This window comes from Pontibacter sp. HSC-36F09 (assembly GCF_024171605.1).
In the GTDB taxonomy this organism is placed as follows: Bacteria; Bacteroidota; Bacteroidia; order Cytophagales; family Hymenobacteraceae; genus Pontibacter.
In genome coordinates, this window is record NZ_JALKAA010000003.1 from 1 (window position 1) to 115,343 (window position 115,343).

The 115,343-nt window shown below is 47.7% G+C and carries 98 protein-coding genes, 1 tRNA gene, 2 other RNA genes and 2 pseudogenes (1 of these 103 running past the window's edge); 44 read left to right on the top strand and 59 right to left on the bottom strand.

Annotated features, from left to right (window positions below; translation table 11 throughout):
* From L1278_RS09870 to L1278_RS09885, 4 genes and pseudogenes are all read left to right on the top strand, one after another.
* Nucleotides 1-536: pseudogene (locus L1278_RS09870) on the top strand (hypothetical protein); the annotation flags it as partial.
* A gap of 733 nt (nt 537-1,269) precedes the next feature.
* Entirely contained in the window at nt 1,270-2,700 is a 1,431-nt protein-coding gene (locus tag L1278_RS09875; protein WP_253403362.1) for an undecaprenyl-phosphate glucose phosphotransferase, read from the top strand.
* A 153-nt stretch (nt 2,701-2,853) separates the two neighbouring features.
* The gene (locus L1278_RS09880) at nt 2,854-3,636 is read left to right on the top strand and encodes a polysaccharide lyase (RefSeq protein ID WP_253403365.1); all 783 of its coding nucleotides are present in this window, start codon (nt 2,854-2,856) and stop codon (nt 3,634-3,636) included.
* A gap of 130 nt (nt 3,637-3,766) precedes the next feature.
* Nucleotides 3,767-4,750 (top strand): polysaccharide deacetylase family protein, encoded by a 984-nt coding sequence (locus tag L1278_RS09885; RefSeq protein WP_253403367.1) that lies wholly within the window; start codon nt 3,767-3,769, stop codon nt 4,748-4,750.
* Between the two features lie 114 nt (nt 4,751-4,864).
* Here the strand turns inward: L1278_RS09885 and L1278_RS09890 are convergent, their stop codons facing one another.
* The 20 genes from L1278_RS09890 to L1278_RS09985 all read right to left on the bottom strand — a co-directional run bounded on the left by L1278_RS09890 (nt 4,865) and on the right by L1278_RS09985 (nt 32,704).
* Nucleotides 4,865-6,067 carry a polysaccharide pyruvyl transferase family protein gene (locus tag L1278_RS09890; RefSeq protein ID WP_253403369.1) on the bottom strand — a complete coding sequence of 401 codons (1,203 nt, stop codon included), beginning with the start codon at nt 6,065-6,067 and terminating at the stop codon, nt 4,865-4,867.
* A 5-nt stretch (nt 6,068-6,072) separates the two neighbouring features.
* Entirely contained in the window at nt 6,073-7,407 is a 1,335-nt protein-coding gene (locus L1278_RS09895) for a Coenzyme F420 hydrogenase/dehydrogenase, beta subunit C-terminal domain (protein ID WP_253403371.1), read from the bottom strand.
* A 109-nt stretch (nt 7,408-7,516) separates the two neighbouring features.
* On the bottom strand, nt 7,517-9,058 hold the full coding sequence (locus tag L1278_RS09900) for an oligosaccharide flippase family protein (RefSeq protein ID WP_253403373.1): 1,542 nt from the start codon (nt 9,056-9,058) through the stop codon (nt 7,517-7,519).
* A gap of 34 nt (nt 9,059-9,092) precedes the next feature.
* Nucleotides 9,093-10,994, bottom strand: coding sequence for an asparagine synthase (glutamine-hydrolyzing) (asnB, locus tag L1278_RS09905; RefSeq protein WP_253403399.1), 1,902 nt, complete (start codon nt 10,992-10,994; stop codon nt 9,093-9,095).
* A gap of 34 nt (nt 10,995-11,028) precedes the next feature.
* Nucleotides 11,029-12,720 (bottom strand): GNAT family N-acetyltransferase, encoded by a 1,692-nt coding sequence (locus L1278_RS09910; RefSeq protein ID WP_253403401.1) that lies wholly within the window; start codon nt 12,718-12,720, stop codon nt 11,029-11,031.
* 25 nt (nt 12,721-12,745) lie between these two features.
* Complete coding sequence (locus tag L1278_RS09915) at nt 12,746-14,485, bottom strand: GNAT family N-acetyltransferase (RefSeq protein ID WP_253403403.1); 1,740 nt, start codon at nt 14,483-14,485, stop codon at nt 12,746-12,748.
* 66 nt (nt 14,486-14,551) lie between these two features.
* Nucleotides 14,552-16,243 carry a GNAT family N-acetyltransferase gene (locus L1278_RS09920; RefSeq protein ID WP_253403405.1) on the bottom strand — a complete coding sequence of 564 codons (1,692 nt, stop codon included), beginning with the start codon at nt 16,241-16,243 and terminating at the stop codon, nt 14,552-14,554.
* Between the two features lie 76 nt (nt 16,244-16,319).
* Nucleotides 16,320-17,981 carry a GNAT family N-acetyltransferase gene (locus L1278_RS09925; RefSeq protein ID WP_253403407.1) on the bottom strand — a complete coding sequence of 554 codons (1,662 nt, stop codon included), beginning with the start codon at nt 17,979-17,981 and terminating at the stop codon, nt 16,320-16,322.
* 36 nt (nt 17,982-18,017) lie between these two features.
* The gene (locus L1278_RS09930) at nt 18,018-19,109 is read right to left on the bottom strand and encodes a DUF354 domain-containing protein (protein WP_253403409.1); all 1,092 of its coding nucleotides are present in this window, start codon (nt 19,107-19,109) and stop codon (nt 18,018-18,020) included.
* Between the two features lie 16 nt (nt 19,110-19,125).
* The gene (locus L1278_RS09935) at nt 19,126-20,181 is read right to left on the bottom strand and encodes a glycosyltransferase family 4 protein (RefSeq protein WP_253403411.1); all 1,056 of its coding nucleotides are present in this window, start codon (nt 20,179-20,181) and stop codon (nt 19,126-19,128) included.
* A 98-nt stretch (nt 20,182-20,279) separates the two neighbouring features.
* The gene (locus L1278_RS09940) at nt 20,280-21,551 is read right to left on the bottom strand and encodes a hypothetical protein (RefSeq protein WP_253403413.1); all 1,272 of its coding nucleotides are present in this window, start codon (nt 21,549-21,551) and stop codon (nt 20,280-20,282) included.
* 2 nt (nt 21,552-21,553) lie between these two features.
* Nucleotides 21,554-22,498 carry a glycosyltransferase family A protein gene (locus L1278_RS09945; protein WP_253403415.1) on the bottom strand — a complete coding sequence of 315 codons (945 nt, stop codon included), beginning with the start codon at nt 22,496-22,498 and terminating at the stop codon, nt 21,554-21,556.
* A complete protein-coding gene (locus L1278_RS09950; RefSeq protein ID WP_253403417.1) occupies nt 22,491-23,276 on the bottom strand; it encodes a phosphotransferase in 786 nt (261 codons plus the stop codon). The genes L1278_RS09945 and L1278_RS09950 overlap by 8 nt, the downstream gene beginning before the upstream one ends.
* Nucleotides 23,277-23,410: 134 nt before the next feature.
* Complete coding sequence (locus L1278_RS09955; RefSeq protein ID WP_253403419.1) at nt 23,411-24,037, bottom strand: hypothetical protein; 627 nt, start codon at nt 24,035-24,037, stop codon at nt 23,411-23,413.
* Nucleotides 24,038-24,065: 28 nt separating this feature from the next.
* On the bottom strand, nt 24,066-25,505 hold the full coding sequence (locus L1278_RS09960) for a lipopolysaccharide biosynthesis protein (RefSeq protein WP_253403421.1): 1,440 nt from the start codon (nt 25,503-25,505) through the stop codon (nt 24,066-24,068).
* A 3-nt stretch (nt 25,506-25,508) separates the two neighbouring features.
* Nucleotides 25,509-26,744 carry a hypothetical protein gene (locus L1278_RS09965; RefSeq protein WP_253403424.1) on the bottom strand — a complete coding sequence of 412 codons (1,236 nt, stop codon included), beginning with the start codon at nt 26,742-26,744 and terminating at the stop codon, nt 25,509-25,511.
* A 35-nt stretch (nt 26,745-26,779) separates the two neighbouring features.
* Complete coding sequence (locus tag L1278_RS09970; RefSeq protein ID WP_256488601.1) at nt 26,780-27,277, bottom strand: transcription termination/antitermination protein NusG; 498 nt, start codon at nt 27,275-27,277, stop codon at nt 26,780-26,782.
* Nucleotides 27,278-27,460: 183 nt separating this feature from the next.
* The gene (locus tag L1278_RS09975; protein ID WP_253403428.1) at nt 27,461-29,785 is read right to left on the bottom strand and encodes a polysaccharide biosynthesis tyrosine autokinase; all 2,325 of its coding nucleotides are present in this window, start codon (nt 29,783-29,785) and stop codon (nt 27,461-27,463) included.
* 16 nt (nt 29,786-29,801) lie between these two features.
* The gene (locus L1278_RS09980; protein ID WP_253403430.1) at nt 29,802-30,590 is read right to left on the bottom strand and encodes a polysaccharide biosynthesis/export family protein; all 789 of its coding nucleotides are present in this window, start codon (nt 30,588-30,590) and stop codon (nt 29,802-29,804) included.
* A gap of 572 nt (nt 30,591-31,162) precedes the next feature.
* On the bottom strand, nt 31,163-32,704 hold the full coding sequence (locus L1278_RS09985) for an amidohydrolase family protein (protein ID WP_253403432.1): 1,542 nt from the start codon (nt 32,702-32,704) through the stop codon (nt 31,163-31,165).
* Nucleotides 32,705-33,003: 299 nt separating this feature from the next.
* On the opposite strand from L1278_RS09985, the gene L1278_RS09990 reads away from it, so the two are divergent.
* Together L1278_RS09990 and L1278_RS09995 are read left to right on the top strand one after the other, a co-directional pair.
* Nucleotides 33,004-33,579 carry a hypothetical protein gene (locus tag L1278_RS09990; RefSeq protein ID WP_253403434.1) on the top strand — a complete coding sequence of 192 codons (576 nt, stop codon included), beginning with the start codon at nt 33,004-33,006 and terminating at the stop codon, nt 33,577-33,579.
* Between the two features lie 109 nt (nt 33,580-33,688).
* A complete protein-coding gene (locus L1278_RS09995) occupies nt 33,689-34,150 on the top strand; it encodes a DUF4440 domain-containing protein (protein WP_253403436.1) in 462 nt (153 codons plus the stop codon).
* Nucleotides 34,151-34,227: 77 nt separating this feature from the next.
* Here the strand turns inward: L1278_RS09995 and L1278_RS10000 are convergent, their stop codons facing one another.
* From L1278_RS10000 to L1278_RS10020, 5 genes are all read right to left on the bottom strand, one after another.
* The gene (locus tag L1278_RS10000) at nt 34,228-35,460 is read right to left on the bottom strand and encodes a nucleoside recognition domain-containing protein (RefSeq protein ID WP_253403438.1); all 1,233 of its coding nucleotides are present in this window, start codon (nt 35,458-35,460) and stop codon (nt 34,228-34,230) included.
* Nucleotides 35,461-35,552: 92 nt separating this feature from the next.
* Complete coding sequence (locus L1278_RS10005; protein ID WP_253403440.1) at nt 35,553-37,001, bottom strand: M14 family zinc carboxypeptidase; 1,449 nt, start codon at nt 36,999-37,001, stop codon at nt 35,553-35,555.
* A 98-nt stretch (nt 37,002-37,099) separates the two neighbouring features.
* Nucleotides 37,100-37,501, bottom strand: coding sequence for a hypothetical protein (locus L1278_RS10010; protein ID WP_253403442.1), 402 nt, complete (start codon nt 37,499-37,501; stop codon nt 37,100-37,102).
* A 184-nt stretch (nt 37,502-37,685) separates the two neighbouring features.
* Nucleotides 37,686-38,252 (bottom strand): cyclopropane-fatty-acyl-phospholipid synthase family protein, encoded by a 567-nt coding sequence (locus tag L1278_RS10015; protein ID WP_253403444.1) that lies wholly within the window; start codon nt 38,250-38,252, stop codon nt 37,686-37,688.
* 169 nt (nt 38,253-38,421) lie between these two features.
* Nucleotides 38,422-39,834, bottom strand: a complete 1,413-nt coding sequence (locus tag L1278_RS10020; protein WP_253403446.1) for an APC family permease — start codon at nt 39,832-39,834, stop codon at nt 38,422-38,424.
* Nucleotides 39,835-39,921: 87 nt separating this feature from the next.
* Here L1278_RS10020 and L1278_RS10025 point away from each other — a divergent pair, with 87 nt between their 5' ends.
* From L1278_RS10025 to L1278_RS10040, 4 genes are all read left to right on the top strand, one after another.
* Nucleotides 39,922-41,577, top strand: a complete 1,656-nt coding sequence (locus L1278_RS10025) for a trypsin-like peptidase domain-containing protein (protein ID WP_253403448.1) — start codon at nt 39,922-39,924, stop codon at nt 41,575-41,577.
* 9 nt (nt 41,578-41,586) lie between these two features.
* Nucleotides 41,587-42,333: a DUF72 domain-containing protein gene (locus tag L1278_RS10030; RefSeq protein ID WP_253403450.1), complete on the top strand. Its 747-nt coding sequence runs from the start codon at nt 41,587-41,589 to the stop codon at nt 42,331-42,333.
* 158 nt (nt 42,334-42,491) lie between these two features.
* Nucleotides 42,492-44,921, top strand: a complete 2,430-nt coding sequence (locus tag L1278_RS10035; RefSeq protein WP_253403452.1) for a TonB-dependent receptor — start codon at nt 42,492-42,494, stop codon at nt 44,919-44,921.
* An 86-nt stretch (nt 44,922-45,007) separates the two neighbouring features.
* The gene (locus tag L1278_RS10040) at nt 45,008-45,406 is read left to right on the top strand and encodes a DUF983 domain-containing protein (protein WP_253403460.1); all 399 of its coding nucleotides are present in this window, start codon (nt 45,008-45,010) and stop codon (nt 45,404-45,406) included.
* A 108-nt stretch (nt 45,407-45,514) separates the two neighbouring features.
* Here the strand turns inward: L1278_RS10040 and L1278_RS10045 are convergent, their stop codons facing one another.
* Together L1278_RS10045 and L1278_RS10050 are read right to left on the bottom strand one after the other, a co-directional pair.
* Nucleotides 45,515-46,396 carry a DUF3078 domain-containing protein gene (locus L1278_RS10045; RefSeq protein WP_253403462.1) on the bottom strand — a complete coding sequence of 294 codons (882 nt, stop codon included), beginning with the start codon at nt 46,394-46,396 and terminating at the stop codon, nt 45,515-45,517.
* 175 nt (nt 46,397-46,571) lie between these two features.
* A complete protein-coding gene (locus tag L1278_RS10050; protein ID WP_253403464.1) occupies nt 46,572-47,291 on the bottom strand; it encodes a protein-L-isoaspartate(D-aspartate) O-methyltransferase in 720 nt (239 codons plus the stop codon).
* Between the two features lie 147 nt (nt 47,292-47,438).
* On the opposite strand from L1278_RS10050, the gene L1278_RS10055 reads away from it, so the two are divergent.
* From L1278_RS10055 to L1278_RS10065, 3 genes are all read left to right on the top strand, one after another.
* Nucleotides 47,439-48,644, top strand: a complete 1,206-nt coding sequence (locus L1278_RS10055) for a serine hydrolase (RefSeq protein WP_253403466.1) — start codon at nt 47,439-47,441, stop codon at nt 48,642-48,644.
* A gap of 17 nt (nt 48,645-48,661) precedes the next feature.
* Nucleotides 48,662-49,051 (top strand): DUF2255 family protein, encoded by a 390-nt coding sequence (locus L1278_RS10060; protein WP_253403468.1) that lies wholly within the window; start codon nt 48,662-48,664, stop codon nt 49,049-49,051.
* A gap of 867 nt (nt 49,052-49,918) precedes the next feature.
* Nucleotides 49,919-50,248, top strand: coding sequence for a hypothetical protein (locus L1278_RS10065; RefSeq protein WP_253403476.1), 330 nt, complete (start codon nt 49,919-49,921; stop codon nt 50,246-50,248).
* Between the two features lie 102 nt (nt 50,249-50,350).
* Here the strand turns inward: L1278_RS10065 and L1278_RS10070 are convergent, their stop codons facing one another.
* Together L1278_RS10070 and L1278_RS10075 are read right to left on the bottom strand one after the other, a co-directional pair.
* Nucleotides 50,351-51,703 carry a PAS domain-containing sensor histidine kinase gene (locus L1278_RS10070; RefSeq protein ID WP_253403477.1) on the bottom strand — a complete coding sequence of 451 codons (1,353 nt, stop codon included), beginning with the start codon at nt 51,701-51,703 and terminating at the stop codon, nt 50,351-50,353.
* Nucleotides 51,693-53,051 (bottom strand): sigma-54 dependent transcriptional regulator, encoded by a 1,359-nt coding sequence (locus tag L1278_RS10075; RefSeq protein ID WP_253403479.1) that lies wholly within the window; start codon nt 53,049-53,051, stop codon nt 51,693-51,695. Before L1278_RS10075 ends, L1278_RS10070 begins: the two co-directional genes overlap by 11 nt.
* Nucleotides 53,052-53,339: 288 nt before the next feature.
* Here L1278_RS10075 and L1278_RS10080 point away from each other — a divergent pair, with 288 nt between their 5' ends.
* From L1278_RS10080 to L1278_RS10100, 5 genes are all read left to right on the top strand, one after another.
* On the top strand, nt 53,340-55,760 hold the full coding sequence (locus L1278_RS10080; protein ID WP_253403481.1) for an ABC transporter permease: 2,421 nt from the start codon (nt 53,340-53,342) through the stop codon (nt 55,758-55,760).
* Nucleotides 55,761-55,947: 187 nt separating this feature from the next.
* Entirely contained in the window at nt 55,948-57,198 is a 1,251-nt protein-coding gene (locus tag L1278_RS10085; protein ID WP_253403483.1) for an efflux RND transporter periplasmic adaptor subunit, read from the top strand.
* Between the two features lie 124 nt (nt 57,199-57,322).
* A complete protein-coding gene (locus L1278_RS10090; protein WP_253403485.1) occupies nt 57,323-58,042 on the top strand; it encodes an ABC transporter ATP-binding protein in 720 nt (239 codons plus the stop codon).
* A 474-nt stretch (nt 58,043-58,516) separates the two neighbouring features.
* Nucleotides 58,517-58,678, top strand: coding sequence for a hypothetical protein (locus L1278_RS10095; protein ID WP_253403486.1), 162 nt, complete (start codon nt 58,517-58,519; stop codon nt 58,676-58,678).
* Nucleotides 58,679-58,843: 165 nt separating this feature from the next.
* A complete protein-coding gene (locus tag L1278_RS10100; protein ID WP_253403488.1) occupies nt 58,844-60,688 on the top strand; it encodes a PLP-dependent transferase in 1,845 nt (614 codons plus the stop codon).
* 266 nt (nt 60,689-60,954) lie between these two features.
* On the opposite strand, the gene L1278_RS10105 is transcribed toward L1278_RS10100, so the two are convergent.
* The 4 genes from L1278_RS10105 to L1278_RS10120 form a co-directional block, all read right to left on the bottom strand.
* Complete coding sequence (locus L1278_RS10105; RefSeq protein ID WP_253403490.1) at nt 60,955-61,968, bottom strand: LLM class flavin-dependent oxidoreductase; 1,014 nt, start codon at nt 61,966-61,968, stop codon at nt 60,955-60,957.
* 221 nt (nt 61,969-62,189) lie between these two features.
* Nucleotides 62,190-62,936 (bottom strand): NADPH-dependent F420 reductase, encoded by a 747-nt coding sequence (locus L1278_RS10110; RefSeq protein ID WP_253403497.1) that lies wholly within the window; start codon nt 62,934-62,936, stop codon nt 62,190-62,192.
* A gap of 28 nt (nt 62,937-62,964) precedes the next feature.
* On the bottom strand, nt 62,965-63,768 hold the full coding sequence (locus L1278_RS10115; protein WP_253403499.1) for an NADPH-dependent F420 reductase: 804 nt from the start codon (nt 63,766-63,768) through the stop codon (nt 62,965-62,967).
* A gap of 46 nt (nt 63,769-63,814) precedes the next feature.
* Nucleotides 63,815-65,200: an NtaA/DmoA family FMN-dependent monooxygenase gene (locus L1278_RS10120; RefSeq protein ID WP_253403501.1), complete on the bottom strand. Its 1,386-nt coding sequence runs from the start codon at nt 65,198-65,200 to the stop codon at nt 63,815-63,817.
* A gap of 224 nt (nt 65,201-65,424) precedes the next feature.
* On the opposite strand from L1278_RS10120, the gene L1278_RS10125 reads away from it, so the two are divergent.
* On the top strand, nt 65,425-65,775 hold the full coding sequence (locus L1278_RS10125; RefSeq protein WP_253403503.1) for a helix-turn-helix domain-containing protein: 351 nt from the start codon (nt 65,425-65,427) through the stop codon (nt 65,773-65,775).
* A 286-nt stretch (nt 65,776-66,061) separates the two neighbouring features.
* Here L1278_RS10125 and L1278_RS10130 read toward each other — a convergent pair.
* Nucleotides 66,062-66,133 (bottom strand) — tRNA-Glu (locus L1278_RS10130).
* Between the two features lie 196 nt (nt 66,134-66,329).
* Here L1278_RS10130 and L1278_RS10135 point away from each other — a divergent pair.
* The 3 genes from L1278_RS10135 to L1278_RS10145 all read left to right on the top strand — a co-directional run bounded on the left by L1278_RS10135 (nt 66,330) and on the right by L1278_RS10145 (nt 67,847).
* Entirely contained in the window at nt 66,330-66,605 is a 276-nt protein-coding gene (locus L1278_RS10135) for a hypothetical protein (protein ID WP_188502725.1), read from the top strand.
* Nucleotides 66,606-66,680: 75 nt separating this feature from the next.
* A complete protein-coding gene (locus L1278_RS10140) occupies nt 66,681-66,989 on the top strand; it encodes a hypothetical protein (protein WP_253403505.1) in 309 nt (102 codons plus the stop codon).
* Nucleotides 66,990-67,136: 147 nt separating this feature from the next.
* Complete coding sequence (locus L1278_RS10145; protein ID WP_253403507.1) at nt 67,137-67,847, top strand: SIMPL domain-containing protein; 711 nt, start codon at nt 67,137-67,139, stop codon at nt 67,845-67,847.
* Between the two features lie 77 nt (nt 67,848-67,924).
* Here the strand turns inward: L1278_RS10145 and L1278_RS10150 are convergent, their stop codons facing one another.
* From L1278_RS10150 to L1278_RS10170, 5 genes are all read right to left on the bottom strand, one after another.
* Entirely contained in the window at nt 67,925-68,932 is a 1,008-nt protein-coding gene (locus tag L1278_RS10150) for a hypothetical protein (protein ID WP_253403509.1), read from the bottom strand.
* 181 nt (nt 68,933-69,113) lie between these two features.
* Entirely contained in the window at nt 69,114-69,314 is a 201-nt protein-coding gene (locus L1278_RS10155) for a hypothetical protein (protein ID WP_253403511.1), read from the bottom strand.
* 279 nt (nt 69,315-69,593) lie between these two features.
* Nucleotides 69,594-69,985, bottom strand: an RNA gene (rnpB, locus tag L1278_RS10160) — RNase P RNA component class A.
* A 242-nt stretch (nt 69,986-70,227) separates the two neighbouring features.
* Nucleotides 70,228-71,187 (bottom strand): DUF2027 domain-containing protein, encoded by a 960-nt coding sequence (locus L1278_RS10165; protein ID WP_253403513.1) that lies wholly within the window; start codon nt 71,185-71,187, stop codon nt 70,228-70,230.
* Between the two features lie 113 nt (nt 71,188-71,300).
* Nucleotides 71,301-72,224, bottom strand: a complete 924-nt coding sequence (locus tag L1278_RS10170; protein WP_253403515.1) for a DUF2279 domain-containing protein — start codon at nt 72,222-72,224, stop codon at nt 71,301-71,303.
* 619 nt (nt 72,225-72,843) lie between these two features.
* Between L1278_RS10170 and L1278_RS10175 the strand changes: the two genes are divergently transcribed.
* Nucleotides 72,844-76,287: a pyruvate carboxylase gene (locus tag L1278_RS10175; protein WP_253403517.1), complete on the top strand. Its 3,444-nt coding sequence runs from the start codon at nt 72,844-72,846 to the stop codon at nt 76,285-76,287.
* 194 nt (nt 76,288-76,481) lie between these two features.
* On the opposite strand, the gene L1278_RS10180 is transcribed toward L1278_RS10175, so the two are convergent.
* Nucleotides 76,482-76,814 carry a tetratricopeptide repeat protein gene (locus tag L1278_RS10180; protein WP_253403519.1) on the bottom strand — a complete coding sequence of 111 codons (333 nt, stop codon included), beginning with the start codon at nt 76,812-76,814 and terminating at the stop codon, nt 76,482-76,484.
* 67 nt (nt 76,815-76,881) lie between these two features.
* On the opposite strand from L1278_RS10180, the gene L1278_RS10185 reads away from it, so the two are divergent.
* The 4 genes from L1278_RS10185 (at nt 76,882) to L1278_RS10200 (ending at nt 80,627) form a co-directional block, all read left to right on the top strand.
* Nucleotides 76,882-77,622, top strand: coding sequence for an electron transfer flavoprotein subunit beta/FixA family protein (locus L1278_RS10185; RefSeq protein ID WP_253403521.1), 741 nt, complete (start codon nt 76,882-76,884; stop codon nt 77,620-77,622).
* A gap of 1 nt (nt 77,623) precedes the next feature.
* Nucleotides 77,624-78,604, top strand: a complete 981-nt coding sequence (locus L1278_RS10190; RefSeq protein WP_253403522.1) for an electron transfer flavoprotein subunit alpha/FixB family protein — start codon at nt 77,624-77,626, stop codon at nt 78,602-78,604.
* A gap of 19 nt (nt 78,605-78,623) precedes the next feature.
* Complete coding sequence (locus tag L1278_RS10195; protein ID WP_253403524.1) at nt 78,624-79,223, top strand: bifunctional nuclease domain-containing protein; 600 nt, start codon at nt 78,624-78,626, stop codon at nt 79,221-79,223.
* A gap of 102 nt (nt 79,224-79,325) precedes the next feature.
* A complete protein-coding gene (locus tag L1278_RS10200; protein WP_253403526.1) occupies nt 79,326-80,627 on the top strand; it encodes a NupC/NupG family nucleoside CNT transporter in 1,302 nt (433 codons plus the stop codon).
* Between the two features lie 263 nt (nt 80,628-80,890).
* Here L1278_RS10200 and L1278_RS10205 read toward each other — a convergent pair.
* Both L1278_RS10205 and L1278_RS10210 read right to left on the bottom strand, forming a co-directional pair.
* Nucleotides 80,891-81,634, bottom strand: a pseudogene (locus tag L1278_RS10205) (ABC transporter ATP-binding protein); the annotation flags it as partial.
* 42 nt (nt 81,635-81,676) lie between these two features.
* On the bottom strand, nt 81,677-82,408 hold the full coding sequence (locus L1278_RS10210; RefSeq protein WP_253403528.1) for an ABC transporter permease: 732 nt from the start codon (nt 82,406-82,408) through the stop codon (nt 81,677-81,679).
* A gap of 116 nt (nt 82,409-82,524) precedes the next feature.
* Here L1278_RS10210 and L1278_RS10215 point away from each other — a divergent pair, with 116 nt between their 5' ends.
* The 7 genes from L1278_RS10215 (at nt 82,525) to dnaN (ending at nt 89,473) form a co-directional block, all read left to right on the top strand.
* A complete protein-coding gene (locus L1278_RS10215; RefSeq protein WP_253403532.1) occupies nt 82,525-83,232 on the top strand; it encodes an SDR family oxidoreductase in 708 nt (235 codons plus the stop codon).
* A gap of 208 nt (nt 83,233-83,440) precedes the next feature.
* Nucleotides 83,441-84,013, top strand: coding sequence for a hypothetical protein (locus tag L1278_RS10220; protein WP_253403534.1), 573 nt, complete (start codon nt 83,441-83,443; stop codon nt 84,011-84,013).
* Nucleotides 84,014-84,079: 66 nt separating this feature from the next.
* On the top strand, nt 84,080-84,784 hold the full coding sequence (locus L1278_RS10225) for an SDR family oxidoreductase (RefSeq protein WP_253403542.1): 705 nt from the start codon (nt 84,080-84,082) through the stop codon (nt 84,782-84,784).
* Between the two features lie 114 nt (nt 84,785-84,898).
* The gene (gene gldA, locus L1278_RS10230) at nt 84,899-85,810 is read left to right on the top strand and encodes a gliding motility-associated ABC transporter ATP-binding subunit GldA (RefSeq protein WP_253403544.1); all 912 of its coding nucleotides are present in this window, start codon (nt 84,899-84,901) and stop codon (nt 85,808-85,810) included.
* A 9-nt stretch (nt 85,811-85,819) separates the two neighbouring features.
* A complete protein-coding gene (gene gldF / locus L1278_RS10235) occupies nt 85,820-86,548 on the top strand; it encodes a gliding motility-associated ABC transporter permease subunit GldF (protein ID WP_253403546.1) in 729 nt (242 codons plus the stop codon).
* On the top strand, nt 86,542-88,242 hold the full coding sequence (gldG, locus tag L1278_RS10240) for a gliding motility-associated ABC transporter substrate-binding protein GldG (RefSeq protein WP_253403549.1): 1,701 nt from the start codon (nt 86,542-86,544) through the stop codon (nt 88,240-88,242). The genes gldF and gldG overlap by 7 nt, the downstream gene beginning before the upstream one ends.
* Before the next feature lie 106 nt (nt 88,243-88,348).
* The gene (dnaN, locus tag L1278_RS10245; RefSeq protein WP_253403551.1) at nt 88,349-89,473 is read left to right on the top strand and encodes a DNA polymerase III subunit beta; all 1,125 of its coding nucleotides are present in this window, start codon (nt 88,349-88,351) and stop codon (nt 89,471-89,473) included.
* Between the two features lie 97 nt (nt 89,474-89,570).
* Here the strand turns inward: dnaN and L1278_RS10250 are convergent, their stop codons facing one another.
* Nucleotides 89,571-90,611: an endonuclease/exonuclease/phosphatase family protein gene (locus L1278_RS10250; protein WP_253403553.1), complete on the bottom strand. Its 1,041-nt coding sequence runs from the start codon at nt 90,609-90,611 to the stop codon at nt 89,571-89,573.
* A 78-nt stretch (nt 90,612-90,689) separates the two neighbouring features.
* Here L1278_RS10250 and gldC point away from each other — a divergent pair, with 78 nt between their 5' ends.
* Nucleotides 90,690-91,031: a gliding motility protein GldC gene (gene gldC, locus L1278_RS10255; RefSeq protein ID WP_188502702.1), complete on the top strand. Its 342-nt coding sequence runs from the start codon at nt 90,690-90,692 to the stop codon at nt 91,029-91,031.
* A 63-nt stretch (nt 91,032-91,094) separates the two neighbouring features.
* Here gldC and L1278_RS10260 read toward each other — a convergent pair whose 3' ends face one another.
* From L1278_RS10260 to L1278_RS10285, 6 genes are all read right to left on the bottom strand, one after another.
* Entirely contained in the window at nt 91,095-91,541 is a 447-nt protein-coding gene (locus tag L1278_RS10260) for a hypothetical protein (RefSeq protein ID WP_253403555.1), read from the bottom strand.
* Nucleotides 91,542-91,757: 216 nt separating this feature from the next.
* Nucleotides 91,758-92,294: a dCTP deaminase gene (dcd, locus tag L1278_RS10265; protein ID WP_253403557.1), complete on the bottom strand. Its 537-nt coding sequence runs from the start codon at nt 92,292-92,294 to the stop codon at nt 91,758-91,760.
* A 198-nt stretch (nt 92,295-92,492) separates the two neighbouring features.
* A complete protein-coding gene (gene hemL / locus L1278_RS10270; protein WP_253403559.1) occupies nt 92,493-93,791 on the bottom strand; it encodes a glutamate-1-semialdehyde 2,1-aminomutase in 1,299 nt (432 codons plus the stop codon).
* A gap of 74 nt (nt 93,792-93,865) precedes the next feature.
* Complete coding sequence (locus tag L1278_RS10275; RefSeq protein ID WP_253403561.1) at nt 93,866-95,569, bottom strand: ABC transporter substrate-binding protein; 1,704 nt, start codon at nt 95,567-95,569, stop codon at nt 93,866-93,868.
* Nucleotides 95,570-95,765: 196 nt separating this feature from the next.
* Entirely contained in the window at nt 95,766-97,295 is a 1,530-nt protein-coding gene (gene guaA / locus L1278_RS10280) for a glutamine-hydrolyzing GMP synthase (RefSeq protein ID WP_253403563.1), read from the bottom strand.
* Between the two features lie 18 nt (nt 97,296-97,313).
* Nucleotides 97,314-97,523 (bottom strand): hypothetical protein, encoded by a 210-nt coding sequence (locus tag L1278_RS10285; protein WP_253403564.1) that lies wholly within the window; start codon nt 97,521-97,523, stop codon nt 97,314-97,316.
* A gap of 506 nt (nt 97,524-98,029) precedes the next feature.
* On the opposite strand from L1278_RS10285, the gene ffs reads away from it, so the two are divergent.
* The 4 genes from ffs to L1278_RS10305 all read left to right on the top strand — a co-directional run bounded on the left by ffs (nt 98,030) and on the right by L1278_RS10305 (nt 100,051).
* Nucleotides 98,030-98,127: signal recognition particle sRNA small type (gene ffs, locus L1278_RS10290), an RNA gene on the top strand.
* A 208-nt stretch (nt 98,128-98,335) separates the two neighbouring features.
* On the top strand, nt 98,336-98,992 hold the full coding sequence (fsa, locus tag L1278_RS10295) for a fructose-6-phosphate aldolase (RefSeq protein WP_007654513.1): 657 nt from the start codon (nt 98,336-98,338) through the stop codon (nt 98,990-98,992).
* A gap of 134 nt (nt 98,993-99,126) precedes the next feature.
* Complete coding sequence (locus L1278_RS10300; protein WP_253403566.1) at nt 99,127-99,330, top strand: fructose-6-phosphate aldolase; 204 nt, start codon at nt 99,127-99,129, stop codon at nt 99,328-99,330.
* 7 nt (nt 99,331-99,337) lie between these two features.
* Nucleotides 99,338-100,051, top strand: a complete 714-nt coding sequence (locus L1278_RS10305; protein ID WP_253403568.1) for a cell division ATP-binding protein FtsE — start codon at nt 99,338-99,340, stop codon at nt 100,049-100,051.
* Nucleotides 100,052-100,288: 237 nt separating this feature from the next.
* On the opposite strand, the gene L1278_RS10310 is transcribed toward L1278_RS10305, so the two are convergent.
* From L1278_RS10310 to pseB, 9 genes are all read right to left on the bottom strand, one after another.
* A complete protein-coding gene (locus L1278_RS10310; RefSeq protein WP_253403570.1) occupies nt 100,289-101,764 on the bottom strand; it encodes a lipopolysaccharide biosynthesis protein in 1,476 nt (491 codons plus the stop codon).
* A gap of 31 nt (nt 101,765-101,795) precedes the next feature.
* Nucleotides 101,796-103,109: a hypothetical protein gene (locus L1278_RS10315; RefSeq protein WP_253403572.1), complete on the bottom strand. Its 1,314-nt coding sequence runs from the start codon at nt 103,107-103,109 to the stop codon at nt 101,796-101,798.
* A 3-nt stretch (nt 103,110-103,112) separates the two neighbouring features.
* Nucleotides 103,113-104,156: a pseudaminic acid synthase gene (pseI, locus tag L1278_RS10320; protein WP_253403574.1), complete on the bottom strand. Its 1,044-nt coding sequence runs from the start codon at nt 104,154-104,156 to the stop codon at nt 103,113-103,115.
* A 16-nt stretch (nt 104,157-104,172) separates the two neighbouring features.
* On the bottom strand, nt 104,173-105,657 hold the full coding sequence (gene pseG, locus L1278_RS10325; protein WP_253403583.1) for a UDP-2,4-diacetamido-2,4,6-trideoxy-beta-L-altropyranose hydrolase: 1,485 nt from the start codon (nt 105,655-105,657) through the stop codon (nt 104,173-104,175).
* 1 nt (nt 105,658) lies between these two features.
* The gene (locus L1278_RS10330) at nt 105,659-106,468 is read right to left on the bottom strand and encodes a glycosyltransferase family protein (protein WP_253403585.1); all 810 of its coding nucleotides are present in this window, start codon (nt 106,466-106,468) and stop codon (nt 105,659-105,661) included.
* Nucleotides 106,462-107,250, bottom strand: a complete 789-nt coding sequence (locus L1278_RS10335; RefSeq protein ID WP_253403587.1) for an SDR family NAD(P)-dependent oxidoreductase — start codon at nt 107,248-107,250, stop codon at nt 106,462-106,464. The genes L1278_RS10330 and L1278_RS10335 overlap by 7 nt, the downstream gene beginning before the upstream one ends.
* Entirely contained in the window at nt 107,247-108,131 is an 885-nt protein-coding gene (locus L1278_RS10340; protein WP_253403589.1) for an aldo/keto reductase, read from the bottom strand. Before L1278_RS10340 ends, L1278_RS10335 begins: the two co-directional genes overlap by 4 nt.
* A 2-nt stretch (nt 108,132-108,133) precedes the next feature.
* On the bottom strand, nt 108,134-109,330 hold the full coding sequence (gene pseC / locus L1278_RS10345; RefSeq protein WP_253403591.1) for a UDP-4-amino-4,6-dideoxy-N-acetyl-beta-L-altrosamine transaminase: 1,197 nt from the start codon (nt 109,328-109,330) through the stop codon (nt 108,134-108,136).
* 191 nt (nt 109,331-109,521) lie between these two features.
* Nucleotides 109,522-110,541 (bottom strand): UDP-N-acetylglucosamine 4,6-dehydratase (inverting), encoded by a 1,020-nt coding sequence (gene pseB, locus L1278_RS10350; RefSeq protein ID WP_253403593.1) that lies wholly within the window; start codon nt 110,539-110,541, stop codon nt 109,522-109,524.
* A 335-nt stretch (nt 110,542-110,876) separates the two neighbouring features.
* Between pseB and L1278_RS10355 the strand changes: the two genes are divergently transcribed.
* From L1278_RS10355 to L1278_RS10370, 5 genes are all read left to right on the top strand, one after another.
* Nucleotides 110,877-111,950, top strand: coding sequence for a DUF563 domain-containing protein (locus L1278_RS10355; RefSeq protein WP_253403599.1), 1,074 nt, complete (start codon nt 110,877-110,879; stop codon nt 111,948-111,950).
* 123 nt (nt 111,951-112,073) lie between these two features.
* On the top strand, nt 112,074-112,511 hold the full coding sequence (locus L1278_RS10360) for a hypothetical protein (protein WP_253403601.1): 438 nt from the start codon (nt 112,074-112,076) through the stop codon (nt 112,509-112,511).
* Between the two features lie 572 nt (nt 112,512-113,083).
* Nucleotides 113,084-113,437: a hypothetical protein gene (locus L1278_RS10365; RefSeq protein WP_253403602.1), complete on the top strand. Its 354-nt coding sequence runs from the start codon at nt 113,084-113,086 to the stop codon at nt 113,435-113,437.
* A 33-nt stretch (nt 113,438-113,470) separates the two neighbouring features.
* A complete protein-coding gene (locus L1278_RS19505; protein ID WP_256488568.1) occupies nt 113,471-113,605 on the top strand; it encodes a hypothetical protein in 135 nt (44 codons plus the stop codon).
* 48 nt (nt 113,606-113,653) lie between these two features.
* A complete protein-coding gene (locus L1278_RS10370; protein WP_253403603.1) occupies nt 113,654-113,863 on the top strand; it encodes a hypothetical protein in 210 nt (69 codons plus the stop codon).
* Nucleotides 113,864-113,880: 17 nt separating this feature from the next.
* On the opposite strand, the gene L1278_RS10375 is transcribed toward L1278_RS10370, so the two are convergent.
* On the bottom strand, nt 113,881-115,343 hold the 3' portion of the coding sequence (locus L1278_RS10375) for an AMP-binding protein (RefSeq protein WP_253403608.1). 163 nt of this gene lie beyond the right edge of the window; 1,463 of the gene's 1,626 nt are visible here — the last part of the coding sequence; its start codon lies off the right edge, out of view — the gene reads right to left on this strand; it ends in the stop codon at nt 113,881-113,883.

The following is a 115,343-nucleotide window of genomic DNA, read 5'->3' on the forward strand; positions in this document are numbered from 1 at the left end:
CTTCGACAAGCAAGCGCGTGCTCTACTTCGACAACATCCGCGTGGGCAACGAGCGGGCCTCTTTTAATGAAATGTCGTCTTCTGGCAGCAACACAGTAGTGTCGCAGCCAACTACGACTACATTACCGACTACAACTACTTCACCGACTACAACTACAACACCTACTACAAGCTCTTCTCAGGTAGGTGGTATAACGTTGGTTAATGCAGGTACAGAGAAAGACGTATTGAAGCTGACAAGTGGTGCTACATTGAGCTTTAGCGCTTTGGGTACTACTAAGTTTAACTTCCGCGCAGACCTGAACGCCGGCGTAGGCAGCGTGAAGTTCGAGTTAAAAGGCGCCATGAGCCGCACCTACACCGACAACGCCGCACCGCATGCCCTGTTCGGTGACGACGGAAGAGGCAACTACTATTTTGGTAACGCGACCATGCCAACGGGCAGCTATACCCTGACCGCCACGCCTTACTCTGGCAGCAATGGCTCTGGCACGGCGGGCACCCCGGTAACGTATACTTTCACTATTAAGAGCTAGTAGATTACATACTGCCTCTTGCAGGCACCACTAATGAAGAGCAGCTGGCCCAATGGTCAGCTGCTCTTTTTTTATGACCTGTTCTAAGCAAATTTTGAGTACAGCCGAAGACTCATTATGCTAATGTTATAGGCTGTGTGCTGTGTTAGCAAGTAAATTTTTGATCTGGTAATATACTAAGAGCAACTCAAAATTTAGATAGCTAAGCTAAAGGCTTTAGTCATCATGCTATTAACTCGTCGAAGTGACATTGATTTGAAAAATAAACTGTCTCTTTTCAAGAGACAAATTCCATTGACACTTAAATAATGTCTATTCCCTAATAAAACAGAAAAGTTAACGCCGCTTTTTGTTCAATTAAGTATAATAAATATATAATTTAAAATAAGGGTCGAAAATTTAAATTATTTGCAGTGTAACATTTTTTCTGTAATTACTTATATATAATTAAAGCACCGAATAAGTTTATCAATTGATTTTTTGAGGCTTAATGGTATTTGAACTTTTACACTACTGGACCTATGGAAAAAAACTACACTTACACACCCACAAAGCACCCCTATTCACGCTTTTTATCGCACAACGAAAGAAAACGACATAGTAAGTCTACATAATAATTAAAGATCGGTGATGTCGGCTAATAGTGCGGCTGGTAAAAATAATTACTTGCCATAGTAGTTAAGGTATACCCGCTTCAAAATACGCATCGCTTATAAAGTTTATCCGAATTCCTGTGGAGAAATCATCCTGCGTGTATGTTGCTCATTTGATTTTAAAGATTATGATTAAATCGAAACAAAGACTTCCCATGCTCTACCTCGGAGGGGATATGCTTACTATCGTTCTTATATCTTGCATCGCTTTCTATTTTATTAATGATAAAGAGTATCAGCAAACCGCATGGATAGTGTTAGTTGTTACTGTGTTCGCGTGGACCTTGATTAGTTACTGGATTAGGTTGCAGGACTCTGATCTGTATAGTAAGGTTAACTTGCGAGTGGTAAACTACATTAAAACTTATATCCTGCTGATTGGTATTGTGGTCGCCCTTTATACCTTCTTTCCACTATCAGGAGAGACTAAAAACATAGTGGCAGCTATTGTCCTTGGTATTCCCATTATAGGTATACCTGTAAACCTGCTTGTAGTAAATACGATTGAACATTTGCGCAATAGTAATAGCGGAACTAAATACACGCTGGTAGCAGGTGTTGGAGATATGGCCGGTAATGTCGAGAAACACCTCCAACGCCACAATGGATCCCACTCTAAACTGAAAGGTTTTATCGATTGTAAAAAGGAGGAATGTGTGGTGCCCCAAGATAGGGTAGTGGGTGATTTGGATACTATAAACGAATACCTTAAAACTAATTCTGTAGATGAGATCGTCATTGCTATACCTGTCAAAGTTTCCAAGAAAGTGAAGAGTATAATCGCAGCTGCAGATTATCATGGCGTGCGTGTAAAGTATATTCCTGATTATAGGGGACTGTTCGGAGATAGCTACAAGATGACCAGGTATGGTGAACTGGATGCTATTAACGTGAGGCAACTCCCATTGGATGAAGACTATGCCTTCTTTCTGAAAAACAGCTTCGATAAGATTTTCTCAGCCTCTGCGCTTCTGGCACTCTTCCCTTTGTTTGTGGTGCTGGCTATTATGATCAAGCTTGAATCACCTGGTCCTGTGTTTTACTGTCCTATCAGAATTGGAAAAGGTGGAAAACCATTTAAAGTGTTCAAGTTCAGAAGTATGCGTGAAAATGATGCTGCAACTGGCGGAACAATGTCTACTCAAGTAAACGACCCCAGAATAACCAAGTTAGGAAGTGTTCTCAGAAAGTATAGCCTCGATGAATTGCCTCAGTTTATGAATGTATTGCTAGGTGATATGAGTGTAGTCGGGCCGCGACCTCACAGAGGCTTCCTAAACCAGAAGTTGCAGGAAAGCGTTGATAAGTATATGATCCGACACTACTTCAAACCTGGTATCACAGGCTGGGCTCAGGTAAATGGCTGGCGAGGTCCAACTGAAACTGATGAACAACGCAAGCAAAGAACAATGCATGATCTTTGGTATATGGAAAAGTGGTCTTTCGGACTTGATATCAAAATAATCTATAGAACCATTTTCAGTAGAAAGACACATAAAAGTGCTTACTGAATAACATTCAGCACTAAGGTTGAATTAGTGAGGCGAAAAGAATACATGATGAGGGGCTATGGGGTTGTGGTAATGGGTATTGTTGGTCTGTTTGGGTGGGGCGTCCTATGGTTTGGAAACTTATACCCTTCATTTTCGCTGCAGCCAGACTACATGAGCATTACAGATTTGCGATACCAAGTGGACCGGATAAGTGCCAATTCAAGGAACGCATTTTGGCAAACGCTGGAGGAGCGGCCTCTAGAAGATTATCTGCTTTTTGAAGAAACATTTGAGGGCATCGAGCCTCTCTCTACAACTGTAAACCTGCAGACTGACTCAGAACACGGCTTCCATGTCGTCACTGATCCGGTAAACAAAAAAAACAAGGCTGCTCGATTTGAACTGCGCGCATCAGACCCGATGGTCCATCGGGGAAAACGGTCTGAGTTGTTTGTATTAGATAGGGTAACACAGAAAGAAATTTGGTACAGTTTTGCCGTGCTTTTCCCTGAGAGTGGCTACACTCCGGATTCTTCCAATGAACTGATTAGCCAATGGCACCAGGAAGGGAGTCCCCCCATTTCGTTACGTACAGTAGACGACATTATTTACCTCCGGGTGCGTCACAGCACCCAATCGGATAAGTGGAAGGTTATGGATGTGGCTCCTCTAACAAAGGATGTCTGGCATGAGTTTGTCTTTCATATCATTCACTCTGCGGGTGCGGACGCATTGATAGAGGTATGGCATAATGGCCAGAAGTGTGTGACTTATAAAGGGCCTAATCATTTCGAAGATAAAAAAATGCCCTATTGGAAAGTTGGCGTCTACAAAGCGAAATGGAATAATAATAGAACTGCATCAGATACAAGAGTTATTTATTTTGATAATATCAGAGTAGGGAATGAGTTGGCTTCATTTGAAACGATGCAGCCTTTCGAGGAATTAGAATGACAAGATATCAATTTATAGAACGAAAGAATAAGGGCTAATTCTCGGTATTAGCCATGGCTCTCTGCTCATTGTAAGGAGCGGAATACTTTTTGCAATTAATCTATCTACTAACAGCATTACGGTAATTTCTATGGAACTAAGTGCCAGAAACGTATTCACTTGGCTGTTGGCAAACCTGCTGATAATGTGCGGATTTGTAAACAGGGCTAAAAAACGGGCGATGAGAGGAGATCACATTTTATCGATGTACTTTCATGATCCTTCCAAAAAAGAGTTCGAAGCTTGTATCAAATGGTTAAAAAGTAATGGATTTACGTTTCTGAGTCCAGAGGATTTACATAATATCATAACCGAAGACCTTGCAATGCCAAAAGGGGCGGTACTCATGACGGCAGATGATGGTTGGAAAGGGAATGAATCAAATTTGGTAGCTGTGGCAGAAAAATACCAGGTGCCGATTACCATCTTTGTATCTACAGAGGCCGTGGAAGAAGGTGCCTACTGGTGGGCGTACCTTGAGAAGGCTAAGGACCTCAACATCTCTATACCTCCTAAGTCTTCTTTAAAACTGATCATGAATGACAAGCGTGCCGCTCTTATCAATGAAATAAAACGTCGGACTAAGGTGGATAGACAGGCGATGACGATCAATCAGATTAGACAGATCTCTGAATCGAAGTATGTTACTTTAGGGGGACACACACATACACATCCGATCTTAGTTAATTGTAGAACAGAACAACTATACAACGAACTGCATGTTTCGAAACAAAAGTTAGAGGCCTGGACAGGTAAAGAGATAAAATACTTTGCGTATCCTAATGGAGATTTTGGGGAACGTGAGATGCGCGCACTGAGTGAACTTGGGTATAAGCTAGCATTCTCGAGTGAGCCCCGTCAGACAAGTAGAGCTGATTTAAGGAACACTTACTGTTTGCCACGGTTTGGGCTGTTGGAAGGGGCATCGCTGGCAGAGAACATCTGCCGTATGACAGGTGTCTGGAAACCTCTGATGCTGAAATTTAGATTACCGGAATTAGCTAAGGACGAGAATACCTCGATGGAGACTCCGGTATACAGGAGAAGAGAGAGTACAAAATTGTTGACCTCCTGAGTAATCAACCTCTAAAAAAGGTATAGTTGATTCTAAAATAAAGATGCTAGTGTACACTAGCATCTTTATTTTGCGCGCCGGAGAAATTTAACCTGAAAATACAGCAGTGACTATTTATTGGATAGTTTCTATCGGCTGGTGTATTGTACTGGAGTCCAGCTTTAGCTCATCTTGCAAGAACTTAATTGATTTCGCTCTTTCATACGCCAGAATATCATTCACTTTGCGCCAGTCGATTGTCTCCAAAATAAGTTTCCTTTTTATATTGGTGATATCTGTGATAAGTCTTTCTTCTAGACCAAATAATTGTAGGAGCGACTCAAATCGTGTTATTCCTCTTCGTTCGTTACCAATCGCCAAAAAGGGCTTATTGAACAAAATAGATAAAGCGCAGCCGTGGAAGGAATCAGTAATCACAAACTCTGCATCGCGAATCCCCCTTAGCCATTTCGTGATTGGAGGAAAAATACAGTTCTGTATCTCCTTTCTGTTCTCTATGGTAAATGGCTTGATTTGCATCTCACTCAAAAGAGTTAGGTTAAGCTCATTAGCAACATTGTGGATAAAGCAGTCTTTCTCTGCATCTCTATCAAGTACATAGGTCATTAATGTTCCTTCTATTTTCGGCTCATTCTCCTGCTGTATCAACATAGAATAATCTTGGGGCTCCAGAAGCAAAGTAGGGTCCAGCACGCGTATTGCTTCGACTCCTAAGTTTTCATAGCACAACGCAACCCCGGTGGTTTCCCTTACTGAAACGGTGTCGAACTTCTTGATTAAAGTAGAACACTTTTCTGTTTCCTGTCTAGTAAATTCCCAGTCCGAAACACCAAATGATGCCGCATAGGCAATTCTCTTTATCTTCTTTTTATCATCAAGGAAGTCTAAGAAAAAATTCGTGATATTGGGTGAGTATTTCGGTCGCCATACCTGGTCGCTTCCCACCACATATGCATCGAAATCTTCCTTCTGAAGCATATACATGCTATCATCTGAGTCTATTAATGACGTAATTGGACTTATATATTTATCTGTGAAGTATGCAGTGTGTTTACCAATCTTTAGTTTTTCCTTTCGTGTTGGATATTGAATGACAAAGTCCTTATTATTGAGTATATGACCCTGTATGAAGACCTCTGCATAAGATTTTAACTCTTTGAGCAGGCCTCTCCTGTTATATTTCCTGTTTATTATCCAGGCATCATGGCCAAAGCTCTTTATGGTTTTCTGCAGTGCATACGCCTGAAGCAGCCCCCCATAATTATTATGCAAGGGTTGGGTTAGGATACCTACTTTTCTGTATTGTTTAACTTCCACCTCTTTCAGTCTAAGTATTTGCGTATCTTCTGATTTAATTTGGTAACTACCTTCAAGGTCAGCAGGTCTTTCCTCATTCTTGAATCAAAACTTGCTGCACCAGGGTATTGCGACCAGAATAACAGGCTGTTTGCCCGTACCTTTAACCTAATTGTTTGAACAAGCTTGCTCGGGTATGAGATGTCTTCAGCAACAAATCTTTTAGGAGGAATAATGTCTCCTTGGTCTGTAGCTTTTTTTATTCTGAATGGTTGCGCCTTTTGTCTGTGGTTGAAACTTCCACTTTGCGACTTAAGAAACTCCTCAAGTGGCATCAGGTGTATGTTCAATTTCCCTTGCGCTAAAGTTGTCTGTATAAGCTTATCGGCAGCTGCTGATCGTGTTACAATGACACTTGTGCCGGCACCGTCCTTAGCATAAGGATGTATCCAGGCGTCACCTAAGGAGATGTCGGCCAGTTCCGTGGTAACATCATCACAAAAATCGCAAGCTTTAGCTTTAAATAAGCCGGTCCCCCACATGTCTCCGACGTTCTTCATTTTTATCTGTTTCTCTATGCATGTATGGGCTTCTATACAGCCGAATGAATAGTCATAGGCTGTAGAAGAAAGATCTTTGATTCTATAGGCAGGGCTTTTGAAATTGCCATCTTCTATTCCTGATTTTGAGGCGAGGTAGTCCGTGAAAAAAGAACTTTTTAACCCGCCACAAATGATACCAACTAAGAATTTTATTTTTTGCCTGAGCTCGGGGTGGTGGTATTGAGCAAGTCTAATAGCTTTAATAAAGCACGCGACACCGGAAATAGCTACTACACCAGGCAGATCAATTATTTTAGGTAGCACTGTTGCTAAAGTAACGGGATAATATTTGGTTTTAGATGCCTGCAATAATTCCTCCTTGGTGCTACTGATAGCATATTCATAGAAATTAGTTGAGGATTCTCTGACAGAGATTATGTGATTAATCTCTCCGCTTTCTAATAGTGAAGCGAAAACAAGAGTTGCTATACCTCCAGAGGAAGACCTGCTTCTAAAATCAGCAGAGTAGCCTGCGTAAATTTTGTTATACCTCCCAATATTTCGATGATAATTAGGAGCATCCTGCAGGAAGAGGGATGCTATTTCATCTTCTGTTCTAACTTCGCTAACAGGCTTTGGATTGAAAGGACATAGCGCTAAATCATATTTTGAAAGAGAAGCGTTTTCTTTTAAATGAGGAACCAGAAAACCATTTTCATTCCACTTCATCTCTATCACATCCTCGTGCATATAAGTACACATGCCACAGCCTACACACAACTCATTAGCCAAGACAGTGTTAATTGCATTCTCTTTCATTTATAGAGTTATTAATATGTTTTAAATCCCATGGAGCGTAAAGACTATTGTCATATTAGAGAACTATCTTAATATTAGTTAACAACAGCTCGTAGGCTGGAGCTTATTATTATTGTAAGCCATTATAGTAAAGTATTGCCTTTGAGAGCACCTTTCTGACAGGTACCAAGATGAGTTCTCTCTCATAATTGTTAAGCCCTATCCACCAGGTTGCATTCACATACATGATACTGAATATAAGAACCTTGATGGACAGAGATAAAAAGGTATATTCATTGTTGATCATATTAAGAATAATTCCAACTAGAACTACAGCCGTGACTGGAAGCGCCATAGAGCCTATTTCTTTCCAGAAGCGCGGAATATCGATAAGCACCCGCTTATAGTAGTAGATATTCATGACGATTATATTCCCCACAATCAGGGACACAGAAGTCCCAATAGCACAGCCTAGCCCACCATATAACTTTGCTAGTGGAATGCTGATGGCCAGGCTTGACGTAGCCACCAAAATGTAAACCAAGGACCGAAATTTATGCTGATTCCTCGCCTGTAGAATGGAAATGCCTAAGGTTTGGATCAAAGGCACGGTAAGTGGGATCATCAACAGTACAGCAATCAGATAGGCATCGGCGTAGTCAGCGCCGGCCCAAAGCACAATAAAAGTTTTTCCGAAAAGAATGAACACACTCAGCACAAATGCCATCACGATAAACTGTAATCTGCCTGTACGGATAAAGAGTTCGGACACTTCTTTATCAGGCGTGTTGCGTGCGACCATGGCCGTTACTTTAGGTAAGAATACACCAGAAATGGCCGTAGAAAGACTCATATAGTACATCTGCAGTTGCACGGCAATGGCATAAATGGCCACTACAGCTGTACCTGCTACAACACCAAGCACAAGCTGGCCAGTGCTCCAATAAATCTTGTCAACTACTACGCCTAGAAATATAAAGAAAGAGTAAGTTGAAATTCCTTTTAACATATTCCACTCCATCTTTTCGAAATACAGTTTAATTTTCAGTTTTGTAAAACAGTACCAACCATTTATGAGCAGACTGATAATGTTTAACAGTGTGATGACTATAACAATACCAATGGCTTTGTAACCCATCAGGAGCAGTGGAATCATTAGGCAGGGCGAGATTAATGCCCGCACAATATTGACCATCTTTTGGAACACATAGTTTTCATAAGCTACTATGATCGAACCAAAAATACTGAGCGGAAACGTTGCAGCAAGGTTGAAGATCAACAGTACCACCATGATGCGCGCTTTATCCAACTCTGCGGATGATAGGGCGTTGCCAAACAGGACCTCAACGTTGTAGTATAGTAAGGTGCCAGCTATTATGACGAGCACACTGATGCCGCAGTACAAGGCCAGAAACATACCAAACAAAGCATACTGTTCTTGTTGCTTGTTCTGCGCTCTGTATTTTGCGGTATAGCGAACTACTGCATTTCCCAATCCCAGATCCAGAACGGTAAGGTAGGCAACCACAGAGGCTACCAGGGAGTAAAGACCAAACTCAGACTTACCCAGCATCCGCAACATGAAAGGTGTAAAAAGCAAGCCTACCAGATTGTTTATACCGATAGAGGCATACGACAGCAAAGCGCCTGCTTTTAATTGATTGATAGCCATAGCCAAAGTAAAGGGTATAGAGTTATACCTACTGCTAAGCAGGCAATGGGGTAGTATGTTGGTTTAGTACGGCTTCTGGTTGAGGCATTTGATCCTGCTGATGCTGATCTATAAATGTCCTGAACCATAACTCGAGGTGTACCCATTTCCAGATTTCTTTTGCAATATTAGTTTTACCTGAGAGGTGCTCTTTATACTTTCGCATGGCGACCTCTGGGTTAATCAGGTTGCGCTCTCTGAAAGAGTTGCTGTTTAGGACTCCTTCCACAATCTTCTGCCACGCAGGTTCTCTGAACCATTCGTCCTGTGGTGTGCCAAAGCCGATCTTATCCTGCCGCAACCTGATCTTTTCGGGGAGCATACCCTTCATTGCCTCTCTGAGTATAAATTTGGTGATTCCATGGCGTATAGCCCAGTTATCTGAACTGGCCAGCGTCTTTTCAACCAGACGATAGTCCAGAAAAGGAACTCTTGCCTCGAGGGAAAAATGCATAGAGTTCAGGTCCTCCCATTTAAGCAAGTGCTCCAACTTATTTTCGAAATGGTCCAATAGGGCATCTTTCAGCGAGTTGGAGCCATACAGGTTACCGGCTATACCGTTTGATTGACTATATCTTTCAATAAAAGCATTCTGCAGATACCCTTTCTCGCCAACCCTGATTTTTGTTCGCATACCCTCGGGTAAAAGGAAGTAGGCGAACGATTTAAATCCATAGAGGCTACGGTGATTTTTTAGGTAGTAATACATCTCGCTGACCAGCCTTCCAATCCGGCCTGATCGAAGCAAATCTTTAAAGTAAAAGCCGAAAAAGTAATGATAGCCGGCTAACTCTTCGTCGGCTCCCTGTCCATCCAGAGTAACCACTACGTTATCCTTAGCCAGTTCCATTACCTTGTACTGGGCATAGGGTGAGGTGGAGGGAATAGGCTCCGCATGAGTCTTTATGAACTGCATCAGATCTTTTTCCAGCGTTTCTGCATTGGGATAGGTATAATGCATATGCTTGAGCAGCGGTCTGTACTCATCAATAAACTGCTTCTCATCACCCGTTTGGCCATTTTGATAGACGGCTGAGAATGTGTTTAAATCCTTTTTGTGATAGCCGTTGAGTAAGACAGAGGTGATACTGGAAGAGTCGAGACCACCGCTCAGACAGACCCCAACAGGCACATCGCTTCTGAGTCGCAACCCAACTGCTGAAGTGAACAGACCTTTGTATTCTTCCGGGCTCTTGAATTTTTCTGCTTTCGCTACCCTTTCTCTCAGATCGTACCAGCGGCTGATTTTAACGTTTTTGCCACGCACGGTAAGCTTCATGCCGTGCTGCAGTTTTTTAACCTCATCAAAAAAGGTAGCCTCAGACTGGTCTGTCCTGTTAAAGGCCAAGTAGTCGAATATACTCTGGTAGTTTGGTTCTGGCTTCCTATTGAGCAGGCCAAGTAGGGGTGGGATCTCGGAGCAAAAGGCAAAGTAGTCTGTTGTGTGTATATAATAGAAAGGCTTGATGCCATACCTGTCCCTGGAAGCGAAAATCGTTTTGGTCAAGCGGTCATAGATCGCGAAAGCCCACATACCATTGAAGTGGTTCATGCAATCTTCGCCCCAATGAATGTAAGCGTTTAGTAAAACCTCTGTGTCTGTTTTCGTTTTAAACTCTACTCCCAGCCGCTGCAGTTTTTCACGCAATTCCACATAGTTGAAGATTTCCCCGTTGAATTCCAGTACGTAGCGTCCATCGGCAGAAACCATCGGTTGATGGCCGTCAAGCGAAAGATCAATTATACTCAGCCGGACAAAACCAAAGCCTACCTCATCTTCTATAAATATCCCATCATCGTCAGGGCCTCGATGTTTCATGTGCTGCATCATATCCCGCAAAGCAGACTCTTTGGGCGTTTCCTGATTAAAATTGATAATACCAGCTATTCCACACATGTCATTTTAAGGGTTTATTGTTGGAAACTCTATTCTATATATTGTTTGAAGCAGTTAAGGATGGGTACAATGACTCTAAACCCCTACATACAACTTTATCAGCCGCATTTGCGATGGCATAAATGGGCCAGAATTCTGTTGTATCAAGGTTAGCCACGACAGCCCGGGTAAAGACTTCTATTTGTGCCTTATTTGATAAAGAACAATAAAAACTATGTAGGATAGCTCCCCGCTCAGGTATTTCCAGTTTGGATAGCGAAGCTGGTTTGGAGGACCTAGGGTCACTTAACCAGGCATAACCTAACAAATCTCCGTTCTCCTGCCACGTGTACACGTGCTGACCGGATTCAAGCCTGCGCATCGCATCCATCAGAAATTCCCACTTTGAAATAAGGGTGGCAGTAGGGGTATAGCATAGCAAGTCCCTCAATTCATTTTTTTTGACTGCTATAAGCTGATCCTGATCCTGACCCTTGACAGGCTGCACGACGAATGCCCGAGTCTCACCAGTTTTACCTAAGCCACCGATATACTTTTTGAATAGCTGGGGAAGATTCCTTCTTTTGATTAGCTTGACTTTTTCTTTCACAACAGCTGCCTGATGGCTCATCTGCTTGAGTTGATGCGGTGCCATACCTAGCCTCGGTAGCGTGTTTTTAAGGTACTCAGTTAAGTTATACTTTTGCTTCTTGTTGCGAATGTTAGCTTTATTGCCAAAGGTCAACTCAGTCGCATGTGTAAAGTCTGTAGCAAGATTCTCCTTGTATGAATCGCTGCCCGGCGTCAGGTCAAAGACACTTATCCCTTCTTCTGCCAGCATCACACCAAGCATCAAAAAGTGGAGAATACCGGGAGAGTGCTTTGCTTGCATCGGTGAGTGGGTATTAATGCCCTGCAGATGCACCCAGTTTTTACCAGTCACACTAGCATTGGAAGCTATGACGTTGTCGTCAACTTTCAGGAGCGTGACATGCAGCAACCCATTTTTAAAGAGCTCTTTCAGAAACTCTTTTCGAAAGCAGTCCTCCTGAAATGCGCGCTTGTTGTACATTGCTCCTTTTCTGAAATCACTCTGAATGGCGAGTTCATCCAGGACTGAATAAAATTCCTGCTCATCGGTAATTCTGACGAAAGCTAACTCGCCCTGTCGTTTCAAACGATTCAGTTTCTCCCTTCTGTTTTTCTTCCTCAGTTCTTGTGAAAGATTCTCTTTATTTAAACTGAGCAGAGGTTGCTTAACTGATCGCCAAAAGCATTTTTTTTGCCAATATGGGTCTGTTTTGAGCCATTGCAAGGGCGTGTTTGCCGGCGCGAATTTGATGCTTATCTCTGATTGTGGAAATTTATCGAACAGATCAGTCAAAGCCTGCTTTATAAAAACTGTGCTATCTTGTTCACTGGCAAGCCATACCTGATACTCTGCTTGGTTTGCCCCGGCTCCTACAAGATGGCCGATATTGTCACGCGCTAGTGTTAAAAGTCCGCTGAGCTTTTCGCCATTATATGCTAGTGCCAGAACAGGTAGGTAAGTTGTGATGTAAGACTGGTACCAGGTACTCACAAAAGCTCTGCTTTGAAAGACAGTTGACCAAGGGCAGGAGGTATAGAGTGTGTCCCACTGCAACTGGAAATCAGGCTCGGTAAGCAATGCCAACGCTTCTTTTCCAATCAGGATTTCAACAACATCTACTTGCTGGTTAGTAGCTTTCTGTAGCAGTGTATTCATAGGCGAACTGGCGTTAGTTAACTTTTTATAAAGACTGTGCCGTGGCAAATTTTCTGTTATAAGCTTCCTGTTGAGCTTTTCTGGTCTTAATGCCACACAATGCAGCTTCTGTTGGGCTAGTGACCAGGTATAGCGGCTCACCCGGCCGGTTACTTTCAATTTCTGCACTGACCGTTTCCAGAAACATCGGCAGTTTTACTTTGTAATCAGACTGGAAATAGAGACCATGCAGCACCGCACCAACTTTTGGATATTCAAGGTTCGCAGCGTATGGATTTTCCTTTTTAGTATTGCTGCTTAACCAAATACAAGCTTTCAAAGTATTATTTTCAGTGTAGGTAAATACCTGTTCACCGAGTTCTAGTCTGCACATGGCTTCTGCCAAAAATTCCCATCGGGTTTTTAAACCATGACCTGCATTAAAGTTGAGTAAATCTTTTATACTGTTCCGGCTTATATTTACATACGTATCTTTTGAAAGTATTTTAGCTTTATTAGTGTTTATTTTATATATTTTTTCTTTCTTTCTAGCAATTGAAATCCTCACTGCTTCTTTTATCCACGTATTGAATCCTTGCTGTTTAAAGAGATGCCATTTTGCTGTTAGTAGCTTTTTGTTTTTCTTGAGCTTGACCCTTAACATTTTATAATCAATGCCAACTTTTGACATTTTCTCAATTACGAGCCTTTTAGTTGAGTTTGGGACTTTTAAAATGGACTTAGACTTGCAATAGATCATGAGTCCATATACTCGGTCCTCAGAATTGGCTATTCTCTGTTTATATGTCTGATCTCCCGTAGATAAATCAAGCATTTTGTGCCCCCCGTCTGCCAACTGCTGAGCCAGCAATATGAAGCTTGTAAATCCGGGAGAGTAGGCGGCGAAAGTAGGGGCATGAGTATTAATGCCAACCCCATGAACCCATTTGTCTTTACCGATGGTAGCTATGAGAGAAGCTACGACTTTGTCATTCAGCTTCAGTACGGCTACATGGAGCATTTTCATTTTGAAGAGCTCCATTAAAAATTCTTTTTTGTAAGGGTCAGATCTGAATGGCAGTATGTTGAGTGTGGCGCCTTTCCTAAAATCAAACTGGTCCATCATCTCATCAAACATGTCAGACAATCGATCTATGCAGGTGATGTGTTCAAAAGTGACCTCACCTAGACGTTTAAGGCGGTTACGGTTTTCCTTAAACTGCTTTTTGGTGTATAGTTTTGGCAGTTCGGGATGAGTTAGGTCAATCAGTGGACGATCATATGATTTCAGAACAGCGAAATCTTTCCACTCTTTATCGGTTTCAAGCCATTGGAGAGGTGTATGCTGTGGAAGCTGGAACAGGTTGATGTTATATCCTGGAAAATGTTCGCGTACCTTATGAAGCGCCGCCTTAATAAACGATTCTTTATTATACTCCTCAGCCAACCAAGTGTGATAATAAGCGTCAGATGCGCCGGTTCCAGTTATTTCAAGTTTCTGAAGGCTCATACAGAGATTCAGTATAGCTGTCAGCTTATTCCCTTTGTAAGCTGTGATTAAGATGGGAATGTAATTTTTTTTATACAGCTTGTACCATGTATTGGTGTAAGTAGCGGCTTGAAACACAGTAGCCCAATAGCATGATTGATAAAGAGTATCCCACTCAGTTTGAAATTTTTCATCAGAAAGTAGTTTTAGGACCCCTTCTCCCACGCTTAACTCGATCTTATCTTCTACTCCAGGGTATAGAATATTACTTTCTTTGTCGGTATAAGTGCCTTTCATACAAAAATGATTAGGGTTAAATTTTTAACTGGAGCTTAGCGCTTTCTTTAAAGAAGGGTCAGGCTTTCAAACTGATTTAAAACCTGATCTGATGAGTAATTCACTATTTGGCTTATGCACAGCATATAACTTAGGTTCATGAGTCTCCTGGTCTATCAATGCTGTAACATGTTCCAGGAACTGCTCAAACCGTTCACTAGCCTCAGGATGGCAGTAAAAGTGCATTAAAGCAGGTATATTAGTTTGGGCTAACTGTTCAGAGCTTGTAAAATCAGTATAACTAAACCAGGCACAGGCCATCAGACGACCTCCTTCTACCCAGGTATAAGCGTGATGCCCCAATTCAAAAAGCCGCATTGTATTCTCCAGAAATTCCCAACGGGTCAGCTCTGCGTCTTTTTCAAAATCCAGCATATCGTTTAAGCTGTTCTTTTTTATGTGCAGTGCTGAAAGAGGAGGTCCTTCACCTAAGTTCTTAGTGTACAAATGATCAAGCGCACGACCCTTATCACTTCTTAAAAGCTGTCTGATTGCATTTGTATAGCCTGTTTTTTTGGCGGAATTGAGACGGTTCTTTAACAGGTATACTTGTTTTTTGATCTGAAGCTCTACAGTCATGGGGCGTCTGCCGGTTCTGACCAGGTAGTCCTGCAGTTCTTTTTTGATCCTCCTTTTAAGACGGAAGCCCTTGTGGCTTGATATAAGCAGCCCGTATACCTGATCATGACTTGTAGCCAAACGTTCTTTGTATGTGTCTCCACCAGGTGTGAGGTCAAATACATCGACTCCTTCATGGGCCAGGAGCTGTCCTAAGTTGAGGAAATGCAGGATGCCGGGAGAATGTTTGGCATAAAATGGGGAGTGGGTGTTAATGCCCTGCAGGTATACCCAACCACGATCCGCTACTGCTACCATAGAGCCAATGATATCTTCATCAACTTTCAGCAACGTGACATGGAGGAGCTTATGTCTAAACAACTCCTTCATGAATTCGCCTTTCAGTGGTTTATCTCTGAATTGGTTTTTATTGAAAAGGCCTCCTTGCCTAAAGTCAAATTGTAGAGTAATCTCCGGTAAAACAGACTCAAACACCTGCTGTTCAGTCACTCTCTCAAACCTGACAGTTCCTATTTTCTTTAAACGATTGAGTTTGGTCTTATACTGATTAGTGATACGGAAGGCTTTCTCAGCTAAGGGGCTTTTTATTTCAAGTAAGGGTCGCTTAAAGGCCTGTTTCACGCAAAGCTTTCTCCATTTGTGATCATGGTCGAGCCATGCCAGCGGTATATGCGGAGGGAGGAACCGGAACATAATTCTTGCTTTCGGGTAGTGCTGCAAGAGTTTCGTGAGCGCGGATGTGATAAAGTAGTCGCTGGTCTCAGGCTCCGCAATCCAGCACTGGTACTCTGCCTCGTACTCGCCAGCTCCCACAAATCTTACACTGCCCTGTTTGCTTTCTGCATTGACTCTGTCTGAGGCAGGAATCGCCATAGCCAGTAATCCAGTCAACCTGCCATCTTGCTCGCACTTGAGTAGTACTGGAGTGTAATCTTTTTTGAACACGAGATACCACGTTGCAATAAACTCCCAACTTTGGAAAGCCGTAGCCCATGCACAACTGGTATATAAGGTGTGCCAGGCTTCCTTAAATGCGGGATCGTCCAACAGTCTGTATACCTGATCCCCTACTAGTAAGTCAACTTGATTTGGCTGCCCAATGAGGGGAGGCATATCGACTGCACTAAATACATTTTCCATCAGCTTGTTGTGTTATAAATCGTGTAACAAGTTGAGCTGCATTGGCTCAAACAAGGGTGAGGAGTGAGCATAATCGCTAGAGGGGTTGGTCTGTCATAACCCGGAAACCGGAATGCTTCACAGCCTTAAGAAGCGATTTGTCCTGAACAGGCATAGTCAAGTATAATTGCACACTTGAGAGAGTAGAATCAATATCTGAGGCGACAGCTGCTAGAAATTGCTTAAGCTTAGCAACTGCTGAAGGGTGCACATAAAGATCTTGCAGATAGAGTGATAGGTCGTCTGCTGTTTTTGAGGCTTCAGATGATTCGGCGACAGGCATGCTTTGCCATACGCAAAACACCAAAGTGCCCTGTTCAGCGATAGTATAAACTTGCGCTCCCTGCTCTAATCTTCGCATGGCGTTCTCCAGAAATTCCCAGCGGGTGCGCCCACTCCTCTGCATCTGATAATCAAGTAGATTGCTGAGACTATTCTTGTTGACAGAAATACTGCTGCTTAATTTCTTCAGATCTAGAGTAGTTTGATATACTCTCTCCTGGTCATTGGCCCATAACTTTCTCACACTCCGGGCTATCTCGTAGGTAAGGCCGCGCTCCTTTACAAAGTATAGCTTTCTTTTCAGGCTGAGTTCAACTGACATGGTTCTAACTCCCATCTCGGTCATGCGCTGGAATAATAGCTTTCTGAGTTGCCGTTTTAGGAAATAGAGTTTGGAATTAGTAGCAACCAGGATGTGTACCTGATCATGTTGTGTGGCTAGTCGGTCCTTGTAAGGATCTCCGCCGGGTGTCAGGTCAAAGGAACTGATACCTTCATTAACGAATTGTTGCGAAAGCATCAGGAAGTGCACGTAGCCTGGGGAGTAACTGGCAAAAAGCGGTGAATGAAAATTGATTCCACCTAAATTTGCCTTGTTCTTGCTTATCAAAGCAGCTACGGAGGCAACTGTTTCATTTCCGGCCTTCAGTACCGTAACATGGAGCAGTTTGCGCCTGAACAAAGCAATCAGGAAATCTTTGTTGACCGGGTCATTTCGGAAAGGGTTTTTGTTAAACATTGCCCCTTGACGAAAGTCATATAAAACGGCCAACTCATCTAGATTGTCACTAAAGGCGACTCCATCAGTTAGTTTTGTAAACTCGCCGATCTGCTGTAAACGGCTTACCCTTTTCCTGTCTCTCCGGGAGACCGAAAAGTCAGACATCACTACAATCGGACGAGTTAAAGGGTAAAGGATGCAGGAGCGTTGCCAGCGTGGTCTACTCTTAACCCACTCTGTGGGGGTACCTGGTGGTAGGTGGCGCAGCATCAAATCTGTGGATGGATATTTACGCATCAAGACCTCCAAGGCGTTACCTATAAATGAATTGCCATTACTGTCAGTGGCCAGCCAGGTTTGGTAATCGGCCTCATGATGTCCTGCGCCAACAATGAACATCCTGCTATTTGATTTTCGGAGAGGTAAGGCTAATGTAAGCAGGCCAGTTAGTTCCCCCTTTGTCTTCTCTTGTATCAGAATAGGTTGGTAGGCGTGACGGTAAAGGCTGTACCAAGTAATGACAAATTCAGGACTTTGAAATACAGTAGCCCAATGGCAGGAATGATAAAGTGAATCCCATTCAGCCAAAAATGAGCATTCCTCCAGTAGCTGCATCACTCTTTCACCGGACAATAGCTCTAATTTCTTTTCACTATGTCCAATCTGTAAATTTTCGTAGGCAACTTCCTCAATCATGATCTCGCTAGTCAAGGGTTAGGGTGGATCAATCAGTTAATTATCTATTAGGGACACTTTGGCTAAATTTTCTGCTCGGACAGGCTCTTGATCCGGATTATACTGGAGTACCTGACCCACCATAAACTCGGTCGTATCAATACATTCAGATACTATCCGGTCGCGTACCTTTTTAAATTCTATTTGACTGCCTTCGTCTTCTAAAATGCAGATCGCCCTCTCTATTGCGCTTTGCTGGTCTTTTTCACTTTCGCTGAAGTTGAAGACGATACCATACCTGCTTTCTTCATCGTCTGTATAGCCTCTGCCATCGTTGTCCATAAATATCGAGGGAGTGCCCAAAACCGCTGCCTCTGAAGCCATAGTAGCACTCTCTCCGAATAAAAGACTGCTGTAATAGATAGCATCGTGCATCTTGTCAAACGGGATGGAGATGCGGTGCTGTTCCAAATCTTCGGGGAGTTGGCTTTCGGAAGTAATGAATACCCGCGCCAGTTTCGACAGTGCATGCACCGCTTTTCGCTTATTGGCGAGCGACATGCCCGTGTGGTCAAAGTCATGGGCGGCTGCCCAGGAAACGAAGCGCACAATCACATACTTTTCTCCTTCCTTTACCCGTAGCAGCTTCAGTATTTCCGGGTTTGGTCTGTAGTAGGCAGGGTGGAGGTAGGCCAGTTCCATATACCCTTTGAATCGCACCTGTTTCTCACCTAAGTTGGTACGATAGCAGGCAGGGGTGAACACTTTGGTGGCAAAAGGAACAGTCAGTTTATGGTGCATAACGGCATGCTCTGTGTCGCTGAATACAAGCGACGGCTTGCCCAGCAAAGCGGCCACTTGAGAAGGATATGGATGAAGGAAATTTAGAAAAAGGTCTGGCTTGAAGGATGACGCAATCTGCAACAGTTTGTAATCGGCATACAGCAGGTATAAGAATTTACCTATCTTGCCATTCTTGCCTTTTCCTCTACTAATGTATGATATCTGGTACAGGTTCAACAGTCTCTGCGCCATCTCTTTGTCCCGCGAAACGAAGAGAACTGTGTGGCCTTTTGCTTCCATTATCTTCGAAAAATTTCTGAAGTAATGCACATGTGCAGGGTGGTTGATGTCGATAAGTATCTTCATAGCAGGAAAGATTTATTTAAAAGGACTGGGTGGGCGATACAGTGCTAGCGCTTGCATCTTCGGTAATTGGAGCAACTGTTTCATAAACTGCCGCATTAGGTATCGGTACATGTTTTCTATAGATACTGATCACCTTATGGGCGATAGTGTCGGCGTCGAGCCCCAGTTGCTCTATTCGTTGCCAACCAGCAGTTCTTTTTTTAGTTTGGGCAAAATCCAATGCAAGGCGGATTTTTTCTGCGAAGTCTTCCACTTCGAAGGTGGCCAGGTAACAACCCTCAGTGTTACCCATTACCCACTTAATGTCGCCCACATTAGTGGCTACGATGGGACAGTTGCAGGCCATTGCCTCTTTGATCACATTGGGAGATCCCTCCATGAATGAAGGGACTACCAGCACGTCTGCCGAATTCAGGTATTTAGGTATAGCTTCATGTGGAATAGGGTAGGGATTGATAAGCTGCACATCCGGCAGATTGAGATGTGCTACTGCCTGCTGAGCCAAAGGGTAGTTTTTCCCGACTCTTTCCTGGCTTCCCAGAAACAAAACCAATTTTTTTGAAGGGTCCAGACCCAGCTCTTCATGATAGCCGGCTGGGTTTGGTGTAAAGGTGGTAATGTCTATGCCATTCGGTACGATGTAAGACTTGTGTTTCTGGTATACATACTTTCCCAGGTTAGGCGACTTGGAAATAATAGCTTTGACAAAAGGCTGTATCAGAACGGAGGAAAGGATGAAGAACCTGCTGCTAAACCTGATTTTGTTTACGCCAACATAGTCCCCCTGTGCGTCATCTCCCATGAGTGAGAGTATAACTGGCGTGCTACCTGCACCTATTATGGCAGTCCATCCGGAAAGGGAGAAGTGGGCATGTATGAGATCATAGTTATGAGACTGTAAGTGTAGGCGCAACCGTCCGCCAGCCTTCAGGTAGCCGCGCAGGCCTTTGCCTTTGATCGGAAAGTACGCTACATCTATACCTGCTTTTTGCAATGACTCACCTTGGGCCTTTATAAATGGCGCGATGTCAAAGCTTTTAGAATTGCCGCTGCACACAAAAAGTACTTTCATAAAGTTGTAAAGTTGTAAGGAAGGATATTGTGGTATCTGCCCAGCACTGGGTTAAGTAAAAGGTATATCAGGTGTTTGGGAATCTACTTGTAAAGTATTTAGGCATTCAGCTCAAGAAGTTTTTCCTGATGCACTGCTTCTTCTTCGGATTCCATCGCTTCCTCCGCTGGCCGGTAATATTTTACTGCTGAGAGGAGCAGCATTAAAAGTGGAGCATAGGTAAAGGTGCCAATAAAACGTCCTGGTATGAGTACCATGACAAACATGGCCAATAGGGGATAGTATGCTTTCCGATTTTCAGGTGTGATCCTGCCATTCCCGAGAAGGAAGTAATGTACAAAGAACAGCGTGAATAGCAGGAGCCCAAAAAAGCCCGTGCTGTAGAAGATCATGTTGATATCGCTATGTATAGGACGATCTCTCCCGAAGTACCTAATTCCAAAGCTAAACGTATCCCATAGTTTTACACCAAATAAAAGCTCTAACGGATCCTGCTTTTTTTCATGGTAGTCTATGATGAAAAGAGTCTCCAGATATCTGCCTTCTTCTTCGTAGGTTTCTAGATCCTGTATCCTTTCACGCCTTTCTAATTGCGCTGCGAGTCTAGCTTCGTAAAGCGGGTAACTGAAAATGAGTGCGGCGACCAGACAGAACACAAGAATCACCATTTTGAAGATCAACTGCCTGTTCAGGAGCATGTAGACAAAGAGTGCTCCTATAATCATTCCAAGGGAAGTCCGCCGGGTGATCACGATCAGAAGCGCAATATTGAACAGTATCAGACCTATATCAAAGATCTTGATCATGGCTCCCCTGTTTTTATTGGTGAATATGTAATGCACCCCAAGGAAGATAAGGATAGGAGCAATGTACATACGTGAGGTAGCTAAAAAGCCCGTGGTAAAAGACTCGGTATAGGACCGACCGATATTGAATATATTTGCATAAATAATGTAAAGCGGGATTAGGATAAGCAGGTAACGGTTATACTTTTCGAACTCCTGCAGAAAGTTTCTGTTCTCAGCAATCTTACGCCCAATTGGGATCATGAGTAGGGCTGTAAGAATAGCCAATGTCGTTTTGGCAGAGAGAATGATATCTCCCGGAATATAAAACATCAATAAACCAAGGTAAACGATGAGTACCAGAAAGATACTGTCAGATTTACGAAGTCCCCCATTTGCAAACAGGTATACAAGAATGAGTGAAAGCGGAATTATATAGCGGATGGCGGCAAAAATCTGATCGTCTTTGTAGAAGCCATCAAACATATCAAACAGCAGAAAAAACACCACCAGCCCAATGGGAAATAGCTTTTGATTTATCAAAAAGACTAGTATCAGCAATATTCCCAGCGCAATCAGTATCATAATCAAATAGAAAAATAGCGGGGGCTGAAAAATCGGATTGTGACTAGTTTCTTGTATAGAAGTAAAACTCTTACAGCAAACTGAGGGGTTCTGTTTAAACAGAATAACCTGACAAACCGTTGATTAAAGTAACTGTCATTAAGCCTTCTGGCAAAATTCAACTGGCGTTCGATTGTCTTACTCTTGATCTTTTGTCCGGCCCAGGCATGGCGCAAGCCGTTTTCTACAGCCTTGTATGCGATGAACCTGTTTAAGTAAATGTCGTTGTCATGGTAGAGGTCAGACCAAGACTCTTTACAGGAATCAGGCTTTGCGATTCTATTGTAGGCACCACTCATCATCATATTATAAGTTGCCATTATCTTATGCGTATAGGCCACAGGGTAGTGCATGGCTACTTTACACCACATAAATGAATCTTCACCGCTGACCATCCCGACAGGAAACATACCTGTGACAGCGATAACCTCTTTTTTGATAATCGTGGCAGAAGTCCAGGAAATCATATTATCCAGTGTCAGAGTAGTTCTGAAGTAATCACGGACAATCCCATCAGGAATGTTGGGACTTTCAATCATGATTCTATCCCCTTTTACAGCTCTGTAAGCGCAGTTATACATGCCGCATTTCGGATAGCGCTCAATCATTTTGCTCATCTCCTCCAGATAATTGCTGTCCCAGGCGTCATCTGCATCTAAAAAGGCGATGTAATCATAAGTTGCTCTTTCTATGCCATAATTACGGGCATGTGATACACCTCCGTTTTCTTTGCTGTATACCTTGATCCTGCTATCGGTAAATGATTGAACAATGTGCAGGCTCTGATCCGTTGACCCATCATCCACTACAATGACTTCATAGGCAGTAAAAGTCTGGGCAAGCACAGTTTGCAGCGTTTCGGCAACACTAGCTTCTTTGTTATAGAGAGGTATGATGATACTAAACATTCTGCTTGATAGAAGTGACAATGTGATTTAATACAGAATTGTATTTGTCTATCTGATTAACCGGCAGTAAGCTTGTGTTGGTAAACTGGCTTGCTTCTGCGGCTATTCTATTAAGGGTATAAATTGCTTTGAGGAGCACTGGTTCTGTATCGACACGCTGAGCTAGAAATCGGAGAAAGTCCTGATCCTTCTGTATAGAGACAGTCCAGCTTTCATTGTTCCTAACAGCCTCCGCAAAATTGTAAAAATGAATGTAATCCGTTACAAAGCTACCGTTGGGGTTGTACATGGACCAGTCAATAATCCTGATCTCCTGATCAACCAGTATCATGTTTTCGATATGCAGGTCACCATGTGCGCTGGTAATAGGCAGCTTCAAAGAGCGCAACAGTTCATGGCACTCTTCGGCCAGGCGTAGGTCGAGGCCATGCCGCTCTAACTTTTGCAATTCCCTGTAGTTGTAGGTGATATGCGCTTGTTGCTGCTGGTATTTCAATGCACCCTCCAACTTATTAGCTACAAATTGCTCTACTTGCTTCAGTTTATACTCAGGAACAGGTATACCTTTTATCATGGCAAGACTAAGCGGGTAGGATCTTACCTGTATGACCTTGTCGGACCAGAAACTTGTTTGTTGAGCTCTTTGGTTACCAATTAGCTCGACGCTCTTGATGGCTCCCCCCAAAGGGGTAAAAAGCTTATAAGTAGTATCTCTCCAGTGAAAAATATAAGAGTAACATCTTAAAATCCGTGATATAGAATTTAATGTGAATGGCATACGGCGAAGGTTTAATTCAGGAAAACTCGTCATGAATTCGTACCAGTTCCTGCAGGTTCGCTGGATGTACGATAATGAGTAGAATTCCCAATCCAACGAGTCTTTTACTTCCTCGTTCTGTTTGTTAAAATTTGTCATCTATTAAGTGTTAAGGGTGTTGCAGGTACTTGCTTGTACACTGTCCAGGTAGGGAGTGCTTCTGAATGTACTACACCCAGTTGGGCTGGTATACTGCTTAACTGCAGCACTTTAGCGATGGCAAGCCGATGTATACCCCCACCGCCAAATATTGTCTGGTTTTTTCTTCCTATATGGATGAAGATTCCTCCTTCTTCATTGTAGCAGCTTGGGTTTAGCTCTCGCTGCGTGTTTAGCCTGCCTGTTTCTTTAACCTTTTCAAGTAGATCATCCAACTGCTCGTATCTGGCTATTATGTCTTCAAGGGAATTGCACTTGTCTACTGGCCTGTTCCGGTGCAGGATTAAGTTGAGCATGAACTCATAGATGCCCGTTTCTTCCCATGTCTTATTCAATTTCCACCGTTCAATGCACGCATTAAACTTAAAGCGTGAGTCAATTGCCGTCAGATTCTCCTGCTGGTCCCAGTCTCCCCCAATCACACGTCCAGAGTCTCTATGCTTCCAGGCAAATGAATATTGGTCAACCTGCATCGGGTCAACAAAGATCAACTCAGCATACATGGGAGCGTTTGCACCATATCTAATTTTATTGTAAACACTTCTTATGTATTTCTTCGCCATGCCAAAGGAGATTAGGACATATTATGGATTAGTACTTCTTGATTAGCCTAATGCCTTGTTTTAAATCGTTTAAAAAGAATAGTAAATAAACTAGCCCGCCTATGATACCTGCTACCAGAAGTTCCAGCAGTACAGCCATACCTACCAGCGTGATCAGGTAGATGATAGCCAGCATAACGATCGCAGCCAGAGTAGGATCTTTGAGCGCATGCAATACTTCCCTGTCGGTAATGTGTATGTACTTCTTCATAAAGTAGTGAAAGGCTATGCGGGAGGTAGTATAATGTATGCACACCGCATATGCCACACCCTCTATCCCAAAGTATTTCTGTCCGAAATAGATAAGCGGGAAGGCGATCACAAAAGTGTTGATCGTGTTCAGGTAAAAACTCACTGAAGGCTTTCCAATTCCTTTGAGGACCTCGGCAGGCGTTCCGGAAATGGCAAAGATCATGGCAGCTACGGATAAAATTCGTAGCGGTGCCGCTGCTTCTAGCCATTTAGCGCCAAAGAAAAACAGGATAATCTCTTCAGCCAGGCCAATAAATAAGACTGATATCGGGAACGTAATAATTGCCGTCATCCGCATAGTCTGCAGGTAGTACATTTTGATCTTTTCCGGGTCGTCCTGCAGTTTGCTATAAACAGGGAAAAAAACCTTGTTAAATATGGAGTAGAGTTGAGACTTCAGTGTTAAGCTCAACATAAATGCCAAGGTATAGATACCAAGCAAATGGGAGCTAACCAATTTACCAATGATCAGGTAGTCCAGATTCTTGCGGAGAAAATGCAGGATATTGTTTAACTGCGTGTAGATACTATACCCAGCCATTTCTATCAATACATCTTTGCTAAATACCAACTTAGGTGTCCAGCCTACCTTCACCCAGTACGAAACCAGGATTACGCCTGATCCAGCTATATATTTTGTAACCAGACTCCAAACCCCGAAACCCGACAAAGCCATGATAACTGCAGCCACTGAACTGATAGCCGTACCCAGGAAAGTGATCGTTACCAGGGATTTAAAGTTCAGTTTTCGGGTAAGTATAACCCGGGGTATGATCGAAGAGATATTGAAGAACAGGTAGATGCTCAATGCATTTAGGATAGGCACCAAGCGTGGCTCTTCGTAGAAGTCGGCTCCCGCTTGTGATATAAAAAGGAAGAAGCAGAGCACCAATATAAGCGAAACGATGAGCAGGAACCACAACGCACTCGAATAGCGAATTTCTGTTAGTTCGTCCTCTTTTTTCTGAATAAGAGCATTGTAAAGGCCCATATCTGAAACCACTTCCAATATGCCAACCACCAGCATTGCCATCCCTACAATACCATACGCTTCCGGAACTAGCAGCCTGGCCAGAATAAGCATAACCAAAAAGTCAGTGCTCTTGGTGGCAACTACACTAATCGTGTTCCACTTCAAACCTGATAATACCTTACGCCTCATGCCAGCAATTGCCATAGTCTAATTGAAATGCGCTGTTAACAGATTGTCGTATACCTTGCGACTTTTATAGATTTCAGAAATTATAGCATCGGTTGCTTCGCTTATTGAGATGCTGGAGGTATCAATGCCAATGTATTGCCCTGCAGAAACCAGATCAGCCACTTGCCTGAATTTGTCTATATCGACCTGGCTTCTTTCCAAGGTGTTCTCCTCAGGCTTTCTCTTAACAAGTACCTCCGGGGATGCATATAAAAAAAACACAAGGTCAGGTGTAGGCAGGATTGATCGGTAAAGTAAGCTCTTGCCATAGGCTTTGTCCATGAGGTAGGCTCCAGGAAGTCTATCAATTAGAACAATGCTATACCTGGACCTTAGTTTAACTGGCACTTGGCGTAGCAAGAGTTCGGCCGGCAGCACGATAAATGACTTCAGAAAACTGAATGCCTTGTCGAGTACTTTTGGACGGAGTCGTTGGTTATAAAGTGATTTTACCCAAGGCGAGGTCCAACCATTTTCTCCCATACCGAGGTATAGCTTGTTTGTCTTGAGGTTTAACTTTTGCTCCACTTCCTCTATCAAAGTAGATTTGCCCGCACCATCAGTTCCTAAAAAAAGCACTTTCATGCCATAGCCAAACCTTCTGAATTTGCTGTCCCTTATCATTCTGGAGTGCTGGTGAATAAAATAGGGTTGCAATAATGCTTTGAGCTGTTCTATGTTTCCGGGAAACTCATGACTGAGCCATTTAAGTATGCCTGCTAATGTTTCGCTGTGTTGCTCTGGCACTTCGGCATGGTATAAGCTGATATACTGGTTCAGGTATAATTGGTGCTTCACCTCTAGTTTGCCCCTTTCCTTATAAGCCAGGTGTGCTGCATAAAGCAGGATCGCATCAATACCGCTTGGTCTGAACACTCCTTTCGTGTTAAGAACAGCCGCTGGCAGTGCTTGATTAGTGCCAGAGTAGGTATAGCATAGTTCAGTGCCTTCTGCAAAGGCTAAGCTGTACTTCACATCCAGGTATAGGTCGGATTGTGGAGTATAGTAAAAGTGATGGTTGGTATGGTAACTTGGCTCTTTTCTTTTGAACCATCCTAATGAGCGTAACTTATTCTCAAATTCAATTTTACACTCAGGAGCGACGAATAGATCGATATCCCCAGACTGAAACTCAGACTCAAAATCTGTAAGCAGAAAATAGCTGATGCTCTCTTCGTGCAGTGTATGGAATAAGGTTTTTATACTTGAGTTCATTGTTTGTCTGACAGATATGCGAGATAAAAACCGTGCTAAGAGGGTAATTTGGTGATACTGGATTTTTCGAGATCTGCGTACATGACATACCCAAGAGATGGCAGGGCAACCCGTACTGTGTTGTTCTTGATTGCGACCACTGTACCCTCTCTATCCTGCAGGAAACCTCTGGCTACTTTTACAGCATCATTGATGGCTACCTCTACCTTTTCCAGTTGCACATTGCTGTGCTCGTTAAGGAAAGTTCTGATGGCTTCTATTTCTTCATCCTTTATCACAGCTGGTTTTCCAAGCCAGTGCACCAGGTTAATTACCCCATCTACCTCTTTCACTTCCCGGATATTTTTATCGGAAACATGCACAAATACATAAGACGTGAACAGAGGTTCGTATAGCAATTTCTTTCTATCGCTCCACTGACGAATGACCTTTTTCAGAGGACAGTAGCTCTGGATTTTTTTCAAATTCAGGGATTCTGATACCTTTTTTTCCCAACGTGGCTTTGTATAAACTGCGTACCATCTTTCTTCCATCACATCCTCGTTTTAGGTAAAATTTTGAATTAGGATATGGCTTCGCCCACCTCAGTCCCATTTGTGGTACCGGGGAATTTTTAAGCCGTAATGTAATATGCAAGAGAAGTGCCCCTGTAAGTATATGCTTTTCTTATTACCAACATCTGGAGACCAAACGATGGTTAATTACCAGATACGGCGTCAGGCCTTTGTGCTTATAGTTCGTGTCCGGTATACCTTGTCACTGTATCTGCTTTCGTAACCGTAACCATAGCCATAGCCATATTGGCCCTTAACAAAGCCCCTGGCCTTCACCCCGTTAAACACAATGGCCACATTGTGCATCGTGCTCAACTTGTTGTTTTGGGCTAGTCGCTGTACCAGGCTTTTTGGGGTATAAGCATGTCGCATAACAAGCAGCGTGATATCGCAGTATTGTGAGAGTAAGTAAGCGTCTGAAACCAGATCAACAGGAGGGGTATCGATTATTACATAATCGAAGGCCTCCTCCAGGTAAGAGAAGAAAATTTCTAGTTTTCCGTTCAACAAATGCTCTGTATGATCGCCAATGTCTATACCTGCAGGCACGATACTTAGGTTGTCAATCGTGGTGCTTTTGATTATGTCATTAGGTTTTAGGTTACCGATCAGGTATTCTATAATGCCTGGGTGCTTGTAGGTATCAAAAAGAGCTGAAGTTGTAGGATTTCTTAAGTCAAAGTCCAGTAGCGCTACCCTCTTGCCGGAAGAGGCAAGACTAGAAGCCAGGTTTGTACTAACAAAGCTTTTTCCCTCGCCTGGTATGCTGGATGTGACCATTATTTTTTTCTTGGTAAAAGTTCGCCCGTAAAGCCCCATTGTAACCCGTAGCTGTCTAAACTGCTCTATATCAGCTGCTTCAGAAGGCTCTACGAACATCCCATTTTTCTGCTGCTTCACGCTGGATAGTTCAGCTACAATCGGTACATTAGTGTAGGCCTCAATCTCTGATCTGAATAAAAGTTTGCTATTGAGAATCTCTCTGCGGGATACAATCGCGATGCCGATGATCAGTGACAAAACGAAAGCTGACAGATAAGCTAGCAGCGGCCTTGGACTGATGGGGCCTCTGGATGATTGGGCAAGGTCCACTATTCGGATGTCCTCAGATGTAGGAGCAGAAGAGAGCACTGTTTCTTCCCGCTTCTGTAGCAAAAAACTGTAGGCGTTATTCTTAATAAGCTGCTGACGACTGATTTCAAGCAGTTCTCTTTCTTGGTCTGGTATTGTCTGCAGGATGGAATTATAACCGTTGTTAGTAGAAACCAGTTTTGACCTGCTTGTAACTAAGTTATCCCGTTGGTTGCGCAGGTTTTCCAGTATACCTGGCCTCAGGTTGGCTATTTCCTCCCTTACCGTGATCAACATCGGGTTGTTTTCGGCAGTGGTTCTGCTTAATTGCAGGTATTGTGTCTCTGCTAAGTGCAGCTTTTGAAGCAGCTGTGACAGCACAGGGTCGTTCACGCCAAGCGTAGACGGTACTACACCGGATATGCCTTCTTTGGAGATCACGTATTTTTCGATCTTGTCGAGTACTGCTAACTGGATATTGATCTCGGAAATCCTTTTGTCGTTCTCGCCCACACTTTGTAGAAACAGCCTGCCTTGTTCAGTCAGGTCAATCGCTCCTTTGGATGATCTATACTTTACAATGCTGTTTTCAAGTTCTTCCAGTTCACCTTCTATCAGTCGTATTCTGTTTTCGACAAATTCCAGGGTTTGTGACGCGAGCTTGTTGCGGTCAATCGTAATGGACTTCTGGTAGGCGTGAATCAGGGAGTTCAGAATGTCTTCCCCTCTTTCCGGCACCTCGTCCTCGATATAGAGGGTTATCACACTCGACATTTTGCCGGGCGTTTCGATAATTACAGTGCTTAGCAGTTTGCTTACTTCTTTTTTGGGGCTTGTAATCGAAAAGTACAATGGTGAGCTTGCGATGTCATTTTTATTCTCATTTTTAGAGAAAAGCATTTCACCGTATGGTGTTTTAACCCACTTGTTCAGTGGATAGTCTGCATTTTCGATGTTCACCAACTGCTTGTCGTAGTCAAAGGAGAAGTACACGGCAGGCTGTTCGGCCACCTCATAGGGAGATTTGAGTGTAATGCTTATAGGTGATGTGTTGTAGGCAGATGTAGATTTGAATTTACCTTCTTCATATACAGAGGCATAGAGTTTAAGATCCATAACGATCTCGTGCATCAGGGCATGAGAGCTTAGAACGTTAATCTCGTTTTCTACAGTCTTATTGGTATTAAATGCATCAATCGACTCTGTCATTTTGGAGTCATTCACGCCCTTCTTTTCATCTTTTACAATAATAGATGCAGAAATTGCATAAGCAGGCACGGCGTAGTAGCGCAGGTATGCCCACGCTCCTAAGGAGCATATAGCAAAGAGTATCACAAAAAGAGGCCAGAAAGGCAGGAACTTAAAAACGAGGGCAGCGCCCAGATTATCTTCTGTATTAGACCTTTTATTCTCCATAAACTAGAATTGCAAATTACCTCGTTAAGCGATCTATACTCACTACTACAAAAGTCAGCGAACTCAGTATAAGCGGAAGCCACTGCCTGGTAGCACTCGCGCTGGCTATTTTGGCCCTGTTGGGCTCTACATAGACAATGTCGTTTGAACGGAGATAATAGTAGGGAGATTTGAAGATTTCATCTGTCGTGAGGTCAAGCCTCACTAGTTTTTTAACACCTGCTTCTTCTCTGATCAACAGCACATTATGACGGCTCGCGAATATAGTAAGGTCACCGGCTAGCCCAAGTGCCTCTAAAAGTGTCAGTTTTTCGTTTGGAACCGTAAGCACCGAAGGACGAGACACCTCTCCCAACACCGAAACCTTATAGTTCAGGTACCTAACATCTACAATAGGGTCCTTCAGTAGTTTCCGGGTGTCTATTTCTCTTCTAATACCTTCTTGAAACTCCTTCTTGGTTAATCCAGCGGCTTTAACTCTACCCAAGAATGGGAACTGAATATATCCCTCCGGGTCTACCAGGTAGCCTGGCGATTGTGCTATCGTATTGGTTGCGCTAGAAGCTCTAAAGTTATTCTCAGAAGAGGCATTGAATATTTCTGTTGCAGTAGGATTGAGGCTGCTCACCGTGATACTGAGTAAGTCATGAGGTTGTAGGATCGGCTCCAGGCTCTCTGCTTTACTTATAATTTCAGATGTGGAAACGTTATCGAAATATACTGCGTGGTTGGTTCGGGCACAGGAAGGTAAAAAAATACAGCATACCAAGATAAAAACTAATGCTTTTACTTTATAGAGCTTCATAAGGGTTTGTGGGAAAAGAGTGGTATTTATATACTCATGTAATAAAATTGCGTTAGGTTTTTAGTTTTAATTAAAATAGTTAAATTAAATAGTGTTCAATTACAATACGAAAACGATTTCACTGAGTTGCTTACTTGTTAGATTTGGTGAAAAAAATGTTTTTAAGGGTTAACCACCTTATTTTAGGGGTAACTATCCAGGAGTAAGCAATATATTACTAGTGTAATAGAATGTCTTATTATATTAATTTTAATTGTTTTAATTATAATTAATATAAAATGTATTACGAGTAGTATTAAGAAAAAGCTATTTTAATTGCTTAATTTTAGTGAAATTCTTTAATGGAATTTCAAGCCTTACATAGGAGTATCCATGAGTTATTAGAAAAAATGACGTGTGTTAGTTGGCTGTAGCTTGAAGCTATGAATGAACTCAGATTTGAAATGTTAGTGCCAAGTGTAAAAGTACTATTTAAGTAGGCATCCGTATAAGCTACTTTCTTTCCATATAAACTACAACCAAGCGAGGAATATATACTGTGTTTTGTCGGTAACCTCGCGTCTTACTAGTAACTACTTTAATAACAAACGTCCCATACCTGATGAAGCTGCTTTTCCGCCCTCCCGCTCCACAACCCCATTCACCAACACACACCTAAACCCAGTAGCCTCCTGATGCGGATTCTCATAAGTGGCATTCTCCCGCACTTCTTCTGGCTTAAACAGTAGCAGATCGGCTTTATACCCTTGCTTCACCAAGCCGCGGTCATGCAAACCAATTGTTGCGGCAGACAAACCCGTCATTTTATGGATAGCTTCTTCAAATGAGAGCAGTTGCTTCTGTACCACATAAGTCTCCAGTACTCTGGCAAAGGTTCCGAAGCTTCTGGGGTGGCGCATCGAAGGGCTGCCGTCTGAGCAAATCATCACATGCTTATCCTTTAAAAATGTTTCCTGCAGGGATTCGTCCATGATAAAGTAAGCACCATCGGCTCCGTAGGGACCAATATCCTCCATCAAAGCTAACTCGAAAGGTTTGTTTAATTCTTCCGCTATCTGCTTGAGAGTTTTACCTTTGTAAGGACCGGAACCAATCAGTGTCGCTTCCGGGCCATTGCGCAGTATGATCTTGTTACGCAGGAAGGTGGCCAGTTCCTGACGGCGGGTCTTCAGCGCTTCCTGGTAGTCATAAGGCTTTTTGGCCCAGTCCGGGAAAAGAATGGCAATGCCGGTATAGCTGGCGGTATAGGGGTAAAAATCAGCGGTTACCTGGATGCCTTTTTGTCTTGCAGAATCCAGCAACTGCATTATGCGGTTAGCACGCGCTTCGCCTTTGCCATACACTACTTTAATATGTGAAACATGCACCGGACAGTACTTGCCCTGCTCCAGAAGTTCTCTGATCGATGCTTCGACGTAAGCGTCGTCTTCATTGCGCATGTGACTCATGCTGATGCCTCCTTTTTTTCCTACAATCTCAGCCAGCCTGTTTAACTCATCGTGCTGGGCATAGTAACCCGGATTATACTCCAGACCAGTCGTCAGGCCGAAACAGCCGGCATCGAGCGCATCGGTGAGGAGTTGTTCCATTTTAGCCATACCTTGCGCCGAGGGGATGGAATCGTAGGCTATACCTGACAGCATACGGAGCGTGTTGTGACCGGCGAACATGGCTACGTTTACTCCGAGCTCCATGCTGTCCACTTCCTGCATCCACTCTTTCAGGTCTTCACGTTCCGGGCTAAAACCGTCCTGTCCCAGGCAAATCGTAGTAACCCCCATCGACAAGAAGTTAGAGAAATCAGGAGTCTCGAGCGGATCGCCGTGGGCGTGGGTGTCAATAAAACCGGGTGTCAGGTATAGGCCGGAGGCATTGATGGTGCGGTTTGCAGTATAGGTGTTGGTAGTATCGATATCAATCAGTGCAATGGAGTCGCCGTTGATCAGGACATGCGCAGCAAAAGCAGCCTTACCAGTACCGTCCACTACCATAGCATTGCTTATCAGCAGCTCGTATCTTGTTTGCTCAGTAGCAACCTGCTGACAGGAGGCGAATACAAATAAAGCAATAACGAACCTGGCAAAAAGGGCGGTGCAACGGTACATCTTTTCCATCCTGAAAGATAATTTATTAGCATTAAAAAGCAATGATTTCTTGATTGTGGTTGCACCCAATGCCCACGCAAAGTTCACAGGATAAAATATTTTTTCACGTCCTATAAAATTTATTAACAAAAGATGAATAAGGTTTATTGACCTATATATCAATATGTTATGTGTGTTTTATGCGTATGGTATCCTTCCAAATTAGAGGTGTTTTACTAAGCAAGAGCTCGAGATTTTATTGTACTGGCACGCAACTTGTAAATACCCTGTCAACAGAGTTTAATGTTTCTAACAAAACAGAAAGAGTTATGAAAAAGATAAGCTATATCATGAGCCTGGCACTGATGGCATCAGTAGCTTTTGGCGGATCGGCTGAGGCGCAGGAAAAAAGAACTGGCTGGAGCCCTCAGGCGAAAGGTGCAGTGATCGGTGCCGGTACAGGTGCCGCCGCAGGTGCCATTATACATAAGCGTAACCGCGTAGTGGGTGGTGTAGTAGGTGGTGTAGCTGGTGGCGCCGTAGGTTACGGTGTAGGCAAGGTTATCGACAACAAGCAGAAGCGCGAGGCGGAAGAGGCCCGCATGGCGGCTGCCGAGAGAGCGGCCGCAGCCCAGCGTGTAGCAGCTGCAGAACGGGCAGCGGTTAACAGAGCAACGGTTGCCAAGAGCACTCCGGCTCCGGCTAACAGAACTCCTGTTCCGCAGTCAAGTTTGGTAGCAGCCACTCCGGCTGAGACAGCAGCAGCCAACTCATTGGCGATGATGTATGCTTCCGAAGAGGGGCCAACTCCTCAGGTAGTTTATGCCAACTTCCTGCCTAACCTGGACTATGGTGACCGCAGTAAGCCTTACTCTACTTCTGAGGTTCGCAGAAAGAGTTGGTAACACATTTACCCTTTACCTTCTCCCGGCCAGGTGCCGGGAGAAGGTATAAACCCTCCGACGCGGTTTTCACGTATGGCGTCGAGGTTCACTCACCTAAATATTAGAAATCATGAAAAACATACTTTACACCTTTTTTGCCTTGTTCTTTCTGGCTTCCTGTGCGAAGTCGGAGGGAGGCGAGTCAGTGGATGTGCGAGAACTGAACCAGGAGTTTATTAGTGCCTGGAACGCACGGGACTCTGATAAAGTGATCTCAATGATGGCCGAAGATGTGCAGTTTCTGCAGGGCGAGGTTATCTACCGGGGCAAATCTGAAGTGTCGGATAAGTGGGTGCGCGAAACCATGGGCACCATTGCCGACCTGAAAACCTACCCGGTAAGTTCGGGTACGGATACGCAGATTGCCTACGAAGCCGGAACATTTTCGGTAGACGTACTGCCAGCTAGCCCTGGTGAGCCCCGCGGACTTGGCGAGGGCAACTTTATGCTGCTCTGGAAAAAAGTAGAAGACGGCAACTGGAAGTTAAGCTACGCACAGCTGGAAGGACACCCGGTTATGGCCCGAAATTAAAACGAGAAAAACATAGTAAACAAAAAAGCGGCTGGTCCTGTGGGATCAGCCGCTTTTTTTATAGGTATAGCCGAGTTCTAATGGAAGAAAAGGTAAGCGATAAAGATGGCCGCAAGTATGCCAGCTAAGTCGGCGATCAGGCCGCATGTGAGGGCATAGCGGCTGCGTTTGATGCCAACGGAACCAAAGTATACAGCCAGAATGTAAAAAGTCGTTTCGGTTGAGCCCTGGAACACGGAAGCCATGCGCCCCACAAATGAGTCGGCGCCGTAGGTGGTCATGGCTTCCACCATCAAACCACGGGCACCGCTTCCGCTCAACGGTTTCATGAAAGCAACAGGCAGGGCAGGTACAAAATCAGTATTCACTCCCGTCAGGGCAATCAGATAACCTATACTGTCCACGATCATATCCAGGGCGCCCGATGTACGGAACACGCCAATCGCCACAAGGATCGCTACCAGATAAGGTATAATAGTGATCGCAACTGAAAAGCCCTCTTTAGCACCCTCAATAAAAGCCTCGTACACGTTCACCTTCCGGAAAAGCGCCAGCCCCACAAACGAAATTATGATCGAGAACAGAATCACATTACTCGCTACCTGCGATATCACACTCACTTGCTCCTGAGAGATCGTGCTGAAGTAATAAATTAGCCCCATAATTAGCAGCAACAGCGTACCGATGTAGGCCAGGATAACAGGATTGAATAAGTTGATGCGCTGATAGATGGCCACCGCGATTAGGCCTACCGTGGTGGAGAAAAAGGTGGCCAGTAGGATAGGTATAAAGATATCGGAAGGATCAGCGGCGCCCAGTTGCGCCCGGAACACCATGATGCTGATCGGTATAATCGTGAGACCGGATGTGTTGAGTACCAGGAACATGATTTGTGGGTTGGAAGCCCTGTCTTTAATCGGGTTGAGCTCCTGCATCTCTTTCATGGCCTTCAAACCTAGCGGTGTGGCGGCATTGTCGAGGCCCAGCATGTTGGCCGAGAAGTTCATCAGGATAGAGCCGAACACGGGGTGATTTTTCGGGATCTCGGGGAAAAGGCGATTAAAAAACGGCCCTACCAGTCTGGCGAAAATGGCGATGATGCCGCCCCGTTCACCTACTTTCATCAACCCCAGCCAAAGCGTCATCACGCCGGTCAGGCCGAGCGAAATCTCGAAGCCAAGCTTGGCGTTGTCGAAGGTACTGGTGACAAGTTTCTGGAAAATCTCCACATCGCGGAACACGATGAGCTGGAACAAAGCAATGGCGAAGGCGATCAGGAAGAAGCCCGCCCAAAGATAATTTAATACCATGAAGTGAAGGTTGGTCTGGAATCAGTCTGTAAGATACAAACTGATTCGAAAACCGGGCAGAGTTTAATTGACAAATTTATCCGAAGGCAGACTTAGTGCACCAGACCATGATACAGCACTGGCCGCTCGCCTTGCAGATTGTAGACAAAACCGTTCAGGATGGCATACCTTGCCTCGCCATGGCCGTCTTTCAGGATAAAGTTAGCCGGTTCGTCGAGCATCAGCTGGTGATTCACGAAGCTGGCTATACCTGTTACATTGAGCGGGAGCGAAGTAGGGTCGGGGAGCACGCCGGGCAGGTGGCGCACCCGGATGGTGGTGTAGCCCTGCCGGAGCAGATTAGCCGCAAACTCTACGGTCAGCTCGTCCAGGCTTTCGATGGGCTGTTCGTATACCTGGCCGGGCACCAGCGTGAGGCCCGTGGCGTCCAGTTCTTCGTAGCCATGGAACACACTCATGTCGCCAATTTCCTCTACCGCATTGCTGTGGTAAAAGCCGAGGTGATTGGGGGCGTCCACTTCCAGTCGGTTAATGCCGATATCGAGCAAAGTATCGCGGCCGTTTTCGGTATTGCGGACGTGCCGCAGCACCAAGTCGTAAAGATGGCGCTGGTTTTCAGGTATACGGTTGTAGCCTTCTAACCCGAATGCTTTGTAGGCATCCTCCGCGATCAGGTATAGCCCCGATAAGATGGCCGTAAAATTGAGCTGTCGGATTTGCTGCTTTTCCGGGTCACCGTGCTGGCCACCCGATTCCACCAGAATCACGCTGGTACCCCATTTCTGGATATTGTCGCCAAAGGCCCGGGGCTCATGCTCGTCATTGAACTTGGCCACCTGCCCAGGTATAAACTGCTGCAGTACGTGGTCCATACCGGCGATGGTGCGCATGGCTCTTTCGCGTATAGAGTTGATGTTACGGTCGTAGTCGTAGGCCGGGGCCAGAAAAGAAATCGTGGCCGGTTGCGGCGTATAGCCGGCGGTATAGTAGCGGCTTTGGTCGTGCAGGTTAAAACCGAAAGCTGGCTCCAACTGGTCGCGCAGCTGTTTCAGCAGCACCGATTCCGGACTTTGCAGCCGAAGAGCATCGCGGTTCATGTCTATACCTAAGGCGTTGCGACGGTTATACAGCTCGGCCCCATCCGGGTTGAGCATCGGCACGATGTAAAGGGTCAGGTGCTCGAGTAGGTGCTTACGTACCTGGTCCAGTTCGTCCGTCTGGCTGAAAAAGTGCAGCAGGTCGAACAAGGCCATGGTGGCGGTAGGTTCGTCGCCGTGCATCTGCGACCAAAGCAGGACCCGGGTTTTGCCAGTGCCCGCCTTGATGAGGTAGATCGATCGGTTCTGCACCGAATGGCCGGCCACCTGCACCTCGAACAGAGACTTTTCCTGCAACTGTTCGATCAAAGGTATAATATCGCGGTGCCGGAAGCGCCTGTGCTTCAGGGCGGGTTCCTTATACCTGTTGTGACTGTTATAAAGCTGTTGGCCCAGCAGCTGTAGAGTGGCTGGCAGGTTCTTGTTTGATGGTATCGTATTCATAAAGAAAATTTGAATGCTCTCTAAAAAAAGCGCCTCCCGCTCCAGGGCTATACCTGAAAGGGGAGGCGCTGCCCTATGGGGCTATACCTGTTGATAACTTAGTTAGTTGGCCATGCATTCCAAGGAATGCGAGCCAGGATTAGGATCAGGGCAATGGTATAGAAAATAGCGATGCTGCTGAAACGCTTTTTGTCATTCTGCAGGCGCTTGGAGCGGGCATAACCCACCGTGATCAGCACCACGGCGATGATCATGGTCAAGGGGTGCTCCAAAATGTACAGTCTGGAAGTAGAGTCCTTCATGAAACCCTCTGTCGCATTACTAATTCCCAGGGGCGATACAAAGTATAGGATCACGCCGATCACCCACTGCAGGTGTGCTGGTATAAGACCCAACAGGCCTCTTTTTCTATCCTTATCTGTGAACGTCTTGTTGCCAGACATGCCCATAAAGGCGAAGATAATGCTGATGATCAGACCTAGCAGTACTAGATAGGTCATAAAAGAGTGCAAATGCTGTATTCCTGTATACATTTCGGAGAAAGTGTTTAGTGTCGGCTGTAAATATAGGAATTTAATTATAAATTCAGATAGGCAGTTCCTATTTCAGAGCGCCCTTTAGCAGGCAAAAGAAAACCCCGCACACACGAAATGCACGGGGTTTCCGGGTAAGGTATAGCCGCGATTACTGGCCTTTGCCCATCTTTTTATTTGCAGGCACAGTCCACAGGTAGATGGTAGAACCGTCGATAACCTGCGTTTCCTCCGGCTCCCAATCGCCCATGTCGAAAGCATGGGACACGATGCGGGTGCCTGGCTTCAGCTGCTCGAGCAGCACCGGTCGAAGCTTCATGTTCACGTTTGGCAGCAGGTATAGCGTCACGACGGAGGCCGGCTTGTAATCTACTTTAAACAAGTCCTGCTCTACAAACTTCACTTTGTTTGTGACGCCGGCCTCACGCGCATTTTCATTGGCTTCTGTGATGCGCTCCGGGTTTATGTCGAATCCTGTACCGGTGGCACCATGCTCCTTCGCAGCCGTGATCACGATACGGCCGTCACCGCAGCCCAGGTCATATACCACATCATCCTTCGACACCTTCGCCAGTTTCAGCATAGCGTCCACCACCTTCTGTGGAGTAGGCACGTAAGGCACATCCAGTTTAGGAGCCGTGGCCGTGGTCTGAGCGAATGCCGCCGTAGCGAAAAGTGTCAGCACGAGCGTGCAAAGCGAATGTCTGATTGCTCTCATCTTGTTTTCATTAAGTTAGTGATTCATTAAGAAAAATATCAGGTATAAGGTGAGCGGTTTTGATTGGTTCGAAGCGCATAGGCTGTATTTACGTGCAGCCGATCGCAGTAGTTCTTGATTGTGGCATTTTATGTAGATTTTAGTAGGATTCATTTAAGTGAATTCATCTTCAGGTAACCGGTTTTTTTTGTTTCCCGATACGAGGTATAGCCAACAGCACCAGCACACCCACCACCAGCACACCTATACCTACCAGAGCTCCCATACCTGTGTACATCAAACTGGAGTAGAACAGATAGGCGCTCGTGAGGCAGAATATGAGCGGGGTGATGGGGTATAGCGGCACTTTAAAGGGTCTCGGGCGATCTGGTTCCTTGCGGCGCAACACAAACAGCGCTATACCTACCAGCAGCAAAAAGAACCAGAAAACCGGCGCCGTGTACTCCACCATCGTCTCAAAACCATTGCGGGTGAAAAGGGCTAGCCCGACCAGCGCCAGCGACACAAGCCCCTGCACGGCATAGGCATTCACCGGTGAGGAGGCTTTGGTGTTCCATTGGCCCAGGTAACTGAAAACCGGGAAGTCGCGACCCAGCGCGTAATTGGTGCGGGCCCCGGTCAGGATGGTAGCGTTAACCGAAGTCAGGGCGGCAAGCACCACAATAACGCCGATCAGTACCATACCTGCGTCGCCGATGGTCACCTGCGCGAGGTCGGCTGCTATGGCATCGGAGGCTGCCATCCCTTCCAGGCCCAGCACATGCAGGTAGGCCAGGTTAATGAGCAGGTAGATCAGAGTGATGATGGCGATGCTGGCAATCAGGGCGGTGGCCATGCCCCGGCGGCCGGTTTTGAGCTCAGCCGATATGTACGCCGCCTCGTTCCAACCACCAAAGGTGAGCAGCACAAAAACCATGGCCAGCCCCATGGAAGTGCCGTTGCCTGTGGCTGCATTGCCCGCTGCTACCGCTTCATCGGGTGTGAACAGGAAGGCCGCTACCAGCACAATCAGGATGCCCAGTACCTCCAGTATGATCAGAAAACGCTGCACACCCGCCCCAAATGTGACACCTGCAATGTTGATGGCCGTGAGTAAAACAATGACCAGCGCGGCATAGAGTACCGATGAATATTCCCCGATGCTGTAGATCTGAGCCATGTAATCGCCGATGATAAAGGAAAGCAGCGCAATAGAACCGGTCTGGATGATGCTCATACGTGCCCAGGCAAACAAAAAAGCCAATCGCTTCCCGAAAGCCCTCGTCAGGAAATGGTAATCGCCGCCGGCATGCGGAAAGGTGGTCGTCAGCTCTGCGTAGCAGAGTGCCCCGATCAGTGAAACAAGTCCACCCAGCAACCAGGTGGTCAGGAACATAGTGCCGTTCTCGACATTGGCTGCTACCAGCGAAGGTGTCCTGAAAATACCTGCCCCGACCACAATGCCCACAATCACGGCGATGGCGTCGAACATGCTGAGGGCGGGGCGGGGTTCTGCTTTCGATTTTTCTTCGGTCAGGGCTGGGGCCTCGGTACTGGCCAAAGCCGCTTCTGCTGCGGGGAAGTCTTCGTTCAGGTCAGGCATAGTTTTACAGCTAGGTATAGGTAGGTATAAGCTTAAAAGCCTCCGACCCACTGTTTACGGACAGCAACAGGATTTAAGTTGTAAACCATGCGCTTTTTTAAAGAGTACATAGTAAAGAGTGCGGGTGCCGGATTCGTTTCAGGTATAGCCCGGGCCATCCTTCATGTAGCTATTAAACAAAACATTATGAACTCTAACCTGCCTTTCAGCCAACCCGGTCGTATGATAATCGGTAAAGCAAGTGGTAAAACATCAAATTATATGGGAAAAGCTGTCGGCACCTTTCTAATTGCCATCCTGTCCGCCGTCCTCGCTATTGTGGGGTATAAATTCTTCGAGGGCGATGCTGCGCAAAATGCAAACTTCAACAACAATCCTAATGCAACCGCCCTACCGGCGGCCTCTTCGGCAGGCAACCCGGACTTTGTGCAGGCCGCAGCCAGCGTGACGCCTGCTGTGGTGCACATCAAAACCGAATACGAAGCTGGGCAAACCAGCCGTAACCCGATATACGAGATGTTAGGGATGCCCCAACAGGGTACGCCGGTACGGGGCTCGGGCTCGGGGGTGCTGATCTCCAAAGACGGCTACATCGCTACCAACAACCACGTGATAGAAGGGGCATCCGGTATCATAGCGGTGCTGCCCGACCGGCGTTCTTTCCAGGCGAAGCTGATCGGTACAGACCCCAGCACGGACCTGGCCCTGCTGAAAGTGGAGGGAGAGGACCTGCCGGTGGTGCCGCTGGGCGATTCCGACAAGGTGCAGGTAGGAGAGTGGGTGCTGGCGGTGGGCTATCCGCTTACGCTCAACTCTACGGTAACTGCCGGTATTGTCAGCGCCAAGGGCAGGAGCATCGGCATCCTGAACCGACCAAGCCAGGGTGGCTATGTCGATCCGGCGCAGGCGGCCAACACCGCCATTGAGTCTTTTATCCAGACGGATGCAGCCATCAACCCGGGCAACTCGGGTGGCGCGCTGGTGAACACTTCCGGCCAACTGGTGGGCATTAATACGGCCATTGCCTCCCAAACGGGCAGCTACGCCGGCTATGGCTTTGCTATACCTGTCAATCTGATGCAGAAAGTGGTGGGCGATATCCGCAAATTCGGACGGGTGCGTCGCGGTTTTCTGGGTGTGAGCTTCCCGGTGCCGGCTGTGGAAGACCAGCTGTTGCGTTCACGCGGCATCGACCCGGGTAAGGTAAGCGGCGTGTACGTGATGGGCGTGCAGCCCGGCAGTGGTGCCGAAAAGGCCGGTCTGAAGGAAGGTGACATTATTCAAGGTATAGACGGCATCGACGTGAACACTTCGGCAGAGCTCTCCGAGCGCATTGCCCGCTACTACCCCGGCGACAAAGTGGAACTGAACCTGCTGCGGGATGGCAAGCAGCGCAAAGCCACCGTTACCTTACAGGGTGAGGAAGAAGATACAGTGACCGAAAGCGGTGCCAAAGGACTGGAAGCCAGGCTGGGAGCCAGTTTCGCCCCGCTCACGGACCGCATGAAGCAGCAGTACCGCCTGAGCGAAGGCGTATACGTCACAAAGGTGGAGCCCGGCGGCTTCTTCGATTCGGCAGGTATACCGGAGGGTACTGTGATCGCGCGCGTGAATGGCCGCCCTGTCAGTAGCCTGGCTGACATCAGCAAATCGCTGGCAGCCTCCCGAAGCGGCATGGTGCGGCTGGATGGCATTACGCCAGACGGAACGGCCTTTGTGTTTAACTTCCCGCTGGGTGCATAAGGTGGCTGCATGACAGATTTAAGTAAGCTATACATCGGCACTTCGGGCTGGAGCTACCGCTGGCGGGAAGTGCTCTACCCACCCGAATTGAAGTCGGCGGACTTTCTGAGCCATTACGCCACCCGCTTTAACTGCACAGAGATCAACAGCAGCTTCTACCACTTCACCATGGCCAAAACCATTGAGAAGTGGCTTGCCCAGACGCCACCGCATTTTAAGTTTGCTCCCAAACTCAACCAGGAGATCACGCACAGGCGCAAGTTTCAGGATATAGAGGAGCCGCTGCAAAAGTTCATGTCGCGCTACTTGCTGATTGGCGAGCAGCTGGGGCCGGTGCTGGTGCAGATCGCGGGCAGTTTCCGCTTCGACAAAGGTATAGCGGGCGATTTTTACCGTACTTTGCGAGAGCTATACCCGAATCAGACCTTTGCGCTGGAGGCCCGGCATGTGTCTTGGTTTACAGAGGAGTCTTTTGAGCTGATGCGCGAGTTCAACATCACCACCGTCATCGCCAATGCCGGGAAGCGATTTCCGGGCACCGAAGTCACGACTACCGATCTGGTATACCTGCGGCTGCATGGCGATGAGAAAATGTATGCCTCGTCCTACTCCGACGAGAAGTTGGAACGCTACGCCTACATGGTGAAAGACTGGCTGGAAGACGGCAGGGAAGTATGGGTTTTCTTTAATAACACTATCCTGGGCAATGCCGTGCTCAATGCAGACAGGCTACGGGAATTTGTGACCGAACTGTGATTTTTCGAGGGCAAGAATAAACGCTAAGTGTTTAGACATCAATGGCTTGTATTGGGGTGTAAAGCCTTGAGAATCTAGTCACTAAAAATATATAGTGTTTTCAAAACATTTCAGGTGCAAGTGTGTAATACCTGCGATATCATGTAGTTTAATCAGCCATGCGTTTATTTTTATTCTTCTTACTTTTTATACCTACACTCAGCTTTGCACAATCGGGAGTGATAACAGGTATTGTGCGCGATGCCAATACCAATGAGGCCCTGATCGGGGTTTCGGTGCAGGTAGTGGGTGCACAATTGGGCACTGTTACCAATGAGAATGGCGCCTACCGGATCGATAACATTCCGTTGGGAAGCTATACCTTGCAGAGCTCTTATATTGGCTATCAGCAGCTGAGTAAATTCAATGTGAACGTAACCTCGGGCAATGCCCAGATCATCAACTTTGAACTGGTACCGGCATCGAGTCAGTTGGGGGAGGTGCAAGTGGTAGCGCGGCGCCGGCAGAGCGCAGCCATCGCCGATATCGTGACGCCGCTGTCGGTGCAGAGCCTGAGCACAGAGGAGATCCGCAGCAACCCGGGTGGTAATTTCGACATCTCGAAAGTGGTGCAGGTGTTGCCGGGTGTGGCCACCAGCGGCACAGGCGGTGGCAGTCGCAACGACCTGATCATACGGGGCGGCGCACCGAGCGAAAATGTATATTACCTGGACGGTATCGAAATCCCACTCATCAACCACTTCACCACGCAAGGCAGTGCTGGCGGCGCGACAGGTATACTGAACGTGTCGTTTATCGAGGATCTGAAAGTGAGTTCTTCCGCCTTCGACGCCCGTTACGATAATGCGCTGGCCTCGGTGTTTGAGTTCAGACAGCGCTATGGCAACCCAGAGCGTTTTTCGGGCAACGTGCGCCTGAGCGGTTCGGAGTTCGCGGCCACGCTGGAAGGACCGATTTCCCCTAAGACCACTTATTTAGTGTCGGCCCGCCGCAGCTATCTGCAGTTTCTGTTTAAGTTGCTTGACTTACCCATCCGGCCTAATTACTGGGATTTCCAGTACAAAGTAGACCATAAGATCGACAACAAAACTTCACTTTCCTTTATCGGGGTGGGAGCGATTGACGAGTTTGCCTTTGGGGTGCCGCGCAAAAGCACGCCTGAAAGCGAGTACATCCTGCGCTCTATACCTTCCAACAACCAATGGAATTACACAACCGGCGTCGCGATGAAGCGACTCGTGAATGATGGCTACGTAAACCTAGCCCTGAGCCGAAATGCTTTTAATATTGATCTGGAGAAAACGGAGGCGGCAAAGGAGGGAGGCACTCCGCAACCTACCCTCCAATCAAATTCACGTGAAACCGAGAACAAACTGCGGCTGGATGTAAACAAGTACCAGAACGGCTTCAAGTATGCCTACGGAGTGTCAGGGCAGTATGTGCAGTTCACCAACGACATCTTCAGTTTGATCCGCAACGAGGTGCGTGATGAGAATGGCAATCTGGTGGAGCCCGCTGTTACGATTAACTACGATACCAATCTCGATTTTTTCCGTTATGGCGCTTTTGGGCAGGTGTCGCGCTCGGTACTGAACAACCGTCTTGGTCTGTCGTTTGGCCTGCGCACCGACATGAACTCCTTTACCGACGAGGGGCGCAACCCCTTGAAAACACTTTCGCCGCGCCTGTCAGCCTCATACCTGCTCACCGATAAATGGACCATCAACGGCTCGTGGGGCACTTATTACAAACTGCCTACCTATACTGTGCTGGGTTATCAGGAAAACAATGACTTCCTCAACCGTTCTGCTGATTACATTCAATCGATCCACTATGTGCTTGGAACTGAGTTTCTGACACGCGAAGATCTGCGCTTTACCGTAGAGGGTTTTTACAAAGACTATAACAACTATCCGGTTTCTTTGCGCGACGGCATTTCGCTGGCCAACCAGGGAGGAGACTTTGGCTCTATTGGCAACGAAGCGGTAAGCACTACCGGAAAGGGCAGGGCCTACGGAGCTGAGTTTTATGTGCAGAAAAAGCTGACAGGAACGGTATTCGGTGTGCTTTCCTATACCTATGTGGTCAGTGAGTTTGCCGGTACCGACGGCCGTTATGTGTCCAGCGCCTGGGACTACCGCCATCTTGCCTCTGGTTTGCTGGGCAAGAAACTGCCACGCAATTGGGAGTTTGGTGCCAAATACCGCTACGCCGGTGGCGCACCTGCCACACCTTTCGATCTGGAGGCTTCGCAGCGCAACTATGCCTCCCTGGGCGTAGGTATACTCGACTATACCCGCCTCAACACCGATCGTTTGCGGCCATTCAGCCAGCTGGATGTACGCATCGACAAGAAGTGGAATTTCAACCGCATCACTCTGGACCTGTTTCTGGATATAGCCAATGTGCTGGGCAGCAATACCCCCGGATATGACCGCTATACCTTCCAGCGCAATGAGGAGAACACCGGCTTTGCTACTACCGACGGCAATCCACTGCGACTGGATGGAGGCAATGCTATACCTGTCATCCTCAAAAACGACGATGGTAACCTGGTGCCTACTCTTGGGTTTATTGTGGAGTTCTAAAGTCGGAAATCCGGCTCGCTGGTGCGCTTTCCTTCTAAATTTCGTACCTTTGGGCAGAAGGTTGTTACATCAGACAAGGAACCAGCATGAGCCAGAAAAAATCCGCTTTATACAGCATATTCTTTAACCGATGCCCACGCTGCCGTGAGGGCAAAATGTTCAAGGGTGGCCTCTATACCACCAAATTTGCCGACATGCACGAGAACTGCCCCTGCTGCGGACAGGAGTTTGAACCAGAGCCCGGTTTTTATTATGGCGCCATGTATGTGAGCTTCGGTTTTAATGTGGCCATCTTCGTTGTATCGCTCCTTATCCTGTCCCTGTTTGTAAAGGAAATCACGATGGCCATGATGATCGGGGTGGTAGCTGCTGTGGTGGTCGGCCTGTTGCCTGTTATTTTCAGATGGTCGCGATCGCTCTACATTCACATCTTCGTGCGCTACGAAGGCCCCTGCAGTGAAATACCTAAAAAGGTGCATTCATAAACCTGTCAACCCAGGGACAAACAGCAAATTTGATTATCTATACTTTTTAAATAAGTGAGAGCACCCCGGAAATAACAGGGTGCTCTCACTGTTTATTGGACTGGTGGATTAGTTTACAGTAAAGCCCTGCATGGTATAGAGGATGCCCAGACCCAGCGACTGATTATACTGCACAGCACTGTCCTGATCGTAGTCATAAATGAAGTTCGCCATCAGGTTGACGTTGATGTAGCGGTTTACCTTGGCTGTCAACACGGAGTTGAACATGTGATCGATGCGCTTACCAGACAGCTCCTTGTAATTGATATAGGACATGTAGTTCAGCCTCAGGTTGACGTTCGTGAAGATGTCGCGGTTGTAGCTTGCCTGCACCATGGCGGCGAGCCATTCCGTACGCACGCTCTTGCCTTCCGGTACGCCGTAGCGCTCATTCGCTGCCACATTATCATCTGCCAGAAACGTGAAGCGGGGCGCAAAAGGGCTTAGGCGGAGCGAGAAGTAAGGGTTTGGTTTATACTCAGCTCCTAATGCAAAGGTCAGAAAACCCGGTGACAGGAAGTTGGAGATCAAGCGGTCGGTACCGTCAGCATCCACATCGTACTCATAGCCTTTGGTAAACTGCGACAGAAAGTTTGCCGACACAAAAGTATTCCAGTCAGAGGAGATCGCGTAGCCATACTTGGAATCGAGAAAGATACGGTCGATGCTCTTGCGCTGTTCTTCTCCCTTATTTTTGAGCATGCCATACTGTAGCTGCACGGCATTGTCCCAGGAAGTTTTGCCCAGTTTGTAATCCGCGTGAGCATCCACGTTGGCGTTAAAGGCGATGGAGCTGATGCCGCCCGCTTTCCAGTTGTCGCTAAAAGCAGCCTGGTTGAGGTTTATACCACCCGCAAAGCTGCGACGCCAAGTGGTGTCGGGCTCGACCTGTGCCGTTGCTGAAGACACAGTGAGTAAAATGATCAGGAAGGAAAGTAGAATTTTCTGCATGTGTAAGCTTTGATGTATGAAATGATTTTGAATAGAAAACGCAATTGACATAGGTATAGAGCTATGCTTTTGAGTTGCTATATAGCGCTTACGCAATTTTGCAGGTATAGGTATGATTTTTTAAGATTTGGCAGCTCCCTATGGGGGGGCCGTTTATTTTTCGGATAAGTATACGCTATTTCTGTTTTTCCCTGGTGAAAGGCACAAACACCACGGGCATTAAGTTTCGAGTGACGGCTTCGCCGCGTTTTTTTTCGATCAGTTTGAGTGTTTGGTTCATGTATACCGGCCCGACAGGGATCACCATACGGCCGCCCTCCTTTAGCTGCTCAAACAGCGGAGGGGGGACAGACTCGGCGCCAGCCGTTACCACGATCGCATCGAAAGGTGCATGCTCCTTCCACCCCGCGTAGCCGTCGCCGATTTTTACTTCCACGTTATCATAGCCCAGTTGCTTAAGTCGTGCTGCGGCCATTTTTCCATGTTCCGGAATGATCTCGATGGTGTATACCTGCTTCACGATCTCAGCTAGCACGGCAGCCTGGTAGCCCGATCCGGTCCCGATCTCCAGCACTTTCATATCGGGTGTGGGCTCAATCACCTGGGTCATGTAGGCCACCATGTAAGGCTGTGAAATCGTTTGTTTATACCCAATGGGCAAAGCGCTGTCAGTATAGGCTTCGTTAGCGATGGAGGGAGGGACAAAGAGATGCCGCTGGACGGAGCGCATAGCGTTTAATACTGCTTTGTCGCTAACGCCCCGTCGCTTGATCTGTTGCTCCACCATTTGTTCACGCTGCGCTTTGTAAGCGTCTTCCTGCACTGGAGTTGTTGACAGCAGAAAGGAAAGCAGTATGTAAACCGGCATCAGCATGGTCTTCTTTAATTTTAGCAACAGGTATAGTTATTTATACTTCTGCCTATAGATTATGTTATGGGCCTGTTGCCGGGTAAATACAAATTTCTTTAGGCAAGGTTGCAGGGAAAACCGATCTCTTCTTTTATATTTAAAGCTCATTTCCCTTGTTGGTATATTTCAGGTATGGCATTTAGTAACATTCAGTCGCTTTTAATCCGGGGCGCAGTGGCGTGCGCTTTTTTTTTGTCTTTCAGTGCTTGCTCTCAAAATGAAGAGCTTATCGTTGAGGAGGACTGTGAACTGCACGTAGAGGCGCCCGAAACCTTTACGCCTACAGTCGCCACCACACTTGGCAAGCAGGTAGATTCCCTTTTTACACAGTTGCACAAAAGAAAGGGCTTCAACGGTACTGTGCTTGTGACCAAATATGACCAGATCATTTATCGCGGCGCTTTTGGCTATGCTGATTTCAAGACCAAGGACACCTTGAGCACCCAGACCGTATTTCAACTCGCCTCCGTTTCGAAGCAGTTCACGGCCGTAGCCATTATGATGCTGAAGGAGCAGGGCAAACTGAGCTACGACGACAGTCTGCAGGTATACATCTCCGACTTCCCTTACCGTGGCATTACCATCAGGCAACTGCTCACACACCGTTCCGGTCTGCCTAACTATACCTATTTTAGTGATGAACTATGGCCCGACCGCAAGGTGGATCTGAGCAACGACGATGTGCTGAGCATGATGGCTGTGCATAAACCCAGGATCTACTACCGGCCTGACCGCACCTTCAGTTACAGTAACACGGGGTACGCGCTGCTGGCCTCCGTCGTGGAGAAAGCCTCGGGACAGCCTTTTGCTGAATTTATGCGCGAGCATATTTTTGAACCGCTCAAAATGAACAGCACTTATACCTTTAACCATGAACTGGTTGCCCAAACTGGTAAGGTGGCTTCTGGCCACATCGGCGGTCGGCGCAAACGCCAGCCCGACTACCAGGATACCGTGCTGGGTGATAAAGGCATGTACTCGACTGTGGAGGACCTGTACAAGTGGGACCAGGCGCTCTATACCCAAAAGCTGGTGAAGCGCGAAACGCTTGAAGAGGCCTTCTCGCCGACCGGCAAAGTGAATAAAAGGGATGAATCCTACGGCTACGGCTGGCGGATCAAGCAGTTGGAAAGCGGCGATACGGTCGTGTACCACGGTGGTCTGTGGCATGGCTTCAACACCTACTTCCTGCGTAACCCCAACGACCACAGTTCCATCATTGTGCTCAGCAACCTGACCAACGGTAGCCTGAACTACATGAAAGACGTGCGAAACTTCATGTATCCGGCCCGCCCTAAAAACGAGAAAAGGCAAGGGCAGGTGGCAAGCGCCCGGTAGTAGTATGTAAACCTCTAATGAAGCAAAAGCAATTTCCAACTGATTTTATCGACTATCTGTGCCTTTCTACCCTCGTAGGTATAAAGGGTGGGGTAACGCGCGAAACTTTTCTCAATATCTGGATGGTCGAAGTGGCGGGAAGAGTTTTCGCTCGTAGCTGGTCCAAGAGTAATAAAAGCTGGTTTACAGCTTTTATAGAAGAGGGTGTGGGGCAGATCCAGTATGGCCAAAGCTTGCTGAACGTACGAGGAGAGCAGACGAAATACACCGATCTGAACCTGCTAATCGACGATGCCTACAAAGCCAAGTATACCCAGGAGCATAACCTGCCTTATGTAGCCGGTATAACCCAGCCCGAATACCACTTCTATACGATGGAGTTTATTTTTGAGGGTTTGTCAGTTTAGCTGGTTATCAGTAGGTTTACAAATTAAGAATCTGACTGCACAGGCAGGTAGCAACAAAGACCACATCGTGCTTAGGAATTTAAAAAATCTCCATTTCTTTCCTGAACTGCCTGGGCAAAACTCCACTTTTCCTTTTAAAAAATTTCCCAAAAGCAGATTGGTCGGACAGGCGCCTCTCATTGACGGAGGGCTCGTATATCGCTAGAATTTGGTAAGTCAGCTATCGGGTCTACCAACAGTATTTATCCCTCATCAACCCTTCCTTTTAATTCAGTCACTTCTACCCCTTCTGTACCAGAAGGTGTGAAATAAATTAGGAAAAGCCTGGAAGTAGATGGTGTTGATCAGCTGTCTCGGCTTCCAAAAGACCGCTCATCGAGGTTGACAATGGAAAAATCGCCAGGACAATAGTGAAACAGTTAATTCTTCCGATCCGTCATACGCTCCCAGCTATTTCAGAATGATGCGCTAAGTAACTGTAGTGACCACACTTCGTTAGAAATGTAGTGCTGCACTTTACTTTATTTGCTGATGAGAAGGAGGGAGGTTTTCAGTTACTTGTTCTGTCTGTCACTTCTGCTTTACATGGTACCTATATCTGAATGCGGTGCTCAAGTACTTTCAGGTGAAGTGTTTGCCGGCACAGACTGGAATTTACCCATTCAATTAAAAATAAAACAACCTGGTGAGAATGACATTGCTTTTAAGGCCCGCTACCGTACTAGACCATGGAAAGGTTCTCCATATTATGCATACCGGTTGGGCTTTCAGCAATGGTCACTGGAGTTAATTCACCATAAACTATACCTTCAAAATCCTCCACCCGAAATAGAACACTTTGAGGTTTCGCACGGGTATAACATGGCCATGGTAAGCAGAGACCTGCCATATAGGTATAACCCTTCTCTTTTTAAGCTTGGCTTAGGTATAGTGGTGGGCCACCCGGAAGGGAACGTAAGAGGGAAGCCGATCAATCCGGTGAACAGCTTATTAGGGGGTGGTTATCATATTTCAGGTGTATGTTTTCAAGCCGCCTTTAGCCCTAAACTGAAAATTACGGAGCATTGGTTTATCCGGCCGGAAGCAAAACTGACAGCAGCCTGGGCGCAGTTCTCTTTATTGGGAGGAGGTTCTGCACAGGTACCGAATATTGCCTTTCATACCCTGGTGGGGTTAGGTTACCAAGGGGAGCTTTAATCTGCTCTTTATGTTGTTCCAAATCAGCTCCAACTCGTTTAACACCCACTGCGTGGCGCATACCTATGTGGCAGTTACTCTGGGTGTGTCTGCGGGCTTAACTTATCCAAAACGAAGTATAAATACGGTGCCTTCTCCTTCTTCAGACTGTACCTGAATGGTGCCGTTATGTAGCATGACGATCTGCTTGCACAAACTTAGGCCGATGCCGCTACCTTGTTTTCGGGTACTGAAGAAAGGAATAAAAATTTTCTCCTGAACTTCCTCTGACATGCCTTTTCCATTATCGGATACCCTTATCACAACCTTTCCATTCGAAGCCTTCAAAGCTGATAAAGTGATCATAGGGTCTATACTGTCTTTCACGGCATCGATAGCGTTTACAACCAAATTTATAAGCGCCTGGTCCAGCAGGTTAGGGTCTGCCTGAAGGGCTAAATCCTGATCTTTTAAATTGATTTCCAGGCTGATGTTTTTTTGAGCGAGCGTGGGTTGCATTAGTCGGGAAAGGTTCGAAAACAGCTCCCGAACATATACCTTATCTAAATTCAGCGTGGTTATTTTATTCAGGTTTCTGTACGTTTCAGCGAATCTCAGGAGGCCTTCACTTCTGCGTTTAATCGTGCTTATACCTATTTCAAGGTCTTCCACGTCATCCTGGTTGATGCCGGTGGCAATAGAATGCTGCAACCGGTTTTTCAGGGTATCAGCCAGTGAAGATATTGGTGCCACTGAATTCATGATTTCATGCGTCATCACGTTCAGAAGCTTTTGCCACGCCTGTGATTCTGTTTCGTCCAGGGCTTCATTTATATTCTGAAAAGCTACCAGTTTATACTGTATCCCTTCATTCTGGAAGGTAGCGGCGGAAAGGAGCACTTTTATTGTTCTTTTGTCTCGCTGAGCTGTATGGGCGGTGGCTATTTTGGTTTGTCCGGGTTGCAATTGCTGCACTTCCAGGTATAAGCCCAAATCCCTTTTCTCGAGCGCATGTACTGATTTCATGTGAGGCACGTGAAGCAGATTTTTAAGGGATTCGTTCATCAGCAAAATTTCACCACTACCAAGCGCATACGTCATAATGCCGGTATCTATTAGCTCGGTTATTTTCTGCAGGTTCTGATACTGCGTTTGTTTTTCGAGGCTGATTGATTTGAAAGTAGAACTGATTTCATTGAACCCATGCCTGAGTATCTTCAGGTCTGAAGAGGCATGGTTCTCATCGAAAAAAATAGAGAAATCTCGGTAATGGATGGATTGAATGAATTGCTGAAATTCTGCTTGTGCCCGTTTGTGAAACTGAATCAGCTCGTATACCTGGAAAATGATAACAGGAAGTATAAATACAAGCGCCTCTGTCCACTGCTTTAGAAGCAATAAAGCCGGTAAACTCAGGGTAATCACTAAGAGTGCTACCCGCAGGGAAAGCTTTGATTCGTAACTGTTAAAGCTCATACTTATTCAGTCGGCGATAGAGAGCGGTGCGCGTTATACCCAATTCTTTAGCAGCTTTTGTCATGTTGCCACCATGCCGCTCCAACACGCGGTTGATCGTAGTTTTTTCCAGTTCTTCCAGATTTGTTTCGGCTACAGTGTCTTCCATAAGAGGGGCGGCCTCGATTGGTGAGAAAAGAATGTCTTCTGCAGATAACAATGCGCTGTCAGCCATGATCACGGCCCGTTCAATAGCATACTGAAGTTCCCGCACGTTGCCTGGGTAATGGTAACGCAGCAGCTTTTCCTGTGCTGGTTTAGACAGTTCAAGCGTTGGTTTCATGTATTTCCCGGCGTACACTTTCATAAAATGCTTTGCCAGCAAAATGATGTCGCTCCCGCGTTTGCGCAGTGGCGGAATCGTTATTTCCACGGTGTTGATGCGATAGATAAGGTCTTTCCGGAAATGCGCGTTGTTTGCCAGATCAGCCAGCGGCATATTGGTTGCGCAAAGCAGGCGAACATCTATGTCGATTGGTTCATTGGTGCCCACCCGGATCACCTGCCTGTTCTGCAACACACTGAGCAGTTTAGACTGTTGGTGCAGGGATATATTGCCTATTTCATCCAAAAAGATTGTTCCGCCTTTTGCAGTTTCAAACCTGCCGGCCCGATCTTCTTTCGCATCTGTAAAAGCGCCTTTTTTGTGTCCGAACAGCTCCGATTCAAAAAGTGATTCCGTCAGCGCCCCTACATCAACTTTTACAAAAGGCTTATCGGCACGAAGCGAATGCTGGTGAATGGCTTTAGCCACCAGTTCTTTGCCTGTCCCGTTCTCGCCCAGTATTAAAATGTTGGCATCCGTCGGAGCCACCTTACTTATTTTGGTAAAGATCGCCTGCATGACTTCTGATTCGCCGAGCAAATCAAAGCCGGGTACTGTAGAAGAAGGCACAAAACCAGCTGCTTTGGTGCCGTTAGCTTTAGCGGAAATGGCCGCCTGAATGGTACCGATCAGTTTTTCATTGACCCATGGTTTAACTACAAAGTCAAAGGCGCCTTCCTTCAGCGAGCGTATGGCCAGGTCGATGTCGCCGTAAGCCGTGATCATGATGACTGCTGTGTCAGGTGTCAGCTCCTTTATCTTTTTTAGCCAGAATAACCCCTCGTTTCCGGTATTGATGGAACTGACAAAGTTCATGTCCAGCAGGATAAGGTCGAATGACTTTTCCTTAAGGATGGATGGGATATGCTCGGGGTTTTTTTCAGTGACAATCTCCCTTACCTCCGGCCTTAGCAGCAACCGGACAGCGGTTAATACATCCGTGTCGTCATCAACCACCAGAATAGAAGCTTTCTTTAATTGCATAAGCGCAAGGTATAGCAATGGAAAAGTATATAGTAACGGAATAAACTACAATTATGCCATTTATACAATACGCTGATTTAGAAGCAGTATCAGCATTTAACTCTCTGCGACATGTACGTTATCGCACACTTGGCGCACGATTCTGCACGGTACTGTTCTGTAATTTTAATTAATGTGTTGATTATGAGGTATATGTGGTTTTGGCATTGCTTCTGATAATGTCAGTTTGCCTGAGTCCGGCGCTACGAAAATTATAAACGAACCCAAGAACTGCTAAGCCATCAACGTATGTTCAGAAACTATTTCAAAACTGCTTACAGGAACCTGTTTCGCCACAAGGGCTTTACCATTATTAACATTGCCGGATTGGCTTTAGGTTTAACTGCTTGTCTGCTGATCGGTTTGTTTGTACACGATGAACTGCAATACGATAAATTTCTTCCGGAAGGGGATCAGGTATACCGTGTGTACAATGATATCTCAGCCCAGGAAGCAGGTTCTGTTTTGGCGGTTGTACCACCCATGTTCGGAACCACTTTGGAGGAAAGCATACCGGAAGTTGAGAAAGTTGTACGCATACTGATGCTGCAGTTTGATGCAAACAACCTGGTAGAGGTGGGAGAGAAGAGTATTTATGAAAAAGGACGTTTCTTTACCGATCCGGAGTTCTTCGAGGTATTTCAGCTTCCCTTCAAGTATGGTTCTCCCGAAAAAGCCCTGGCAGATCCCTCCTCCATCGTTATTTCTGATGCGTTTTCCGAGCGGTTGTTCGGAGACATGGACCCTATCGGTAAGAAAGTGTCCATAGACAAAGAGCCCTTTATAGTAAGGGGCGTTTTTAGTACCACGGAAAGATTCCACTTACCTGTCAACTTTGTGCTTCCGATGGCAGCAGCGGAGTTACCCGCCGAGCGAATGAAATCCTGGGGATGGCAGCAGTTTTATACCTATGTAAAGTTGAAAAAGGGAGCTGACCCACAGTTGGCGCAATCAAAATTCAGAGGTATAGTAGCAAAGCAAATTGATGAGGATACGAACCAGCCACATAAATACCTGCCGTTCTTACAACCCCTGAACGAGGTATACCTGTATTCTGCAGGCTTTAAGTTTGATCAGGCGATCAAGGGCAACATCACTTATGTGAAGGCATTGAGTGTCATCGCCATCTTTATCTTACTTATTGCCTGTTTTAATTTTGTGAACCTGGCCACGGCCAAGTCTTTGCAGCGGGCCAAAGAAGTGGGTGTACGAAAAGCCATTGGTGCCAGCCGGGGCCAGCTAATGTTACAGTTCCTCAGCGAAACAGTTCTGCTGACCCTTATCAGTGTCATCTGTTCTGCTGCACTTACTTCCTTGCTTCTGCCTTCGCTAAATGCCTTCACGGGTAAGGAAATGGAGTTCAACGTATTCACAAACCCATCTCTGCTTTTACTGTTGATTGGCCTGACACTAGTGGTTGGTATTCTGGCCGGGCTTTATCCTGCAATGATTTTGTCTGGTTTTAAACCTGTAACAGTTTTAAAAAGCGCCGTTGTGGTTGACAGTAAAGTAGGAAGAATCCAGTGGTTGCGCCATGGGTTAATTGTGGTACAGTTTGCCTTGTCTATTTTTCTCATCATAAGTGCCAGTATCGTCTATAAGCAGGTAGGTTACCTGCACAACAAGGACCTGGGTTTTAACAGGGAGCAGATCATGTTTTTCCAGATGCGGGGAGATAATATGTTTACCAATCATGAAACGTTTAAAAGCGAGTTACTGAAAGGGGCAGGTATAAAGGACGTTTCGATGGGCTACGGTTTCCCGGGTGATGCGACGGCAGGTGATGGCGTGATTGTGCCTCGAAACGGAGAGCAGGTCCGGCATGCTACGACGCTGTTGATGGTCGATTTCAACTATATCAACACTCTGGATATAAAACTGGTTGCCGGCAGGCCTTTCTCAAAGGACTTTAAAACAGATGCTGATCAGGCTTTTATGATAAACGAAACGGCCGTACGAGAACTAGGCTTCGAAACGCCGGAAAAAGCTTTGGGGCAAACATTGCTGTGGCCAACCTGGGATAATCAAGATTCTTTAAGGGAGGGAAAAGTAATCGGTGTTGTAAAAGACTTCCATTTTAAGAGTTTGTATGATAAAGTAGACCCAACGGTACTGCAAATATACCCTGGAGCTTACGTGAAAGTAGCCGTAAAAATGGATACTGAAAATGTGGCAGGTTCTATCGAGCATGTCCAGAGTGTCTGGGATAAATTCTCGCCCGATTACCCCATGGAATACATTTTTATGGATGATAACTTTGAGAAAATGTATAAAGCAGAAGATAAGCTGAAGTCACTGCTGACCATTTTTACAGCCATCGCCATTTTCGTCGCCTGCCTGGGTCTGTTTGGTTTGGCTGCATATGCTGCAGAGCGTCGAAAGAAAGAAATAGGCATCCGGAAGGTACTAGGCGCTGAAACGTCGTCCATCGTTGTTTTGCTATCCAAAGATTTTCTGAAGCTGGTAGTTGTGGCCGCTCTCATTGCTTTTCCGATTGCCTGGTATGCGATGCAGAATTGGCTACAGGATTTTGCCTACCGCATTGATATACCTGTCTGGATATTCCTGGTAGCCGGAATCGTAGCAGCATTACTGGCATTTGTGACCATCAGTATGCAGGCTATCAAAGCGGCAACCTCTGATCCGGTAAAGAACTTGAGGGTAGATTAGGTATAGGCTAACCTTCTGTATTGATTTTAGAGTTGTACGGTAGCAGACACTCTACTGTACGGTAACGCACACTATACCTACCAGTGTTTACTATTATTGTTGTCAATCAATTGATAATAAGATACTTATTTGTTGTGGCATATTAATTGGCAGAGCAGAACCAACACGATTAACCAAGCCGTTTACCATGGACCGCGTTTTAGAGAAAAAGAAATTCACCCCTAAAAAAATTGCTTTAATAGCTGGTGTTTCGCTTGTGTTGATAACTGTGCTTTACAACCTGCTTTTCGCAGATCATACCTCAAAATTAAATGTAGATACCAGCCGTGTTACCATTGGAATGGCACAAAGTGGGTTGTTTCAGGATTTCATAGCCATTGACGGAACAGTAGAGCCACTCAAGTCTTTTTTCCTTGACATAACGGAAGGCGGCCGCGTGGAGAAGATTTATACAGATGACGGTCGCATGGTAGAGAAAGGTGATACTATTCTAAAACTTTCCAACACTACCTTGCAAATAGATTTCATGACGCGTGAAACACAGCTCTACGACCTGATGAACGAGCGCCAGAATTCTGAAATCTCTATGAAGCAGGATCTGATCCGGAAGCAGAACGAACTAGCCGAAATTGAATACAACTTAGCCCTGGCAGAAAGGACGTTCAACAGGAATAAGCTCCTGATTGCTGAGAAAGTAATTTCGCAGGAAGAGTACGAAGCATCTAAAGACCTGTATGAGTACCAGAACAAGCGCCGCGCGCTGGCAGACCGCTCCGTGAAACAGGACACGCAACTGATGAGAGAGCGTCTGCGCCAGCTGGATGAGTCCATCAGGAGAATGACGGCAAACATTAACATGGCCAGAGGCACCCTCAATAATCTATATGTGATTGCACCTATTGCCGGTCAGCTTTCCACCTTAAGAGCAGAAGTAGGGGAGTCCAAATCGCCGGGAGAGAACATCGGCCAGATAGATGACCTGAATGGGTATAAAGTAAATGCCAGCGTCGACCAGCATTATATTTCTCGCATTTTCCCCGGCCTCACAGGCACCTTCGATTTTAATGGTACATCACATCAGGTGAAAGTGGCGAAGCTGTTTCCTGAAGTGCAGAACAATACTTTCAGAGTGGATATGGAATTTCTGAATGGTGCCCCTCAAGGTATACGCCGTGGGCAGACATTACAGCTAAAACTTAACCTGAACGATGGAGCCAAGGCAGTCTTAATACCGCGCGGGGGGTTCTATCAAAGCACGGGCGGTAATTGGATATTTGTTGTAGATGATTCCGGAGATTTTGCTGTGAAGCGTCCCATCAAGCTTGGACGACAGAACCCGCAGTACTACGAGGTAATAGATGGCTTGCAACCCGGCGAAAAAGTAGTGCTGTCCTCTTATGAAAGTTACGGCGACATAGACAGGCTTGAATTGAAGTGATAAGAAAGGGGATGTTGCAGGTATAAGTCTGGCTGAAAGATGGAAGATCAATTCTAACCTTCAGGACTTGTACCATGGCATTCGGCCCGAAAAAAGAATTAATAACATTTAATAACCCACCAACATGAGTAACGAAGAACTAATCATTGAGACTGAGAATCTTCAGAAGAAGTATGTTACGGACACAGTGGAAACTACTGCTCTGGCCGGTGTTAATTTGCGAATTGTAAAAGGGGAGTTCGTTGCTATTATGGGACCATCGGGTTGTGGCAAATCCACCTTGTTAAATATAATTGGTCTATTGGATAACCCCACATCCGGTAGCTTACGGTTCTCTGGTCAGGAAATTGGTGAAGCAAGTGAGCGCCAAAGAGCTAAAATCAGAAAGCAGCACCTGGGCTTCGTTTTCCAAAGCTTTAACCTGATTGACGAGCTGACTGTGGAAGAAAATATTGGCCTACCTTTGGTATACCTGGGAGTCTCCAAATCTGAAACAGAGCGACGTGTAACAGAAGCCATGGAACGCATGGGTATAGCGCACCGCCGCTCACACTTCCCCCAACAGTTATCCGGTGGTCAACAGCAACGGGTAGCTATTGCACGCGCCACGGTGTCCAATCCAAGCCTTATACTTGCCGATGAACCAACAGGTAATTTGGATTCGGTGCATGGCCGTGAAGTAATGGCGCTGCTTTCCGAATTAAATGAACAAGGTACCACCGTTGTGATGGTGACACACTCGCCTTCCGATGCAGAATATGCGCACCGCATAATTAATCTGTTTGATGGCCAGGTTGTAACCGAGAACCTGAACGCAAGAAAGCATGCGACAGAGCTACTTTAAACAATTAGTATAAAGTGTAGAATACTCATACCTTTCGTCCTGTCTCCCGGATCATATTACCCTGTTCGTGCAACACTATTGTTATTTATATTTTCTGAACTTAGCTAGAAAGCTACTTGCTCAACTTCCGGCGTAACATGTAACACACCAAAGTACATGCTGCCATCAATATAATTGGTTTAGCTACTGGCATAGTGTCCTGTATTTGGGCACCATCAGCTTTGATATGATTGCATCAGGTATAAGAAACCTGGTGACAACTGAAATTTTCAGTAACTGGTAGTTGTCTTTCTTCTGAGTCTGCTTTTTTGCTTCTAGTTTTGCGCTCTGAAGAAGATCACAAAATGCGGAGTGGCACTGCTAAGGTATAATTCAGAAAATAATTTAATTTCGCTTAAGCGTATACAAAAGAATAAAATAGGAATTAAGACTCAGCAGGGTTAAAAATTAGATACTGTAAAATAAAATTAGCTTATGAGTACCAGAGCAAGAGACCAACAGAAAAAGCAGCGCCAGAAAGAATTCCTGGAGAGGAAAAAACATCAGGAGTCTCTTAAAGTCGCGGCAAAAAAGGCTAAACGCGATGCCTCTAAACATGATAATAAAATTGATCAGCTACCCTCAACCGAAGACTAAACTTGTCCCTTCCTTTTGAGAATCATGCGAATGCTCCCCTTTATGTAGAGAGCGCCTGAATAAATAGTTTGTTGGCTTAGTAACCTATTCGCCATATTAAAACTAGGCAGGAAGTTATATTTTCTTCTACTTTGTATATTATAAGCTTATCTCAAGAGGAAAATTATGGAAGGAAATAAAGTGCTTAATTATATACAAGATGTCATAGAAAACAGGCCAGCTGACTGGTTGAAGTTAACGACCCATCGCTTGGATATTTATAATGAACAATTAGCCAAAACCCAATTCTTAGAGCAGTTTGAAAGCTTATTTAAAGACGGTAATTCTGAAACATCAGCTCTCAACGCATTGCCCACAGCTTTCGATTACATTCGGTTAGGCCATCCACTATCTTCGGTACTGGAATGGACTATTGCTAAGCTGAATAATTTAAAGCCAGAAAATGTAATCAGTTTTTCATCGAAGACGGCTCCAATCTTAGCTGTTCTGAGAAAAAACCTGCTGGATCATAAGCACACCCAAATCGTTTATACCGGTGGGTTACCGGACGCTTTCGATGCTGAAGTGCTAAAGCGTGTTTACGGGTATAAATTTGACGTAAAGCATGTTGAGAAAGTAGAAGAGGTCTCTGAATTTAACGGCAGTACTATTTTCGTTTCACAAGAAGATGAAATTAGTAATGTTGATCGTAACCCGAATATTAACTTTTTCATTCAGGTTCATTCTCGATTTGGAAGTATCTTATTGGTAAATGGTGAACAAAACGATGGCTATATCTCCGAAATTCAGCATGTGCGCAGAAGAGAGACCATTGCCATGACCCCGGCCGATTGTCTTTCTGCCTTGCAGCAACTGGTAGGGAAACCATCTTCCGATCATGAGCAGCGTGACGTCGAGATCAACAAAGCGCGTGTCTTAGCTTCAATTAGAAAGATCACCGGAACCAAATCAAAGGCGTTGGTTGCTTCATCCGGGCTGTCTATGCAGTATGCGATCATGATGGGGCTGGTGCACGAGGCCCTGGAAAATCATAAAGGGAAGGCGATCAAATTTATTGTTCCTCCCAATTGCTATGGTGGAACAAACGACCAGGCCAGACGGGTAGCTGCTTGTTTGGATAATGTCGAAATAGTGGACTTACTTGTTGATGGTGAGAATGACATGGTTCAAAGCATCGATACTGTGCTTGATAAAATTGCCAGCCTGGATGCTGTCCCTTACATCATCGCTGAAATTCCAACAAACCCAAGGGTCGAAGTTCCTGATCTTGCTAAATTAAGAGATGTTTTAGGTAAAGAGCGTAAAACCGCAACCGGTGAAGTTGCTATTGATCCGGTTTTTATCCTGGATCAGACATTTTGCCCGAATGTACAATTCGCAAGTGAGGACAGCATCCTCTCCACAATCAGGACCATTTCATACGCTAGCGGATCGAAATTTCCGAGTGGCGGAAAAGTTACTGCCGGCTACTGTGTAGCAAACACAAAGGCAGAAGCTTTGATGGAAAAAATAGAACAGCACTTAATCCTTTGCGACAACGAGGCGACAGATCTTCAGATGGAGATACTGGCAGAGCAACTGCCTTCCATGAATCAACGGATAGCTGATGCTTATAAGAACACACGAGCGTATGTAAATTATATCAAAGAGGTTTTACCAGCGGCAAAAATCAATTTTGTTTCAGATGAGCTGGCTAAAGAAGGATTTACGCCATCCGTATTTTCACTGGATCTTCCTACAAAAGGGGAGACGGATGAAGAAAGGGAATCTTACAAAAGGGCGTTAAATTTAAAATTGATCAATTTAATGATCGAAAAAATTCCTCACGAAAGTAAATACTGTGTGAGCTATGGGCAGTTGAAAGGATGTTACTGGACGATACCCGCCACATCCACACAAGGAACTACGAAAGAAGACGACAAAGATTATATTGCCCGTGTCTCACTATCTCCTAATTTGGATCTTGAACTGCATAAAAAAGTCTTTCTAGATTTTGTTGAGCAAATTTAAGCGCTGGTGATCAGCAGATGGAAGAGTAGTGAAGCAGATTAAGAATAACCGGAGAGCATAAAAAAGCCGGTTCAGGTATACATGAACCGGCTTTTTATAGTCCATAGGATTGAATTATCGAACATTATCAACAACAATCTTACCTCCTTAAGTGATTTTCTGGGGGGATAATAGGGGCAGTGGTAATTGTTTTGATTAAAGCTTTAACTCAGTAATACAACAGCCCATTCTTTTCTAAAAGGTTAATAGATAATGTTTTCCGCTTCTTACCTGTTTTCATTTAGCTCCGTCATAATTTCTGCAAAGAGTCTGGTAGATTTCAGGCGGTCATTTATATCGTACATGGTGGATACAGTTATCAATTCATCCACTCCCGTTTCATCCAGAAATTCCTGAATTTGCGTTTTTACTGTTTGCTTGCTACCTACAAAAGAATACCGGAGCATTTGCTGTAATGTTGGATGCTGCAATACTCCTTTCAACTCTTCAGTCATTTCAGTTGGTGGCTGTAATGGGTCTCGGGACCCGGTTAACACCCCCACAAACATTCGAATAAGTGACGTGAATAGCTTTTCGGCCTCCTCATCAGTATCGGCAACCAGAACATTCATCCCGGCGATGGTATAGGGCTTTTCTAAAAACCCGGAAGGCTTAAACTCCTGTTCATAGATTCGCAGGGCATTGTGTAAATGCGTGGATGCAAAATGACTGGCGAAAGCATAAGGCAATCCCTTTTCAGCTGCTATATGTGAACTATCGGTAGTCGAGCCCAATACATACAGCGGAACATCTGTACCTTCTGCAATAGGCGCCCTTACGTTGGCCGTTTTATTTTCTACGGAAAAATACTGCTGGATTTTTTCTATTTCACGGGGGAAAGAATGGGCAGCCTCCATAAAGTCCGACCGGATAGCACGGGCAGTTGCCTGGTCTGTACCAGGAGCCCTTCCAAGACCCAAATCAATACGACCCGGATATAAGTGCGCTAACGTCCCAAACTGTTCGGCTATAATTAAAGGCGAATGATTAGGAAGCATCACACCGCCTGAACCCACCCTGATGGTTGTTGTGTTTTCAGCCACGTAACCCATGAGCAGTGATGTGGCGCTACTGCCAATATTATCTGAGTTATGATGCTCGGCAAACCAGATGCGCTTATAGTTATGCGCTTCCGCTTCTTTAGCCAATGCCAAGGAATTATGCAGGGTCTGCTGCATGGTCTCCCCCTGCGAAACAATGGCAAGTTCTAAAATGGAATAGGCTATTTCTTTATGATCCATCGTATTCAATGCTATCTTAGTTCTTATTAGTTCCTCTTAACCGGGCATAGCTATTTACTAACCAGCTAGTTGATAAATTATGTCTACTCTTGGGGCTTTCCACGTGGCCTCCAGGTTCAGTAGGAGTTCGGTATGCTTACTGAAATAGCTATTATCAGCACTTTAGAGCAACACAAAGATGCTGATAGTAGCTCTTCAGACTTGTACAAAAACAAATAAATCTACTGCAGGTTTCCAGCGGCAACCGAACGATTGATAGCAACCATTTCTTCATGAGAAGGAAACGTCGTTAAACTCTGAAATTTCAGCATTACAGCATCCCTGGCTGCAGGACCTTTCCCTTTTTCGGCTGCAGCAAGCGCTTGCTTAAGTTCTACTGCATTTAGTTCAGTACAATAAGCAGGAGTTCCCGGTTCCTGTCTCCAGGATTCGACTAAACTGCCTGCATCCACGGTATCAAACCCCAGCGCGTCAACCAGCTGAGCGGCTACTTTTTTATGTGCCTCGGTATCGCCAGCGACCGATATAGCTATTCTACCTTCCTCACCGGAAACTTTGCCTTTGTGCTTCAAGGTGTATTCCAAAATATTGTTGAACACTTTGATAACAGGTTTTCCCAGGATTTCAGAAATGTACTCACTTTCTGTCTTACCTTCTAAGCCAGCAAGCTCGCCATCACGGAATGGGTAATAGTTGGAAGTGTCCATAATAATAACCTCTTTTGGTACATCCTGCAATATATTCTCCGGAAGATCCTTGTAAGCCTTGAAAGGGATAGAGAAAATGACTACATCTACGTCTTTTACCACATCATTAATGGTAGCCGCTTCTGCACCTAAACTAGTAGCTATTTCTTTAAGTGTGGCCATATCCCGGGTGTTTGTAACCTTTACCTGATGCCCTGCAGCAGAGAGGTTACTGGCTATCGTACTTCCGATGGCACCTGTGCCGATTATTCCTATTTTCATATCGTATATCTTTTAAACAGTTTCAAGATTAATTTAACGTAGTATGCTTTCTTGGAGGCATATTGTTGATCTCCCTAACAATGTCTACTGCATGATCTACGAATCCTTCCGGGTAATCTCCTGACAAAATGATTTTAAAGTAGTCTTCGCCAATGTCCTGCATTTTACTAAACAACAGGTCCTGCTTTTCTCTGAGTGTTTCTCTCTGGGCTGCTGCCCGGGCCTTTATAAGCTCAGGCAGAGTGAGGTCTGTGCAATAGGCAGGGGAGCACGCCTGTTGACGCCAAGAATCTTCTAATAGTCCGGCATCTAAGGCGTCGAAACCGGCATCATCCACCAGGCCCATCACCACTTCTTTTGCTCTTTGCTCGTCACCCGACACGGCCAGCGCAATCCTGTCTTTACTTCCTTTGGGTCTTCCTTCTACCGCCAGGCTGTAAGCGCCAATATTACTGAATGCTTTTACAACCGGCCTACCGAACTGCTGCTGCACCCATACACTGTTCACCATGCCGTTTTCCACGGCCTCCACTGTAGCATCCCGATTGGGCCAGAAGTTGGTCGTCTCCACGATCACGACATGATCGGCTATTTTGCCTTCCAGTGTTTTTACCAGGTCAGGGATATTGCCAAACGGAATGGATACGACCAACACATCCACATCCGTTGCAACATCTTCTACCTCTATAGCTCTTACGTTTGCCCAGTCAGCAATGGCCTGAATGCTTGCCACACCTCTGGCATCTGCTAGTGTCACGTTGTGTCCGGCTGCGCTAAACTTTCTTGCCAGGGTCTTGCCGATCACGCCGGCGCCAATTACTCCTATGTTCATGTTGATTATATTTAATGATTAATTTTTAATGATGATGAATTATGGCTTATTTCTCTATGTTGTCTTTGCTCCATGTCAAAACACGAAGGTCAACACCATACTGATCCGAAGCACCAAGATGATCGCGTAAAGTCTTGCCTTCATAATCTTGATGGAAGAGCCCACGTTTCTGTAGAATTGGAACCACTTCGTCCACAAAAGAATCGATACCATCTTCGTTAATGTCGGGAGAAATCCAGAATCCATCGGCGGCACCTGCTTCAAACCACGCTTGCATATGATCGGCGGCCTCTATACCCGGTCCTACGATCACAGGATGATAATCAATCACCCCATGGGCGATTATATCACGCAGGCTCCACCCTTCTTTTGCAATCTTCAGGGCATGGGGGGAACGAGGGTCATATGGCGATGGGCGCGCTGCGTCCAGTTGCTCTTTTGAGAGCGGTTCATCAATGCGGCTAAGGTCAAGACGTATGCCGAGCATTTGTTGAAGATACGCTACCCGTTGAGGGATGAGGCTTCCTGTGAGTTTGATCCTGCGATCCAGTGCTGTGCGTCTGTCCTTGGCGATGGTAGTCATAAGGCCAGGAATATACTTGAGCTCGTCGGGGTTACGACCGTAACGCTCTGCAGCTTCCCGGAATGCATTACGTTGAGCACGTGCATCTTCCATGGTAAATGCCGCTCCAATGACCGCATTGGCGAAGCGACCCGCCAACTCATGCGCATTGGGGCTGCCTCCAGCATGGAAGATAATGGGTTGGCCTTGTTCCGATGGGGGAATGTATAGCGGCCCGCGTGAGCCCACGAACTTGCCTTTAAAATTGACGGGAACGATCTGATCTCTCTTCGCAAACTGCCCGCTCTCCTGGTTATGCACCCAGGCATCTTTCCCCCAACTGCCCCAAAGTGCTTGGATGAGCTGGATGACCTCGTGCGCCCGCCCATAGCGTTCCTCGCTGGACGGAATACTTCTTCCGTAGTTTGCTGCGACGGCATCACCGCTTGATGTAACCGCGTTCCAACCTGCACGACCGTGGCTCATGACATCGAGCGCCTTGAACTGCCTGGCAAGGTTGAAAGGCTCGTTAAATGTGGTAGAACCTGTAGCCACTAACCCAATGCGCTTGGTTTCGCGTGCGACAGCTGCAAGGGTGAGCATCACATCAAGATTAAAACTTGGCGACTCGGTTTCCAGATCAGTCAGGATAGAGCCAGGGCCATCCGGCAAAAATATAAATTGAAACTTACCACGCTCCGCTGCTTGAGCCTGTTTAACACGCGCATCGAAACTTGTATAACTTTTGGGGTCAACTCCCGGCATACGCCAGGCTCCCGGCTGAGAGCCGTATCCATTTCCAAGGTGTAAACCGATGAGCATCTGTTTACCTGCCTTAGCGTTGTTATTTATTGATTCATTATAAGCCATGATCCTAATTTTTTAATTCCATGTATAACACCCGACCAGAGCGAGAATCTCCATCTGCATCCGGATTCATTATAGCAACTGCCAATCGTTCTTGAGGACCTGCAACTACCATATCCCGCCTTGTAAATTCCAATCTCTGTAGGTGTTGCAAAATTACGACTTATTACTTTCCTTTGTATAGTGCTTTCCCAAAGGAAAGTGAAGTAGTTTAAAATGGAGGAGTTATGGCTAATAAAATGGGATACCTGTCCTGCCTGGACACTGTAAAGCCGGTGCGGGATGCAATTGAAGTGATTAATGGGAAATGGAAGCTACCCATTATCATTTCTGTGATGACGGGCAATGAGCGGTTCACCGATATACAGGAAAGTATTCCCGGTATTACCCCGAAGGTACTGGCCAAGGAATTAAAGGACCTCGAGCAACACCAACTGATAAAGCGGGTGGTAAAAGACGATTACCCGGTGAAGATCCTGTATAAACCGGAACCGTATGCCGATACTTTAACACCGATCATCAATGCTTTGAAGGGGTGGGGACTCAACCACCGGAAGAAAATCTTCGAAAAGGAATAATTGCGAAAGTTATAGGTGAAGACGAAAGACCTCCCTAAATAGGAGGGAATTAATTCTTGTTCTGTACCTGCAGTTATTTGGTTCTCTTTACAGCTGTTTTAACCTCACTTATTGATGAGATAGGAGGGAGACTAGCTTGTTCAAATACAAAGCAAGTGAGAAGAGATTGAATAGTAATGACGATGAGTAACAGCGCTGAAAATCTTTTTTGTTACTTTCCTGTTACTCTAGAAACAAAAAACCCGCTTATTTGATGAAATAAGCGGGTTTTTTAAGCTTTAAAGTGTAGTCCGTAGGGGAATCGAACCCCTGTTGCCAGAATGAAAATCTGGAGTCCTAACCCCTAGACGAACGGACCGTGCTACTGTATTGCGGGTGCAAATATACAAGCCGATTTTTAGGAAGCAAAATTATTTTTAAAAAATGGACCACACCGCTTCGCCTATACCTGAGAGGCGCTTTCGGGAGGCTGAAGCGAATGCCTAACCTAATCGTTTTTGTAAACTTCGTCTTATCTTGTGCCGTTATACCTTCATCCGTTAAAATTTAATCCTATGTCAAAAAGAGCATTCTATACTGGCGTAACGCCAGAAGCATACAACGAACTGAAAAGCAAACTGCAGACCTATGGCATGAATTTGCAGGGCAACAGTGGCCGCATAGACGAGAAGGGCGTTAATGCCAATTTCAATTACGATCCTGACGCGAAGTCGCTCGAAATCAGTGACCTTTCGGTGGGTTTCCCGGCAAGCATGATGATAAACTCCGACAGTCTGATGCAGCGCATGAACGAGATGATTACTAAGTACGGAGGCCGTGCTGAGGGTTAGGCCATATCCTGACGCAGATAATGCCGTATAAGAAAACCACTTAAACGTAATACCTAAACGAAACCGAAAATAACTATGGAAAACGATAACAAGAGCAACCAGGATGCCGACAAAAACAAACAAAGCCAGGGCAAGAAGGAACAAAGCGCTCTCAGACTCATGCAGCCACACGACATGTCTAAAACGGTAGAGTCGGCGATGCACGTGTTTCAGGGTAAGCACGACAAACTGCCTGAACTGCTGCACGATGTAGGGAAGCTGGTGCTACAGGGCGCCCGCCGTATGAGCACGACACAGCTTATCCTGACAGCAGGTGCTGTAACACTCGGTGCTGTGCTGGTTGCCAAGTACGTGGCTGACCAGGATTTCGACTTCGAAGCTTAATAGCCGTTTACAACTAAACAGAAACCCTTCACCCGCTTGTGAAGGGTTTTTTTGTGCCAACTCATTTCTGGTACGGCCTTTGTAATTGGAGGCTATATAGCATGATGCTATATTTACTACCACGTTTCTAACCTTTTAATTAAAATTATGAAAAAAGTATCCTTTGTCGCCCTGATGTTTTTGCTGGTATCTGTGTTTCCGGCAGTGGCCCAGCAGCAGATCTTGCCTCCGCTTATTAGTGTGAACGGAATAGGGGAGGTGAAGCTTGAGCCAAATGAAGTCGTGATTACCCTGGGAGTGGAAACTCGCGAGAAGACCCTGGATCAGGCCCGAAAGCAAACCGATAAGCAAGCGGCCGCCATTATCGCGTATTTGCGGAAGCAGGGCGTGGACGCCAAAGATATCCAGACCTCTTTCGTAAACCTGCAGCCTATTTACGCTGGTACAGAATTTGGAAAAGCGCAGCCTGAGTTTTATCTGGCTCAGAAAACCATGACGATCGTGATCAAAAAGATCAACAAGTTCGACGAACTGCTGTCCGGTTTGTATGACAATGGCGTGAACCGAATTGATAACGTCTACTTCAGAGTTTCAGACCTTGAGAAGCACCGTGCCGAGGCCCGCAAAAAAGCCGTGGCCGATGCCAAGCAAAAAGCCAATGCCTTGACAGCGGAGTTAGGAGCTAAAGTCGGTAAAGTATACTCTATTAGTGAGCATACCTCCAACGGCTCGCCACGGAACGGTTATGCAAAAATGTCGATGGACATGGAAATGGCACAAGGCGGAGGACCATCCATTGCTGGCGGCGAAGTGATTGTGACATCTAATGTGAGCGTGAGCTTTGTGATTGAGCAATAGGCTGTACAGGTATACAGCATCAAAAAGGGCTCCCCGGCATTAGCCAGGGAGCCCTTCTTATTTGGTGTTTGGTATAACTAAAATGATAAACCTAACTTTTGATAGCGCTCCATCGGTTTGAAGTTGTTCTCATCATCCAGCAGAAAACTGATTGGCTTGCTCGGGTCTGCCAGAATCTCTTTCTCTCGGATATCCCAGGGTTTAAGCATTTCCTCCAGCATGTGCGCATAAGCCGTCATCTCCCAGGGATTAAAAACCTCGTTTGTCACATCGTCTATAATAGTGTCGAGTGTGATGTGCGTGTCTCCCGGCTTGAGCGGCCGCTCAAAGTACTCGGGTATCACATTAAAAATATAGGCTGCATAGAACACCCGCGCTTTAAACTCCGCTACTTGGATCGGGTGCAGTTGCTGTCCCTGCGTGAGGCGATAAAGTTTGCCGAGGGCTTTGCCAATAATGCCATTGTCGAGGAGCGTACACACGAGCACAACCGGACCTAGTTTTATACTGAAGGCCATCGTGGTCAGTTCATCTTGATACTCAAAGGGCAATTCGTCCTCGGCAGGGCTCACCTCCAGCATAAACAGGGAGCAGGGCAGGAAATCAGAGAACTCCATGGACACGCGCATCGACTGCAGCACCTTGAAGAATTCGCGGAACTTGCCCAGCATTTTCGGGTTTTCGCTCACCGGGTTCTGCGGCATGATCAGCGGGTCGGCTTCTTTGATCAGCTCGGTGATCAGCGTGCCATAATACATTTTGCCGATCCACTGGAAAAGCTTTTTGGAATCCAGCGCCTGCAGTCCGGCTATACCTTGCTCACTGGCCGTAGCAATTTCCTCTTCCAGCGGGATGACGTGCTGAGTATGGCAATGATCACAGCAGGGGATAGTAAGCTCACCGTAGGTTGTGATGCTCTTATCGAGCAGAAGCAGTTCCTTGTCGCGCAGCTTATACCTGTCCTGCAGCCACGTCGCAAAAACAGGTGTTCGGTTATCGGGTTCGGTATGTGCCCCACACAGAAAGCAGTGCTTGTCGCTGAACTGCATGTTGGGGAACGGATCGTATAGTTTTAACTCAGTCATGATCGTGTCGTTTGGAGGTACAAAGATACGAAGAAGAGCTTGTCAGAATCAGGATTTTGGGGATTAAAGGATCGACAGGATTCTCGTGCACGATTAGCCTGCCCCTCCCATTGTCGAGGCTGCCTACCCCCAGAGGAAAATTTTCTGTTGTTACTTTACAGGTATAGCTTCGTTGTTTCTATTACAGATCATGCTCTCCTATACCGGGTCCAACCACCCCTAACCCCTCCTTGTCTAAGGCGGGGAATCTGTTGCTGCCAATTCTTGGGTATAGGCGTCGTAACTGCAGTTTCATGTGCACGATTGACATCCCCCTGCCCCCTTCAAAGGGGGACCTTCTGCCATTGCCAGTCTCAGGTATAAGCGCTGTAGTTTCTGTCACGGATCACTGGCAGGTATAGCAAGAGTTACTTGCACCGAAGCGACATAGGTATAGCATCAGCCCAGTGCACCTTTCGGCGCTCCGCTGTCTGAGCGTTCAGCGAGATTGGGGAGTCTTGACTTTTTTGCATACTTTTTGTGTCAAGACAAAAAGTGAGGGCCCGCCTCACAGGCGAAGCTATACAACAATACCTGATAATATACTAAATAGCAGTTGCAGCGCTAGTAGGAAAGGAGAAAAGTGATTAAAAATTAATCTAAGTGAAGTGAGAAAGAAAAGTTTAACAGCAAGCCTGTAAGCCGGGTTCTGTCATCAGGCCAAAGCCCGACGTCTTATCATTTATCTAGGCCTGCACTCGCGCGCAGGCTCCATCGACCTACCCACTGACATCGGACGAGCAACCCTTAGCCCCGCCGAAGCGAGGCGCTGTCAGCCTATTTGGTCTTTCAACTCCTAAGGTTTACCCAGCCGGACTGGTCGCCCAGCCGCTGGTGCGCTCTTACCGCACCTTTTCACCCTTACCAGCACAAGACTGGCGGTTATTTTCTGTGGCACTGGCTGTAACCTTCCCGTCTCCCGGAAGGCCCCTTCCCGTTAGGAAGTAGGATGCTCTGTGTTGCCCGGACTTTCCTCTCCTCCCTTGCGGGAGCAGCGATAAGACGGCTTGCTGTTAAGCTTTCTATACCTGCAAAGGTATAACTAAATTGTTAGATTGCTTAATTGTTAAATTGTTGGAACGGTGGATTGGTTCCAATCTGCGAGAAGCTGTATGATTCCTAGTTAACACCTCATTAAGCCAAGACTTTTGCAGGAGGTGAAAAGAACAAACAACAATTTAACCATCAACAATTTAACCATCAACAATTTAACAATTCACTAATTCACTAACTCACTAAAGCACTCATTCACTCAATTATCTAAGTCTCACCAACGTCGCGCCATACCCAAACCTCTCTTTCTTAGCGTCTTCGAAGAAGCGGATGCCCGGGGTGCGGCTCAGGATTTTCTGAATCTCTTTGCGGAGCACGCCGTTGCCAGAGCCGTGTATAAAGATGATCTCGTGCATGTTAGCAGCCATGGCGCGGTCCAGTGCGTCCTGGAAGCGTTCCAGTTGTAGCTTCAGCATGGCACTGTTGCTCATACCGGTGTGGTCCTCTACCAGCTTCTCTATGTGAAGGTCTACCTCGTGCTCGGGAGCCTGTACTTTGATATTCTCCTGCGCGGCTGGCTTTTCAGATAGCTGCTCTTTTATCTTGTCAGGGTCTACGGCAACAGGTTTGGTGTCGAGTTGGAAAACATAGGCTTCCTTGTTGAGGACCGGGGCGGTTTTCTTGCTCTTGTAAAAAGAGTTGGCGCGGAACTGTACCTTCTTGGTCACCGGCTCAAACAGGCTCGGCGCTCCGTTGCGGTGCTGCAAAAACTGCACGATCAGTGTCGGCCATTTCTCAAAGTCCTTCATGTGGTAATGAGTTACAACGCGGCTGGCTTTAGGAGCCAGCTTGTCGTTTTGCAATCCGCGGTATTGGTTGTTGCGCTCTTCGCCAGAGGTAAATAGCACATCGTAGTCGGTGTTGTTCACAACCGTGGCGGCCAGCAATTCCTCAGACTGATGTACCATGGCCAGGTAAATGCCTTTCTCGGCGAGCACTGGTGCTGGTGGTTCTTTGCGGGCAGCTGGTTTTGCATAGGCCTCCGGCTCTGTATTTCGGAAAGCCTTAGCCTCCTCCGGCGCGATCAGTACGATCTCACGACGAGAAACAGGTATAGTGAAGTCGTTGTCGATAGCGACTTCTACAATGTTATTGTCCATTATACGGGTAATGATGCCTTCTTCCCGGCCTGACATCAGGCGCACGCGATCTCCTACGTTCATAGTCTTATGTGTTTAGCACGAAGGTATAGCCGTTGCTTGCTATACCTTTGATTGTAATTACAAATTGAATTTATACAAAGATACGATTTGTGCGGCGGAAAAAACGACCTGATTTAGAAGTATACCGGATGGAAACGCAGGCCGTCTGTGCGGTTGTACTCTAGCGCCGGAGCCGGGATTTTGATGATGCTGAGTACGTATAGCGTGGTGTTGAGGACTTTGCTGCGACCTTTGAAGTGCATCAGGTTGAGATCGGGACTAAGGTAAAACTGCCGACGTGCATTAAACCCGCGGGCCTTATTCAGCTCAGGGTCGTTGTATACCATACCCTCCGCGCCGTAGCCTACAGCTATACTTAGCCACTTGGGGTATTTGCTTTCCTCCTTCAGAAAATCTCCCACATTCACAGAGAGCCAATAGGTCTGCCCGTTGTAGTCCTTGAGCGCTTGCTCAGCTAAGGTATGGCCCAATACATTTGGTCGTTCTGCAGCATAGCGGGTGGTCTGGAAGGAGAATTTAGGCATGATGCGAACCTCCCGCCAGGCCAGTTCCTGTGCCACCACCGCAGCCGAGCCAACCGTGTTGGCAATCGCGTCACCAACCGAGGAGCCATAGTTCGCCTGAAATCCGTCAAATAGCTCGATGGGTGTTTGCAGAATGATGCCTGTCAGACCGCCGAATAGAATGGCTTTTTTATCAGGTACGCCTGCCCAGCGCAACAAGTCTATACCTGCGCGACTCTCATGGAAGGCTCCCCAGAAGTGACCGGCCTTGTCCATTTGCTTCCATTGCCGGTTATCGTTGAAGAAGTGGAAGTTCGTTCGCTCCTGATCTTTGTACCACGCTTTGTTCAGGGATACCAACATGGCGGTATAACCCACCGCAAAGCCGGTGCCAAGGACCAGCAGCCTTTCTTTGTTCACGGCAGTGGCCGTAGAGTCAGATGCGGCGGCTATACCCTGCAAGGGTTGGAGCAGGAGCAGCACATAAAGCCAGAAGATAAGCAGGTAGCGGTACATCAGGCCAAAGATACACATAGCTTGCACAAAACACCTGCTGCCTGACCCTGGCTTTGAAGTTTAGTGTGGTTATCATCTTGCTTTAATCCGGCTTTAAACGTAACGCCACACCGTCGTCATGCTGGAGTACCCCAGCAGGTATACTGGTTAAATGTGAGCCGGAACACCTGAGCACTTTCTTGCTTCAGTTTTACGAGCCGAGCTACCGCAGACATCAAATTGCAGACATCAAATTATAAAGCGTAAGCAGTTTTTTGTTGAGAATATAAAGGTCAGTTTGTTTTTCAGTTTGGTAGCGTAGCTGCTTAGGAAGTGGCGCTATTTTTTAGCTACACCTGATTTGTGGGGAGATAATATGCTAATTTTTATATATATCCGTGATTTACAATATATTGCAAAGATTACAGCTCATCAGGTATAGCGAAGGGTGTTTACCCATCGAATTTACAATATAACCTTATCTGGAAAAAGCCTGTATTAAGGGATGTTTTCAGAACGGCAGACTACTCCATTTCCCGTCTGTCCTTGTCTATACCTTATATTATAGTGTTGCTTATACCTATGGCGCATTGGTTTTCCCCTTTTCGCCCTTTATCCATAAAAATATAGTGCAGCTATACCTTACATCTCACCTTATATGAAAATCAAAAAAGTACTTGTCGCTAACCGCGGCGAAATTGCCATTCGTGTGCTCAGGGCTTGTACGGAGCTCAATATCCAGACGGTGGCCATCTATACCTACGAAGACCGCTACTCCCTGCACCGCTACAAAGCCGACGAGGCCTACCAGATCGGCAAAGACAACCAGCCGCTGCAGCCCTACCTCGACATCGACGGCATCATCAAGATCGCTAAAGACAACGGCGTAGACGCCATCCACCCGGGCTACGGTTTCCTGTCCGAGAACCAGCATTTCTCCCGCAGGTGCGCCGAGAACGGTATCATCTTCATTGGTCCGCGGCCGGAGGTAATGGGGTCTTTAGGGGATAAAGTATCGGCCAAAAAAGTGGCGGTAAGCTGCGAAGTGCCCATCATCCAGAGCAGCGACCTCGACCTGAACACCTATGAAACAGCACGGGAAGAAGCGCACCGCATTGGCTATCCGCTGATGCTCAAGGCTGCCGCAGGTGGTGGCGGGCGCGGCATGCGCGTGATCCGGGATGATGAGCAGCTGGAGAAGGGCTTTTTCGAAGCCAAGAACGAGGCACTGAAAGCTTTTGGTGACGATACGCTCTTCCTGGAGAAGTACGTCGAAAATCCGAAGCACATTGAGGTGCAGATCGTAGCCGACAACTATGGCAACATCACGCACCTGTTTGAGCGCGACTGCTCTGTGCAGCGCCGTTTCCAAAAGGTGGTGGAGGTGGCACCGGCCATCAGCCTGAACGAAGAGACACGCCAACAGCTCTACGACTACTCCATCCGCATCTGCAAGGCTGTGAATTACAACAACGTGGGCACGGTAGAGTTTCTGGTGGAGCCGCACAACAATAACATTTACTTCATTGAGGTAAACCCACGCATTCAGGTGGAGCACACGGTGACGGAGATGATCACAGGCATCGACCTGATCAAAACGCAGATCTTTGTGGCTGATGGCTATACCTTGGACCACGAGGAAGTATCGCTCGGTCCGCAGCATACCGTGCGGGCGAATGGGGTGGCCATCCAGTGCCGCATCACTACTGAAGACCCGGAGAACGACTTCAAACCGGACTACGGTACCATCATTGCTTACCGCAGCGCCGGTGGTTTCGGCATTCGTCTCGACCAGGGCAGCGTGTACCAGGGCGCCAAGATCAGTCCTTTCTTCGACTCGCTGTTGGTGAAGGTATCGGCACAGGCTCCGACCTTGCGACACGCTGCCATGAAGATGTCTCGCACCTTGGACGAGTTTCGTATCCGGGGCGTGAAGCAGAACATCCAGTTCCTGCAAAACATCATCACCCACCCAACTTTTATCTCCGGCGATGCCACGGTAGATTTTGTGAAGAATCACCCGGAGCTGTTTGTCTTTAAGAAGAGCAAAGACCGGGCAACCAAGTTACTTTCTTTCCTGGCCGATGTGATCGTGAACGGCAACCCGGATGTGAAGAAACCGGACCCGAACAAGGTGCTCACTAAACCCGATTTCACAGGCTTCAACCAGAACAAACCGTATGAACCGGGCACCAAGGACCTGCTTACACAGCTTGGTCCCGAGGAGTTCTCGAAGTGGCTGCGCAACGATAAGCAGATTCACTATACTGATACTACCTTCCGCGATGCGCATCAATCGCTGCTGGCGACGCGCATGCGCTCTTTTGACATGCTCAAAATAGCGGAAGCGTACGCCAAAGACCATCCGCAGACCTTCAGCATGGAGGTATGGGGTGGCGCCACGTTCGACGTATGTCTGCGCTTCCTGCACGAAGACCCGTGGCGCCGACTGGCCGAACTACGCGAAGCTATACCTAATATTTTGCTGCAGATGCTCATACGTGGTTCTAACGGGGTAGGGTATAAGGCCTATCCGGATAACCTGATCGAGTCTTTTGTGGAGAAGTCGTGGGAGACGGGGGTGGACATTTTCCGAATCTTCGACTCGCTGAACTGGATGAAGAGCATGGAGCCCTGCATCAACTTTGTACGCAAACGCACGGGTGGTCTGGCCGAAGGCGCTATCTGCTATACCGGCGACATCCTTAACCCAAGCAAGACCAAGTATACCTTAGAATATTATCTGCAACTGGGCAAACAACTCGAAGATGCCGGGGCGCACATTCTGGCGATCAAAGATATGGCCGGCCTGCTCAAACCTTACGCCGCGCAGGTGCTGGTCGAGGCGCTCCGCGATACCGTGAAGTTGCCGATCCACCTGCACACGCACGACACCTCCGGTGTACAGTCGGCCACCTACCTCAAAGCCATCGAGGCAGGGGTAGACGTGGTGGACGTGGCCTTGGGTTCGATGTCTGGGCTAACCTCGCAGCCGAACTTTAACAGTATGGTAGAGGCCATGCGTTTCCAGGAGCGGCACCGCGAGTTTGACCAGAAGAGCCTTAACCGCCACTCCAACTACTGGGAGACGGTGCGCGAATACTACTATCCATTTGAGTCCGGTCTGAAGGCAGGCACAGCGGAGGTATACCACCACGAAATTCCGGGCGGTCAGTACTCCAACCTTCGTCCGCAGGCCAATGCACTCGGTCTGGGTGATAAGTGGGAGTTGATCAAAGATACTTTTGCCGATGTAAACCAGCTGTTCGGCGACCTGGTGAAGGTAACCCCAAGCTCCAAAGTAGTAGGCGACATGGCGCTATACCTGGTGTCCAATGGATTAACGACAGTAGATGTGCTGGAGCGTGGCGACCAGATATCTTTCCCGGAGTCGGTGCAGTCGCTGTTCCGCGGTGATCTGGGCCAACCGGTGGGCGGCTTTCCGAAAAAGCTGCAGTCCATCGTGCTCAAAGACGAGCAGCCTTACGATAACCGACCAAACGAGCACATGGAGCCGATAGACCTGGAAGGGGAGTTTAAGAAATTCCAGGAGAAGTTCGGCGAAAACACGAAGTACACCGATTTCCTCTCGCACCAGCTCTACCCCAAGGTATACGAGGACTTCCACAAGCACTTAGAGCAGTACGGCAACGTTTCCAAAATCCCGACGCGCCTGTTCTTCTATGGCATGCAGCAAGGCGAGGAGGCCATCATCGACATAGCCCGCGGCAAGTCCATCGTGATCAAGTACCAGTCGCTGGGCCACGTAGACGAGGACGGCATGCGCACCGTGTTCTTCAAGCTCAACGGCCAGACGCGAAACATAGAAGTTCGTGATAAGTCGGTAAAAGTAGAGCGGGTGCAGCACCAGAAAGTAGACAAAGGCAATCCGAAGCACATCGGGGCACCGTTACAGGGGCTGCTCTCGAAGATACTGGTGGAGAAAGACCAGGAAGTGAAGAAAAACACGCCGCTGTTCGTGATTGAGGCCATGAAGATGGAAACGACCATCACTGCTTCAGAGGCCACCAAAATCGCCGACCTACACCTGGCGGAGGGCTCGCTGGTGAACACCGACGATCTGGTTGTGAGTTTATCGTAGTCATTTGAAGGTATAAAAAAGAAAAGCCACCAAACCTGCAAAGGTGGTGGCTTTTCTTTTTACTATCGTAAACCTTCGGGAGCTATATCAAGTACGCTACAAGAGTCAAAAGAAAAACATTTCGCGGAAAAGACGGTTTTATACTTGCAGATATGCTGCATGCATACTATTTTTGATTCATAGCGCAAAAGGTGCTATTCGTCTTCGTAGTCAAGGCCTGCAAACTTGTTATAAGCCTGTTGCAACTCGGCAAATGCGTGCATGTTGCCTTCCTGACGGCTGATCAGCATCCCTTTTTTGTAGGTCTGCTCGGCTTTTTCAGACTGCCCAAATTCGGCGTATAAGCTGGCCGCATGGTAGTAAGTGCCTACGTAGCGCTCGTGCTCAGACAGAAGTTTCTCGTAAAACTCCATCGCTTTTTGCGGATCGGATCCACGCAATTCTGTCGCTATCGCATAGATCGTAAATGGATCGTTTGGATCCTCTTCGTAGAATTTGAAGAGCTGTTCTAATCTATTTTGAGACATTTCTATTTGGCTATATTTTAACTAACTTCGCACAAATCTAATTTTAAATAAGCTAACATTTCTAATCATGAAAATATTAGTTTGCATCAGTAACGTTCCGGATACCACATCCAAAATCAACTTTACTGGAGATAACAAAGAGTTCGACAAAAACGGGGTGCAGTTCGTCATCAACCCTTGGGATGAATACGCACTAACCCGCGCCATTGAGCTGAAAGAGGCCAAAGGCGGTAGTGTAACCGTGCTGAACGTGGGCGAAGCCGACGCTGAGCCGAACATCCGCAAGGCACTGGCCATTGGCGCCGACGACGCGATCCGCGTGAACGCACACCCGAAAGACGCTTACTTCGTGGCGCAGCAGATCACTGCCATCGCCAAAGAAGGCGGTTACGATATGATACTGATGGGCAAGGAGTCCATCGACTACAACGGCTTCCAGGTTCACAACATGGTAGGTGAAATGATGGGTATACCATCGGTAACGCCAGCCTTTAAACTGGATATGGTAGACGACAGCACAGCCCGCCTGGAGCGCGAGATCGAGGGTGGCAAGGAAGTGGTGGAAGTGAAGCTGCCATTCGTAGCCAGCGCCCAGCAACCGATGTGCGAGCCCCGCATCCCGAACATGCGCGGTATCATGACGGCCCGTACCAAGCCATTGAAAGTGGTGGAGCCCGCAGGCGCTGAGGCCAAGTCGGAGTACGTGAACTACAGCAAGCCTGAGAAAAAGAGCGGCGTGAAAATGATTGACGCAGAAAACGCCGGCGAAGTGATTAAACTATTGAGAAACGAAGCTAAAGTACTGTAATATGTCTGTATTAGTATTTGTAGAAGGTCTGAACGGAGAGATCAAAAAATCCTCCCTGGAGGCAGCGACCTATGGCGGCCAGGTGGCGCAGGCCATGGGCACCTCCGCAACAGCCGTAGCCATCGGCGACGTAAACGAAGACGCACTGGCCCGATTGGGAGAGCAGGGCATCAGTAAAGTATTGTACGATGCCGATGACCGTCTGAAGCAGTTCGTGGCTGACGCTTATGTGAAAGTGATCGCCAAAGCGGCTCAGCAGGAAAACGCCAAAGTATTGGTATTCTCCAACTCTAACATCGGTGCTGCGGTAGGTTCCAAACTGGCCGTGCGCCTGAACGGTTCACTGGCTACCAACGTAACCGAGTTGCCGAAGATGGACGGTGGCAACTTCATCGTGACACGCGGTGTGTTTTCCGGCAAAGCCTTTGCTGACGTGAACCTGACCTCCGATGTGAAGATCATCGCCGTAAAGAAAAACAGCACCGACATTACCAGCAACGCTGGCAACACGGCTACGGTAGAGAAGCTTTCCGCTGACTTGACTGACGCTGAGTTTGCAGCTGCTCCGAAGGAGACCGTGATGCAGGATACTTCTGGTGGCGTGCTGCTGCAGGAGGCCGAGATCGTGGTGTCTGGTGGCCGCGGTATGAAGGGACCTGAGAACTGGCACCTGATCGAGGAACTTGCCAAAGAACTGGGCGCGGCAACCGCCTGTTCCAAGCCTGTGTCTGACATCGGCTGGCGCCCTCACCATGAGCACGTAGGCCAGACGGGTATCACCGTAAGCCCTAACCTGTACATCGCAGCTGGCATCTCTGGTGCCATTCAGCACCTGGCAGGGGTTAACTCTTCTAAAGTGATTGTCGTTATTAATAAGGATCCGGAAGCGCCGTTCTTCAAAGCCGCTGATTATGGCATAGTTGGCGATGCGCTTGAAGTGCTTCCTAAATTGATAGAAGCTGCTAAAGCTTTAGACAAATAGACTTAAGAAGAGCTTAATTGTGAAAAAAATACAGCTAGAGATACTCGGGCTCTCCTCCAGCCAATCGCAGACGGGATCGTTTGCACTGGTACTGGGCGAGCGTGATGGAAACCGCAGGCTGCCGATCATCATCGGTATGTTCGAGGCGCAGTCCATTGCCATACAGATAGAAAAAATAAACCCAAACCGTCCGCTCACGCATGATCTGTTCAAGACCTTTGCCGAGCAGATGAGCGTGAACATCACTGAGATCCTGATCTCTGACCTGAAGGAAGGCGTGTTCTATTCCAAGATCATGTGCACCGACGGCGAGAAGGAATTTGAACTGGATGCGCGCCCGTCCGATGCCATTGCCATCGGCCTGCGTTTTGGGGTGCCTATCTATACCGTGGAAAGTGTGCTGTCGGAAGCTGGCATTATTCTGAGTGACCTGGAAGAGGAGGAGGACGAGAACGAAGAAATGGCTGTGAAAAGCACTTCTTCAGCGTCTTCAAGTACGAAGGAGCCGCTCAACCAGACCTCAGTGGATGACTTGAACAAAATGCTAAACGAGGCTCTTGAAAAAGAGGACTACGAGCGTGCCGCCAAAATCCGCGACGAGTTGAACAAGCGAAACTAGCATAACATACGCTATACTTTAAAAGTCCTGCTCCTAATCGGGGTGGGACTTTTTGTTTTAAAAGATATTCGCCTTACTTTTGGCCAAATTTTTTCAGCCTGTATGTTTGATATTTTTCGAGGTGGGATAGGACTACTGGTCCTGTTATCCATCGGCTTTTTGTTTTCCAGAAGTAGAAAATCAATTGACTGGAAGCTTGTAGCCTACGGTGTGTTCCTGCAAATCCTTTTCGGAGTGCTGGTGACACAGGTGCCACTGGTAGCAGATGCGTTTGCTTTTGTAAGCAAGGCCTTCGTCAAGCTTTTAAGTTTTTCAAACGATGGCGCCAGGTTCCTGTTCGGTAACCTGGCTGACCCTTCTCAGAACGCTGGTCTGGGCTTCATCTTCGCCTTCAACGTTTTGCCGACCATTATTTTCTTCTCAGCGGTATCCTCGGGACTCTATTATCTGGGCGTGCTTCAAAAGATTGTATTTGGTATTGCCTGGATCATGTCAAAGGGCATGCGACTGTCTGGGGCGGAGAGCCTCTCTGCTGCCGGCAATATTTTTATGGGGCAGACGGAAGCACCGCTATTGGTGCGCCCGTTCATCAGTCGTATGACGCGCTCTGAGCTGATGTGCCTGATGACAGGAGGTATGGCGACGCTGGCTGGTGGTGTACTGGCGGCTTATGTGTCCTTTCTGGGCGGCGACGACCCTGCGCAACAAGCCATATTCGCCGCTCACCTGCTCACGGCCTCCATCATGAATGCCCCGGCTGCTATCGTAATGTCCAAAATGCTTGTTCCTGAAACCGATAAGGAGCAGATAAATACGCGCCTTGAAGTAAATGAAGAACAACTGGGCGTAAACATCATTGATGCCGTTTCTAAGGGCGCTGCCGATGGTCTTCGACTGGCTGCCAACGTGGGTGGTATGCTGCTTGCCTTTATCGCGGTTATAGCCTTGCTCAACTATGTACTGCTTAAGCTGGGAGGCGTGACAGGGTTAAATGACTTTGTTGTGGCCAGCACAAACGGAAGCTTCAGCGGGTTCTCGTTCCAATACATACTCGGGCAAATTTTCCGGATTTTCGCCTTCATTATGGGCGTTGCGTGGGAAGACACCCTGCAAGTGGGGAGTCTGTTGGGGCAGAAGACGGCTGTAAACGAGTTTGTGGCCTATTTGGACCTTGCCAACATGAAAGAGGCGGGCACCCTTTCTACCAAGTCTATAGTGATGGCCACCTATGCGCTGTGTGGTTTCTCTAACTTCAGCTCCATCGCCATTCAGGTGGGAGGTATAGGCGGCATGGCACCAAACCAACAGGCCAATATTTCCAGATTGGGACTTCTATCACTGTTAGGAGCGTCTGTGGCCTGTATGATGTCTGCTACGGTGGCAGGTATGTTGTACAGCCTTTAGGCTTACTCGAGTACCCACAAAAAAGGCTCTCGCTCAGGTATAGCGGGAGCCTTTTTTATATTTTACAGGTATAGCCATACCTTCGCTTATACCTATACCTGATGGTTGTCAGTCTGGGTCGTAGCGGCAGGACCCTCCGGATTCTTAAGTTGCGGCTCATTCTGCGTTTGCACAGTTTCTTGAGATGGGGCAGGGGTATGGTTCTCCGCCTCGTGCCTGCGTTCCTCTTCTTCGCGTTCTTCCTCGCGCTCTTCTTCTTCCACCTTTTTGGCGTCGCGCATCAGGCGGTTGGCGAAGATAAAGTCATTGAGTTCCTTGATGTCGGTATCCATGATCTCGTCGCGTGTGCCTTCCCAAAGCTTTTTGCCTTCATATAGGAACATGATCTTGTCACCGATCTCAATCACCGAGTTCATGTCGTGCGTCACGATGATGGTGGTAATGTTGTACTCTTCTGTAATCTCTTTGATCAGCTCGTCAATCTTAAGGGCGGTTTGCGGGTCAAGGCCGGAGTTAGGTTCGTCGCAAAACAGGTAGGTGCAGTTTGGGGCGATGGCGCGGGCTATACCTACGCGCTTCTTCATACCACCACTGATCTCCGAAGGCATTTTTTTGTTGGCACCCTCCAACCCAACGCGTCTCAAACAGAAGTCCACGCGTTCCCTCCGTTCCTCTTTGCTCATCTCAGTGAGCATTCTGAGCGGAAACCCCACATTTTCTTCAACCGTCATGGAGTCAAAGAGGGCTGAGCCCTGGAAGAGCATTCCGATCTTGCGGCGGATCTCTTGTCGGATATCGAGCTTGTTGTTAGTGAAGTATGTGCCGTCGAAGGTTACGCTGCCCAGATCGGGCTTGATGAGACCGACGATGCACTTAAGCAGCACACTCTTGCCGGTACCGCTGGCGCCAAGCAACAGGTTGGTTTTGCCGGTCTCGAAGACGCCGCTTACGCCATCCAGCACTTTCTTGTCGCCAAAAGCTTTATGTATGTTGTGTATTTCAATCATAAGAATTCAAAATAGGGTAAAGGGGCTTTCTCAGCCGACTGCCTAGAGCAGTATGTAAGCGAGCACGAAGTCACCGATCAGGATGGCGATCACGCTATTGGTCACGGCTGCGGTACTGGCTGCCCCCACCTCCAGTGCTCCGCCGGAGGTATTGTACCCGCGGAAAGATGAGATAGTGGAGATCAGAAATGCAAACACTACCGATTTGATCAGGGCAAATGTAATGTTGTAAGGTATGAACTGGTCGCGTATACCTGTGATGTACTCCTGTGGCGTCAGCTCACCGGAAAGCGTTCCGGCCAGGTAGCCACCCAGAATCGATAAGAACATGGCCAGGATCACCAGCATCGGAAAAACCAGGATGGCGGCCACCACCTTCGGCAGCACCAGGTATGAGGCCGAGTTGATGCCCATTACTTCCAGCGCATCCACCTGCTCGGTAATCTGCATTGTACCCAGTCCGCCCGCAATACTGGAGCCCACTTTGCCCGCCAGCACGATAGAGGTGATGGTAGGGGCCAGTTCCAGAATGGTCATTTCGCGCACCATAAAACCGATGGTAGAGCGGGGAATGAAAGCATTATCTAAGTTATAGGCTACCTGCACGCAGGTAACTGCGCCAATGAAGGTGGAAACAATGGCAACGATTAAGATAGAGTTGATGCCGATCAGAATAGCCTCGTCTAAAGTGCGACCGAACAGAATCTTAGCGGATTCTTTTCGGGTGAAGAGGCTTTGCATGAACAGCAGGTATTTCCCAAAGGATTGTAGCATACAGGCGATACGTGTTAAACAAGGTATTAAACGTGTTTCTAAACAAAAATACTGTTTAAATGCCTATATTACGGTTAAATTTCTAAAACGTATTATCTTATATCTATATAGAGCACATGCAGCAGTATATTTTGGTGACAGGTGGCACAAAGGGCATCGGCCGGGCCGTGATCGAGCAATTCGCGAAAGCAGGTTTCCACATCATCACGTGTTCCCGAAACGAGAAAGACCTGAAAAAGCTGAAACTGGAAATTGAGGAGCGCTATACCTTCTCCAAGGTTTTTTACCAGGAAGCCGACCTAAGCGATATGGGCTCGCTGAAAAACTTCATTGCTTATGTGAAAGGCCTCAAAGTGAGGATAGAGGTGATTGTCAACAACAGCGGCCTGTTCATACCTGGCAAGGTGCACGAAGAGGACGATGCGGCGCTCCCGATGATGATCAACACCAATCTTTATAGTGCCTACTACATCACCAAAGCCTTTGTGCTGGACATGAAAAAGCGCCGGAGCGGGCATATCTTCAACATGTGCTCCACGGCCAGCATCACGCCTTATACCAATGGAGGTTCTTACTGTATTTCCAAGTATGCTTTGCTGGGTATGACGAAAGTGCTGCGTGAGGAAATGAAGGAGCATGGCGTACGCGTAACAGCTATTCTGCCAGGCGCTACTCTGACTGCCAGCTGGGAAGGCGTGGACCTGCCGCCGGAGCGCTTCATGCGGGCCGACGATGTGGCCATGGCCATTTACGGTGCCTATACCATGTCGCCAAACAGTGTGGTGGAGGAGATCCTGATCCGTCCGCAACTGGGGGATATTTAAAGTTTTAGGACTTTAAGAGTTGGGAAGGTATAGCAAGTTGGCATTTTGTTAGAAACAAAATTATAACTGTATGAGAAAGTTATACCTGTTAGTACTTGGGCTTTGTAGCGCCTCGCACGTTTATGGCCAGAAAATGGAATACAGTGCTCAGCTAAATTCTGGCTTATCCAGATTTGGAGGAGAATCTGCCGCTAAGGTCTCTGCCATTATGCTAAGTGATACTGGCCATGAGGGGCACTATACCAACACCCCCTACGGCAGCAGGTATAGCCTGACCTATGGAGTAGGCGTGCAGACCCAGCTTATTACCGAAAAATCCTTCATAATTGGAGCGCAGGTAACAGCTGAGCAGTTACGCAGTAATGTAGAAATACTAAGTGTCTTCCGTGCAGAACCCTCCTCAGTAAATGCCTATAGCGGAGAAGGTAAAACGGTGCTTAAGGCTAACTTTTTAAACCTGCAGCCTTATATGGGTAAGCGTCTCAGGGCGAACAACCTCTACCTGGACCTGACACTGGGAACAGATATTGGTTTTAACCAAAAGCTGCAGGAGAAAGGCGAGGTAACACTGTATGACGGATCGAAATACGAGACTAACCGGGAGCGCAGTAAGCCCGGCATTGATCTGCGCCCACGTTTGGGTATGACAGCTTGGGGAAAGCATGTAGGACTATCACTTAGCTATGCACATGGCCTTACCAACTACCAGGCAAATATGGATGGTGGCAATAGCAAGGTATACATACGGGCGATGCGCCTCGGGTTGCTCTATAGGTTGTAAAGTCTGGTACGTAGGTATACGCGTGCACAAAACTTGAGCATATTATTACTTTTTAGCACAAACTAAATGAAACTGGAAAATAAGATAGCCGTGGTAACCGGCGTAAGCAGAGGTATAGGGTTGGCAACTGTTAACGCACTGCTGGAAGAGGGCGCGAAAGTGGCGGGCTGGGGAAGAACAGCGCCGGAAGTGCAGCACGAGAATTTTGAGTTTGTAGAATGCGACGTGCGCAGTGCCGACTCAGTGCAGATGGCCTATAAGCAAACTGTTGAGTATTTTGGTGGTCAGGTGAGTGTGCTGGTCAACAATGCAGGGCTGGGCCGCTCCGCCATGCTCGAAGACCAGGATCTGGATGAGTGGCACCTGATGTTCGACACCAACGTGCACGGCCTGTTCTACTGCACCCGACTTGTGGTGCCGGGTATGAAGGAAATGGGAGAGGGGCACATCATCAATATCTCGTCCATTGCGGGCACCACAGGTATAGAGCAAATGTCGGCTTACTGCGCCACCAAGCATGCAGTCCGTGGCATCTCGCACTCACTCTACAAAGAGGTGCGCGATTATGGCGTGAAAGTCACCTGCATCTACCCAGGGTCGGTGCAAACCAACTTTTTCGACAACATCGATAGCGTGACCGTGAACGATAATATGATGCGCCCCGAGGACATCGCCTCCACCATTCTGCATTGCCTGGAATCTCAAGTCAATTACCACCACGTCGACATTGAGGTGCGTCCGTTGATGCCGAAGGGGAGAAAGCAGGTATAGCAGATATTTGGAACAGCTTTTGTAGCTTTGCAAGCCTTTATTTAATGAATAATTAACAATGACGAATGACTGATAACTATCCGTTATTCATTCGTCATTGTTCATTCGTAGCAGATGTCAGTTGAAGTAAAGAACCTTACCAAAATATTCGGGTCGCAGCGGGCCGTCGACGATATTTCCTTCTCCGTTGGGCAAGGTCAGATTCTGGGCTTCCTGGGGCCGAATGGTGCCGGCAAGTCCACTACCATGAAGATTGCGACCTGCTACCTGCCGCCTACCACCGGCACGGTGCTCGTGAATGGCTACGATGTCGTGCAGGACTCCATTGCTGTGCGTCGCAGCGTAGGCTACCTGCCGGAACACAACCCGCTATACCTGGACATGTATGTGCACGAGTACCTGCAATTTGTGGCTTCTGTTTATGGCCTGAAAGGGCGCCAGGCAAAGGAACGGGTGCAGGAAATGGTAGAACTATGCGGACTCACGCTGGAGCAGGGCAAGAAGATCGGAGCGCTTTCCAAAGGTTACCGGCAGCGGGTGGGACTGGCGCAGGCGCTGGTGCACGACCCGCAAGTACTGATTCTCGATGAGCCCACCACCGGCCTCGACCCCAACCAGATCGTGGAGATTCGGGCGCTGATCAAACGCATAGGGCAGGACAAAACCGTGATCTTCTCGACCCACATCATGCAGGAGGTAACCGCCATCTGCGACCGCGTCGTGATCATCAACCGCGGCAAACTGGTAGCCGACAGCGATGTGGCCAGTCTGCAGGCCGGTGCCCGCAACGAGAAGACAACTCTGGTGGAGTTTGAGCAGCCTATACCTATCGAAGTCCTGGAGCAGGTGCCGGGTGTACTGACGGCTACGCTTACAGAGGGCGCAACCTACCGGGTAGTGTCCCGCAAGGATACTGATATCCGCGCTACCATTTTTCGGGTGGCTGCCGAGCGTCACTGGCCATTGGTAGGCCTGCGCCACGAAGAAAACTCACTCGAAAAGATATTCCAACAACTGACGAAGTAGGTATCATCCATGCTCGCTATACTTAAGAAAGAATTTAACGGCTTCCTGAATACCCTGATCGCCTATATCGTGATTACGGTGTTTTTGGTGGCCATCGGCATGTTCATGTGGGTCTTCCCCGAGAGCAACGTGCTCGACTACGGCTTTGCCGACATGCAGACGCTGTTTAACATGGCCCCCTGGCTGTTTCTGTTCCTGATTCCAGCCATCACCATGCGCACCTTTGCCGAAGAGAAACGTGAGGGCACCATCGAACTACTGCTCACCAAGCCGATCTCAGATCTGCAACTAATCCTGGGCAAATACTTTGCCGCGCTCCTGCTGGCACTCTTCGCCCTTATACCTACCCTGTTCTACTACTATACCGTGTACGAACTCGGCAATCCGCAGGGTAACGTGGACTCTGCTGCTGTAGTAGGCTCATACCTGGGGCTGGTATTTCTGGCGGGCGTGTTTGCAGCCATCGGGGTTTTTGCCTCTTCCGTTTCCGATAACCAGATCATCTCGTTCCTGATCGCCATTTTCCTGTGCTATATCTTTTACGCTGGCTTCGAGCTGATCGCTTCTATACCTGTATGGGGCGGAAACGGCTACTTCATCAGCCAGTTAGGTATAGAATATCATTATTCGGCCATCAGCAAAGGGTTGATCGACTCGCGTGACGTGCTGTATTTTCTGAGTGTGATCGCGATTATGATTCTTTCCACCAAACTTGTCCTAAGCAGCAGAAAATGGTAACAGAGCAGGCAACGATACCTAAAAGCAAGCGCAGCCGCGACCTGACCCGCTTTCTTATCGCACTGGCGGCCATTATACTACTCAACGTACTGGCAGCCAACTTTTTCTTCCGCCTCGACCTGACCGAGGACAAGCGCTATACCATTTCGCCTGTTACCAAGCAGATGTTGTCGGAGCTTCCTGAACCGGTGTTTGTAGAGGTATACCTGGAAGGCGAATTCCCTGCAGGCTTCAAGCGACTGCAGCAGTCGGTGCGGGAGACACTGGACGAATTCCGCATCTACTCGGGTGGTAACGTGCGCTACGAATTCATCGATCCGAATGAGATAACAGACGAGCAGCAGCGGACAGAATTTTTCCAGAAACTGGCAGCTTCAGGTATCCAGCCAACGAACCTGCGAGCCAGTGAAGGCGGAAAGCAAGTGGAGCGTCTCGTGTTTCCGGGTGCACGTATTATGTACAAAGGCAAGGAAACCGGCGTGATGCTGCTGAAAGGTAACCTGGCTGCTTCCCCTGACGAGCGGCTGAACCAATCGGTAGAAGGAGTGGAGTATGAACTGGCCACGGCGATCCGCAAAATGGCTTTCCAGGGCAACAAAACTATCGGCTATATCAGCGGACAGGGGCAACTGGAAACGCAGAATGTGACGGACCTGCTCGGCTCTTTGCAGGAGTTTTACCGGGTAGCCCGCGGCGAATTGCGCGATATACCTTCTCTGGAGGGGCTGGATTTGATCATCATTGCCAAGCCAACCGAAGCTTTCACCGAAGCCGACAAGTATAAGATCGACCAGTTTATCATGAACGGGGGCAAGGCCGTTTTCTTCGTGGATGCCCTCAACGCAAACATGGACAGCATAGGAGCAGGCGGCATGTTTGCGATGCCTTACAACCTGAACCTGGATGATCTGCTTTTCCGCTACGGCGTGCGCCTAAACCCGACCATGATCATGGACCTGAACTCTGGTTTTATTCCTATCGTGACGGGGTATATGGGTGAGCGGCCACAGACGGAGATGATCAACTGGCGCTTTTACCCCTTGCTCAACACTTTCAGCAAACACCCGATTACGCGTAACATTGATGCAGTATACTCCAAATTCATCGGAACGATGGATACGGTGCGGTCTGATGGGATACGCAAAACTCCGCTGGTCTATACCTCGGTTTACTCTCGTGTTTTGCAGCCGCCTGTGCCGCTCACACTCGAAGAAGCCCGTATGGAGGTGAAGCCGGAGCAGTACCAGGCCGGCCCGCAGCCAGTAGGTTATCTGCTGGAAGGTGCTTTTACTTCGCTCTTCCGTAACAGAAGAGCACCGGAGGGAGCCGCGAACCCGCAAGTGAAAGAGACAGGAGTACCGACCAAAATAGCAGTTTTCTCGGATGGTGACCTGGTGCGCAATGAGGTAAATCCACGTACCGGACAGGCTTATGAACTGGGCTTTGACAGGTATAACAACGTGACATTTGCCAATCGCGAGCTTGCCATGAACACGATTCACTACCTGCTGGATTCAGAAGGTTTGATCAATGTACGCAGCAAAGAAATCCAGCTACGTCCGTTGGACAGGGTGCGGGTGAAGGAGGAGCGCACCTACTGGCAACTACTCAACCTGGTAGCCCCGATTGTGCTGCTGGGCCTGTTTGGGGTGGTGCGTTACTACCTGCGCAAGCGACGCTACGAGCGCTTCTAATTTTTTTGCCCTGTATGTAAAGAAATTGTGAAATGCCGGCCCGTTTCAGGTAGTATAAATGCGAAAATTTTTTAACTTTGTCCAAATAACATTATAGCTATACATAATGAAATTTATCGTCTCTTCTTCTGCTCTTTTGAAGCAGTTAGCCAGCATAAACGGCGTAGTGACCAACAACCCGGTGGTTCCTATCCTCGAAAATTTCCTGTTCGAAATCAACGACAGCACTCTCACCATCACAGCCAGTGACCTGGAGACTTCCATGATCACCGAACTGCAGGTAGAGGCGAAGGAAAGCGGCCGCATTGCTGCCCCTGCCAAAATTCTAATCGAGACGCTGAAGAACCTGCCAGACCAGCCGGTAACTTTCACGATCGACGAAGAGACCTATACCATTGAGATCAGCTCGGCAAACGGACGTTACAAGCTCTCCGGCGAAAATGCAACCGACTTCCCGCGTATACCTGTGGTGAAGGGTGGCAGCGCCATCGAGATTCCGTCTAACGTGCTGGGTCGTGCCATCAACAAGACTATTTTTGCAGTAAGCAACGACGAGCTTCGTCCAGCCATGACGGGTATCTATGTGCAGCTGCGCACTGATAACGTGACTTTTGTCGCAACAGATGGTCACCGCCTGCTGCGTTTCCGTCGTACGGACATTGCTACGGCCCAAGAAGCTTCTCTGATCATTCCACGCAAAGCTTTCACGCTGTTGAAGTCTACGCTGCCTTCTGAGGCCACTGCTGTGCGTATGGAGTTCAATCAGTCAAACGCTTTCTTTAGCTTCGATAACATCCGGATGATCTGCCGACTGATAGACGAGCGCTACCCAGACTACGAGAACGTTATTCCGGTACAAAACCCGAACAAACTGGTGATTGACCGTGCCGCTTTGCTGAGCTCTGTACGTCGTATCTCCATCTACTCCAATAAAACCACGCACCAGATTCGTCTGAAACTGTCAGGTTCTGAGCTGCAGGTGTCTGCCGAAGACCTGGACTTCTCTAACGAGGCAAACGAGCGCCTGACTTGCCAGTATGACGGTGAGGACATGGAAATCGGCTTCAACGCGAAGTTTTTGATCGAAATGCTCAACAACATCGACGCGGATGAAATCTCCTTTGAACTGTCTACACCGAACCGTGCCGGACTGCTCATGCCGCTTGCAAATGAAGATAATGAAAATGTTCTGATGCTGGTGATGCCTGTAATGCTGAACAATTACGTATAAGAAGATAATTTCTCCTAATGCAGAAAGGCGGACCGTTTTGGTTCGCCTTTCCTGTTTTTAGGGGGTAATACTTTTATGCTGACTTATCGCCTAAGCACTATTTTGCTTGCTGCAGTTTGATATACACCGGGAAGTGATCGCTATAGCCACCCAGGTATAAGGTATGGGACCAGGTCTGGCGAGGCGTATCCTTATACCTGCCAAACGTGAATTTTGCAAACTCAGGGTCATGGATCTGGGCCGAGCCGTGTACATAATGCAAGCCGGTTTGCGTATTCATCATTGGCTTAGTGACCATGATCTGGTCGCGCATCTTGTTGTCGTTGCGGGTGTGGTAACTGCCGTTCCCCTGTACAAACCACAGATAGAACGTGTTAAACAACTCGTTTTGATAAGCCGGATTAGGGCGCCCAGTAGCCCTTAATACCTTCTCTACACTCACAGCATTAGGTTCGTCTGCAAAGTCCCCCAGCACGATGATTTTGGCGTTTTTATCTGCTTTCTGCTGCAAGTCCAATTGGCGTCGGAGTTCAGCCGCCGCATCACGCCTGCGGGCTGCTCCCAGAGCAGAGCTGCCGCGGTCTTCCGGCCAGTGGTTCACATATAGCGTAACAGGCTCTCCAGACAGGGTGCCTCTCACCTGCAGGATGCCACGCGAAGCGAATCCCCTCTCTGAAAACCTGATGGGCAGGTTGGTCTGCGAAGTAGGCTTAAATACCCTTGGGTTGTAAAGCATGGCCACATCAAGTCCCTCCGGGTCAGGCGAGTCGAAATGGATGATGTTGTAGCGGCGCTTGCGAAGTGGGGAAGACTTCACAAGGTCATCCAGCACCTGGCGGTTTTCCACCTCAGAAAGTCCGATGATGTCGGGGCCGCCCTTACCTCCAATAGTTTCAATCACTTGTGCAATATGGCGTATTTTGGTCTTATACCTGTCCTGATCCCACTGCATAACCCCATCCGGTGTGAAGCCGTCATCATCGGTTTTGGGGTCATTTTGAGTATCGTATAGCTTCTCTGTATTATAAAAAGCAACAGTATAGAGTTTCGGTTTTTTGATAGATGAGGTTAAGCTGGCGCATCCTGAGAGGATGGTCAGGCTAAAAAGAATGAAGAAGGTTTTTATTCCGTAGCGCATCGCGTAACTTTGTACTTGGTTTTAATATTCAAGCATAGTACGAGATATATATAGCACAAAGTTTAAAAAGAAAAGAAAATGAAGAAATCTGAGATATACTTTAGCATTGCGCTTGACGAGCAGCGTGTACCGGAGGCTATTAGCTGGAGAGCCACTGACGCAGGGGAAAAGATCCATTTTGCCAAGGCTATCAATATTTCCCTGTGGGATCGCGACGAAGCAGGTACGATGAAAATTGACCTTTGGACAAAAGACATGCCGATCGACGAAATGAAGTATTTCTACATCGATACGATCGGTGCCATGGCACAGAGTATCGCCACTGCTACCAGCGACAAGGTAATGGCCGACAAGATGCGTGCCCTTTGCGAGGACCTGATGAACCATGTGGAAACGGAGCGCAAAAAGGAAAATAACTAGTCTATAAATAAAGAAAGCCACCCTAAGAGGTGGCTTTTATGCTTTTGAAAAGTTTGGATCGGTCTAGTTAACGTTAGAAGCAATCGCGTTCTTATCGGCTTTCTCGTTAGTAGCCATGTTTTCAGAACCTTGCTTGTCCAGGCTTGAAACGAACTCGCTGTCAACTTTAGAGTACATTTTGCGGTCACCAAAGTAATCGTTGTACTGCACGGTGCTCAGGATATCTTCGAACTCCAGATCACGTACGGCCAGCACTTTTTTGCACTGCTCTGCAATTAACTGCTCGTTGCCCTCGTGCTTCTGCTCAATCTCAGTGATTTGGGCAGCTACATCCATGTTGATCTCTCTAACCTTATTTGCCTGGTAGTTATTCAGACGAAGTTCACGAATCATCTGCTCAGAAAGGTGATTGGCACGCTTCTCAGCAACAACAGTTATATTATTGCCTGTAGCAAATGCGCCGAATACAGTTCCGAATACCATCAATGTTGTTACCAGTAGCTTTTTCATAATCTTTAGTGTGTTTGGTGTTTTCAATGCTTTTCCAGATTCTTTTTCTGAGGCAGCGTAGTTTTAAAACGCGGGTTGTTTGTAAATGATTCCGGTATTTAAAATTTTTTTTGCCTAATCCCTCAGTGTAGAATACAAGCTGTATAGTACAGAAATAATGCCAAAGAGGTCAAATAGCTAACCATTTGACCTCTTTTTTTGATTTTATTTTGGATTTTACCATTCGTTCCGCCACATCATGGATTCAACGGGTTTAGTCGTGCGGTTGTTGTATTTGGCGTTTGCCTTGCTGTTGTAGTAGTTCTCGATGCCTCCTTTAACTTCAAAGTAAATCAGCTGTCCAATCGGCATGCCATGGTATACGCGCACCTGCTGAGTTACGGAGATCTCCAGTGTCCAGGTATTGCAGAAGCCTACATCACCTTTGCCAGCGGTGGCATGGATGTCTATACCTAAACGACCTACACTAGACTTGCCTTCCAGGAAAGGCACGTGCGCGTGTGTTTCGGTATACTCCAGCGTTACACCCAGGTATAGCGTATTGGGCTGCAGCACAAATCCCTCCTCCGGAATCTCAAACACATCGATCTGGTTATGTAGACGGGCGTCCAGCACTTCATCGCGGTAAGTGGCCAGGTAGCGGCCCAGGTGTACGTCGTAGGAGTTTGTGCCAAGGCCGGAGCGTTTGAATGGCTCAATCAGAATAGTGCCTTTCTCGATCTCTGCTAAAATCTGCTTATCTGTAAGAATCATGAGGGTGCAATGTTATGACCGTAAAAGTAAGCAAAATGGTTGATTGTTGGATTACTGAATTGCTGTATTGTTAAATTGTTGCTTGAGTCTAGGGGTGAAGCTATACCTTGTTTGTAGGTATGATAGGTATAGCAAGAAAAAAGACGGTAGCCCATTTCTGAACTGCCGTCTTCTTTTGTCTTATTATTAAGGTATAGCTTATTGCTGTAAAGCTTCCTGTAGTGCTTCGCGGTTGACTTTGATATACTCTTCTACCAGTTCGTCTGTTATAGCTGTAGACACGAAGAGTGACTCATACTGCGAAGGTGCCAGGTATATGCCGCGCTGCAGCATGCCGTTGAAGTAACGACCAAACATGGCAGTATCAGAGGCTTTGGCGCTTTCGAAGTCCGTGACAGGTTGCTCTGTGAAGAAAATGCTGAACATAGAGCCCACGTGGTTAATGGTGAAGTTCTTACCAAGTTCCTGCATGTTCTGCTTCATCCCGTTTACCATTTTGTTTGTAGTCTGCTCCAGGTTCGTGTATACCTCCGGATGAGCCTGCAGGTACTGGAGCATGGCCATACCTGCCGACATCGCAATCGGGTTGCCCGATAGCGTACCTGCCTGGTATACTGGTCCGGCTGGCGCTACAAAGTTCATGATCTCTTTCTTACCGCCATAAGCACCCACTGGCATACCGCCTCCGATGATCTTACCGAGTGTGGTCATATCCGGCGTAACACCGAACAACTGCTGCGCGCCACCCGGTGCCAGACGGAAACCTGTCATCACTTCATCAAATATCAGCACAATGCCTTCTTTGGTGCAAAGGTCGCGCAGACCTTGCAGGAAACCCGGTGCTGGCAGCACCAGGCCCATGTTGCCGGCTACTGGCTCCAGGATAATGGCCGCTACCTGATTTTTGTTGGCTTCCACTAAGGTCTTAACTGCCTCCAGATCGTTGAAAGGAGCGGTGAGCGTATCGGCAGCAACGCCTTGCGTAACGCCCGGACTGTCCGGCACGCCAAGGGTGATGGCGCCGCTACCTGCAGCAATCAGGAAAGAATCCCCGTGGCCGTGGTAGCAACCCTCGAACTTGATCATTTTATTACGACCGGTATAGCCTCGGGCCACACGCACCGCCGACATAGTAGCTTCTGTACCGGAGTTTACCATGCGCACCTTCTCAATCGACGGTACCATGTCCACGATCAACTCCGCAATCTCGATTTCTTTGCGGGTAGGGGCCCCAAAAGATAGCGATTGAGGTATAGCCTGCTGCACAGCTTCCTGCACTATTTCAGCAGCATGACCCAAGATCATAGGCCCCCAGGAGTTGATGAGCTCCATGTAACGGTTGCCGTCCTCGTCATACATGTAAGGCCCTTTGGCCGAAACCATAAAGCGCGGATTGCCACCCACGGCCCTGAAGGCACGAACAGGAGAGTTTACTCCTCCCGGTATGGAGTGCTGTGCACGCTGGAAAAGTTCTTCGCTGATTGGTGCTATTTTCATAATGCTGAGTTCTTAGATAGTGAAAGAAATAATTTGATCAGGCTGCTATACCTTAATTTGTGCTGCCGAAAGCCTTAAAAAATCGGATTAACGACAGTAAGCTGCAGGTTCTCCAGCTTGGTGATCGGAATGTACTGGTTGTCGCGGCGCACTTCGTTGAGGGCTGCACGATTAGTATACCCTATACCTTGGTAGAAAACACCCGGCTTTATTCCCTCTGACCCCAAAGCCAGGTTGAAGCGCGTTCCGTAGTTTTGAAGTAATGTTCCGAAGTAATACATCATCTCAAAGCCAGCGTAAGCATACGGGGAGGGCGGCATGTTATACCTGGCTGCATACCTTTTGCGGAAGTGACGCACCGCCGGACTCATTTGGTCAATGTATTTCGGGTTTACAAAATAGATTTCCAGGTCATCCAACTGGCGCAGTGTCAGTTGCCCTATACCCAACCAGTTTTCAAAAGTAACAAGTGGGAGTGTGGCAGCTCTCGACTGCAGGGTGCTGACCGTGTTGGCAGCGGCCGTCATCTTGTCCGAGAAGACAGCCAGATGGCCTATACCTTCCAGTTTCAGATCTTTGAAAACAGCGGCGGTGGCAGCGCTCTGTGCGGAGTTTATTTTTTTATAAGTTGCAATTTTGCCTCCTAGCTTCAGGAATTGCTCGCGGTAGTGCTGGCTAAAAGCGATGTCATCTTTGTTGTCCTCGTACAGGATAACAGCCGTTTTTGGCTCAAAGGTATTAAAAGCGTAAGTGGCAGCCTGTTGCGCCTGCGTTGCTACAGAAGACTCAAACAAGAAAATGTTCGGATTCTCACCAGCTACTTCCAGATCCTGCGAAAGCGGATTGACCACATTCACATTGTTCTGGGCAGCAAAACGACCGGCAATTTTGGCCGATGACCTGTAAACGGGGCCAATAACCAGATCCATACCTTTCAGCTCCGGAGTTTCCAGAAGGCGCTTTACGGCTGTTGTGTCTGTACCAGCATCGTAAGCATAGAGGTTAATGTTGATACCCTGGCGCTTGAGCGAATCCTGGGCTATCTTCATACCGGCATAGAGATCAGTGGCGAACTGGTTTTTACGTGCTGCCTGTCCCAGGTCCTGGTCCAGCTGAAATGGCATCAGGGCGGCAACATTATATGCCAGCTTGCGCATAGCATTGGCGCTCAGGTACCGGTTGCGATCCAGGCGGTGCTTCGATACAATGCTCTCCAAAGTGGATTTATCCTCAGGACGGTACCAGCCTGCTATCAGCTTGTCAGCATAAGTCTGGGCCACGGCTTTGTCGTCGGGATAGCGCTGCATTAACTGCTCAAAAGCGCCGCGGTCGGTGATCCGCATCAGGTAGTGACGCTTCAACTTTTCGGCATCGGCTTGCAGCTTCGCAGACCGTATGCTGTTCAACTCGGCCAGCGCCTGTTCGTATTCACCTTGCTCAAAAAGTACATTGCCGAGCAGGTAGCTTGCTTCGGGCTGGTTGGGCCAGTTCGGATGCTGACCCTGAAGCTGCTGCAACATGCGACGGGCTTCCGGCAGTTTATTTGCTTTGAGTGCCGCTACGGCATAGAGGTAGGAAGCTTCGGGAGCGTACTGATTCTTAGATCCGGCCTGCGTGACAGGCAAAAGCTCGGCCATAGCCTTGTCGTAATGCTCCTGATCTATCAGAACCTTGCCATTGCTATAGGTCGTGCTATAATCCTGCTGAGCCTGTGCCGGCAGTGCAAGCACAGCCAAAAGCAGCACACCCGCTGCATGCTTCAATAAGCTTCCTTTCATGTTTTACTTTGATTTAGTGAATGAGTGAGTTAGTGAATGAGTGATTTTTGATTTGGTGTGTGATTGATTCGATTAAATAAAAGGCCGAACCTATACGCTTCTCAATAGCCGTTTCATTAATGTTTAATCAACAATTCAGCCATTTAAAAATTTAACCATTCACGAACTCACTCAATCACCAAATCACTCCATTAATTTACTCCCACTCGATGGTTGCCGGTGGTTTTGAGCTGATGTCGTACACAACGCGATTCACACCTTTTACTTTGTTGATGATCTCGTTGGAAACATCGGCCAGGAACTCATACGGTAAACGGCACCAGTCTGCTGTCATCCCGTCTATAGATGTCACAGCTCGTAGCGCTACTACATTCTCGTAGGTACGTTCGTCGCCCATCACACCTACCGATTGCACCGGTGTCAGGATAGCGCCAGCCTGCCATACCTCGTCATACAAGCCCGACTTTTTCAGGTTGCTGATGAAGATATGATCCACCTGCTGCAACACGTTTACTTTTTCTGGCGTGAGATCGCCTAGTATACGGATAGCAAGGCCCGGACCAGGGAAAGGATGGCGGCCCAGAATATTATCGTCGATCTTCAGGGTTTTGCCTACCAAACGCACCTCGTCTTTAAAGAGCGCCTTGAGTGGCTCCACCACTTTCAGTTTCATGAAGTCAGGCAGACCGCCTACGTTGTGGTGCGATTTAATAGTAGCCGAAGGACCTTTCACGCTCATCGATTCGATTACATCCGGGTAGATCGTGCCCTGTGCCAGCCATTTCACGTCCTCAATCTTGTGCGCCTCGTCATCAAATACCTCGATGAACACGCGGCCAATGGCTTTGCGCTTGCCTTCCGGATCAGAGATGCCGGCCAGTGCCGTATAAAATCTGTCCTTAGCATCCACGCCTTTCACATTCAGACCCATGTGCTTATAAGAGTCCAATACCGACTCAAATTCGTCTTTGCGCAACAAGCCGTTGTCTACAAAAATACAGTACAGGTTCTTGCCGATCGCCTCGTGAATCAGCATAGCGGCCACACTCGAATCCACACCACCTGACAGGCCAAGTACTACTTTATCATTGCCCAGTTGCTGCTTTAGATCTGCTACAGTGGAGTCTACAAACTGCTCAGAGGTCCAGTCCTGCTGGCAACCGCAGATATGCACCACAAAGTTGCGGAGCAAAGTTTTGCCTTCGTCAGAGTGGGTTACTTCCGGGTGGAACTGAATACCGTATGTTTCCTGGTCACGCAGTTTATAGGCGGCCACGCGTACAGTTTCTGTACTGGCTATTACTTCAAAATTATCTGGAATTTCTTTGATGGTATCACCATGCGACATCCACACGACTGAACCCGGAGTGAGTTCTTTCATGAGGCGGTTGGCGGTGTGCAGTTCTGTAAGTCTGGCACGGCCGTATTCGCGGATGGTGGATGGGGTAACTTCGCCCTGTTGCTCGAAAGCGATCAGTTGTGCGCCGTAGCACACTCCAAGCAGGGGCAGTTTGCCCATAAACTGGCTCAGATCGATGGTAGGGTGTTCGTGGTCACGTACCGAGCAGGGGCTACCCGACAGGATAACGCCTTTAACATCTTCGGTGAGTTCCGGAACATTATTGTAAGGGTAAATCTCACAATATACATTTAGCTCGCGCACCCGTCTTGCGATCAACTGGGTGTATTGGGAGCCGAAGTCGAGAATCAGTATTTTTTCTGGCATGCGCAAAGGTAAGGTGTATTAGGCTTTTTTGCCAAAAATAGGGGAGATATGTTTTGTGAGGAGTGTCGAAGATTGGTTTTGTGTTGAAATGAGGCGCAGGGTATGGCGCGAGCGTCCACGCTCGTGACTGGTATAGTGGGGCCTCCGGCCCAGGTATAGCACCTTGCCTTGCTTCGTAGTTTCGCTTAGCCAGCGGGGCACTTTTTCGCCTGTGCGGCGGGCACTCACTTTTTTCCTTGATGAAAAAAGTAAGCAAAAAAGTCAAGACGATTTTGAACTCGCTGACCGCTCAAACAAAAAATCGTCGTTGGTGCACTTGGCACTGCTTTCTGCTTTGTAGAAGACATGCAAGTAACTCTTACTATACCTGCCAGTGGTCTGCTACAGAAACAATGAAACTTAAACCTTTGAGTTAGCAGGTAGCGGAAGCTCCCCTCCTTGGACAAGGAGGGGCAGGGGTGGTTGGACACGGTTCTGCAAGAGAACTGCTGAAGCTACTATACCTGTAAACTGGCAATTAAAGGCTCCCCTCCTGTTTTTAGGAGGGGCGGGGGAGGTGACTCACAGGAAAAGAGAGTGAAAGGTGCATTGACTAGGTATAGGTATAGGTATAGGTATAGGCGATCAAAAATTTAAACCGGCTGAGTAATAGCATGATCGGCTCCTACTGGTAATCCTGATAGATGATTCTCAAGAATAAATTTGCGCTTCAAGATAATTTCCGTACTTTTGTAACGGCAAATCGGCACGGCCAGCTCCCGTCGAACTCCCCCAGGGCCGGAAGGCAGCAAGGGTAGATGGTTGATGCGGCGCGATGTTGGTTTGCCACTTTTTTTTGCCCATACTTTTCTGACCGGCTCCCTGCCGGTCTTTTTGTTTTAAGTCCTAATGCCCTCTTTCCTATACCTAAACTCTGCCAGACAGTAGGTTAACCCGCCGCAGAGGTCTTATACCTTAATTGTCCTGCATCTTTTATACAATGTCTTTTGACTTAGGGCATATTGCGTTAGATTTGTAGGAAAATCTACATCCTCAGCATTATGAAATTCTTTGTTGATACTGCAAACCTGCAGGAAATTCAGGAAGCGCACGACCTCGGTGTGCTCGACGGTGTTACCACCAACCCATCGCTGATGGCCAAAGAAGGCATCTTCGGACACGACAATGTGATGGCGCACTACAAGCAGATTTGCGAGATCGTGGATGGCGACATCAGCGCCGAAGTAATTGCTACCGACTTCGACGGCATGGTACGCGAAGGCGAACTGCTGGCCGAACTGCACCCGAACATCGTGGTGAAAGTGCCAATGACGCGCGAAGGTGTGAAGGCGATCCGTCACTTCAGCGAGCGTGGCATCAAAACAAACTGTACTCTGGTATTCTCTGCTGGTCAGGCTATCTTGGCGGCTAAGGCGGGTGCTACTTATGTGTCTCCTTTCGTTGGTCGTCTGGATGACGTGTCAACAGATGGTTTGCAGCTGATCGAGCAGATCGTACACATTTATGGCAACTACGGCTACCAGACGCAAGTACTGGCTGCTTCGGTACGTCACGTAATGCACCTGGTGCAGTGCGCTGAGCTGGGTGCCGATGTGGTAACCTGCCCGCTTTCTGTGATCACAGGTCTTCTGAACCACCCGCTGACTGATATTGGTTTGCAGAAATTCCTGGCTGACCACGCCAAAGGCAACAAGTAATATTGAATGACTAATGAGTAATGGTTAATGAGGTGTAATGAAAAAGGTATAGGCCTAAAACATTATACTTCATTAATCATTATCCATTCTATATCCTATAGTTTAAATCATTAGTCACGCTTCATTTATACAAGATGTACATCATCAAAGTAAAGGGCAAGGCCAAAATTCCGGATTACATTCAGCTGCGCGACGATAACTTCGTGCTGATTGCTTATTTTAGGGCAGACCGTCCGCTTAAGAACCTCGACCGCTATGGTTTGGATGGAAAAGAGGAGGCGCTGGCTGCGCTGATTGAATCCCTCGAATTTGGTAAACTGCAGCAACTAGACATTTAATTTTCTTATGAGCTTTTCTTCCTCTACCCCTGTGGTGTCGCTGCGCGACGTGGCTATTTATCAGGACGTGAACACCGTGTTGAGCAGTGTCAATTTTGACATTGACAAAGGCGAGTTTGTATACCTGGTGGGGCGCACTGGCAGCGGGAAAAGTTCATTGCTCAAAACCCTTTACGGCGATCTGCCGCTTCAGACGGGCGTAGGCAACATCGCTGATTTTAAACTGAGTAAGCTCCCACGTAAACAAGTGCCTTTTCTGCGGCGTAAAATCGGCATCGTATTTCAGGACTTTCAGCTGCTTTTTGACCGCACAATAGCTGAAAATCTGGCCTTTGTACTGAAAGCCACAGGCTGGAAAGACAAGTCGAAGCGTAAGCAGCGCATTACGGAAGTGTTGATGCGCGTTGGACTGGATGCCGCTGCCAATAAACTGCCGCACCAATTGTCCGGTGGTGAGCAGCAACGCATTGTGGTGGCCCGCGCGCTTCTCAATGAGCCAGTTATTTTACTGGCTGACGAACCAACCGGTAACCTCGACCCGATCGTGGCAGACGGCATCATGCAGCTCTTCAACGAGATCAACAACAGTGGCACGGCCGTCCTGATGGCTACGCACAACTACGAGATTATCAACCGCTACCCGCACCGCGTTCTTAAGTGTGAAAACGGAAAAGTACTCGATTCCAAGGTAGAGACCTTCAATCTGACCACAGGCTACTAGGTTTATTGACTGTTTGACAAAAGACCTTGTGACAAAGGAATTTTGAAAGGTGATTTGGCAATGAGCTTCGGGAAAAACGATCAGCAAAGCTCATCTCTAATTGAACTTGTTAGCAGGCAGTTTCAGGTCCCATATTAGTAGAAGTATAGAGATAGTTACGCACGTTTCTATCATCATCCAGCCATACCCTAAAAAATCCTTTGTCCCTTGTCAAAGAATTCCTTTGTCAAGAAACTATTACGTTTGTCTGCGGACGAAATTCAGGAGCCATTCGTTCATAGCCGGGTATACCTTGAGGCCTAGCATCAGGCCCATGTAAATGGTGGTGATCAGCAGTGACCGCACCAGAATGTCCAGGTATAGGTTGCCAAGGTATGGCACCAGGTATGAGGCTCCCAGCGCTACGGCCGCAATGGCTGTCACACCCAGTGAATTCCAGGCAAAAGGCTGCATTTTGTAGAGCCACTGCACAAAGAACAGGCGCAGCAGGTTGATCGTCACATAGGAGATCATGGAAGCCAGAGCCGCCCCGTTGATGCCATACAGTGGAATGAAAACATAATTCGTCCAGATCGTAAGGCCCGCCAGCACCACATTGAAAAGCAAATCCCAGCGATACTTCTCAGAGGTGGCCAGGATAATGCCGTTTATACCTGTGGCCAGGTCGATGATGCGTGCCATGGACAGGAAGAGCACTACATACTTACCCGCCCGGTAGGTCTCCGGCATAAAAGAAAAGAGATTGTCGATATTGGCCCAGATGCCGATGAACAGCAGCAAACCGACGATCAGGTTGATCAGCGTGATCTGCTTGTAGAGCCGCTCCATACCTGTCATATCCTGGTCTTTCCAGTACTCAGCCACCTGCGGGAAAGCGATCTTAAAAATAGAACGAGCAGGCACCATGATGGCGCTGGTAATAAAGAAAGCGGTGGTATAAACCCCATTGTCGCCCAGACTGTAAGAGCTGATCATAATCTGGTCGACAGTGGTGATGATGGTGATGGAAATATTGCCTAAAAAGGTGAAAAATCCATAATAGAGCATCTCGCGCAAGGGAACGATGCTGAGCGCTGCCAGACGCGGACGCAGAAACAATTGCTTCAGCCAGACTGCATACACTACGAGTGAGAGCGTGATTACCGCATTGATGACAATGTAAAGTAATACGAATTGCCTGAACTCAATCCAACCAAATGCATAGAGCCCGATGAGCAGCGTGGTGAGGATGCGTAGCAGAAAGTCCTGGGCAAAAGACGAGATAATGGTCTTAAACAGCGAGCGCAGGTAGGCTGTGAGCAGGTTAAAGAGCAGCGTGAAAAAGGCCAGCGGGATCACAAAGTAATAGTAATCGAGCAGGAGAGGGGAGTTCTCGATATAGTAGTCGATCACGACCGGCCTGAACAGCAGGAAGAGCCCTGAAATCGCGCCGAAGCCCAGCACAGGTATAGCGAGCATCAGAAACAGGAAGCCATGGTGCTCTTTGCTTTTGTCCCGGAAATAGGGGAAGTAGCGTACACTCATGTTCACAAAACCGAGCGCCGAGAACTGCGCAAACATCACCGAAATCTGGATCAGCAGGCGTGTCAGACCTACTTCTTCCTCCTCCAGATAGTTTGGAAAAAGCAGAATGGTGTTCACATAACCGATCGCAATGCCGGCATATGAGATCACGGTGTTCCAAATTCCCTCGCGCTGGAGATGTTTGCTCATGTTTCTAATTCAGGCCACAAAGGTAGACGATTCAGGCAGAGTTGTCAGTATGAAAGCGATAGCTCCTGTCCTCATTCAGCATATTATTGATAAGCGCACTTGCCTTTTCTCCGCTTCTGCCGTCATACTCGGTTCCCACCGTCGCATTGTAGTACCTGGCCCGCAGGTATACGTCTGGCTTTTGCTGTATACCTTGCTCCAGCATGGGTTTGAGTGCTGCGTAAGAAATCGCCTCTTCCACTAGCCCGTTCGCCACGTAGCCGTAGTAGTCGTGCAGTTCCTCTTTGGGGTTGAAGTTGAAGTAAACGGACCAAACATTCAGCAGCACGGCCTCCAGGTGTATACCTGAGTTGCCGCTGATCAGCATATCCAGCTCCCGCAGATATTCAAAAACTGACTGCTGCCTTGCGTTGGAAAGGCTGATGTTTGGATTGATGCCGGTGGCGAAGGTATAGCTGCGTTTGTCGCGGGGGTGGGGGCGTAGCAGGATGCGGAGCTGCGGAAAATCACGGCTGATGTGGCGAATCAGTTGCTCTACTTCCTCCACCCGGTCCATCAGGTTGCAGGCTATACCTAGTGTTTGCACCTGCTGGTTCTTGTTACGGTGCTGTATAAACTTGTCGACCTTTGGCATGCCTATGAATTCGACCCGCCGATGCACCGGCCCACATTGCCGGTACTTGTCCAGCGAGTCCTGCCCCTCCAGTAGATTTAAGTCAAAAGCCAGCGGCGGGAATAAATTGCTCACACTCGAGTGCTGCACATATACGGTAGGTATACCCAAGCCCTTTGCTGCCAGGAGCATAGCCCGTGCGTCGGCGTTATGGTCGTTGGCAAACACGATGGCCTGCGGACGGTTTTTCTTGAGCTTCTGCAGGTATACCTCATAGAAGCCAACGGCATCGTAAAGGAGGTCCACAAAACGGAGCGTGCTATGTTTGCGATGTGAGAGAAACTGAAAGAATAGCGGCAGAAACTTGTAGTAGTACAGCAGCTTTTTGCGCAGTGAAATTCGGGCTACCACCTGGTTATACCTGCCAATGGCTTTGCTCTGTCCTGCTACCATCACGGCGTCGGGTATAGCCTCTTCTAAAAAGTGCAGGCTATCGTAGTTATTCTGACTCACTACGTAGAGCCATACCTTGCCCTGCAATCGCTCCGGCTGCTCCGCTGACCGGAACAGGTTACCAAAGAGCCGCACCAGGGTATAGCCAGCCATGCGCAGCAGTCGTTTCAAGAAATTACTGGGGGAGGCTGCATTTTTGGCGCTTTCCGGAAGATTATAGAAACCTTCGGAAAAGTGCAGGTATAGAATGTTGCTGTACAGGGTATACCAGTCTTTCATGTGTTATACCATGTCCCAGCTAAGCGGCGTACCTGCTTTGATGTCCTGCGCTGCGTTCTTGCCCAGCAGATCTTCGTAGTGCTTTGGTGGCAGTCCCAGGCCCGGTCTGATCACGCGGATATTGTCTTTGGTGAAGGTTTCACCTGCCTGAATGTCTTTAGAAGCATAGACAGAGCGCTTGAAAAGGCGACTTTTCTCCTCGGCCCGCTGCACGCCGTACTGCACATGACCCATCGCCAGCCAGGCTCTTTCCGATTCCACCACCAGCGACTGCAATTCCGCAGGCTCCAGCGAGAAAGCAGAATCCACGCCGCCGTCGGCACGGCTGAGCGTAAAGTGCTTTTCGATGACGGTCGCTCCCAGTGCCACAGCAGCTACCGAAGCGCCCACACCCATGGTATGGTCTGAGAGGCCAACCTGCAGGTCATATAATGCACTCAGGTGGGGGATGGTGCGCAGGTTGGTATTCTCAGGCGTGGCCGGGTAGGTGGAGGTACACTTGAGCAGGATCAGCTCAAGGCAGCCTTCTTCCTGAAGCACCTGCACAGCTTCGGCCACTTCCTGCACGGTAGCAGCGCCGGTACTCATGATCACGGGCTTGCCCGTAGCCGCCACTTTGCGCAGCAGCGGGTGATCCGTGTTCTCAAACGAGGCGATCTTGTAGGCTGGCGCATCCAGGCTTTCCAGAAAATCAACTGCAGACTCGTCGAAAGGAGAGGAGAAGGCGATGATGCCGCGCTCCCGTGCCCGTTCAAAAATAGGCTGGTGCCACTCCCAGGGGGTATAAGCTTCTTTGTAGAGGTCGTATAGCTCACGGCCTTTCCACAAGGAACCCTCGTCTTCGATGGTAAGGGCACCCGGCAAGGTCATGGTGTCGGCGGTGTAGGTCTGCAGCTTGATGGCGTCGGCACCCGCATCGGCGGCCGCGTCCACGATGGCGAGTGCCCGCTCCAGCGACTGATTGTGGTTGCCCGACATCTCCGCGATGATAAAGGGCTTATGGCCTGGGCCAATCGGACGACCGGCAATAGTTATATCGTTGATCATGGTTTCTGTTTCTAAACTATACCCTGGAGATTGGCTGCCACACAAATCGGAAAGCTGTTGGATGTGCCGGATTGGCATTTCCGTAAGCAAAACCGGCCTTCTCAAATGACCGCACAGACGCTTTGTGATCCTGCTGCACCAGTCCTTCTACGAGCTGCACATCAGGCCTGTCCTGCAAGAGCTGCTGTATACCTTTGAGTAACACGGTGTGTCCTAGTCCGTTGCCGCGGAAGTCTGCCGCAATCAGGTAGCTGATCGTGGCTGTGCTGCCGTTGATATCGAAGCGGATATGAGCAGCTGGTTTTCCGTCTATTTCAGCAAGATAAAGGATGGCGTCGGGGTTGTCAAGTTTAGCCTGAAACCAGCGGGTATGATTTTCCAGCGGAATGGGCTCAGAGTTGAATGAGTGCCGACGTACCTCCGGGTCATTGGCCCAGTCAAATAGCAGGTGCAGGTCTGCAGGTATAGCCTCCCGAAGTTTCAGGTTAATGGCCAGGCTTAAGCCTCTGAAAAGCGCCAGCAACCGCTCCGGGCTCTTGCCGTCGAAGTACTGTCGCTGTGTGGTAAGTTGTGTTTCAAATACCTCTTCGTTTATACCTTGATGCAGTGCTTTCGAGAGGTTACTGTAGTCTTGGGCTATACCTGTCGTTGTCAGAAATTCGTGCATACCTGCCTGGTTATCGGCAGTTTGCTTCACAAACAGCAAGCCTCCCACGGCGGCATATTCATAAGAAATACCACTGGCGGAGGTAACGGCAGCCCGGCATCTGGCCATCAGGCGGCGCAGACTTTCAGCGGAAAGGTCGCGGTGCAGTTTGGCTTGGGGCTGGTCTTTCAGGTGCTGCTTCAGTTCGTGCAAATGGGTATAGGCGCTACCTACAACCACTTCTATCTGTTTCACAGCAGGTATAGCCTGCAGCGTTTCCAGTGCCTGCAAGGTATGATTATCCGGATCGGCACCACCCATGCAAACCAGCACACACAGCTCGCCCTCAGGTACAGTCCGGGTAGCTTTGGCAGCTCTCAGGAAAGCAGGGCGAAGCAGCGCATAATGCGGACCTAGCAGCAGTCGGGTATAGGGAGCAGTTTTATATAATTCTGAAGATACTCCACCTGCTTGGTTGATCACCGCATCGGATACGAAGGTATAGGCATGAATATCGTCGATGCAGACAAGTGCCGCACCACGGGTTTTTATGTTTTGCTGATAAGCGGTGCCAAAGGTATAGCCATCCAGCACCACGATCTCTTCTTCTGAAACATAGGCATCGAGTTCGTGCACAAAACGATCAGCATCTGGCTCAGCAGGCGGAAGCACAATGATGCCGTCGCAGACTTCCCGAATACGCTCCTGCAGTGCCTGGTCAGGCGACTGAATGGCAAACACGCATTCAAAGTCCCGGCGCAGCATGTGCACCAGCGCCAGCGAGCGCGTGACGTGCCCCAGTCCGATGCGGCTGTTCCCGTCTGCTCTGAAAATGATGCGTGTTTTCCTGTTCATGCTATTGTAGTTTTGAGAGCGCTCTGGTAAATCCTCCGGCCTGCAGCAATTTTCTGGCAGCTGCCAGTTCCTCTTTTTCGGAGTTGAAAATCTGCCGTTGCGAATTGCCCGCATTTATTTCCTGCAGCCAGGGGTGCTCCTGCAGCAGACTTTCAATCTGCTCATGCGATACCTGCTGACCTGGTTTCCAGAGCCGCTCCATGATCATAGAAGCCAATGCGTAGTCCGTAGGATAGTCTACGGTCAGGCGCAGCTGTTCGATGGGAGAGGTATAAGGCAATGCTTGCCTCATGAAACTGGCATCCCTTCTGATATAGGGCGTCACATGCTCCCGGTCGGCAGCTTCGGTAGCCAGTGCATCGGCTATTTCCAAGGCATGTCGCGTGAAAACTTCCACGTTGGTACCGAGCGGCAGGCCTGTGGTGATGATATAGTCTGAAACTGTTGCAATTAGCTGCGCCACTGCCTGGTCGATCGTTTCAGGCATCACAAAAGGATTATCCCCCGTCAGGCGTACGATCAAATCCAGTTCATAGGTATGGGCGGTCTGCAGGAAGCGTCCCAGCACATCATCTGCAGCGCCGCGCAGGCAAGGTATAGCCTTCGCCTCGCAGAAAGCTTCAATGGCATCGTCAGCGCTTCGGGTGGTGGTGGCGACGATCGTTTGCTGCAAGGCTGTCGCGTTATGGGCATTCGTTACCACATGCTCCAGCAGACTGGTTTTTCCGCTGAAAGGCAGCGGCAGCAGGGCCTTGCCCGGCAATCGTTCCGAGCCCAGGCGTACCTGTATGATGGCGCCAACTTTTACCATGCTGTCCAACCTCCGTCCAGCACCATGTTCTGACCCGTCATAAAGGATGAGGCGTCTGAGGCCAGGTATACGAAGGCGCCCTTCAGATCATCCGGCTGCCCGATTCTCCCCAGTGGGTTCTTGCGCTGGAGTTGTTCTATAAATCCTTCATTCTGCTGTACCTGCTCACTTGGGAATGGCCCCGGCGTAACGGCATTGACGGTGATGTTGTGCTTGCCCAGGTAGCATGCGAAGTAGCGCGTGAGTTGCAGCACACCGGCTTTGGCGGCTCCGTAGTGGGGCGGATTCAGGAAAGCCGGGCTCTCATCGTAAATGCTGAAATCCGGAGAAACCATGCCGTACATGGAAGACACGTTGATGATCCGGCCACCGTTCTGTTTCAGGTATGGGATCACTTCCCGGATGCAGCGGTACACACTGTTGAGGTTGCCGTCGATGCCGTAAGCCCATTCTTCATCCGTGACATGCTCGGGCTGCTGTCCTTTGGAATAAAAGGCGTTGTTCACCAGCACGTTGATCCGGCCTTCTGCCTGCTGCACCTGCGCAAGAGCAGCTGCAACAGTGGCTGTGTCTGAAATATCGCAGTAGGCGAAGGCAATCTTCAACCCGGCATGCTGGTCAAAAGCTTCCCTGAATTTTTCCTCGCTCCGGCCCAGTACATAAACGGTGGCCCCGGCTTCTGCCAGTCCCAGGCTGATGGCGGTACCCAGATGGCCATAGCCACCCGTCACGAGGGCCACCTTGCCCGTCAGAGAAAACATATCAGTCAGGTTGCTGCTCATCGTGCGGGCCACTTGTAGGGTAAGAGTATATTTTCGTTTTCTTCTTTAAATTCTAAAAGCGCAGTGTAAAGTGCTTCGGGCAGCGTTGTGCTACTATAGCGGATGTTCTCCTGCAGGGTCTGCAGGCTCTCCACACCAATCACCACCTGTGAAATATAGGGATTTGCCAGCGCAAAAGCCAGACAAACCGCCCCGATTGGGACTTGATAGGCGTTAGCCAGCTGCTGTAACCGCTCCAGTTTGGGTGCAGCCTCCTGCAGGTATAGCGGCAGTTCGGTCGGCTGCATGAAAAACAAACCCTGCAGGTATACAGAGCGCACATGCGTTTCAATCCCCCGGTTTCTTAGCTCTGGCAGCAGCTCCTCAAAGCGCCTGTCGAAGATGCTGTAGGGAAACTGCAGGATGTCGATCTTCGCCTCCTGCTTTAGCAGTGTCTCGGCCTCTGACGGATGATAGAGTGATACTCCCACCTTCTCTGCCAAGCCCGTTGCCTTGAGTTGCTGCAGCTCGTCGAGTGCAGATGGCTTATCGCTATAGCTGGCGTAACTGTGCAGCAAGTAGCCGTGCAACTTCTCCACACGCAATTGCTCCAGCGATTCGAGACATGCCTGAGCGATGCTTTTATCCGGTTGGTTGGGCGGGTATTTGGAGATGATGCGGAAGTTAGCAGGGGAGGTGCTGAGCACGTTGCCCAGGCATTGCTCACTGCTGCCGTAGGCCGCTGCCGTGTCAAGGGTGTCTATACCTGCGCTGTGCGCTTCGGCCAGAATGGCTGCCACCTCCGTCTCCGGCACCTGCCCCCGCTGATTACTGATACCGTAGGGAAGCCCAAATTGCGCGGTGCCCAGGATCAGCCTTTGTGTATGTGCCTGACTCGTCAATCTTATTTTTTGCAAAACTCCTTCACCTTCTCAATCACGTATTGCTGCTCTTCGTCCGTCAGGCTCGGGTACATAGGCAGACTCAGGCAGGCATCGTAATAGCGCTCGGCTAGCGGGAAGTCACCTTTCTTGTAGCCCAGATTGCGGTAATAAGGCATGGTATGAGCCGGAATGTAATGCACCTGCGCAAAGATCTGGTGCTCCCGCAGGAAGTCGTAGAGTCCTTTGCGGTTATGTACCTGGATTACGTACAGGTGGTAAGCGTGGCCTGTCTCCCCATTTGCCGTCAACGCTGCCGGATTGGTGCCCAGCACCGCTATACCTTCAAAACCTACGAAAGCCTCGTCGTATACCTTGGCGATCTCTCTTCGGCGTGCCATGCCTTCGTCAGCGCGACTCAGCTGGGAGAGGCCCAGGGCGCAGAGCATATCGGGAATTCTATAATTGTAGCCCAGTTCCTGCATCTCCATGTACCAGCCGCCGTGGTTCTCCTCCAGCAATTCCGGGTCGCGTGTGATGCCGTGGGTGCGGTAGAGCAGGAGCTTTTTGTAAAGTTCTTCGTCGTTGGTGGTCACCATGCCGCCCTCGCTTGTGGCGATGTGCTTGACAGGGTGGAAGGAGAAGATGGCCAGCTCGGCAAACTTACCGTTGCCGCAGAACTGCTTTTCGCCTTTGCTATCAATGAAAAAACCGCCGGGGGAGTGGGCCGCGTCCTCAATGATCCAAAGCCCGTACTCGTCGGCCAACTCACGCAGCTCCTCCAGGTTTACCGGGTTGCCGGCGAAATCCACAGGTATAATGCCCGAGTAGTAGCCGCGGGGCTTGCTCTCCACCATTTGCCGTATCTTGGCGATGTCGATCAGGGCAGTATTCGGGTCGATGTCAGCAAACTCGACTATGCCGCCGCAGTAGCGCACGCAGTTGGCAGAGGCCACGAAAGTGATGGGTGTGGTAATCACGCGGGAGGACTCGTTCACGCCCAGTGCCATGGCGCAGAGGTGTAGCGCGGCCGTGCCGTTGCTTACCGCTACAGCGTACTTGGCGCCCACATAGCGGGCAAAAGCCTGTTCAAACTCCGCCACCTTCGGTCCCTGCGTCAGGAAATCCGATTGCAGCGTCTCCACCACCGCCTGCACGTCGGCCTCGGTAATGTGCTGGCGACCGTAAGGTATAGGGCGCATTTGCTTTTCGTTGTTCATAGAAGAAAAGGCTGAAGCGTTAAATTGGTTTCAGAGGAATAGGAGTGATCTAAGGCCGTCAACTTCAGGATTCTTGTGTCATTTCAACCCTTGGGAGAAATCTGAAATAGGGTAGAAGCTCTGCCATAATTCGGATCCCTCAATTCTTTCGTAATGACAGCCTGAATCTAACAATTCACGCATTCACTATTTTATACACTAAAATTGGGGTCCACGTGCTGACGGATCTGGTCGCGGAGCTGCTCTACACTGAGCCATTCGCTGTTGGTGCCGGAGTTGTACTTGAAACCTAACTCCACCATCTTGCCATTGTGCGCTTTCATGAAATCCTCGACGGTCCAGAGTGGGGTAGAAGGCACGATCACATAGTATTTATCGAGCTCCACCGTACTCAGCGAGTCGGTTTCGGTGATCATTTCTTCGTGCAGTTTCTCGCCCGGACGTATACCTACCACTTCCTGCTTGCAGTTCGGACCAATCGCCTCGGCCAGGTCGGTGATCACATAAGAAGGAATTTTCGGCACAAAGATTTCACCGCCCCAATGGTGCTCCAGCGCATGGAAAACCAGTTCTACGCCTTCTTCCAGTGAGATATTGAAACGGGTCATCTCCGGGTGAGTGATCGGCAGCACACCTTCTTCACGTTTTTTCAAAAAGAAAGGTACCACTGAACCACGGGAACCGATCACGTTGCCGTAACGCACCACTGAAAACTTTATGTCGCGCTTGCCTTTCATGTTGTTGGCGGCTACAAACAGTTTATCAGAGCAGAGTTTAGTAGCACCATATAAGTTGATCGGAGCAGCGGCTTTGTCGGTAGAAAGCGCCACGACATGCTTCACGCCGGTGTCAAGAGCAGCATTGATGATGTTTTCGGCACCCAGCACGTTTGTCTTGATGCACTCCATTGGGTTGTACTCAGCAGCCGGCACTTGCTTCATGGCAGCGGCGTGTACGATAATATCAATGCCTTCGCAAGCCCGTTTGAAACGATCGCCGTCGCGCACATCGCCAATGAAGTAGCGAACAGAATTATATTTGCTGTGGGGAAATACCTGCGACATTTCGAACTGCTTCAGCTCGTCGCGGGAGTAAATGACTACACGTTTCACGTCCGGAAAGCGAGCGTATACCATCTCCACGAACTTTTTGCCGAACGAGCCTGTGCCGCCCGTTACGAGTATAGCTTTATTATTTAGGTCTAATGCCATGCTTACTTTTTACTTTATACCAGGGCTCAGGATGTGTAACCCACGCCAAGGTGCAAGTTAAATATTTAATTGTTGATCTGTAATTGTTAAATGGGTGGATGTTTAATTTATAGTCGCAGGTTGGTTGTTGCCTGGGGATATTGTTATTTGCTGTTTATATATTGGGAGATTAATTGTTGATTGCTGGTTGTTAATTGTTGTTTATGCATGATTCGGACATAAGCACCCTATGATTGCCGGTGCATGATTCGGACAGGTCGCGACCTTTTCCTACGATTATTAACTCCTGAATTCCCAAACTCCACTGTTTCATGTTGAAAAAAGCTTTTTTCGGGTTGCTTCATACGCTAGGCTATTACTCCCGCTATACCTCGGTGTTGCATCATCCGGGCAAACAGGTGCTTACTCCCAGCTATGTGCTCGATTTTGATGAAGAGGAGAAAGCTTTTCTGGAGGACTCAGCTCGCAGCTTTAACTATGCCATCGACTATAGCCTGGGCTATCGGCAGAAAGAACAGTATTTGATACGGCTGCAGGATGTAGAGGTGATCGGCAACTCTGGTGCAGTGGTGCTGGATGGGAAAGTTGTGGTGGAATCGGTGGGGGAGGTAAGCCGCCTGGCCAAATCGGATGCATTTAAGGAAGTGTCGCTGCTGCTGCCAAAGCAAAAGAAAGGTCGCTATAGCTCCGTGCTTTTTCTGCCTTGGGCTGACAACAACAATTACCACTGGTTTTTTGACTGTCTGCCACGGCTATACCTTGTGCTCGAACATACAAAGGAACCGATCAGGGTGATCATGCGCCGCGATATGGCTGCTTACCAGCTCGACACGCTGGCTTTTGTGCTGAAAGACTACCCGCAAGCTGAGGTGGTCTACATAGACAAACACGAAAAATGGGGGGTAGAGGAGTTCGTGCTCCCTTCGTTTGTGGCCAATGCGCAAAGTGGCTATCTGCCCCGCGAGATTGCTGACTGGCTGCGACATAAGGTATGGCAGGGATATGGAGTACAGCAAAGCAACCGCAAAAGACGCGTGTACATCAGTCGCGCAAAAGCCAAAACCCGTCGTGTGCTGAATGAGCAGGAACTGCTGCCTTTGCTCGACAGGTATGGTTTTGAAGTGGTGCGGGCAGAGGAGTTGACCTACCAGCAGCAGGTACAGCTCTTTTATGAAGCCGAGGCAGTCGTAGCACCCCACGGCGCCGGCCTGACCAACCTGCTTTTTTCGGAACAATGCCAGGTGCTCGAGTTTCACCCAGCCAACCTAATCAAGACCCACTACTTTTTACTCTGCAAAGCACTTGGGTTCAGGTATAGCGCGGTGATTGGTACAACAGGAGATAAGATGGAGAACTATACAGTGCCAGTGCTAGAGGTGGAGGCTTGGTTGAAAGGTATAGGAGTTTAGGTATACTTAGTTAAATTGAAGCTTAACGATGAATATTCAGGAATGAATAGCACCCAAATATGGTGCAGATTAGCTAAAGGATAGACTTCCGTTGAGCTGGGATTTAGTAAAAAATTCTAAGCAATGAAAGATAAAGCACTGCCATTTGTCCTACTCTTTTTACTATCGGTTAGCAGCAGTGCTTTTAGTCAGGGCGCAGAAGATAAAATACGCTTTCACATTGCTCCCTTTAATTTTTTTGACCCGATAACAGGCGTTCTCCAAATTGGTGTCCAGAAGAACTTGCATCAGCGATTGGCATTGTCTTTAGACCATGGGTTCAAAATTCAGATCTTTCGGAATCTCGTAACGGACGGTGAAAGCGAAAGGAAAAATTATAGGTACTCTAAAACGAAAGCGGAGTTAAAATACTTTGTTGGGAAAAACGCATCGGTTACTTCATCATACCTATCCATGGAAGGTATGTATTTCCCGCAGAAGTATGTAAAAGAGAATGATTATCTTATGAGAAATAATACCTCTTACAGGTATGACTATTCAGATATAAACAGGATAGTCTAGGTTACAAGTTTAAAATATGGAATAGAGATTAAAATCAACAATTTTGTACTCGACCATTTCTTTGGTTTAGGGCTGAGGCGACTTTCTATAGAGCACCAACCTTCTGGGCTAGCAGAGGACGAATATTTTGCAGAATCAGATGTTTGGTTTCCGCCCATTGACCGAAAAGAAGGCATCTTTTACCGACCGCATGTATCAATGGGTGTAAAGGTCGGTTACATCATCAGGTAATATCTTTTATCAAGCACAATCATAAGGTAGCTACACCAACTTATGGTCAAATATGCTGTGCAACCGGCCAGGGGCAATTCAGACATTTAATGATAAATTATACCTTACTCAATAAAGCCAAGTTAATCAGGACATTCGTTTGGACAGCAGTAATCCTTACGATTGCGTTCTGCATATGGGCCTATTACAACTGTGATAGTGTAAATTGCTATAACAGTTCAGACTTTATTTTTGGACTTATCACGACTTTATTCATCCTGCCCACAATCTCAATAATGTTAGAGACAACACAGGGCTGCATTGAATATCGGAGGACTGAAAAATTCTTTAATAGCATTCCGATGAGTGAGCTATTTAAAAATGGATTCAAAGCAAGCTTGACTGAAAAGGAAAGCAAATGGTTCATGTCCAAACTAAGCCTTGTGGGACAGTTCGACAATTACAACATGATTTGTGAAGTTGAAAACGGGAGACTTCGGGTAATAGCAAATACAAACTATGACCATTTGGATAAGTGGGACGACAAAGATATTGATTCCATTCAGCAATCATTCAGGCATGTAAGGTTTGAGTATGACGGAGATGGAATTGCAACTACTTTGAAAGTTAGTGAGGTAAAGAAAATGACTTACAACGGTCTGGAGAGTCATCTAAAAGAATTCATTAAGATGTTGAAAAAACTAAAAATCGAGTAAAACCGGCAGCATACAACCACCGGCGGCTTCCCGATGGAAGGAAAATCGATACCTCCGGCTTATGTGTTAGAGTCCACCGTGGAGGATTTCCTGAAAGGAGAAGATACGGTTTTGAACTATACCTTGCATTTGATCAAGCAAGGTATAGAACTTAAAGCCGAAAAATAGTATATTGAATTTCTCAGGCTCTATAAACAAACCTAAAAATAACAAAACATGAAATTTCTGAAGATCCTATACCTGGTATTTGCTGCTGCCATGTTAGTAGATTTAATCACCTCCTTCAATACCACACAAGAAGTGTTCAGGGTATTATTCTGGGAGACGAACATCTGGTGGTACAGGATCTATAAACTCTCTTTCCTGTTGCTATTTGCTACAGCTTTCTGGGAGCAACAGAAACGCGAGAAGTTAAAAAGTCAATAAGCTTTAGGACTAATTATTCAAGCTTCTTCCACCAGCCCTAATTCCCGGGTTGAGATATCCCGCATCTCCATTTTCCGGATCTTACCTGTTACAGTCATCGGGAAATCCTCTACGAACTTCCAGTACTTTGGTATTTTGAAAGTTGCGATCTGACCTTTGCAGTAACCCGTAATATCTTCGGAAGTGGCATAGAAGCCCTGGCGGAGTTTCACCCAGGCCATCACCTCTTCACCATATTTGTGATCCGGTACACCAATTATGTGCACATCAGAGATCGCTTCGTGGGTAAGCAGAAACTCTTCTATCTCGCGCGGGGCAATGTTTTCGCCTCCCCGTATGATCAGGTCTTTGATGCGGCCCACCATCTGTACGTAGCCTTCCTCGTCCATTACTGCCAGGTCGCCGGTGTGCATCCAGCCATTTTGCAGTACCCGCGCCGTCGCCTCCGACATATCCCAATAACCCAGCATCACCGAATAACCACGGGTACAGAACTCACCTTTCTGGCCGCGCGGCACGATCAGACCAGTCTCCGGATCTACAATCTTTACCTCCAGGTGCGGGTGTACCTTGCCAACAGTCGATACACGTTTTTCCAGCGGGTCGTCTAGCTGGCTCTGCGTAGAGACCGGTGAGGTTTCGGTCATGCCGTAGCATACAGTTACTTCCCGCATGTTCATCCGCGACTGTACCTGTTTCATGGTTTCGATGGGGCAGTTGGAGCCCGCCATCACGCCGGTGCGCAGCGTCGAGAAGTCGTATTGAGAAAAGTTCGGATGCTCCAGCTCGGCAATAAACATGGTCGGCACGCCATAAAGTGAAGTGCATTTTTCTGCTTGCACAGTCTGCATCACCTGTTCAGGATCAAAGGTCTCGGCCGGGATGATCATGCAGGAACCGTGCGTGATGCAGGCCATATTCCCGATCACCATCCCGAAGCAATGGTAAAATGGCACAGGTATACACACCCGGTCGTGCTCGGTATACTTCAGCGTTTCTCCGATAAAAAAGCCATTGTTGAGGATATTGTGGTGAGAGAGTGTGGCGCCTTTGGGCAAGCCGGTAGTGCCCGAGGTATACTGTATGTTGATGGGGTCGTCGAACTGCAGAGTCGCTTCCCGCTCCGCCAATTCCTGATCAGTCACTGCCTGACCGGCTGCAATAAAGCGTTCCCAGTCGCGCTCCATGATCACGGTGCGGGTCGGATATTCACAATCAGGACGAATGTGATTAAGCATTTCCACATAGTCGGTCTGACGGAAATAATGCGATGCAATGAGCAAACTGATCTGGCTCTGCTTCAGAGCATACTTCAAATCGTTGGTTTTGTAGGCCGGATTGATGTTAACAAGCACCGCACCCACCCGGGCTGTAGCAAATTGCACTAGCACCCATTCCACCCGGTTAGGCGCCCAGATACCCACCCGGTCGCCCCTTTGTATACCATACGCCACCAGACTTTTGGCTACTTGCGTTACCT

Coding starts and splice junctions, on each gene's coding strand:
- L1278_RS09900 (WP_253403373.1), bottom strand. CDS start 9,058: ATGGCTATCAATCAATTAAAAGCAGGCGCTTTGCTGTCGTATGCCTCT.
- L1278_RS10105 (WP_253403490.1), bottom strand. CDS start 61,968: ATGGATCATAAAGAAATAGCCTATTCCATTTTAGAACTTGCCATTGTT.
- L1278_RS10310 (WP_253403570.1), bottom strand. CDS start 101,764: ATGAGCAAACATCTCCAGCGCGAGGGAATTTGGAACACCGTGATCTCA.
- gldC (WP_188502702.1), top strand. CDS start 90,690: ATGAAGAAATCTGAGATATACTTTAGCATTGCGCTTGACGAGCAGCGT.
- L1278_RS10090 (WP_253403485.1), top strand. CDS start 57,323: ATGAGTAACGAAGAACTAATCATTGAGACTGAGAATCTTCAGAAGAAG.
- L1278_RS10000 (WP_253403438.1), bottom strand. CDS start 35,460: ATGGTATTAAATTATCTTTGGGCGGGCTTCTTCCTGATCGCCTTCGCC.
- L1278_RS09910 (WP_253403401.1), bottom strand. CDS start 12,720: ATGAATACACTGCTACAGAAAGCTACTAACCAGCAAGTAGATGTTGTT.
- L1278_RS09940 (WP_253403413.1), bottom strand. CDS start 21,551: ATGATACTGATTGCGCTGGGAATATTGCTGATACTAGTCTTTTTGATA.
- pseC (WP_253403591.1), bottom strand. CDS start 109,330: ATGAACAACGAAAAGCAAATGCGCCCTATACCTTACGGTCGCCAGCAC.
- L1278_RS10275 (WP_253403561.1), bottom strand. CDS start 95,569: ATGAAAGGAAGCTTATTGAAGCATGCAGCGGGTGTGCTGCTTTTGGCT.
- pseB (WP_253403593.1), bottom strand. CDS start 110,541: ATGGCATTAGACCTAAATAATAAAGCTATACTCGTAACGGGCGGCACA.
- L1278_RS09920 (WP_253403405.1), bottom strand. CDS start 16,243: ATGGAAAATGTATTTAGTGCAGTCGATATGCCTCCCCTCATTGGGCAG.
- L1278_RS09980 (WP_253403430.1), bottom strand. CDS start 30,590: ATGAAGCTCTATAAAGTAAAAGCATTAGTTTTTATCTTGGTATGCTGT.
- pseI (WP_253403574.1), bottom strand. CDS start 104,156: ATGATCAACGATATAACTATTGCCGGTCGTCCGATTGGCCCAGGCCAT.
- L1278_RS10370 (WP_253403603.1), top strand. CDS start 113,654: ATGAAATTTCTGAAGATCCTATACCTGGTATTTGCTGCTGCCATGTTA.
- L1278_RS09935 (WP_253403411.1), bottom strand. CDS start 20,181: ATGAAAGTACTTTTTGTGTGCAGCGGCAATTCTAAAAGCTTTGACATC.
- L1278_RS10135 (WP_188502725.1), top strand. CDS start 66,330: ATGTCAAAAAGAGCATTCTATACTGGCGTAACGCCAGAAGCATACAAC.
- L1278_RS10045 (WP_253403462.1), bottom strand. CDS start 46,396: ATGCAGAAAATTCTACTTTCCTTCCTGATCATTTTACTCACTGTGTCT.
- asnB (WP_253403399.1), bottom strand. CDS start 10,994: ATGTGTGGAATAGCTGGTATTATCAATTTTAATCAGGAAACGCCCAAA.
- L1278_RS10330 (WP_253403585.1), bottom strand. CDS start 106,468: ATGGTAAAAGTTGGCGCCATCATACAGGTACGCCTGGGCTCGGAACGA.
- L1278_RS10180 (WP_253403519.1), bottom strand. CDS start 76,814: ATGTCTCAAAATAGATTAGAACAGCTCTTCAAATTCTACGAAGAGGAT.
- L1278_RS10210 (WP_253403528.1), bottom strand. CDS start 82,408: ATGCTACAATCCTTTGGGAAATACCTGCTGTTCATGCAAAGCCTCTTC.
- L1278_RS10200 (WP_253403526.1), top strand. CDS start 79,326: ATGTTTGATATTTTTCGAGGTGGGATAGGACTACTGGTCCTGTTATCC.
- dnaN (WP_253403551.1), top strand. CDS start 88,349: ATGAAATTTATCGTCTCTTCTTCTGCTCTTTTGAAGCAGTTAGCCAGC.
- fsa (WP_007654513.1), top strand. CDS start 98,336: ATGAAATTCTTTGTTGATACTGCAAACCTGCAGGAAATTCAGGAAGCG.
- L1278_RS10070 (WP_253403477.1), bottom strand. CDS start 51,703: ATGAGCTTTAACAGTTACGAATCAAAGCTTTCCCTGCGGGTAGCACTC.
- L1278_RS10080 (WP_253403481.1), top strand. CDS start 53,340: ATGTTCAGAAACTATTTCAAAACTGCTTACAGGAACCTGTTTCGCCAC.
- L1278_RS10190 (WP_253403522.1), top strand. CDS start 77,624: ATGTCTGTATTAGTATTTGTAGAAGGTCTGAACGGAGAGATCAAAAAA.
- L1278_RS09955 (WP_253403419.1), bottom strand. CDS start 24,037: ATGGCGAAGAAATACATAAGAAGTGTTTACAATAAAATTAGATATGGT.
- L1278_RS10250 (WP_253403553.1), bottom strand. CDS start 90,611: ATGCGCTACGGAATAAAAACCTTCTTCATTCTTTTTAGCCTGACCATC.
- L1278_RS10215 (WP_253403532.1), top strand. CDS start 82,525: ATGCAGCAGTATATTTTGGTGACAGGTGGCACAAAGGGCATCGGCCGG.
- L1278_RS09985 (WP_253403432.1), bottom strand. CDS start 32,704: ATGGAAAAGATGTACCGTTGCACCGCCCTTTTTGCCAGGTTCGTTATT.
- L1278_RS09895 (WP_253403371.1), bottom strand. CDS start 7,407: ATGAAAGAGAATGCAATTAACACTGTCTTGGCTAATGAGTTGTGTGTA.
- L1278_RS10120 (WP_253403501.1), bottom strand. CDS start 65,200: ATGGCTTATAATGAATCAATAAATAACAACGCTAAGGCAGGTAAACAG.
- L1278_RS10315 (WP_253403572.1), bottom strand. CDS start 103,109: ATGAAAGACTGGTATACCCTGTACAGCAACATTCTATACCTGCACTTT.
- L1278_RS10125 (WP_253403503.1), top strand. CDS start 65,425: ATGGCTAATAAAATGGGATACCTGTCCTGCCTGGACACTGTAAAGCCG.
- L1278_RS09995 (WP_253403436.1), top strand. CDS start 33,689: ATGAAAAACATACTTTACACCTTTTTTGCCTTGTTCTTTCTGGCTTCC.
- L1278_RS10305 (WP_253403568.1), top strand. CDS start 99,338: ATGAGCTTTTCTTCCTCTACCCCTGTGGTGTCGCTGCGCGACGTGGCT.
- L1278_RS09930 (WP_253403409.1), bottom strand. CDS start 19,109: ATGAAGATACTTATCGACATCAACCACCCTGCACATGTGCATTACTTC.
- L1278_RS09885 (WP_253403367.1), top strand. CDS start 3,767: ATGGAACTAAGTGCCAGAAACGTATTCACTTGGCTGTTGGCAAACCTG.
- L1278_RS09965 (WP_253403424.1), bottom strand. CDS start 26,744: ATGAACTCAAGTATAAAAACCTTATTCCATACACTGCACGAAGAGAGC.
- L1278_RS10175 (WP_253403517.1), top strand. CDS start 72,844: ATGAAAATCAAAAAAGTACTTGTCGCTAACCGCGGCGAAATTGCCATT.
- L1278_RS10170 (WP_253403515.1), bottom strand. CDS start 72,224: ATGTGTATCTTTGGCCTGATGTACCGCTACCTGCTTATCTTCTGGCTT.
- gldA (WP_253403544.1), top strand. CDS start 84,899: ATGTCAGTTGAAGTAAAGAACCTTACCAAAATATTCGGGTCGCAGCGG.
- L1278_RS09945 (WP_253403415.1), bottom strand. CDS start 22,498: ATGTTTAGTATCATCATACCTCTCTATAACAAAGAAGCTAGTGTTGCC.
- L1278_RS10055 (WP_253403466.1), top strand. CDS start 47,439: ATGGCATTTAGTAACATTCAGTCGCTTTTAATCCGGGGCGCAGTGGCG.
- L1278_RS10220 (WP_253403534.1), top strand. CDS start 83,441: ATGCTAAGTGATACTGGCCATGAGGGGCACTATACCAACACCCCCTAC.
- L1278_RS10025 (WP_253403448.1), top strand. CDS start 39,922: ATGCGCTTTTTTAAAGAGTACATAGTAAAGAGTGCGGGTGCCGGATTC.
- L1278_RS10150 (WP_253403509.1), bottom strand. CDS start 68,932: ATGACTGAGTTAAAACTATACGATCCGTTCCCCAACATGCAGTTCAGC.
- L1278_RS10225 (WP_253403542.1), top strand. CDS start 84,080: ATGAAACTGGAAAATAAGATAGCCGTGGTAACCGGCGTAAGCAGAGGT.
- L1278_RS10100 (WP_253403488.1), top strand. CDS start 58,844: ATGGAAGGAAATAAAGTGCTTAATTATATACAAGATGTCATAGAAAAC.
- L1278_RS10005 (WP_253403440.1), bottom strand. CDS start 37,001: ATGAATACGATACCATCAAACAAGAACCTGCCAGCCACTCTACAGCTG.
- L1278_RS10065 (WP_253403476.1), top strand. CDS start 49,919: ATGGTAAGCAGAGACCTGCCATATAGGTATAACCCTTCTCTTTTTAAG.
- L1278_RS10165 (WP_253403513.1), bottom strand. CDS start 71,187: ATGAACGTAGGAGATCGCGTGCGCCTGATGTCAGGCCGGGAAGAAGGC.
- L1278_RS10095 (WP_253403486.1), top strand. CDS start 58,517: ATGAGTACCAGAGCAAGAGACCAACAGAAAAAGCAGCGCCAGAAAGAA.
- L1278_RS09960 (WP_253403421.1), bottom strand. CDS start 25,505: ATGGCAATTGCTGGCATGAGGCGTAAGGTATTATCAGGTTTGAAGTGG.
- guaA (WP_253403563.1), bottom strand. CDS start 97,295: ATGCCAGAAAAAATACTGATTCTCGACTTCGGCTCCCAATACACCCAG.
- L1278_RS10085 (WP_253403483.1), top strand. CDS start 55,948: ATGGACCGCGTTTTAGAGAAAAAGAAATTCACCCCTAAAAAAATTGCT.
- L1278_RS09990 (WP_253403434.1), top strand. CDS start 33,004: ATGAAAAAGATAAGCTATATCATGAGCCTGGCACTGATGGCATCAGTA.
- L1278_RS10010 (WP_253403442.1), bottom strand. CDS start 37,501: ATGACCTATCTAGTACTGCTAGGTCTGATCATCAGCATTATCTTCGCC.
- L1278_RS10035 (WP_253403452.1), top strand. CDS start 42,492: ATGCGTTTATTTTTATTCTTCTTACTTTTTATACCTACACTCAGCTTT.
- L1278_RS10115 (WP_253403499.1), bottom strand. CDS start 63,768: ATGAACATAGGAGTAATTGGCGCCGGCGTGATCGGCAAGACCCTGGCA.
- L1278_RS09925 (WP_253403407.1), bottom strand. CDS start 17,981: ATGATTGAGGAAGTTGCCTACGAAAATTTACAGATTGGACATAGTGAA.
- L1278_RS10110 (WP_253403497.1), bottom strand. CDS start 62,936: ATGAAAATAGGAATAATCGGCACAGGTGCCATCGGAAGTACGATAGCC.
- L1278_RS10075 (WP_253403479.1), bottom strand. CDS start 53,051: ATGCAATTAAAGAAAGCTTCTATTCTGGTGGTTGATGACGACACGGAT.
- dcd (WP_253403557.1), bottom strand. CDS start 92,294: ATGATTCTTACAGATAAGCAGATTTTAGCAGAGATCGAGAAAGGCACT.
- L1278_RS10020 (WP_253403446.1), bottom strand. CDS start 39,834: ATGCCTGACCTGAACGAAGACTTCCCCGCAGCAGAAGCGGCTTTGGCC.
- L1278_RS10260 (WP_253403555.1), bottom strand. CDS start 91,541: ATGAAAAAGCTACTGGTAACAACATTGATGGTATTCGGAACTGTATTC.
- L1278_RS10300 (WP_253403566.1), top strand. CDS start 99,127: ATGTACATCATCAAAGTAAAGGGCAAGGCCAAAATTCCGGATTACATT.
- L1278_RS09970 (WP_256488601.1), bottom strand. CDS start 27,277: ATGGAAGAAAGATGGTACGCAGTTTATACAAAGCCACGTTGGGAAAAA.
- L1278_RS09880 (WP_253403365.1), top strand. CDS start 2,854: ATGAGCATTACAGATTTGCGATACCAAGTGGACCGGATAAGTGCCAAT.
- L1278_RS10040 (WP_253403460.1), top strand. CDS start 45,008: ATGAGCCAGAAAAAATCCGCTTTATACAGCATATTCTTTAACCGATGC.
- L1278_RS10185 (WP_253403521.1), top strand. CDS start 76,882: ATGAAAATATTAGTTTGCATCAGTAACGTTCCGGATACCACATCCAAA.
- L1278_RS09915 (WP_253403403.1), bottom strand. CDS start 14,485: ATGAAAGGCACTTATACCGACAAAGAAAGTAATATTCTATACCCTGGA.
- hemL (WP_253403559.1), bottom strand. CDS start 93,791: ATGAAAATAGCACCAATCAGCGAAGAACTTTTCCAGCGTGCACAGCAC.
- L1278_RS10335 (WP_253403587.1), bottom strand. CDS start 107,250: ATGAGCAGCAACCTGACTGATATGTTTTCTCTGACGGGCAAGGTGGCC.
- L1278_RS10060 (WP_253403468.1), top strand. CDS start 48,662: ATGAAGCAAAAGCAATTTCCAACTGATTTTATCGACTATCTGTGCCTT.
- L1278_RS10145 (WP_253403507.1), top strand. CDS start 67,137: ATGAAAAAAGTATCCTTTGTCGCCCTGATGTTTTTGCTGGTATCTGTG.
- L1278_RS10365 (WP_253403602.1), top strand. CDS start 113,084: ATGAGTGAGCTATTTAAAAATGGATTCAAAGCAAGCTTGACTGAAAAG.
- gldG (WP_253403549.1), top strand. CDS start 86,542: ATGGTAACAGAGCAGGCAACGATACCTAAAAGCAAGCGCAGCCGCGAC.
- L1278_RS09975 (WP_253403428.1), bottom strand. CDS start 29,785: ATGGAGAATAAAAGGTCTAATACAGAAGATAATCTGGGCGCTGCCCTC.
- L1278_RS10360 (WP_253403601.1), top strand. CDS start 112,074: ATGAAAGATAAAGCACTGCCATTTGTCCTACTCTTTTTACTATCGGTT.
- pseG (WP_253403583.1), bottom strand. CDS start 105,657: ATGAACAGGAAAACACGCATCATTTTCAGAGCAGACGGGAACAGCCGC.
- L1278_RS10015 (WP_253403444.1), bottom strand. CDS start 38,252: ATGAGAGCAATCAGACATTCGCTTTGCACGCTCGTGCTGACACTTTTC.
- L1278_RS10030 (WP_253403450.1), top strand. CDS start 41,587: ATGACAGATTTAAGTAAGCTATACATCGGCACTTCGGGCTGGAGCTAC.
- L1278_RS10140 (WP_253403505.1), top strand. CDS start 66,681: ATGGAAAACGATAACAAGAGCAACCAGGATGCCGACAAAAACAAACAA.
- L1278_RS19505 (WP_256488568.1), top strand. CDS start 113,471: ATGGAAGGAAAATCGATACCTCCGGCTTATGTGTTAGAGTCCACCGTG.
- L1278_RS09950 (WP_253403417.1), bottom strand. CDS start 23,276: ATGCCATTCACATTAAATTCTATATCACGGATTTTAAGATGTTACTCT.
- gldF (WP_253403546.1), top strand. CDS start 85,820: ATGCTCGCTATACTTAAGAAAGAATTTAACGGCTTCCTGAATACCCTG.